A 109,650-nucleotide genomic window follows, 5' to 3' on the forward strand; every position below is an offset into this window, starting at 1 on the left:
CGGGGTGGCCAGCAGGGTGTCCGGGATCTCCTTGCCGCTGTACGGGCCGGTGTACAGCTTGCGGTAGTCCGGGCCGTACAGCCACTGCTGGATGTACTGCGGACCCTGCGTCTCGAAGTCGGCGTAGAGCCGCTCGATCGAGTACTTGATGTCCGCCGAGGTGATCGGCGTGCCGTCCTGGAACTTCACCCCGTCCTTGAGCGTGTACGTCCAGGTCTTGCCGGCGTCGGACATCTTGCCGGTGTCGGTGGCGAGGTCGCCGACCAGGATCGTCTTGCCGGTGGTCGGGTCGATCTTGTAGCCGGTCAGGGTACGGGCGTACAGCGCGGAGACCGACAGCTGGTCGCTCACGTACTGCTGAGCGGGGTCAAGGTAGTCGAAGCCGGCCTGGTCCAGGTCGTTGACCGTGCCGCCCTTCGTCGCGCCCGGAACCGCCGGGGCCGGACCCTTGGAGTCAGTCGCGGTGCCGAGACCGTAGTTCGGGACCGGCGGCGGGGTGGACGAGGCACTGGCGGAGTTGCCCCCTGTGCTGCTCGTGCCGCCGCCACCGCCACTGCTGCACGCAGCGGTCAGCGACAGCGCCCCGACGGCCATAATGGCGGCCGTTACGCGAGCCTTGCTGTATCTCATGAAATCCTGCCTGTCACTGGACTGAACTGCCACCGATGCCGGCGTCCGGATACTCCGTGGTCAGGTACCGGTACGACGACCTGGACAACTTGGAACGTGCTGGCGCGTTAGCGCAGGGTCTTGGGGTCGAGAGCGTCCCGGACCGAGTCCCCGAGCAGGTTGAAGGCGACGACGAAGAGCACCATCGCGATGCCGGGGAAGAACATGAAGGTGATGTCGCTCTGGTAGTACGTGGCGCCCGTCTGGAACATCAGGCCCCAGTCGGGGGTCGGCGGGAGCATGCCGACGCCGAGGAACGACAGACCGGCCTCCGAGGTCACGAAGACCGGAAGCATCAGGGTGGTCTGCACCAGGATGGTGCTCCACAGGTTGGGCAGCAGCTCCTTGCTGATGATCCGCCACGAGGAGGCGCCGCTGATCCGGGCGGCCTCGACGAACTCGCGTTCGCGCAGGCTGAGCACCTGGGCGCGGATCAGTCGGCCGATGCTCATCCAGCCGAGCAGGAACTGCACGCCGACCAGCACCAGCGGCCTGACCCACCAGGGTTCCTGGTCGCCCACGCTGACGAACAGCGCGATGGCGACCGGGGAGAAGGCGATGAAGAACAGCTGGCTCGGGAAGGACAGCATGAAGTCGGAGAACCGGCCCATGAAGAAGTCCGTCTTACCGCCGAGGTAGCCCTGGGTCAGCCCGAACAGGACGCCGACCAGCACCGAGAGCACGGTGACCGCGGCGGCGATCCCCAGGGAGTTGCGGATGCCGAAGAGCAGCAGGGTGAAGACGTCGCGGCCCAGGCGCGGTTCCAGGCCGAACCAGAAGTCGCCGTCGACGCCGCCGTTGGGCTTGAGCGGCAGGCCGTAGCTGTTGAGCAGGCCGTTGTCCTGGCCGTAGAGGTCGTACGGGTTCTTGCCGTAGAGCTTGGCTATCAGCGGCGCGAGCACCGCGACGACGATGAAGCAGAAAACGATGATCGCACAGGCGATGCCTGTCTTGTCCCGCTTGAAGCGGATCCAGGCGAGCTGCTGCGGGGTACGGCCGGCGAGCTCGGGGATGCCCTTACCGCCCGGGGTGCCGGACGTGCCCTCCGGTTCGAGGGTGAGGCTGTCGCCGTCCGTGGCAGCCTGGCTTGGACTCGTCATTGGTTACATCCCCCGGGACCGAGAGCGTGCGATGCGACGCGGGTTGCGCGACGCGGGTTGAGCGGACTTTCGCAATGGAATCAACGTTCAGTCAAGGGGGGGAGGTGGGAAGAAAGCCTGTTGTTTGGCATCTTGAGCGAAGATTTTGCAGATCGTCCTCCGTACGTGCTTGACAGCGCGCGAAAACATCGGGCAATTCGGATATGTCGGTACGAAGCGCGTTAACATGCAAGCAACTTAGCCGTCGCAACTCCGATATACGGACGTAGCAGTCTGAACAACGTACGGCCGTGCGGGTGCCGTAGGCCGACCGGGGCGCGCCATGCTGCCCCGGTCGGCCGTTCCATGCATGCCCCAACCATCGATACCGCCGTGCAACCACAGGTACGGGTGGGAGGCGTCGGACGTTTCACGACGCCGGGGGGAAAGCCGGCGGGCGGGCCCGCGGCGAAGCCCCGCACCGGCCCGCGGGGGGATCAGCGGAGCGGTCCGCGGGGGACGCGGGCGGTGCCGGGGGAGTCGTGCGGGGGACGCCGCCCGCCGGACGGCGATCGGCGGTCCGATCCATGTTGCCGCCCCAGCTGCCGCCGGAAACCGATGCCGGAAACCGATGCCGGAAACCGATGCCGGAAACCGATGCCGGAAACCGATGCCGGAAACCGATGCCGGAAAGCGGGGCCGGAAAGCGGGGCCGGGGCGTCCGGTCAGCGGACGGGCAGCGACCGCTTGAGGAAGTCCACCTGGAGCAGCAGCAGGTTCTCCGCCACCTGCTCCTGCGAGGCCATGTGCGTCACACCGGACAGCGGCAGCACCGTGTGCGGCCGGCCCGCGGCCAGCAGCGCGGCGGACAGCCGCAGGCTGTGTGCCACCAGGACGTTGTCGTCGGCCAGACCGTGCACCACCATCATCGGGCGGGCCGGCTCCGCGGCGTCGCGCAGACCGCCGTCCTCGGTGACCACCGAGTTGCGGGCGTAGACCTCGGGCCGCTCGTCCGGGTGGCCGAGGTAGCGCTCGGTGTAGTGGGTGTCGTACAGCCGCAGGTCGGTGACCGGCGCGCCCACCACCGCCGCGTGGAAGACGTCCGGGCGGCGCAGCACCGCCAGCGCGGCCAGGTAGCCGCCGTACGACCAGCCGCGGACGGCCACCCGGCCCAGGTCCAGCGGGTACGGGCCGGCCAGCGCGTGCAGCGCGGCGACCTGGTCGGCCACCGACACTTCGGCGAGGTCGCCGGCGACCGACTTCTCCCAGCCGGGGGAGCGGCCCGGGGTGCCGCGGCCGTCCGCCACCACCACCGCGAAGCCCTGGTCGGCGAACCACTGGGACTCCGCCAGCGCGTTGTGCGCCGCGAGGACCCGCTGGCCGTGCGGGCCGCCGTACGGGTCCATCAGCACCGGCAGCGGGCCGTCGGCCGCCGTGTAACCGGTGGGCAGCAGTACCGCGGTCGGGATCCGGCGCTCGCCCGCCAGCAGCAGCCGGGGCCGGCAGTCCAACCGCGGCGCCTCGGCGTACGAGGCGATCTCCGCGACCGGGACGCCGTCGCGCAGCACCACGGTGGTGCGGCCCGGCCGGTCCGGGGCGGCGGAGGACAGCACGGTCAGCCCCCCGGCGCGCACCGCCGTGTGAACCCCGGGCCGCTCGGTGATCCGGACCGCCCCCGAGGCGCTCACCCGGTAGACGTGCACCTCGCCGATCTCCGGGTCGGCGGCCTGCTCGCCCGCGGAGGCGGCGACCAGCACGTCCGGCCCGCCGGCCTCTTCTCTCTCTTCTCCCTCTTGTTTTCCTGCTGTCCTGCCATCCCCGCTGGCTCCGGCGGTCGCGCCCGACCCACCGGTCCCGTCGCCGGCCCCGTCACCGTCGCCGGCGGCCGGCCCGGACCGTTCCGGCGCCGCGCCGCCGACGCCCAGCAGGGCCCGCAGGTGCAGATCCCCGCCGGTCAGCGTCCTTTCGCCCACCTTGAGGACTCTTGCGCCCTCTTCGTCCGCAATTCTGACCAGCTCACCCGAGGGGCCCCAGGCCGGCGATCCAGGAAAAAGTTCCAGCCAATCTCGGTCCTCCTCCGCCAACACGGTGCCGGTCGCCCCCGTCGCCGGGTCCACGGTGAGCAGCAGCTGCTCGCGCTGGTCCCGGCGCTGCACCACCAGCAGCGGCGGGCGGCCCGCCGACCACCGCACCGACGCCAGATACGGATACCGCTCCCGGTCCCAGGCCACGTCGCGCCGCGAGCCGTCCAGTCCGAACAGGGCCAGTGAGACGTCCGCGTTGGCGGTGCCCGCCGCCGGGTACGCCACCGGGGCCGGCGCCCGGTCCGGGTACGCGGGCTCGGCGATCCACCACCGCTCCACCGGCGACTCGTCCACCCGGGCGGCCAGCAGCGCCGAGGAGTCCGGCGCCCACCAGAAGCCGCGGGTGCGCCCCATCTCCTCGGCCGCGAGGAACTCCGCCAGCCCCCACGTCACCTGTCCGCCGTCGGGCTCCACCACCACCCGGTCGCCCTTGCCGCCGGTCTCCACCACCCGCAGCGCGCCGCCCGCCGCGTACGCCACCCAGCGCCCGTCCGGGGACGGCCGGGGGTCCATCACCGGGCCCGGCACGGCCACTTCACGCGCTCCCTCGGCCCCCGGCCGCAGGCCGGCGACGAACAGCCGCCCGGACAGCGCGAAGGCGGCCGTCGCGACATCCGCGTCCACCGCGAACCCGACCACACCCGCCGAGTGCTCCCTGGCCCGCTCCCGCAGCGCCCGCTCCGCCGCCGACAGCAGCTCCGCACCGCCCCCCAGCAGCCGCGCCGGATCCCCCACCGCCCGCTCCGCCGCCGGGCCGCCCACGGGCACGTCCAGCACCCACAGTGCCTGCGTCCGGTCCGTCCCCGACCGCGTCCGCAGGAACGCCACCCGCTCCCCGTCCGGCGCGACCGCGAAGGACCGCGGCACCCCGAGGGAGAACCGCTGCGTCCTGGCGCTGTGCCGCGGGAATGAGAGGTACGTCATAGCCAGGACACTAGATGCTGCCTCCGACAACCGCCTCCGTTTTTGCACCGCGACCCGCCCCGCGCTCCTGACCAGCGCCGGAGCACACTCCCTCGGCTCCCGGCGGCGCCCCGGGGGTGGCTGGAAACCGTCATGCGCCCCCGCGTGCTTCCGTGCACCGACTTATGCGGTGGCACGGAAAGTTATGATCCGTAGCCGTGGGTGGGTAAGAAGCGAGTGGCAACTGACATGACCCTGCGTACCTGGAGGTGGCCGCTGTGGCACTTTCGATTTCGGCGGTGCTGCTGCTGCTGGTCGTCGTGATCTTGCTGATCCGCCGGTCCGGGCTCAAAGCGGGGCACGCCATCGCCTGCGTTCTTCTCGGCTTCTACCTGGCGGCGTCCTCGATCGCCCCGACGATCAGCGATTTCACCAGCAACGTGGCCAATATGATCAGCGGCATCAAGTTCTGAGGCCGCTGATCCTTCCGTCCGGCCGGGCCGGGCGGGGCGGGCCGGACGGCGGTCGTAGGCTTCGGTCATGACCGAGCTCCCCGACCGGCGGCTGCTGCTCGTCCACGCCCACCCGGACGACGAGACCATCAACAACGGCGCCACCATGGCCAAGTACGCCGCCGAGGGCGCACTGGTCACCCTCGTCACCTGCACGCTGGGCGAGGAGGGCGAGGTCATCCCGCCCGAACTGGCCCACCTGGCGGCCGACCGGGACGACACCCTCGGCGAGTACCGGATCGGCGAACTGGCCGCGGCCATGGCCGAGCTGGGCGTCGCCGACCACCGCTTCCTGGGCGGCCCCGGCCGCTACCGCGACTCCGGCATGATGGGCGTGCCGCAGAACGAGGAGCCGGGCTGCTTCTGGCAGGCCGACCTGGACGAGGCGGCCGGCCACCTCGCCGAGGTCATCCTCGAGGTCCGCCCGCAGGCCCTGGTCACGTACGACGGCAACGGCGGCTACGGCCACCCCGACCACATCCAGGCCCACCGGGTCGCCCTGCGCGGCTACGAACTCGCCGCCGGCCAGGGCCACCGCGTCGCCCGGGTCTACGAGAACTGCACCCCGCGCTCGGTGGTCGAGGCCGGCTTCCGGCGGCTCGCCGAGGCCGGCAAGCAGTTCCCCTTCGGCGGTGTCGCCACCGTCGCGGACGTGCCCGGCGTAGTGGACGACGAACTGGTGACCGTGGCGGTCGACGGTACCGCGTACGCCGACCGCAAGACCGCGGGAATGCGTGCGCACGCCAGCCAGATCGCCGTCGACGGACCCTTCTTCGCCCTGTCCAACGACCTCGGGCAGCCGTACTTCGCCACCGAGTACTACCGCCAGGTACGCGGCGACGCGCTGCCCTCCGGCCCGTCCGCGCCCCCGGGGGGCCGCTGGGCCGACGACCTCTTCGACCCGCCGGCCGGCGGAGCGGCGTGATGGCCCGGCCGGCCCGCGTCGCCTCGTACGTCCTGCTGGGGGCGCTCGGCGCGCTCGTCGCCGTCGCCGGCGCACTGCTGCAGGCCGGCTGGTTCCCCGGCGGCCTGCTGCTCGGCCTGGCCGGGTGCGCGGCGCTCTTCTACGGCGGTGTGGTCGCCACCGGCACCCGGCTCGGCGCGGTGGTGCCGGCCGCGGTGTGGGTGGTGTGCGTGATGGTGCTGAGCACCTCCCGGCCGGAGGGCGACTTCCTGTTCGCGGCCGGTGTCGGACCGTACATCTACCTGCTCGGCGGGGCGATGGTGGCGGTGATCTGCGCCACGGTGCCCCAACTGCCCCCATCGGGCCCGAATACCGCCTGACTTGGCGAGCGGGGCCCGGGTCGTGGTTGGCTGAACCCCAGCGTTCCCGTCGGACCAGGGATGCCACCGCGCGCAGGTCGGTAAGGTGGTGCGTGCCGGCGAGCCGCCCGCGGAGAGCCGTACGGGTGGCGTAGCTAACCGGGAGAGCCTGCATTGAGCCGTGACACTGACAGTTCGTCCGCCGGGTCCCAGGGCCGCGGCGGCCCCGCGTACCCGTCGGGGACACCGCCGTACGGGACACGTCCGTTCCCGTCGCTGCACCCCCAGGAGCGGGCCACCCCGGCGAGCGCCCCGGCGCCCGGAGCCGCTCCGGCGGCTGCCGAGCCGCCGGCCGAGCCCGCCGCGGACGAGCCCAGGACCGAGACGACGCTGACCACCCGGATCCGGATCAACATCCCCGGGTCGCGGCCGATCCCGCCGGTCGTGGTCCGCACCACCGTGGACGACAGCGCGGCGGCACCCGCCGGCGCGGCGGACGAACCGGCGGGCACGGCGCCCGGCGGCCCCACCGAGGCCGAGCCCGCGCCGGAGAAGGCGTCCGACTGGTTCGCCCCGCGCAAGCCGGTCGCCACGCCGCCCACCCCGCTGCCGGGCACCCCCGAGCCGACCGCGCCGATCCCCGGCCCCGGCCCCGGCCCGACGACGGGTCCCGTTCCCGGCGCCGGTCCCGTTCCCGGGCTCGTCCCGGGCTCGGGTTTCCCGGGGCAGGGCGCGCCCTACGGCTCGGGTTCCGGCGCCGACGCCTTCGCCGGGCCGCCCGCCGCCCCCTACCGGGACCGCCCGCCGGCCGGCTCCTACGCCGACGCCTACGACACCGTTTCCGGCCCCCTCCCGCCCATGGACCCGAACGCGGCCCCCGGCGGCTTCCCGCCGCCCGCCCCGACCGGCCCCCGGGGCCCGCGGGACGCCTCCGCGGCCGGCGTCGAGCAGGCGCCGCATACGGCCGGCACCGAGAACTTCCCGCCCGGGGTGCCCCGCGCCGCCGAGTCCTTCCCCGGCGGCCACTCGCCGTACGGCGCTGCGAACCCGGCCGGGCCGCCCACCGACGGCCCCTTCCCCGGCTACCAGCCGCCCGCCGGCTCCGGCGGCCCCGCGGCCTCCGGTGGCCCCGCGGCCTCCGGTGGCCCCGCCGGGCCGGCCGGGTCCGGCGGCCCCGCCGGGCCCACCACCGGTCCGGCCACCGGAACCATGCCGGTGCCGCCGGTCGGCCGGACCGGGCCGCGCCCGCCCACGCCGACCGCCGACGCCGGGCCGACGACGCCGCCTCAGGAGCGGCTCACCGACGACACCCTGGTCAGCGGCATCCCCCGGGTGCCGTCGAGCGCGTCGAGCACCCCTCGCCCGGCCTTCACCGGCCCCCGGCCGCCGGCGCCCGACCCCGCCGCCACTCCCGCCCCCGCCGCCCCCGCCGCCTCCCGGCCGAAGAAGAAGGGGCGGTCACCGCGCTCGGTGCTCGGCCTGCTCGTCGGGCTGGTAGGCGGCGTCCTCGTCGTGGCGTACGGCGCCGGCCTGCTGATGAACCACGCCGACGTGCCCAAGGGAACCACCGTGCTCGGCGTCGACATCGGCAACGAGAGCACCGACGAGGCCGGCCGCTCCCTCGACCAGGCGCTCGCCGGACGCACGACCGCGCCGCTGACCCTCACCATCGGCGGCCGCGAGCAGACCCTCAAGCCGTCCATCGCCGGCCTGTCCTTCGACTCCGACGCCACGGTCCGCGAGGTCGCGCACTCCGTCTACAACCCGGCCACCGTGATCGGCTCCCTCTTCGGCGGCACCCACCCCGCCGACCCGGTGATCCTGGTCGACGAGGACAAGCTGACGGCCGCCCTCAAGACGGTCGCCGGCCGCAACAGCACCGCCACCGACGGCATGATCCGCTTCGAGCCCAACAAGGTTGTCCCGATCCCCGGCAAGGCCGGCTCCTCCTTCGACGTGGAGTCGGCTGCCCACCAGGTCGCCGCCGCCTACCGGGTCCGCGCCCAGACCGGCGCCAACACCCCGATCGACCTGGCGGTCACCACCGTCCAGCCCAAGGTCACCCAGGCCGAACTCAACCGGGCGGTCGACGGCTTCGCCGCGCACGCGATGTCGCACATCACCACGGTCCGCGCGGACGCCCTGCACTCCATCAAGATCGGCCCGGCCGTCTCGCTGCCGAAGATCCTCACCATGCTCCCGGACGACGCGGGCCGCCTCCAGCCGCACATCGACCTGACCGCCCTGCAGAACCTGTACGGCAGCGCCTTCGACGGCGTCCTCATCAAGCGCGCCGACGGCACCAGGACCGCCGTCACCCCGCAGGACGTCGCCAACGCCCTGCTGCCGGGCCTCGACGCCGCCAAGGACACGACGGTCACTTTGGCGGGCGTGGCGGGGTAGTGGTGGCGGTGCCTGTCCGGGGCGCCGTTGGGTGGGTGCTGTCGGCGGTCAGGTGAACGTGGGGGCGGGCCGCAGGGGGTATTCGGTGCCGTGGGGTGGGTGCCCGCCCCACGGCACCCTCACGTCGCCGGGCACCCACCCCACGGCACCCCCACCCCCGACCGCACCCATGCGGCGCCCCAACGCCGCGCCTACCACCACCGGCGTACGGTCGTCCTCCTCCTCGCTCCACCGCGCGACGAACGGCACCGGGATCCGGCGGTCAGCCGGGGCACCTGTTCCACTTCCATGGCGAGTCGTATTCCGCTCCCGGGACGGGACCCGGGTGGCCGCAGTTGTGTCCATGGCATCGCTTTCTTGTGGGAGACGGTTGACGGGCTCGGGGTCCGGGCGCCGTTGGTGGCCGTGCCCGTGTCCGTGCCGTGGGTCGCTCCGGTGAAAAACCCGCCGTGCTTCGTCGACGGCTTCCGGACGGGCCACCACCTGGAGACCGAACGGCACCGCTTCCCTATGGGAGCGCGGTGACCATGCCCCCGACGAGCCCACCCAGGTGGAGCTGGCGCATCTGCTCCAGATCCCCGAGTCCGTCCGGTGCGCGGTGCCATGGCCCCGCTGGCTTCCCGCCTGGGACCCTTCGCCCCTCGGCCTGCCGTGGACCCAGGGAGCCATCCTGAAAACTCCGACCCTCGTTTCGGGGAGTGCACCGACGGATCGCAGGGGCTTCCTGGGCATCGGCGGAGTCGCGCTCGTGGGCCTGGCCGCCCAGTGGGCCGCCGCTGCCCCCGCCATCGCTGCGGCCGCGCCGGGTGACACCGTCACACCCGGCACCGTCGACCGTATGGCTGAGCGGGTGGAGTCGCTCCGCGCGATGGAGCAGGAGACCGGTGGGGTCGACTTCCTGGAGTCCGCCCGCGCCGATCTGCGGCTGATCACTCGGCTCCTCGACAGCGGCCGGTACACCGAGCGGACCGCCCAACGCCTCTACACGCTGGCTGCCGAGGTCTGCTGCCTGCTCGGTTGGATCAGCTACGACGCCAGCCCGCACACCGCCGCTCAGCAGCACTACACGGTGGCCCTCCGTGCGGCCAAGGCCGCCGGAGACGACACCCTCGGCGCGCACACTCTGTGCTTCATGGCGACCTGTACCGCCCCTAGAGGTCGGGGACGCGACTGGCGGGAGTGTCTAATCAACGGCGGATCTGCTGGTCATGGGAGAGGCGCCAGGTGAGTGTGACGATGATCGAGCACGAGTCCGTCGGGGAGTTGGTCGGTGTGGCTACGTCGGGCGAGCGGTTGATCGCGATGCTGGTCGAGCGGGCCCGGAGTGAGGGCGTGCCGCTGACCGGTGAGGGCGGGCTGTTGCAGCAGCTGGCCAAGCGGGTGCTGGAGGGTGTGCTGGAGGCTGTGCTGGAGGGTGAGATCACCGGTCACCTCGGCTACGGCAAGCATGATCCGGTGGGGAAGAACAGCGGCAGCAGCCGCAACGGCACCCGGGGGAAGACCGTGCTGACCGATGTCGGGCCGGTCGAGGTCAAGGTGCCGAGGGACGTGGAGGGCAGCTTCGAGCCGCAGACCGTCAGGAAGCGGCAGCGGCGGCTGGCGGGTGTGGATGAGATGGTGCTGTCGCTGTCCGCGAAGGGCCCCACCCGCGGGGAGATCTCCGAGCACCTGGCCGGGGTCTACGGCGCCGAGGACTCCAAACAGACCATCTCCACCATCACCGGCCAGGTGATGGACGGCACGGCCGAACGGCAGAACCGGCCGCTGGACCGCGTCTACCCGGTCCTGTCCGTGGACGCCGTCAACGTCAAGATCAGGGACGGAAAGGTCGCCAACCGGCCCGTCTACGTCGTCATGGCCGTCACCGCCGAGGGCGCCCGCGACATCCCCGGCATCCGGGCCGGCGACGGCGGCGAGGGCGCGCAGTACTGGCTGCAGGTGTTCACCGGACTGAGGAACCGCAGCCTGCACGACGTGCTGATGCTGGTCTGCGACGGACTCAAGGGCCTGCCCGACGCGGTCGGGACGGTCCGGCTCCGCACCATCGTGCAAAAGTGCATCGTCCACCTCCTGGGCAACACCTGGCGCTACGCGGCCCGCCGAAACCGGGACAAGACCGTCAAAGCACTCAAGCCCGTCCACACCGCACCGAACCAGAGCACGGCAGCCGAACGCTTCTCAGAGTTCCAGGACACCTGGGGGAAGAGGTACCCCGCGATCATCAGGCTCCGGGAGAACGCCTGGGCCGAGTCCGTGCCCTTCCTCTCCTCCGACGTCGAGATCCGCACCGTCATCTGCCCGACCAACGCCATCGAGTCCGTCAACGCGCGGATACGCGAGGCCGTCCGGGCCCGCGGGCACTTCCCCAACGAGGCCGCCGCCCTGAAATGCGTCTACATGACCCTCATGACCCTCATGACCCTCGACCCGACCGGCAAGGGCCGCAAGAAGTGGACCATGCGCTGGAAGGCACCACGCAACGCCTTCCAGACCGCTTTCGAGGGCCGGCTCACCCCGGCCAACAACTGAACCCTCAACAACCAAGATCAGCCGTTAAATTGACACACCCCGACTGGGGAGAGATGACCATCCGCGTCGTCGCCAGCCTACGCGCCCTCATCGGCTCGAATGAGAGTGATCCACGCGCCGTGGAGCTGGTGAACGAAGTCTCCACAGGAAGCGAGGCCTTCCGCCGCCTGTGGGCGCGGCACGACGTCAGCCCCCGGGGTGCCGGCACCTCACAGATCGACCACCCGCAGGTGGGCCGGCTGGAGCCGTGTTACGAACGGCTCCTGCTCGCTGGCACCGACGGCCAGCTCCCCGTCGTACACCACGCCGATCCCGACAGTCCCACCGCACAGAAACTGACCCAGCTCGCCGACACCCTCAGCACGAAGGGAGCCAACGCCGCTCCCGAGACAAGACGCCGTACTCAACCTCCGTGGACAGAACATCCAGGACGGACCGGCGAGGTACCTCCCCCGGCACCGAGCAGGCAACCAGGGGCGGAGCGCACACGTGTCGGTGTGGAAGAACCACGGTGAGAAGACGGCCTACGGAAGTCCTTGGCTCACCCTCACCCTCACCCTCACCCTCTCCCTCACCCTCGACCTCGCCGCCGGCTCCCACGTGCTCGCCGTCGGGTACGTGCCCGGGAACGGACGGGGCAGGCCGAGAACGTACCGCTTCTCCGCCCGGTCGACCCGCACGTGCCGTCGGGCACGGCGGCGGGACGTGGTTCGGGCGGGGTCAGGGACCGGTCGGTCGGCGGGGCGGCGGGGGTCCGCGGCTCGGCGGGGTGCGGCGGCGCACTCCGGGTGGCTGAGGGGTGCGGGGAGGGGCGGGGCGGGGGAGTAGGGTCCGGGGGTGGCTGAGAAATCTGGGGATGAGGGCCTGGTCCAGGGCGCCGTGCTGAAGGTCGCCGGGAAGGCCACGCTGCCGTTTCAGGCGGCCAGGGCGGACCGCAGTTTCGGGACCGCGTTCTGGTACAACGACCTGGTCGAGTCGGCGGCGGACCGCGAGGTGGTGCGGCAGTATCTGGTGACCGCCGAGCGCCGCACCCGTTACGAGATCGGGCAGTTCACCCTGCGGGAGGGGCTGGCCGAGCCGGAGCTGCCCGCGGACGAGCTGGTGCTGCCGGGCTTCGCGAAGAAGTGGCGCCCGCTGGGGAACCTCGGGGTCGCCGCGATGCCCACCACGGACCTGCACATCCACGCGGAGCGCAAGGGCTGGAGCTGGGCCACCCACGAGGTCACCGCCGGGCTCGCCGCCCGGCCCGACGACATCGCGCTGCTCGGCGACGAGCCGCTGCCGGCGTACGCGCTCGGACACGAGGTCGTCGACGCCCCGGACTCGGCGGTCCCGGACCGGCCGCAGGCCCTCGTCGCGGGCGCGGTGACCCGGCCCGACCCGGAGCTGCTCGCCCGCTGGGCCGGCCCGGTGCCCGCGGGGTTCGACGGCGCGCCCGTCTTCGCCGCGCTGCCGACGGGCGAGGAGCAGGTCAAGCTGGTCTGCCTCGGCCTGCTGCTCGCCGCCGTTGACGAGCCCTCGGCCGACGGCCCCGGCGGTCCGGAGGTCCCCGGCGCCCCCGGCAGCGGTCCCGGCGGCAGCGTCGTCACCTTCGACCTGCTCCGGCCGGGCATCCACGCCCTCACCCCGGCCCGCGGACGCCACTGGTGGCAGCGCGGCTGAGCGGAAGCGCTGGCCGCGGGCCGGGCGGCCATGGGTGGTGCGGGGTGGGCCGGGCGGTGCGGGACCAGCCACGACCAGGTGGCGCGGGGTAGCCGGGTGCGGTGAGGCGGGTCCGGCCAGGACGGGATGGCGCGGGGTGGGCCGACCCGGGCCGGGTCAGGCGTGGCGGGGTGGTCCAAGGTCGGACCGGATGCGGCGAGGCGTGACCAGCCAGGACGGGGACCCGGCGGGGTGGGTCGGATGAAGCGGGGCCGACCCGGGGCGGGCCAGGTGTGGCCGGCGCTGCGAGGTTGGGCGGTCGGGTGCGGTGGGACCGGACCGGTGGGACCGCCAGGACCGGACCGGTGGGACCGGCCGTGGCGGGGCGGCGCTAGGCAGGCGGTTCGGGGTCGGGCCGGGCGGTGCCGGCCTGGTCCGGCCAGGACCGGGCCGGGCTGGCACCGGGCGGGTAAGGGTCCGGCACCGGGCCCGGCGCCGGCCAGCGCAGCGGCTTGCGCGGTCGGTCAGCGCAGCGCCGTCGTGGGCCACAGCGGGTCGGTCGCCGCGTGTTCGGCCTCCCGTAGGACGCGCAGGACGTTGCGGCCGGTCAGTGCCTCTAGCTCGGGGGCGGACCAACCGCGGCCGGCCAGTTCGCGCAGCAGCGCCGGGTAGCCGGACACGTCGGCGAGTCCGGCCGGCTGGCGGTCGACGCCGTCGTAGTCGCCGCCGAGTCCGATGTGGTCGACGCCCGCCACCTCGCGGGCGTGCTCGACGTGGTCGGCGACGTCCGCCACAGTGGCGTCCGGGCGGGGATGGCCGGCGAGCCAGCGCCGCAGCTCCGGGTCGTCCGGGCCGGCCAGCCGCGCGGTGAGCGCGGCGGTGAACTCCGCGGCGGCCTCGGCCGCGGTCTCCTCCGGGCGTGGCGCCCGCGGCCAGCTCCACTTGGGCGCGGGCAGGTCGAGACGGGCCCGCTCGGCGGCGTAGGCGGCCTCCCACGCGGCGACCCGCGGCGCGACGAAGGACGGTACGAAGGTCAGCTGGATGACGCCGCCGTTCGCGGGCAGCAGTTCCAGCACGCCGTCGGAGACGTTCCGCGGGTGGTCGTTGACCGCCCGCGCGGAGGAGTGACTGAAGATCACCGGGGCGGTGGAGGCCGCCAGCGCGTCGCGCTGGGTGGACTCGGCGACGTGCGAGAGGTCCACCAGGACGCCCAGCCGGTTGAGTTCGGCGACGAACGCGCGGCCGGTGGCGTTGAGGCCGCCGACCGCGGGGGTGTCGGTGGCCGAGTCCGCCCACGCGGTGTTGTCGTTGTGGGTGAGGGTGACGTAGCGGACGCCGAGCCGGGCGAAGGCCCGCAGCACCCCGGTCGACCCGGCCAGGCTGTGGCCGCCCTCGACGCCCAGCAGTGAGGCGATCCGGCCGTCGGCGACCGCGCCGGCCACGTCGTCGGCGGTGTACGCGATGCGCAGTTCGTCCGGGTAGCGGGCGACGAGCCGGTAGACCGCGTCGATCTGCTCCAAGGTGGCCACCACCGCCTCCGGTTCCGGCAGGCCGGAGGAGACGTACACCGACCAGAACTGGGCGCCGACGCCGCCCGCCCGCAGCCGCGGCAGGTCGGTGTGCAGGTCGGGGCGCCCCTCGGCCAGGCCTTCGACGCTGTAGCCGGAGCGGGCACGCAGTGCGGTGGGCAGGTCGTTGTGCCCGTCGACCACCGGGCTGGACTGGAGGACGTGTGCCACCAACGCGGTGGGGTCCTCGGCACGTTCGGTCATGCTGGTGCTTCTCCGCTCTGCGGTCGGCCGGTCGGGTGGGGGAGTGGGCGGCGGCTCGGGGGACGGGGGCGACGCCGGCCCGCGCGGGCGGGGGACCGGACCTCCGAGCGGCGCTTCCCGGCCGGGACCGAGCCGCCGGCCCACCGCGGCGGGGAGCCGACCGCGGCCGACCGGGCCGGGCGGTCGGCCGCCGCCTGCCGGACGCGCCCGGCAGGCCGGGTACGGAAGGTGCGGGCGGATCACGGCGCGGCCGGTGCCGGGCGGCGGCGGGCCTGCCGTACCGGGTCGGGGACCGGCAGCGAGGCGATCAGCCGCCGGGTGTAGTCGGCCTGCGGCGCGCCCAGCACCCGGGCGGTCGGGCCGGTCTCGACCAGCCGGCCCCGGTGCAGTACGGCCACCCGGTCGGCGACCTGCTCGACGACCGCGAGGTCGTGGCTGATGAACAGGGCCGCGAAGCCCAGCGTCCGCTGGAGCTCGGTGAACAGCTCCAGCACCTTCGCCTGCACCGAGACGTCCAGCGCCGAGGTGGGCTCGTCGGCGATCAGCAGTTGCGGCCGCAGCGCCAACGCACGGGCCAGGCTGGCCCGTTGCCGCTGGCCGCCGCTCAGTTCGTGCGGGTACCGGTCGGCGTACCCGGCCGGCAGGTGGACGGAGTCCAGCAGTTCGCCGACCTGTGCCCGGATCGCCGGCCGGCCGAGTTCGCGGCGGTGCACCAGCAGCGGTTCGGCGACGCAGTCCCCGATCGTCAGCAGCGGGTTGAAGCTGGCCGCCGGGTCCTGGAAGACGAAGCCGATCCGGCCGGCCCGGCTGCTGACGGTGGTGCCGCGGGCGCGGCGCCGTACCGGCAGCGGTTCGCCGAGGACGGTCAGGGCGCCGCCGCTGATCGCGGTCAGCCCTGCCACCGCCCGGCCGATCGTGGTCTTGCCGGACCCGCTCTCGCCCACCAGGCCCAGTACCTCGCCCGCGCCGATCGTCAGGTCCACGCCGTCCACGGCCCGAAACGGCCGGGTGCCGAGCCGGCCGGGGAAGTCGACCACCAGCCGGGATGCGGTGACGACGGGTTCCGCGTCCGTCGGCGGCGCCGGCGTCCTGGCCGGTCCGGCTCCGAAGTCCGGTACGGCCGCGAGCAGTTCGCGGGTGTAGGGGTGCGCGGGCGTGGCGAACAGGGTACGTACGGGGGCCTGTTCGACGATCCGGCCGGCCCGCATCACCGCCACCCGGTCCGCGAGGTCGGCGACGACGCCCATGTTGTGGGTGATCAGCAGGATCGCGGTGCCGAAGTCGGTGCGGACGCGGTGCAGCAGGTCGAGTATCTCGGCCTGCACGGTCACGTCCAGCGCGGTCGTCGGCTCGTCGGCCACGATCAGCCGGGTGCCCAGCGCCAGCGCCATGGCGATCACCGCCCGCTGCTTCTGGCCGCCGGACAGCTGGTGCGGGTAGTGGTCCACCCGGGTGGCCGGGTCCGGGATGCCGACCTTGTCCAGCATCTCGATCGCGGTGGCCCGCCGGGACGCCCGGCTGCCGCTGCCGTGCGCGCGCAGGCCCTCCGCCAGCTGCCAGCCGATGGTGAAGACCGGGTTCAGCGCGGTGGACGGCTCCTGGAACACCATCGCGGCGTGCGAGCCGCGCAGCGCCCTGAGCCGGGCGGGCGAGGCGGTGAGCACGTCCTGCGCCGGTACGCCGTCGCCGCCGCCCAGCAGCACCCGCCCGGTCGCGGTCGCGGTGCCCGGCAGCAGCCCGAGCACGGCCCGCGCGGTCACCGTCTTACCGCTGCCGCTCTCGCCGACCAGCGCGAGCACCTCGCCCTCGGCGACGGTCAGATCGACCCCGCTGACGGCCGCCGCCCGGCCGGCGTCGGTGGCGAACGACACGTGCAGGTCCTCGATCCGCAGCAGCGGCTCGGGCACCCCGGATGACCGGGCCCCGGGTGACGCGGCCCCGGGTGCCGGACGCGCCCCGGCCACCGGGTCCGCCCCGGCCGGGGGCCGGTCGGCCGGCGCGTGCGCGGGTCCGGGTACGCGGCCGGGTGCCGGTCCGGCCGTCGCCGTGGCCGCCGGGTCGGCGGGCCTCGTCGGCTCAGTCATCGCTGGCCCCTTCCTCGGGTGCCTCGGATACCTCGGGTGCCTCGGACTCCGCGCCGCCCTCGGCGACGGGAGCGGACACGGCGGCCGTGCCGCGCCGGCGGCGCAGGCGCGGGTCGGCGAGGTCGTTGAGGCTCTCGCCGAGCAGGGTGATGCCGAGGACGGTGAGCACGATGGCGATGCCCGGCGGCAGCGCGGTCCACCAGTAGCCCGACGTGACGTCGGCCACCGAGCGGTTGAGGTCGTAGCCCCACTCGGCGGCGGAGTTCGGCTCGATGCCGAAGCCGAGGAAGCCGAGCCCGGCCAGCGTGAGGATCGCCTCGGAGGCGTTGATGGTCAGGATCAGCGGCAGCGTCCGGACCGAGTTGCGCAGTACGTGCCGGACCATGATCCGCCAGCGGCCGGTGCCGATCACCCGGGCCGCCTCGACGAAGGGCTCGGCCTTGACCCGGACCACCTCGGACCGCACCACCCGGAAGTACTGCGGGATGAACACCACAGCGACCGAGCACGCCCCCGCGCCCAGCCCGCCGACGACGCTGGACTGCCCGCCGCTGATGACGATCGACATGATGATCGCCAGCAGCAGCGTCGGGAAGGCGTACATCGCGTCGGCGAGCCCGACCAGCAGCCGGTCCAGCCAGCCGCCGAGATAGCCGGAGACCAGGCCGAGCAGCACCCCGGCGGCCACCGAGAGGACCAGCGCGGACACCACGATCCCCACCGCGGTACGGGTACCCCACAGGGTGCGTGACAGCACGTCGTACCCGGCGACGGTGGTGCCCAGCAGGTGGCCGTGGCCCGGGTGCTGCTGCGAGCCGAACAGCTTTCCGCCGGACTGGAGTTGGGCGTACCCGTAGGGGGCGAGCAGCGGTGCCAGCAACGCGGTGAGCAGGAACAGCGCGGTCAGCGCGGCCCCGGTCAGCAGCATCGCGCGCTGGAGGCCGACGCTGCCGCGCACCCGGGCCGGAACAGGCAGCCGGGCCGGCCCGGTCCGGCGCCGGACCGGGCCGGCGGGCGGGCGGCGGGTGAGCTGCCGGTGCGCCATCAGTACCTCACCCGCGGGTCGATGAGCGCCGCGACGACGTCGACGAGGAAGTTGGTGACCGCCACGACCACCGCGAACAGTGCCACGATCCCCTGCACCGCGGAGAAGTCACGTACCGTCAGATAGTGCGCCAACTCGTAGCCGAGGCCCTTCCACTCGAAGGTGGTCTCGGTCAGTACCGCGCCGCCCAGCAGGCCCGCGATCTGCAGGCCGAGCACGGTGACGATCGGGATCAGCGCGGGCCGCATCGCGTGCCGGCTCACCAGCCGCCCGGTGCGCACCCCGCGGGACCGGGCGGCCTCCACGTAGTCCGCGGACAGCGTGCCGATGAGGTTGGTCCTGACCAGCCGCAGCAGCACCCCGGCGACCAGCAGTCCGAGCGCCAGGCTGGGCAGTACCGCGTGCCGCAGCACGTCGGCGACGGCCGAGCCGTCCCCGCTGCGGAGCGCGTCGACCAGGTAGATGCCGGTGGTGCTGGTCTGGTTCTGCAACTCCAGCTGCACCCCGGTGCCGGCCCGGCCGGACACCGGCAGCCAGCCCAGCCACACCGCGAAGACCAGCTTCAGCAGCAGGCCCACGAAGAAGACCGGCATCGCGTAGCCGAGGATCGCCAGCAGCCGCAGCGTCGCGTCCGGCCCCCGGTCGCGGTACCGGGCCGCGACCATGCCCAGCGGAACGCCGACCACGATCGCCACCAGCAGCGCGTAGCCGGCCAGTTCGAGGGTCGCCGCGCCGTAGGTGCGCAGCACGTGGGAGACCGCCTCGTTGTCGGTGGCGGTCCGGCCGAAGTTCCCGGTGGCCACCGACCGCAGATAGCTCAGGTACTGGGTGAGCAGCGGTTTGTCGTAGCCGGCCTGGTGCAGCTTGGCGTGCAGCTGCTCCGGGGTCAGCCGGTCGCCGAAGGCGGTGGTGATCGGGTCACCGGTCGCCCGCATCAGGAAGAAGACCACGCTGACCAGGACGAACACGGTGGGGAAGATCAGCAGGAAGCGCGCCACCAGGTAGCGGACCAGTCCGCTGCCCAGCAGCCGCCCCGCCGGGCCGGCCGGCCCGGCCGTGTCCTGGGGGTCGATGTCGACCAGTGCTGTCACGATGCGCACCCGCTCCCGCGTATGACGCCCGGCGGGACGCACGGCACTCGGCCGTGCGTCCCGCCGGACTGCGTCCGACCGCCGGTCACTTCTTGGTCAGTTCCGCCCAGCGGAACTGGTACGAGCTGTCCAGCTTGTCCGGCACCCCGGTCACGTCCGCCCGGGTGACGATCGCGGTGGAGCCCTGGAGCAGCGGCAGCAGCGGAACCGCGGCGGCCACCTTGTCCTGCACCTGCTCGATGAGCGCGGTCCGCTTCGCCGGGTCGGTCGCGGTCTCCTCCTGGTGGATGAGCGAGGTGACCGCCGCGTCCTGGTAGCCGTTGTTCACCCAGCTGTTGGCCGAGTAGAACGACGCCAGGTAGTCGTCGGCGTCCAGGTAGTCGGCGTACCAGCCGAGCTGGTACAGCGGGTACAGGTCGGCGACCCGGTCCTTGCCGTACTGCGCCCACTCGGTGGACTGGAGGTTCACCTTGAACAGGCCGGACGCCTCCAACTGCGTTTTGACCAGCGCGTACTCGTCGGACGAGGACGAGCCGTAGTGGTCGGTGTTGTACTGGAGGTTCAGTGTCACCGGCGTCGTGACCCCGGCGGCGCTCAGCCTCTGCTTGGCCGCGGCCGGGTCGGCGCCGCCCTTCTTGTCGCCGTAGCGGGACGTGAAGGAGTCGGTGGCGCCGGTGATGCCGTCGGGCACCGAGGAGTACAGCGGCTCGAAGGTGTTCTTGTAGACCTGGTCGGCGAGTTGGGCGCGGTCAACGGTGTCGGCCACCGCCTGCCGGACCGCCAGCGCCTTCGCCGGGTCGGCCTCCTTGGTGGCCGAACCGTACGGCTGCGTCTTGAAGTTGAAGACGATGAAGCGGATGCCGTTGCCGGATCCGGTGTGGACCGTGATGCCCTTCTTGCCGGACAGGTCCTGCAGGTCGGTCACCGTCAGCGTGCGGTAGACGACGTCGACGCCGCCCTGCTGCACGTCGAGCTTGAGGTTGCTGGCGTCGGTGTAGTACTTCAGCCGCACCTGCGCGTTCTTGGGCTTGCCCAACGAGCCCCGGTAGACGCTGTTGGCGGAGAACGACACCAGCGAGTTCTTCTGGTAGCTGTCGATCGTGTACGGGCCCTCCCACGGCTTGCCCGCGATGATCGCCGAGTCGTCGAGGACCTTGTCGGCGGGGAAGACCTGCTCGTCCGCGATCAGCCCCGCCGAGGTGGACAGCACCTGCGGGAACAGCGTGTCGTTGGCGGACTTGAGGGTGAACACCACGGTCGCCGGGTCCGGCGCCGCCACGGCCGCCAGGTCGTACAGCAGCGACGACGGGCCGTTCTCGTCGGCGATCCTCAGCTGCCGGTCGAAGCTGAACTTCACGTCGGAGGAGGTCAGGTCGTGGCCGTTGGCGAACTTCAGGCCCGGCTTGAGCGTCACCGTGTACTCCTTGGGCGCGCTGAGCTTGATGCTCGCCGCGAGGTCGGGGGACACGTCCGACGAGCCGTTGGGCGCCGCCAGCAGGGTTGCGTAGACCTCGCCCTCGATGGTGCCGGAGCCGGCGTCCCAGGAACCGGCCGGGTCGAGGCTGGAGACCTGGTCGGTGGTGCCGATGGTGATCGCCTTGGCGGAACCGCCGCCGTTGTCGGCCGCGTCGGCGGTGTCGGATCTGGTGCTGGTGCACGCGGTCAGGGCCAGGAGTGCGGCCGTGCCCAGCGAGACGACGGTGATGCCGTCGCGGGCGGGCCTGCGGTTGCGGAACTGACGCACAGTCATGGGTCTCTGCCTTCGGGTCGGCGCGAGGAGTGCGGGTCGAAGCGGGCCCGCGGCACACGGCACAGCGGGCATCGCGGGGAGTCCGGTCACCGACCGGCCCATGACGGCGCCACCGGGCCGATGGGCGGACCGGGAAGCGCGGCACCGTAGCGGGAGGGGAGGTCAGCGGTGATCGGGCGGCCGTCGGGGACGGCCGGACGGGAGACTCGCCGTCAACTCCGACAGAGCGAACTGCAGACCAGCAGCAGGTCGATGTGCCGCCGGCTGAAGAACGGGACATCGAGCGGGGAGCCGGGGGAGCGGGGCGCGGCGGCGTACGGCGACCCGGTGGGTGCGGCCATGCCCGTCCTTCCCCTGATCGGACCGGCCGGCTCTCCGACTGGTGATCGCGCTTGCGGAACAGAGTCCCACCGAGCCTTCACCTGGAGCACCCCACCGCGTCGTGAGGGTTGCTGTCCGGCAAGCCAGGGCTTGGAACACCGGAACTCGTGGCGTGCCAGCAAGGTAAATCAGTGCTTCCCGGCGGGTCAAGGGATTCCGGCGGGCAACACCGCGCTCCCGTAGGGGCGTTGCCTGCGGCCCCGCGCCGCGCGGCTCCGCCGCCGTGAGCCGCTACGAAGCGTCGTCCGCGTCGTCCTCGTCGTCCTCGTCGCCCGGCCACAGCGCGTCGGCGCGCAGCGCGAGGTCCTGCAGCACGTCGGCGGAGGAGATGTCGGTACGGCCGGCGTCGTGGATGTCGGCCAGCTGGAGGAAGATCAGCGAGAAGGCGCCGGTGAGGCGTTCGATGACCGGGCTGAGCTGGAGGCTGATCGCCTCGCCCAGCTCGGCCGGGGTGGCGTCCACCGGCAGTTCGATGACCGGCATCGTCTCGTTGAGGAGGGCGCGTACGTTGTCGCCGGAGATGTCCTCGCGGTCGGGGTCCTCCTCCAGCAGGGTCTGCATCTGCTTGGCCTCGGTGAGGATGCCGATGATCCGGCGCACGAAGTCGCTGTCGTTCATGGCAGGAGCGTATGCGCCGGCGGGCGCCCGGCCCGGCCGAACCGGCGGGGCTGCCGGTTCGGGAGTGGCGGCGTTCCGGTCGGGCGCGGTTCTGCCGGGAGCCCGTGGGGGCGGTGGCCGGTGGCCGGTGGCCGGTTCGCCGGGAGCCGCGGGGGTAGCGGGGGCCGCGGGGCCGGGGTCCGGGGCCGACGGAGTCGGCGGGCCTGCGGGGCCGGGCCCGGCCGGGCCGACGGACCCACGGGGCCTGCGGGGCCGGGATCCCGCGGCCGGCATGGGGATATAGCCGGATCCGCGCCGGCCCAAGTTGCGTGCGGGGGACTTCGACGGGTATCCACAGCGGGAGACGCTGCTGGAGGTTGACGCCATGGCGCATCTGCGGAGGACCTGGAACAGGTCCGCGATGGGGCGAATGTGGAAGCAGGGCGCCGAAATCGAACTGATGCACCGTTCGATGGGCTTCGCGGCGCTCGGCTTCGTGACGCTGATGCCGCTGCTGGTGGTGGTCGCCGCCGCGACCCCGTGGCAGCACGGCGCCGGCTTCGCCCAGTGGGTGGTGGACGGCATGGGGCTCGGCCCGCAGCCGGCGGGCGCGGTCCGCAGCCTCTTCGGCGCGCCGGGCAAGGTGCTCAGTACCACCGGTGCTTGGAGCCTGGCCTCGCTGGCGTTCTTCGGACTGTCGTTCTCGGCGAGTGTGGAGACCGGCTACCGCAAGATCTGGGACCTGCCGGCCAGCCCCTGGCACAGCGAGTGGCGGCGCGCGGTGTGGCTGGCGGTGCTGACCGGCTATCTCTTCTGCGAGGCGCAGAGCGCCACCGTGATGGGCACCGGACTGCTCCGCAGCGCGGTCCGGATCACTCTCACGGTCCTCTTCGGCATCCTCTTCTTCGCCTGGGGCCAGCGCTTCCTGCTCACCGGCGGCATCGACCTGCGTACCGCGCTGCCGGGCGCGGTGTTCACCATGGCCGGACTCGGCGGCCTGCGGGTCTTCTCCTCCCGGATCTTCTCGCCGCTGATCGTCTCCAACGCGATCACCTACGGCCCGGTGGGCACCGTGCTGATGGTGGTGACCTGGCTGATCGGGGTCGGCTTCGTGGTCTTCGGCGCGGCGCTGCTCGGGCGGCACTACGGCGCGGTGCGCGGCGGCGTCGACCTGCCCGAGCCGCGGCAGGAGCCGGTCCCGGAGGGCACCGAGCCCAGCGTGCGGGGGGCCGGCTGGCGCTCGGACGGGGCGGGCGGCGGCGTCGACTGAGCCGGCGGGCGCGGCGGCCGGTCGGGCCGGACCGCCGGGCGCGCCGGACCGGCCGGGCCGGACTCGGCCGAACGGACCCGGCGCGCACGTGTCGGACCGCGGCGGCGCCCGCGCCGGGCGGTATAACGGCGACAACCGACCGACACCCGCCCTACCTCCTGGTGGCCGCACATGACCAGCCCCGTCACGCTCCCCGTCCCCGTCGCCGCGGCCCTGGAGGCCGCCGACGCCGGCAACACCGAGGACTTCGTGCACGCCTTCGCGGACGACGGCGCGGTGGACGACTGGGGCCGGGTCTTCCGCGGGCACGAGGCGATCCGCGCGTGGAGCGACGAGGAGTTCATCGGCAAGCAGGTGACGCTGCTGGTCACCGCGGTCCGCACCACGGGCCCCACCACGACGGTGAGCGCCCAGGTGGGCGGCAACGGCTTCAACGGCCCGTCCGACTTCGCCTTCACGCTGTCCGGCGACCACCTCACCCTGATGCGCATCACGGGCTGACCGGCGCGCCGCCCGGCCCCGGCCCCCGCGCCGGACCCGTGACCGCCGTCCCGGCGCGGCCGCCCGCGCCGTGGGCGTAGGTGTCCCGCCGGCCGGGGGCCGGCGGTCGGCGTCACCGTGACAAGGACGCGCCGGGCGCCCGCTCCCGCACCGGCCCGGCCCTCCCGCGTAAAACCCGGCCGCCGCCCGTCAGTTGAGCATCGCGCGGGCCCCCCGCGCCTGCCGGCGGATGATCTCCGCCGTCTCCGGGTCGAAGGAGCCGATCACCTCCGCGTACTCCTCCATCTCCGCCGCCCCGCCCAGGAAGTCGCCCATCTTCACCAGTAGTTGGGCGCGCTCCAGCCGCAGCTTCGCCGGGTGCCGGGGGAGCAGCAGCGTCAGGTCCAGGGTCCACAGCGCGACCGGGCGGCGCTCGGGGCGCGGCGCGGCCCAGGCCCGGATGTTGTTGAGGATGCGCTGCGCCACGTCCAGCGGGTCGGCCGGGGTCAGCATCGCGGCGGCGAGGGGCGCGCCGGTGGTGGTCGCCACCAGCAGCTCCGCGTCCCGCTCGGACAGCACCCGGCCGCCGTCGAACGGGTCGACCAAAACGAACGCGCCCGCCGGATCGCCCAGGCCCACCACGAAGCGGCCGGGCAGCGCGACCCCGTAGACGGGCGCGCCGGCCCGCCGGGCGACCTCGATCCACACCACCGACAGCAGGATCGGCAGCCCGCGCCGGCGCCGCAGCACCTCCTGGAGCAGGGAGGAGGAGAGCTTCTGGTAGTCGGCCGCCGAACCCCGGAAGCCGTGGCCGACGCCGAGCACCCGGTGCAGCGCGTCCGCCCACTGCCGCGGCGTGCTCAGCCCGTACGGCAGCAGCCCGGCCAGCCGGTCCAGCTCGACCTGGACCAGGTCGCAGGCCGGGCCGTCCAGCGCCGGGTCCGCCTCCGCGCCGATGAGCAGGCACAGCTCGGCCAGGTCCGGCCGCTCCTCGCGGGCCGCCGCCGCGAACCGGTCTCGTACGGAGGGGTGCGTCATGCCGCCGGCCGCCGGTAGTGGTAGCCGTGGTGGTCCAGGAAGCCGAGCCGGTCGTAGAACGCCCGCGCGACGGCGTTGTCCGCCTCGACCTGGAGGTATCCGGCGGTGGCGCCCTCGTCGTACACCTGCCGGGCCAGCGCGCCCATCACCGCGGTGGCCAGGCCGCGCCGCCGCCGCGACGGCGCCACCTCCACCGCGCCGAACAGCGCCCACGGCCCGTCCACCACGGCCCGCCCGATGCCGCCGGGCGTCGTCGCGAACCACACCGCGGGCCCGCCCGAGACCACCGCGAGCGCCGCGTCCGCCCGCTCCCCGGTGCGCCGGTACGCGGCGAGCCAGTCGGGGCCGGGGGTGCGCGACAGCGTCACCCCGGTGTCCGGCAGCGAGGTGAGGGGGGCCAGCGGCGCGGTACGCACCAGGGTGTCCCCTTCCCGTATCCAGGCCCGCCCGTCCAGCGCCGCCCCCAACGGCGAGGAGTCCGGCACCTGGAGATACGGGATCAGCCCCCGATCGCCGTACCAGCGCGCCACCTCCGCCAGCGCCCGGTCCACCGGCATGCCCGGATCCCCGCCGACCAGCACCGAGTTGGCCCGCCGGGTGAAGCCGCCGGACGCCCGCAGCGTCCAGCCGCCCAGCGCCGAGGTCTCGGCGGCCGGCCAGGCCCGGGACGCGATCCGCTCCAACTCCTCGGCGGTGACGGCCGGTACGCCCGGACCCCGGCGCACCGGGGCCGGCGGCACCACCTTGCCCGCTACCAGCACCGCCCGCGGGATGCGGACCGTTTCCCCGGTCCGGCGAGTGACACTCACCACTTCCGCATCCCACGATACGAGAACACCCACCGTGTCGGTGAACGTAGGATGCCCGTCGGTGATCTCCGTCAGCTGTCGTACCGATACCCGTTTCCCCACGTCGTCGGGGGTGATCCGGATTTCGAGCCGAGCTCCGGACGAGAAATCCCCTGGCATGCGTGCCCCTCCTGTTCGGATCGTGCCCCGGAACGGAGATACTAGGTGCGGGCATCGACGACGCCGCGCTCCCCGCGCGAGATGAGCCCTATCGAGGAGGAACGACAGCGTGACCTACGTCATCGCGCAGCCTTGTGTCGACGTCAAGGACAAGGCGTGCATCGAAGAGTGCCCGGTCGACTGCATCTATGAGGGCTCCCGGTCCTTGTACATCCACCCGGACGAATGCGTCGACTGCGGCGCGTGCGAGCCGGTCTGCCCGGTCGAGGCGATCTTCTACGAGGACGACACCCCGGAGGAGTGGAAGGACTACTACAAGTCGAATGTGGAGTTCTTCGACGAGCTCGGCTCGCCCGGCGGTGCCTCCAAGCTGGGCCTGATCGAGCGCGACCACCCCTTCATCGCCGCACTGCCCCCGCAGAACGGCTGACGCCGCCCGGGGACCACGCTGCGGGCCCCGTACGGCGACCAGCTGTACGGGGCCGTGGTGTCTCCCCTGGGCCCCGAGCCCGGCAGGGCACGAGCGAGAGTGAACACGTGAGCATCTCCGCCCGCCTCCCGGTGTTCCCCTGGGACCGCCTGGAGCCGTACAAGGCCGCCGCGGCCGCGCATCCGGACGGCGTGGTCGATTTGTCGGTAGGCACCCCGGTGGACCCGGTGCCCGACGTCATCCGGCGGGCGCTGGTTGCCGCCGCCGACAGCCCCGGCTACCCGCTGACCTACGGCACGGCCGCGCTGCGCGAGTCCGCCGCCCGCTATCTGCGGGACCGGCACGGGGTGGCCGGCGCGGACCCGGCGGCGGTCCTGCCGCTGATCGGCTCCAAGGAGCTGGTCGCGCTGCTGCCGCTGCTGCTGGACCTGCGCGAGGGCGACCAGGTCGGCTACCCGGACCTCGCGTACCCGACGTACGAGATCGGCGCGCTGATCGCCCGCGCCGAGCCGGTCCCGTACGGCGACCCGGTGGCCGAGCTCGATCCGGCGCGGGTCAGGGTGCTGTGGCTGAACAGTCCGTCCAATCCCACCGGGCGGGTGCTGGCGGTCGGCGAGCTGCGGCGGATCGTGGAGTGGGCGCGCCGGCACGGCGTCCTGGTGGTGTCCGACGAGTGCTACATCGAGCTGGGCTGGGAGGGCGCGGAGCCGGTCTCGGTGCTGCGGCCCGAGGTCTGCGGGGACAGCCACGACGGGCTGGTCGCGGTCCACTCGCTGTCCAAGCGGTCCAACTTCGCGGGCTACCGCGGCGCGTTCCTGGCCGGTGATCCGGCGGTGGTCCGCGAGCTGCTGGGGGTACGCAAGCACGCCGGCATGATCGTGCCGCAGCCGGTGCAGGCCGCGATGGCCGCCGCGCTCGACGACCGGGCGCACGCGGTGGAGCAGAAGGAGCGCTACCGCCGCCGCCGCGCCGATCTGCGGGCCGCCCTGGAGGGCGCCGGCTTCCGGATCGAGCACAGCGAGGCCAGCCTCTACCTGTGGGCCACCCGCGACGAGGGGTGCTGGGAGACGGTCGGCGACCTCGCCAAGCGGGGCATCGTCGTCGCCCCCGGCGAGTTCTACGGCCCGGCCGGCGCGCGGTTCGTCCGGGTCGCCCTGACCGCCACGGACGAGCGGGTGGCGGCGGCGGTCGACCGGCTGGCCGGCTGAGCCCCGGACCGGACGACGCGCCCGGCGGCGTAGGGAGGACGGAGGCAAAGGGGAGGGGCCCGGCGGACACCCGTGTCCGCCGGGCCCCTCCCCTTCCTGACGCGGGCCGCTCAGCCCAGCGGGAGCCCGCTCACGGGGAGACCGCCCAGCGGGAGGGCGCCGGTGCCGGGCGGCGTTGAGGCCGGCAGCAGGTCCGGCACCGCGCTGCCCGCGGACTCCGCGGTCGCGCCGACGATCCGGCCCGCCGCGTCGCCGGCGCCGCCCGTGGCCCGCCGCGCGGTGGGCAGCGCGGCCCTGGCGGTGGTGCCGACGACCCGGTCCGCGGCCGGCAGCACGGTCGTCGCCGCCTGGGTGCCGGCCTGGCCGGCCAGCAGGGACGCCTGGTGCGAGGTGCCCTGGACGGTGTTGCTCAGGCCGGTCTCCAGGTGGCTGAGGCCGCCCAGGTCCGGGTCGGGCGAGGCGGCGGCGTGGGCGGCGCCCGCCCCGATCAGAGGAGCGGCGGCGGCGCCGAGCAGCAGTGCGGCCTGGACGATCCGGCGCGGGAGGGGGAGGGACATGGTGCGTGGTGCTCCTTGTGCGGAGGGGGGAACCGTCGGGTGTCCGCCGGGCGGACACGCTGACTACCGCTCGGCGGGCCGGAAGGTTGCGGGGCACTCGGGTAAAGAACGGGCAATGCGTCACATCATAGGAATCCGGTGATCGGGCGGAGGCGCCGGCCGCCAGCGTCAGCTGCCCGGTGCTCTCGCTCAGCCGCGTCACGTCGGCCGAGCCGCTTTGGCCGTAGCCGGGCAGCAGCTCCACCGACGCCACCGGGCTGCCGGGGGCGTCGCCGCCGCCGACCTTGTACAGGCCGACCCCGCCGCCGCTGCGGTAGGCCGCGAGGTTGGCGTTCGGCAGCGTGCTCCAGGTGCCGGACTGCGGGTTGTACGCGTAGCCCCGGTCGGTCAGCGCGTCGGAGCTGACGCCGCCGGAGACCAGCAGCTGCCCGTTGGCCGCGGCATAGGCCGCGGCCCACTGGGTGGAGGGCAGGTCGGCGATCGGGGACCAGCTGTCGGCCGCCGGGTCGTAGATCTCCAGCTTCGGGTCGGGGTCGCCGGTCGGGCCCCGGCCGCCGGCGGCGTAGAACCTGCCGTCGATGAAGCCGTGGGCCGGGGACTCGCGGGTGTCGGACGCGCCCGCCGGCTTCGTCCAGCTGCCGGCGACCGGGTCCAGCGCGTACAGGTCCTTGCTGTCCACGGAGCCGTCGTAGCCGAAGGCCGAGTAGATCCTGCCGTCGTAGGCGCCGACGGCGTTGTCCATGACGCTCAGCGGGAAGTCCGGGGCGGTCTGCCAGGCGCCGTCCGACGGTCCCGCGGCCGGCCGGGCTCCCGTTCCTGCCCCGGCCACCGCCTTGGCGGCCTTGCCGGACAGCGGGGAGAAGGCCCCCCGGACCGTCTTCAGCGGGGCGCCCGCGGCCTCGACCCGGAAGCCGCCGGACTGCTCGCCCAGTTTCAGCGCGGCGGGCGCGCCGCCGGTGTTCTTCACCTTCAGGTTCTTGGCCGCCGACTTCCCCCAGCCGACCGAGGCGCTGGCCGATGCCGGGGTGACCGTCAACCGCCCGGCCTTGAGCTTGAAGTCGGCGCGCACCGCGCTGTCCGCGCCGACCTTCACCGTCTTGGACAGCGGGCTGTAGTGCGCCCTGGCCGCGCTGAACGGGTGGCTGCCGAGGACCGTGGAGAACAGCGAGTAGAAGCCGTCGCCGAGGTTCGGGTCGTCGGGGGTGGCCACCGTCGTCGCGGTCTCGGCCGGGGCCGCGGTGTCGGTGACGGTCGCGCCGCCCGCGCCCGCGCCCGCGCCGGTGTTGGCGTCGGTGACGGTGCCGACCACCAGCGCGCCCGGGTTGGGCGTCAGGGACCGGTCGCCGGCGAAGACGTCGTCGACCTGACCTGTACGCCGAGCGCGGCCGGCGCGGTGGCGCTGAAAACCGCCAGCAGGGCGGCGATCCTCCGCCGGGTAACGGGTCTGGGTATGTCGGACGTGCGCAAGTGTGACTCCATGCGTGATGGCAGGGGGCGACCCGTACGCGGTGCTCGGGCGACGGTGGGTGCGCGGGCATCCACCGGGGCTCAACGTGCGAGTCCTGCGCGGAACATGTCAATGAACGCGGAGCGTCGTGTTTCGGCACCCAGGGTGACGATCGGGATCCGGAATCGGCGGACCGGCACCGGAACTGACGGGCTTTCCGATGGTTTGTGTTGCCTGTGCGGCGGTTGTGCGCGGCGGCCGGGGCGGCCGGAGACCGCCGGAGCAGCGCGGGCGGGGTGCAGGCGTGAACACGACACGGCGGCAAGCCGCCAGGCCGGCGGACGCGGGAATCGGGGCAGGACGGGGCATGTCGCGAAGGGCGGCGGAGGCGGTCGCGGCCGGGTCAGCCCGCCACCGTGATCAGCACCAGCCCGTCCGGGCGGCCGCCCACCGGCGCACTGCTGCCGGTACGGGCGCCGCCACCGGTCCTGCTCGCCGCCGGCCGCTGCTTCTGCCAGCCCTTGGCCGACTGCGCCGCCTGCCAGTCCATGCCGCCGAAGGCCACCCGCTCGACCTTGAGGTCGTGGGCGTGCGCCACCGCCCACTGCGCCAGCTCCCAGCCGCGCCGGGTGCCGTCGCCCTCGGCGGCGCCCCCGGCCGGGGCGGACGGCACCGCGACCGTACGGGGCTGCCCGCCGTCCGCGTGCGGCGCGACCTGCGCGCCGAACTCGCGGGTCAGCAGGGCGGCCACGGCGGCCGTACTGCCGGGCCTGCCGCCCGCGCTGTACGGGGTGTCCGCGCCGGTCGTGCAGCTCAGCGCGCCCGCGTCGTGGCCGGACAGCGCGGCCGACAGCAGCGTGGCGTCGGCCTCGTGCTTGGCGTACGCCTGCGGGTAGCCGCTGCGCTGCACCCTCTGGGCGGCGACGGTCAGCGGCAGGCGGGTGTAGCCCTTGATCTTCACCAGGCTGTCGAAGAAGACGTTGGAGGCGTAGACCGGGTCCAGGATCTGCCGCTCGGTGCCCCAGCCCTGCGAGGGGCGCTGCTGGAACAGGCCCAGCGAGTCGCGGTCGCCGTGGTCCAGGTTCTCCAGCCGGGACTCCTGCAGCGAGGTGGCCAGGGCTATGGTCAGCGCGCGCTCGGGCAGCCCCCGCGCGGTCGCGACCGCGGCGACGGTGGCGGCGTTCCCCGCCTGCTTCACCGACAGCGACAGCTCGCCGCCGGCCGCCCGTACGGTGCAGCCCGCCCCCGGCGGGCCGTTCTCCTGCTCGAAGTGGTACGCCACGTAGCCCGCCGCGCCCAGCAGCACCAGCCCCAGGGCCACGATCCTCAGTCCGCGGCCGCGCGACGTCTCGCCCTTCCCGGGCCGGCTGGATGCGCTGGGCATGTGCCGACCCTACCGAAGCGGACGCGGTGCGGCCCACCACCTCACCCGGGCCGGCCGGGCGCCGTCATAGGGTCGGGCGCATGGGCAACGGACTGGACTTGGGGATGGACGCCGCGCGGCTGACCGCGCGGCTGGTCGACGTGCCGTCGGTCAGCCGGGACGAGAGGGCGCTGGCGGATCTCATCGAGGAGGCGCTGCGCGCGGTGCCGGGACTGCGGGTGGACCGGGACGGCGACGCGGTGGTGGCCCGGACCGCGCTGGGACGGGCGGAACGGGTGGTGCTGGCCGGCCACATCGACACCGTGCCGGTCGCGGACAACGTGCCGTCGCGGCTGGACGGGGCCGGGCTGCTGTGGGGCTGTGGCACCTCCGACATGAAGGCCGGGGTCGCCGTGCAGCTGCGGCTGGCCGCGACGCTGACGGCGCCGAACCGGGACCTGACCTACGTGTTCTACGACGCCGAGGAGATCGCCGCCGAGTTCAACGGCCTCAAGCGGCTGGTCGAACGGCACCCGGACTGGCTGGCCGGCGACTTCGCGGTACTGCTGGAGCCCACCGGCAACCGGGTGGACGGCGGCTGCCAGGGCACCTTGCGGGTCCAGGTGCGCACCACCGGGCGCCGCGCGCACTCCGCCCGCAGCTGGCTGGGTGACAACGCCATCCACAAGGCCGCGCCGATCCTGGCCCGGCTGGCCGCGTACGAGCCGCGGCGGGTCGAGATCGACGGCCTGGTCTACCCCGAGGGCCTGAACGCCGTGCTGATCGAGGGCGGCCACGCCGGCAACGTCATCCCCGACAGCTGCGCGGTGACCGTCAACTACCGCTTCTCACCCGACCAGAGCGAGGCCGAGGCGCTGGAGCGGGTGCGCGGGGTCTTCGACGGCTTCGAGGTCGTCCTGGCCGACAGCGCGCCCGGCGCCCTGCCGGGGCTCTCGCACCCGGCCGCCGCCGCGTTCGTCGCGGCGATCGGCACCGCACCCGCCGCCAAGGAGGCGTGGACCGACGTGGCCCGCTTCTCCGCGCTCGGCATCCCGGCGGTGAACTACGGTCCCGGCGACCCGACCCTCGCCCACACCCGGGAGGAGAACGTCGCGGTCGCGGCCGTCCTGGAGGCGGAGGAGAAACTGCGCCGCTGGCTGACGGGGTGACCGCGTACCGCCCGGCCGGCCGCGGCTGGCTGACGTGTACCGCCGTACGCCGTCCCGCGCCGCCGTGCCCGACTGCCGCGTCCCGCCGGAGGCGTCGGGGCGACGCGCGGGCGGGGGCGCCGCGCGGCACCCGACGACCCCCCGGCCGTGGCGCCCCGATATGCGTACGCTGCCGGTATGACTGAAGCATCCGAAACCGGCGACGCCGGCGAGTACCTGGACGAGGCCCAGGAAAAGGCCGCCGCGGCCAACGCGGCGGCCGAGCGCGCCACCTACGGCAACGGCTGGGCCGAACAGCGCACCGGCCCCGTGGTCCGCCGCCGCGGGCAGGTCCAGGCCGGCACCACCGACCAGCGGCTGCTGGACAGCCACGGACCGACCGACTGGGTACACGGCGACCCCTGGCGGGTCATGCGGATCCAGTCCGAGTTCGTCGAGGGCTTCGGCACCCTGGCCGAACTCGGCCCCGCCGTCAGCGTCTTCGGCTCCGCCCGTACCCCGGTCGGCTCCCGCGAGTACGAGGCCGGGGTGCGGATCGGCCGCGCGCTCGCCGAGGCGGACTTCGCGGTGATCACCGGCGGCGGCCCCGGCGCGATGGAGGCGGCCAACAAGGGCGCACTGGAGGCGGGCGGCGTCTCCGTCGGCCTCGGCATCGAGCTGCCGTTCGAGCAGGGGCTGAACCCCTACGTCGACATCGGCGTGAACTTCCGCTACTTCTTCGTCCGCAAGACGATGTTCGTGGATTGTTGGTCAACACGAGTATCGAGATACCCCTCCAGAGGACCCCCACCTGCAAGACTGGGAACCGAGGGGGGCTGACCAACGGAGGCTTGATGCAGCTCCTCGAAAAGCTTCGGAAAATCCCCGGATTCGAAGTCCTCATCGCGATCATCTACTTGCGGATCTCGACCGACCGGGAAGAGCAGTTCAGCCTCACGGAACAGCTCATGGTCACCACAGAGTTCTGCGACAAGTGGGGCATTGGCGTATACGCCGTTATCGAAGACCGGGGCGAATCCGGTGGCACCTTCGAGAAACGCAAGATGGCCACCGTCTTCAACCACGTACGGCAGGGCGACGCCAATATCGTCCTGACTGCCGACCGCAGCCGGTTTGGTCGAGGTGGGATCACCCTCAACCAGGCTTGGGAAAAGCAACTCAACGAGGTCGGCGGCTATCTCATCGCCGCGAAAAACCCTACCGACATCACCACTTCGGAGGGACGCACTCAGCGCGACACCGACGACTTCGTTGCACATATTCAGCGCAACCACATCGGCGACCACTGGATTCGGACGCACGCGCGCCGCCGCAAAGAAGGTAAGCCTCATACGGGGGCGCCTCGTATGGGCTACATGATCTGCCCAGAGTGCACCCTGACCGAAGAGACTCTCTCGAACGGGAAGATAAGGCGCCGGGTCACCAAGCAGTGCGGCGAGTGCAATGGGCTCCATCAGATCGACAAGTTCCGAGCAGATGCCCTCGCGGAATTCATGGAACGCTGGACTGACGGAAACGAGCCCGCCCGTCGTCTGGTCATCGAGATGCGGAAGCGGGGTGTCACCTCTGTTCGCAACAACCCGATGACTGAAGCCCAGTGGTTTGCCGCGCTGGATACGGGTTTCGGCGCAGGGTGGCTTCGCAGGCGAACGATCCCGGCAACAGGGCGTGGACTGACGCGCAAGTACACCAGCAATCGTCCCGACACCTACGACGTCTGGGAGCTGGGTAAGCACAAGCCCTGCATCACCAAGCCGGGACTCTGGGAACGCTATAAGGCCAAGCGGGGAACGCCGGCAGAAGAGGCGGCCTTCTCCTCTAAGGTTAAGCACCCGTTCAGCCCGTTTCTGCGCTGCGGTCGGCCGAAAGATCCCGAGCGCGTACCGGTGACAACTCCCGGAGAGCTGTGCCGGAGTCGTATGACGGCAGGCAAGTCGAGAACAGGTCCCAAGGGCGCGAAGACCTATGTCGGCACGTACGGTTGCCGGGCAGTTCGAGAGAAGCTGTGTAGCGGGATCACCATCAGTCGGCATCTGGCAGACAAGTGCGTGTTGGACTGGTTGTCAGAGCAAGCCTCGGATGAGGAAAAAGGACGCGAGGCTGTCGCGAAGGCGGCGGTGAAGAAGGCGGAAGTCGAGAAGAAGAAATCCGCACTTCAGGAGCTTGAGACGAAGATCGCGGTTCTGGAGCGCAAGCTTTCCAGGCTTACGGACTTGCAGCTTGACGAAGAGGCTGCCCTGCACCCGACGGCCTTCCGCATCAAACAGGCCGAGATCACCGCAGAACTCGATCCCCTCACCGCGATGCGGGATCAAATGAAAAAGAAGGCTTCAGCTCGGGTATCGAAGCCGCCGTCGCCCGCTGAGTTCCGCAGCCTGGCTGATACGTGGCCGCTGATGAACGACGACGAGAAGCGCATGTGCCTCGAACCGCTGGTCGACCACATGCTAGTGGTCAAGCAGCCCGGGAAGAAGAACAATCGCTTGGTGATTGTCCCGCACTGGGAAGTTCCTGCGGAAGAGGAATCTTCTCAAGACGACCATCTAGCCGCATGCGGCTGAGGATGGTCCCGTAGGCGCCCCAGAACCGATCCATGCACTGATCGCGGTGCGCGGCCTGGTCCGGGGTAAGCCCAGCGCCCGGGGAGCGGTCATTCGTCGACATGGCAATGACCTTCCCCGGGTGCTGGCGTTTTGTCAGCGGCCATTGGGGTGAATGAATTACAGTTAGAAAATACCAAGAGAGCGAGGTTCGGTGGCCAGGCATACCGTTCGGCTGCGGGGCGAGGGCCGGTTCCAGTGCACGGGCTGTCGGGCCGCTTTTGCCTCCAAGGAGCGGGCGGGGCAGGCGGAGTTCGAGTGCCCGGAGGTCCCTCTACCCCACGGATTCAGGCGGGAGCACATCGTGTATCCCACCTGGGGGCGCGACCGATCCTGCGAGGACTGGAATTGCGATGAGCCGGACCCGACACATCTGCACGGGCCCGAGCCATATTGCGATGACACGGGTTGCCCCTGTATGACGCACACCTGCGACTGCGATGTGTGCGAAGGCAGGGTTCAAGCCCCGGGACTGAACGTCCTGCGGGATAATCACGAGGGCGACGAAGCCGAGAAGCTGAGTCGTCGAGACAAGGTGGGGTGAAAGGACGACATGAGTTACGTCGTGGCGAAGTTGAAGCTGGAGGCCGGCGGAGACGACCTGGTGGTCACCGACGAGATCAAGGTGGCCACCAAGGTCGAGGACGCGGTCAACCGGATCGGTGGCTGGAACGGTGACGTCTTCGCGGTGTGGGACGTCGATGGCCGGCCGAACCCGGCCGAGGCCGAAGGCATCGCACAGAGCCAGCTCCCGGAGTCCCTGTGGGTCATCGCGGGGGAGATGCCGTTCCAGATCGAGGACCGGTACATCGAGACGGTACGGCAGGACAGCCGTGGCTGAGCCAGCCCGACAGCCGTCCGAGGCACCTGGAGAGGCCACGGCGGAGGTGAATCTCCGATGATGGGGTTCTACGTCGACAAGCGGGCGCCGGGGATCGCCGTCGTGTGGGAGGGCGGCACAGGATTCCAGCTCCGCAGGTTCCGTGCCGATCCGGACTACGGGGAGGTCACCATCCTCGGCGGGGCGGCGACGGACGAGAACTTGAACATGCGGCGCAAGGCCACGCCCGACAACGTCCAGGCGCACATCGGCGCTATCTTCGACCGGCTGGAAAAGGAAGAGATCACGCTCAAAGAACCGGCCGAATAAGCGCCATCTCATCCACGAAGCCCCTCGTCTCCTTCGGGAGCCGGGGGGCTTCTGTCATGTCCAGACACATTTCGAGGAGGAGTCGATGGATGACTCGCGGATAACGCCTTCGCTGCTCGGGTTCGTCACGTGCGTACCGAATGAGCGGATGGAGACCGACGAGTTCTGGGAGCGCGTGGGGCACGCCCTGGTTGGGCTGGTGCCGCTGCGCATCTGGGAGCTGCGGGACGCGAGCGAGCTGGAGATCGGCGTGTTGGCGAAGGAGTGCTCGGCGCTGATCGCGTCCGGGGCGGACGCCTTCATGTTCCAGAAGCAGCAGCAGAAGCCGACTGGGGTCCTGGCGGCCCTGGCGACGGCGTTCGCGGTCCTGGCACGAGTCGAGGGCGGGATCACGCACCTGGGCGTGCACGCGTGCTTGGAGCCGCATGCGGGGTGCCCGAGGGAGTAGGCCGACGCCGTAGGTCGGTCAGCCCCCGCTTCGGTCCGGAGCGGGGGCTTCGTCATGTCTGGAGGTCTCGTGTCTTTCCTCTTCTCGGTTCTGGAGTTGATCTTCTACAGCCCCTGGACGGCGGTGGCCACCTTGGGCGTCCTTGTTGTGGGGGGCTTTTCCCTTGTACTGCTGGCGGACTCTGACTGGCGGCCGAAGCTGCCGACGATGCCGAAGCCGAGGATGCCGAAGCTGAGGAGGCGGAGGAAGCCGAAGAGACGGCACCGGAAGAGGTGAAAAATCCCGTACTGGCGGTGGCGGATGGTAGACAGGCGCTGTGAAGGAGAGGCGTATGGACAACCGACTGGAGACTCGTCTGGCGGCCGTGATCGCGACGGTGTCGGCCCTGGAATCGGGTCTCAAAGACCCCGAACTCCTCAGCGTGGGTGTGGCGATCCGCAAGACGGCGGAGAAGCTGGGGGTCAACGACACTACGACGCGGGCGGACGTCTTGATGCTGCTGGCGGAGGGGCGGCTTGTGCAGGTCTCACATGTCGGCCGGCGCCTGCTCTTCCCGTGGCCGGCGCAGGATGAGGAGGCGCCGACGCCGTGGGTGAACGGCGCGGTTAAGCGTGGCTGGTACGAGATCACCGATCACCGGCAGCCCGGCCCGGCGATGGCGAAGGTCCGATTCCTCTTCACGCCGGAGCGTCTGGCAGCCGTGATGAAGCGCCTTCGCGAGGCAGACGCCTCCGAGAAGGCCGAGGTGCAGGAGCGCGAGCAACGCCGCCGTGAGGCGTACGCGGCGGAGAGTGCGGCGAGGGACGCGGAAGAGAAGGCGGCCTTCAGGGAGCATTACCCGGTCTTGGCCGACTTGCTGGAGCGGCTCCACGCACAGGTGCACGTGCCGGGGCGCTCGGCGATGGGAGTGCGGGTGGACGTGCAGGAGAACCGAAGCCTCGGTGCGTTGGGACGGGTGTCCATCGAGGTGACCGACGAGAGGTTCGGCGCCTTGGAGGCGATCTTGCGGGACGGCCTGGGTGAGCGGGGCGAGGAGCTGCCGTAGGAGCGGGTTCCGGTCGGGAAGTACGCGGAAGGGGTTACTCCCTTGGCGTGGGTTACTCGACGATCTCGGCGTCCATGATGCCCATCTGGCCGAGGGCGTCTTCGGCTGACACTGTTCCGGCGGGGGACAGCGCGGGGGGCCCGTCGCTCTTTGGCCCGAAGAGTCGGCTGATCAAGCCGACCTCCGCGTTGTCCTTGCTCTGCATCTTCATCGAGAAGGTGAATCCGGCCTCTTCGATGTCGGACTTGAGCTTGACGAATCTCGCGAGGCGATCCATCTCCTGGGAGAGATTTGGGTCGGCGTACCCGCCTTCTACCTCCTCTGACATGCGCATAGAGAAGACGCGCATGGCCTGCATGCTGATCATGCTGTCAAGGAGCGCGATGTACTGCTCCTTGGTGCGGACGCGGACGGGCAGCTCGTACGCGCAGGATTCCCCGGGCTGGTACTCGGGGCACTTTTGGGCCAGGAAGCACCCGTCACAGACGCGGACGCCGGGGTCGACGGCGTTGATGCGGTGCTCGGTGCGGGTGCGGCGTTCACCCGTGTCGGGGTCGGTGTAGCGGTGAAGGAACTCCTCGGTCTCGATGCCGGGTAGCAGTTTCCTCACTCGTTTGGCAGACGGCTCAGTTACCCCCTCGTGCCCGGCCTTCTCGGGCGTCGCCGTAACTGTGGGGGCACTGCTTTCCGCGTTGTCTGGTGTGGGGGGTAGGGGCGTTGTAGTTACTGTCTTGCCATGGCGCTGCGAGATGTGGTCGATCTGATGGCGCCACGACCACAGGGACAGCCGGAGGTTCTCGCTCGCGTCGTCGTTGTCGATGAGGTCTGCGTCGAAGCCGGCGCCGGTGATGAGGGTGCGGTGGCGCTTGCGTGCCTGCCCCTTGTATCTGGCGGGGTACCGCTTCATCTCGTTGCCGGTCCAGACGAACGTCTCGCCGTGTTGGGCGGCGCTCAGCCAGGTGGTGGAGGAGACGGAGTACCAGTCGGCGGAGAGCATGAGTGGCGGGGATGAGAACCCCATCCCGTGGAGCTTGATCTGGCGGGAGAGGCTGCGGAGTACGGGGATGATGTCCCGGTCGCCGCAGGTGCCCTGACCGACGGCGATGTAGGGGTATTGGTCGGCCATGCGCTTGAGGGCGTCGAGGCCCCATTCCTCGTGCCAGACGACGATGGACTTTTCGGGGTCGAGGTGCTGCCGGCGGGCCTCGATCCAGTCGCGGCCCATGGGCAGTGCGTCGAACTCCGTGTACGCCTGGACGCGGTCCAGGTTCTGTTCGGCGAACTCGTCGTAGTGGTCGGCTATCTCCTGGATCTCCTCGGGGGTGACCTCGACGCCGGCCCGGTTGAGCGTGTGACAGCCACTGTCCAGGAAGACGGACTGCTCGGGGGAGTAGTGCTCAGCGATCGACCAGGGCTTGGTGAACTTCACCCGGCGCCGCAACCCCATGTAGGACATGCCGACGTGGGGGACGCTTTCGGCCGCGCACAGGGTTCTGTGGGAGGGGATTTCTGTGCCGGCGAAGTAGAAGATCACGATGTCTCCGGGCGGGCTGCGTCGTAGAACTGCTGGCGGCGGAAGTGGTGGTTGTCCTCTGCGCAGATTCCGGCGACGTCCTGGGTGACTCGGTCGAGCGCATTCGCGGCCTCGGGATAGCACTCGTGTGCGTGGCGGAGGATCTCGGCCAAGGCGCGGTAGTGCTTGCGGGACATGCTCATGCGGCGCCTGCTTCGCGGGTGTCGATCAGGGTGACCACGGTGGCGCCGTTGTGGCCATGAATCTCCACGACGTCGTTGATGGAGTCGTAGACGGCGGTGGAGGCGATGTGCGTGTTCCAGCGCATGGCTACGGTGCCGTCGGGAAAGATCACGCCTCCCGCCACGGTCCCGGTGCCGGAAATTCCGGTGACGTCCTCGGCGCGGTCGAGGTGGAACCGCACGAGATCGGTGTCTCGGCGGTGGGCCGTGGTGGTGTGCTTGGCGCTCATGGCTGCTCCGTGCTGTGGGGGAAGAGGCGGAGATCGTGCTGGCGCTCGACGGCACCGGCGAGGTCGGTCCAGGGGCGGACTTCCTGGGGGCTGGGGGTGGGCTGCTGGGGCCCTTGGAAGGCGGGGGTGACGAGCGCGGTGTTCCAGCCGGCCGAGGTCTCGGCTGTGGCGCAGGCGGGGTCGGACTCGATGACGAGGGCGCCGATGCGCCAAGCGCGGACGCGCTGGAGTACTTCGAGGCGGCCGGCCGGTCCGGGCTCGGGGGCGTGGAGGTAGGACTGGTGGCCGGTCAGGTGCCGCTTGGTGAGCCACAGAGCGATGTCTTGCTCGGTCCACGTGTGGGAGAGCAGGTGCAGGCGCGAGTTCTTGACGAGGGCCTGGTACAGGCCCCATCCGGTGTCGTAGTGGCCTTCGGTGCCGGGTATGCGGAGGACGCCTTCGACGACCAGCACGGCTGTCAGCACGTTGATCAGCTCCGTATGCCTGATAAGTGCAGAAAGCGTATTAATGCTGGATTTTGGAACGGTAATGATTGGCACCCGCGACTGCGGCGTTAGGGTGCGAGCAGAAGGGGGAGAAGCCGGTGACGATTGAGGAGTTGCTTCTTGCGGAGATGCGGGCGCAGGTCTCCAGGACGCCGAAGACGGGCCGCAGGGCCGCGTGGGCTTTCGGGTCGCTCGCGGATCTTCTGCTGGAGCACGGCAGGCTCTTCACGCCGGCGTCCTTGCCGGCGTCGGTGCATCGGCTCAGCCCGAGGCAGTGCTACGCGAACGCATTCGCCCTGGCGACCGTCCGGCCCGAGTTGGTCTACGCCGAGGGGTACGCGGTGTGCGACTACGACGGAGATCTGATCCATTACCAGCACGCCTGGTGCGTTGCCGAGGACGGGACTGTCGTAGATCCGACATGGCTGACGCCGGGCGACGCCTACCTGGGTCTGCCTATCGGCCCTCGGGTCGGAGCCCCACGGTTCGGACCGGGGCTGATCCACGAAATGAGCCAGCTCGCACCGGTGTTGGAGTTCGGCTTGTCCGATGACGCCCTGGTGGCCGTCGGCCGTCCGGCAGTATCCCTGAGCGGTTGAGCAGGGTGGCCATGCTGACATCCCCCGTCGGTAACCCTCGCGGATCTACCCTGGCCCGGAATGACGCATAGCAGTGAAGGAGCACATTGTGGCTAGTCCCGAGGAAATGCAGGCCCCTGAAGAGCAACGGCAGGGGCCGGTGATCCGCCGACGCGAGCAGGTGCAGCCGGGCACCACTGATCAGCGCCTGCTGGACAGCCACGGCCCCACCGACTGGGTGCACAGCGATCCGTGGCGGGTGCTGCGTATCCAGTCGGAGTTCGTCGAGGGCTTCGGCGCGCTGGCAGAACTCGGTCCCGCTATCAGCGTCTTCGGCTCCGCCCGGACGCCGCGCGACTCCCGCGAGTACGAGGCCGGCGTGCGGATCGGCCACGCCTTGACCGAGGCGGGCTTCGCCGTCATCACCGGCGGCGGCCCCGGCGCGATGGAGGCCGCCAACAAGGGCGCCCTCGAAGCGGGCGGCGTCTCCGTCGGCCTCGGCATCGAGCTGCCCTTCGAGCAGGGCCTCAACCAGTACGTGTCCCTGGGGCTCAATTTCCGCTATTTCTTTGTAAGAAAAATGATGTTCGTTAAGTACGGCCAAGGGTTTGTTGTGCTGCCGGGGGGACTGGGAACCCTTGACGAACTCTTCGAGGCGCTGACCCTTGTTCAGACGAAGAAGGTCACGCGCTTCCCGATCGTGCTCTTCGGCACCGAGTACTGGGGTGGCCTGGTCGACTGGCTCAGGAACACGCTGGTTGCACAAGGAAAGGCGTCTGAGAAAGACCTCATGCTCTTCCACGTTACGGACGACGTGGAAGAGGCCGTTGCCCTGGTCTCGAAGGAAGTCGGCCAGCACGGCTCCATCACAGCTTGAGGCTGTCGGCGAGGGACCTGGTCTGTGCGGCCTGCTGCATCTGTGCCGTCATCGCCATGAGCTGGTGCGCGGTGATGGCGGCCTGCTTGGACGCCTCGATGTCCGAGACGACCTCGGAGCAGCCGAACTTCATCTCGATGACAGAGGTGGGGTGTTCGGCTGTGACGGACTTCGAGAGGTCGCTGATGGCCTCCCACTCTCCGTTTTCGTGCTGGACGACCATGAATGCGGTGCGGACATTGAGGCTTCCGCCGAAGTTCGAGGACTCTACTGTGTCGAGCGGCATGAGGTTGTTCTCCTAGTCGATGTCATGTGCGTAGAGGTCTTCTTTTTCCTCGCGTGCTGCCTTCCGGCGAGCGCGGTCGCGAGTACGGATGCAGGTGATGCACTCGCGTCGGCCGGAGTGCCAGCGGGTGTTTTCATCCGTGTATTCGTGACCCTTGGGACAGTGGGTCTTGCGCGCGTTCTTCGCGGAGAAGGACTCTCCCCGGGCCACGTTTTCCGTGGCCGGCACGGGCTCCAGGTGTTCAGGGTTGCAGCAGGAGCGAATGCGGCAGCGGTGGTCGACGTGCCAACCCGGGGGAACCGTCTTCTGGTTGGCCAGTTCCCAAGCGATGATGTGGGTGCCCTTGACGTGACCGGTGGGCAGCCGGAACTTGCCGTATCCGTAGTCGTCGCGGGCTCCCTGCCATATGTGGCAGTCGTCGAATTCGGTGCCAGGGTCGACCTTGTCGAAGAAGCGCCTCTCCCAGCCGCCTTTTGGGGCGAGGTGGTTGCCGGCGGTCATTCGTAGAGCCCGAGCTTTGCGCGCATCTTCTGCTCGTTGACGCTGCGGATGGGGCAGTAGTCGCAGAGATACCTCTGTCCCGCAGGGTTCGCCTTGTTCCACTTGGGCAGACCTTCGGCCCTGCGGTCGGCAGCGGTCGGCGGGATGAGGATCTTCTTGTCCGAGTGGAAATCGGAGCAGGTCTCCGGCCGGCCCCGGCCGCGCCAGCACTGCATGGCGTCCGCCTTGAGGGTGTCCACGGCCTGATAGACCCACGGTTCCAGCCCGGTGGCGCCCTCTTCCTGCCAGACGCGCTTGAGGATTTCTTCGCGAGCGGCGCTGTCGGAATGCCAACGGTCCTCGTCTACGCCTTCGATCGGGTAGAGCCGGCCGAGGTGTCGCTCACCGTTGGGATACTGGTGCTTCGCGACGGCGTATTCGAGGACCATGTCTCCGCGCGGATCACCTTCGTAGTGCGGGAGCACTTCGGTGGAGTGGCAGTCCTTGCAAAGAAGCAGGCGGATCTTCGTCATGCGTTGACGCTAATACCACCCATTTTTCTGCCAGAAATTCCAGGCTCCGCACGGAGTTCCGTAGTTGTTCTCCATGTAGGAGAGCCCCCACTTGATCTGGGTACGGGGATTGGTGCGCCAGTCGGAGCCGGCGGAGGCCATTTTTGATCCCGGGAGGGCCTGCATGAGGCCGTACGCACCCGAGCTGGGATTGGTGGCGAAGAGGTTCCAGCCGCTCTCGTGGTCGACCACGTTGTCCAGGCAGGTGTACTGCGAGGAGGACAACTGGGCGCGGGCGAAGTTCTTGGCGCCGGCCACGGTCGGGGCCTGGCCGGAGAGGGACACTCGGGCAGCCGAGCGGGACGAGCGCGAGGCGGTGCGCTGTTCGACGGCTTGGCGCTCTGCGGCGGCGTCGGCGGCGGCCTGGCGCTCCGCTGCGGCTTGTGCCCGACGCTGGGCGGCGACGCGGCGTTCTGCGGCTTCGGCTGCGGCCCGGCGCCGTGCTGCGGCTTCGGCCTGGACGCGGCGGTAGTTGGCGGCTTGCGCGGAAGCCTGCTGCTGGAGGGCGCTGACGGCCTCCAGGTGGCTGCTGGCCGGAACGAGGTCGAGGGGAATCATCGACGGCGTGAGCACGGCGGGCGGAGGCGGGCTCTGGGGTGGCTTGGCGTCGGCTGGCTGGACCAGGTAGAGGGTCGTCAGCAGGACGGCGGCTGCGGCGGAGATCAGGCGGCACGTGTGCCAGGAGATGTTCGGGAGCTTGGAGAACTTCGGGCGGGACACCGGGTGTCCTTTCTACGACGACAGGACCCCGGCCATCCCGTGGGCGTTCCGGCGTCTGTCACCGTAGGGCCTCAAAAAATGAGGCGGGTAGCCGCTAAACGGGCGGCTGACCGTACGGAGTGTTGGGAGTCACGGCGGCGGTTGCCGGCACGACGGCGTCCTTCGTGGAGTAGGACGGAGGGCGGGCCAGGCCGAGGAACCAGCCGAACTTGGGGTTCACGCGCGCTTCCAGGAGCCGGAAGAGCCCGTAGTAGACGGTGATGAATCCGGCCATCAGCGCAGTGGCGAGGGCCTGCTGATTGATGGTGATGTATACGTGCGCGAGCGCCGTTGCCGCGAACCCCACGAGGGTGGGGATGACGGTGCGCCACAGCGACACGAGCCAGTCGTACACGGTCATGTCTAGGCTGCTTTCTTTTCCAGCGCCGCGAGGCGCTTTTCGTAGTCGAGTGCCTTCTTCTCAAGAGCAGCCACCCGGGACTCGATGGTGGGCGTCGGGGTGGTGGGCGGGGTGGTCCCCGGGCTCCAATTCGAGGCGTGCTTGAGACGCTCGGCGACACGAGCGCGCATGGAGACCATCGTGAAACCCTTGGGGTCGGACTTCCAATCGCTCCATTCCAGGTGCCCGATTACCGACTTGTCGCCCCACCCGTGGGCGCGACAAATGGCTGCCGATACCCGGGTGATGGCTTCGAGTTGCGCAGCCGGCCAGGGGTCCTTTCCGTCGCCGAGATTTTCGCACTCGAAACCGTAAAAACGGGCGTTGCCGTCTACGGCGCCGGCACTGCCTTCGTGCTGGTGAGTGGCGGGGGGTGTGCTGGTGTAGCTTTCAGCGATGACGGCGTTCAGCACATTTGCATCTCCGCCGCCCGCATGGTTCGCCCGTCCGTATCCGACGAGATAGACGGTGCCGTTCTTGGCAATCATTCCGTGGCACAGCGGGCCGGGCAGCTCCGAGTCGCCGTCCTTGACGTACTGGACCGTGTTGGTTGTGCCTTGGGTGACGGTGTGGTGGATGACCACACCATGGACGGGTCCCCATGCGCCCTTGGCGTTGCGGTTGTGGGTCGCCCAGGAGCCGACTTCGACGACGGTGACTCCCTCGGCGCGCAGGGCCGAGATGAACGATGCGGAAGTGAGCGGGGTGGCCATTTACTTCACCTCCGGCCAGGCCCAGTGGCCCGGGTCGGTGCCCTGGGTGCGCGAGGTTGCCCAGTAGTGGTCGTTGCCGTCGAGCGCGACCTGGAGGTTGACCGCGTCGGAGGGCTCGAAGATTCGGACGACCTGAGCCGGACAGACCTGTCCTTCGGCGGCAGGATTGCCGTGATGGACGATGACGCCCGTGCGCTCGGCGCCGGGGTTGGCGTCCTGGGCGTCCTTGCGCCTGCGGTTGATGTCGCTGGCGTCCTGGTCGGAGAGTCGGTAGAGGACTATCCGGCCGAGAGTGGGAGTTGGCACTGTCTCGGCCTCCTTACGAAGCGGGGGTGGTGCCCGTGACGGACGGGCTGGACTTGGCGCCCTCGCCGACGCTGTTCACGGCGGCCACGGTGATCGAGTACGCAGTGGAGGGCGTGTAGCCGGTGAGGGTGGTGGAGTTGGTGCCGGCCGGGACCGTGGCCTTGAGCGTCGAGCCGTCATAGACCCGGTGAGCGGTGACGGCCGGCTGGGCACCGGTCGGCGGAGTCCAGGCAACGTCCATGCCGGTGGCGGTCACGTTGGTCACGCCGACGGACGTGGGGGCACCGGGCACGGCGTTGGTCTTGCCCGTGATCGCGGTGGACTTCACCGACTCGCCGACGGAGTTCGTGGCGGTCACGGTGATGGAGTAGCTCTGGCCGGCGGTGTAACCGGTGACGGTGCCGCTGGCGTTGGGCGCGTTGACGTCGCCCTTGTTGGTGCTGCCCTGGTAGAGCGTGTACTTGGTGACCGGCGGGTCCATCGTGATCGCGTTCCACTGGACGGGGACGCTGGTCGTGGAGGGGCTGCCGCTGAGTGCGAGGCCGGTGGGGGCAGCAGGCGCGGCGGGGGTGGGAACGGTGCCGGTCAGTGCGGTGGAGGCCGGCCCCACACCGAGGCTGTTGCCGGCGACGACGGTGAAGCTGTACGCCTGGCCGGCCTTGTAGGACAGCGTGATGTGCGGCGCGGTGCCGAGCGGGGCGTCGACCGTGGCGACCTTGCGGACGCCGTCGTAGACCGCGTAGTACGTCGGGCTGCCGTTGGTGGGTCCGATGGATGGTGCGGCGAGGGTGAGCTTGACCTGGCCGCCGACGACCGGGGACTCCGTGAGGGTCGGCGTCCCTGCCTTGCCGGGGACAGCCGTGGCCGGAGGAATCTGGCTGCGCAACACGATGGAGAACGGCCCCGTGGAGGTGCCGTTGGCATCGGTGCGGACGGCGCGGACCTTGAGGGCCAGGAGTTGGTCAGGCACGGTGAAGTTCGGAGTGGTGTACGTGACGGTCTGCGCGCTGCCACTGGGCTGGTTGATCTCGCCGAGCTTGACGTCGCCGAGTTCGAGGCCGATGCGGGCGGGGTCCATGGGGACGTCCGTCTCGCGAGAGGGGTTGGTGTAGACCTCGTACTTGGTGACGTTGAGCTGCTTCTGCCAGCGCAGGGAGATGGGGCCGCCGCCGCTGGAGGTGATGACCGGCAGAGGTCCCGCGAACTGAAGGTCGTTGACCGGTCCGGGCGGCAGGGTGTTGTGCTGCTGGTCGTAGCCGACGGCCGGCGTGGTGATGGTCAGCGGGTCGCTCGCCGCGCCGTAGACGTCGTCGTGGTTGTAGGCCGCGACGGTGACGGTGTAGGAGGTCTCCGGCTGGATACGGACCCACTGCGGGTGGACGGGGTCGGTCCGGTCCCAGTAGCCGGTGATCAGGGCGTCGGTGTCGCCTCCGGGCACTGTGACGTCGCCCTCGCCGACGATGGTGACGCGGTGGCCGGCAATGTAGATGTGGTCCAGCCCCCGGCTGCCGAGGCTGTAGCCGCCCTGATCGGGCAGCGGCGGCAGCGGCGGCATCTTGGAGTGCGCCGCGATTTCACCGATGTTCGAGTGCCAGTAGAGCTGGACTTCGTGGGGCTGGACGCGGCCGGCGCCGGTGGGCTGGCCGTCGGCGGTCTTGTACCAGGTGGGCTTCGGGGGAACGACGCTGTCGCCGTAATCGACGGGCCGTTCCGCGACACGCTCTTCGGCGGTCAGGGGCTCCTCGACGAGGCCGACCGCTGACCCCGGCTCTGCCGTCAGCGCCGTATTCGTCTCAAGGTGCCACTTCTCATTCGCCATCAGCAGGGCCTTTCTCGGCAGTTGGTTCAATCTCCGCGTCGTGGTCCGGTCGACGCGGGACCGGCGGAGGATCTTCGGGGATGTACCTGGCGATCAGCCGGAAAATGACGAGCCCGATGGCGCTGACCAGAATGGACACCATCTGAGCCGCCACGTCGCTCATGTTCATGGCCGCTCCCGCATGTGGCGCAGCCACGCCGAAAAGGCCGCGAGGGAAACACCGGCGAAAGCAGCCACATTGGCGAACTGCATCCAGAGATTGGCCGGGGAGTTGATCAGCGAAATCGACGCGAACGCGAGCAGATAAGCGCCCAGGTATCCCATGAGGCGAAGACTCGACGTCTTCAGCGAATAGACCGTCGAGACCACCCCGAGGGCGACGCCGAAGGTGGTGTACACCAGCGCGATGCAGTAAGCGACGCTGTCATTCGACGCGTCCACGACAGAGAAGGGCGTGGACCCGAGAGCCTTCTGAAGGGCGGCGGCTGCCGTGAAGACGCTCAGCCCCGCGCCGAGGATCTTCTTGGTCACCGCTGGCGGGTAGAGGTACCCGCTGCACTCTCGCTTCACGTCACATCCCGAGGTCGAGGTGGGGTGCCGGGGTCGGCACAAAGTTCGGAGTGGAGACCGGCCGGCCGTCGGGGAGGTGCTTCACCGGGGCCTCGTGGATGCCGTGCCATCGGTCGTCCAGGTCGCGGCGGACGGCGTACGTGGCCGCCTCGACGACGCCGCCACGATCGGTGACGACCTTCTTGTAGGCGCCGTCAGTGAGACCCTCTTCGAGGTCTCCGGAAAGGGAACGCGGCATCGCGTAGCTCACTTCGGACCACCCGCCTTCTTCTTCGCGATCGTCTTCATCAGGAACCGCGCCTTTTCCTTGCAGCGCAGCCAGATGCTGTAGAGGTTCGGCAGGCGCATCAGCCGTCACCGAGCTTTCGGACAGCGGGAGCCGCGCGCTTCTTGGACGATCCGGAGGCGATGCCGGCGCCCATCGGGCGGCCCACGGAAACCCCGGCAGCGAACTCGGACGTGGTCGAGGGGGCCTTTGGGGCGTAAGCGCCCTTGGTGCGCTGGTCCTGGAGATTCGACTTGCCGTGGGTTACTCCAGTGACGTTGTCGCCCCGGCCGGTCCGGCGGCGGTCAGTGGTACGGGTTGCCTTGGGCATTTCAGATCACTCCCAGAGCGGGGTACGAGGTCGCGGAATACCCGGACTGGCGCTGGCTGTAGTCGACGCGACTGCCCGGGTAGACCTCGTCCAGTCGGGCGATATCGGAAATTCCGAGAATGTGCTGCCGATACCCGAACCTCGGAGGAGTTCGACCAATGTTCGGGATGGGCGGCTTGATGCGTCGCACGGCATCCGGGGGCATGTCGGTCCACTCGCGCAGGTAGTTGGTGACCTGCTGCTCCTGGAGTGACGACCAGGGGCGGTGCGCGTACATGGAATCCTGGGAGAGCACCGCCATCACCTCCAGGCCGGCTTGAAACGCATGAGCTGCGCGCGACGCTGCTCGTTGACAGCCGTGAAAGGCGGAGTGATTTCCTGGGTGTACACCCGCTGAGCAGTGGCGAATCGAGCCTCCGTGGAGACGAGAGTCTCCGACTTGCCGTCATTTACGAGCGGCGAGCCGATGAAGCTGCCTCGCTGTGTCCACCGCTCGCCGCGCGCCTGGGCTTCGAGAGCTGCCGTCGGATTGACGTCGTCGGTCCAGTAGTAATCCACCGGGTCTACGCGCTCCCCCTTGTGCACGCCGCGCTGGTAGCTGCGCTGAGTGGCCCGGTTCCCGATGGAATTGAGAAGCCGGTCCTGGCGGCGGGTTCCGGCGCCGATCGTCCCGAGATACCCATCCGGGTATTCGGCACTGGGGACATGCCCGGTCTCCATCAGCCGGCGGGCGTCGAGAATGTCTCGGGCGCCGGTCATGAGGAATCCGCCCGAGCCTCCGGTGTACGTCACCGCGCCGCTGACCGGTGCCTGGTACGGCGGGTTGTACGAGAGGTTGGCGTTGGCGCCTGCACGCTGGGGGTAGCTCATGCCTTGTTCCACCCCCGACTGGTCTTGAAGAGGGGATTGCCGGAGCGGGCCGGGTCGGTCGCGGCACGATTCACCGAGGTGACGGCGCGAGCGCCCAGCCCGACGGCCAGGCCGCCCATACGCCCTGCTCGTCCCACCCATGCCGGCGCCTGGGGCCGTACGGGGGGTGTGCTGGCTGGCACGGGGCCCGGCTGTGCAGGGGCCGGTGCCAGGGGCGCGGGACGGCTGTACGTGGAGGACCGGTTGGGGTCGGGTGCCGGACCGAAGCGCTGGCCGGCTGCCTGGTAGGCGGAACGGTTGATCGTCACGGCGGGCCGGTCGGGAGCGGGCGCCGCAGAGGGCGCGGCGGCCGGGGCCGGCCAGTGAGTGGGAGCAGGGCCTGCGGCCGAGGGGGAAGCGGGGCCGCTCGGGGTCGGACCGAGCATGCTGATCTCCGGCTGCGTCCAGGTCGGGCTGGAGGAGGCAGCCGGTGCCGGGTCGGAGGGAGGCGGCGGGGGTGTGACGCGCTGGCTGGCCATGGACCGTGTGCTCATGCCGGGGAGGGCGTGCTGAGCGGTGTGGAACTGCTGGCCGTTGAAGTTGGCGAGTCCCATGAGGTCACCTCCCGGTTGATGCGGCGCCGTGTGCGAATTCCTGGAGCGTCGGGCCCCGTTCGAGCCCGGCGTTGAAACCGAATGAGGAGTCGGCCTGCTGGTCCATGTCGGAGCGGCTCGGGGCGACGGCCAGGGAGCCGGTGGTCGCGGAGCCGGTCAAGGGCAGGGAGGCGGTGCGAGGGCTGCTGGGGGAAGTGACGCCAGTGCTCATGAACGGGCCCACCCCATGTCGTCTGCGGGGCCGGGAGCCGAGGCCGGCCCGGAGTTTCCGCCGCCGCCCTGCATGGCGTGAGCCGCCGACGAGCCGAACTGCATGGCGGACAGCACCCGGCTGCCGCTGCCGGCCGACCTGGTCCCGGCGCTGATTGCACCCGAGCGTGCAGCGGCGGTGACGGCGGTGCCAGCCGCTTCCCGGGCCCCGACGGACAGGGCGGCGCGGCCGAGCATGCCGGCGAGGAGAGGCCACATGGGTCAGCCCGCCTTGTAGCCGGTGGACCCGCCCGCGCGGAAGTTGTCCTGCTCGCCGAACGCGCTGCGGACCTTGCGGGAGCTGGTGGTCGCGCAGCACGGGCAGCCGGGGCCGTGGTAAGAGCGGGCGACGGAGACGACACCGGCCGGGCCGTAGGTCTCGGCGGCCGACGTGGTCCGCTGGCTGCGGTGGGCGGCGTCCTTCACGGTCGGGTCCTGGTCCTTGGACAGCCCGGAGCGCGAGCGGGAGATGCCGTTGGTGGGTCGGACCCAGGTCACGCGGTGGGAATCGTCGCCCATGGTCGGGAACTCACCGGTGCTCAGGGAGTTGACGGTGCTCGTCCTGCCCTTGTTGGGCGGGGTCCAGTGCTGGCTCATGTTCTCCTCCGCGTGGCGGTCGGGGCCCTGGAGATGCTGAACACGAGTGATGTATGAGTTAGTGACGACTGGGCCTGCTGTCGGGAGTTTAGGTCTGCGCAGTTTTCGGCGAATATTTCACGAGCCCATGACCCGGATCGCGATGCCGAGGATGTCGCCTTGAGGTGACTTGCTGCGGAAGAAGGAAATCTCCTCCGTCAGGCGAGTTCCGAACGAGCTTACGAAGGACTGAGCGATGGGGATTGCCTTGACCGACTGATTGACTGCGCCTGCACCAACGGGCTTCAGTACGACGACGTGGCCGGCGTTGATGGCATGGGCAATCGCAGATCCGAGTTCGGGCGCCGGAGTCGTCGACTTGACCCGGAACTCCTTCTCGGAGACCGCGTCCGATTGAGTCTGCACGATGAATACTCCCTGCATCTTTTGCTGATGCAGGGAGCGTAGGCGTCGGCAATTAATTCTCGTTATGCCGCCTTTTTGGTGGGCGGCTTCGGGTTACGGATCGCGTCGATAACGTCCTGCTGGAACTTCAGTTCCAGCGGCTTCTCTGTCTCCAGGTCGGCCGCAATGCGTGCCAGGGAGTAGGCGTCGGCGGCGTCGTGGCTGGAGGACTCGTGCTGCCAGCGCATGTAGACGGCCAGCATCATTTTGTCCTTGTCCGCCCGGCCCGAGCCCGTGACGTACTTCTTCACCGTGGTCGGGGCCACGGCGTGGAGCAGGTGCGGAGGGAAAACCTGCACGAGGGCCAGGCGCATGACGCCGCCCAGTTCTCCCAGCTCCTCGCGGCGGAACTTGCTGCCGTAGGCGTAGCCCTCGAAGCAGACCTGGCTCACGGTGCCCTGCTGGCGCAGGTTCACGAAGAGCTGGCGCAGAGTGTGGTGGACGTAGGCCAAGCGCTGCGGACCGACGCCGGCCTTGGACGGGGAGAAGTCGTAGACGTGCTCAGTGGCGGTCTTGGTGGCCGGGGTGAAGGCCACGATCGCGCAGCCGGAGTAGGACTGGTCGATGCCGATGTAGGAGCGGGGCATCAGACCCCCCAGCGGGAGGCGCGGGACTCTGTGTCGCGGCTGTTCTGCCGGCGGCTGAGATCACGAGAGCAGAACTGGGCACGGGCCTCGGAGTTGGCGTGCACCATGTCCAGCGCCTCGCACAAGCTCAGCGCGGCGACGTGCTTCTCCTCGTCAGCCTGCACCTGGGAATCGGCAGCAGCAGCGGCCTTGCGGCCGGCCACCGTCTTCTCCATCGACGCGTTCAGGGACGCGGTGGCGATGGAGTGGTTCAGGTTCTGCTTCGCGGCCTTCTCGTTGGCGCGGGCCTCGACCAGACGCATCGCCGCGTACGCGGTCCAGGAGACGAAGGTGCCGTAGAGGACCATCAGGTCTTGGTCGGTGAGTTCGGTGATGTCGCGGGGTAGTCCTGGCAGGTAACCGTCGGGCCGTTCTTCCTTTTCGAAGCCCAGTTTTTCGAGTTCGTCCCAGAGGCGATCTGCGGCAGTGCTCACTTCTGCTCCTTGAATTCGATGCACGAGGGGCAGCCCGAACGTCCATTGATGTTGCAGCGGGGCGCGGTGTCGGATTTCACGCAGTCGACGATCGCGGCGGCGGCTTCGATGAGTGGCTCCGAGAACCCCTCGTCGTAGGTGACGGTGAAGCTCTTCGTCTCCTGCGTCGACTTGAAGTCATAGAAGAAGACCGTTCGATCCACTTCGAGATCTTCAAAGTGCACGCAGAGATACATGTAGAGCTGTGTTTGACGCACGGCCGAAGGAAGTGGCCGGCGAAAGTCCCGCCACAGGCGCGTGAGGTCGGGTAGCTTGCCGAACTCCTCCGTCTCGACCATGTAGCGCTCAAGGAACTCAGGGCGTTCGTACCGCAGAGAACCGAGGCCGAGCGTCTTGATTTCGATGAGTGCGCTGTCCTGCGGGCTGTATCCGTCCGCCTTTCCGCCTATGCGGAGCGGGTCGGCGTTGAGGGGAACTTCGGCGTACTCGACACAGCGGCGGGATGCGGAGCAGACCCGGCAGCAGGTCGGGGTCTGGTCGTCCCAGAAGATCTGGTCGCAGGCCCGGCAGTGCCAGTCGCCGGCCAGGCGGCCCATCTCGGTGAACCAGCGCTGCCATTTCGAGTGGGTCTCGTGCCCTTCCTGGAAGATGTTCTCCCGAGTGAAGGTCGTCCTCCGCTTCTCCGCAGGCTCGGCTTGACGGCGCAGTCGGTGGAACGCCGCGAGGTGGCACCAGTCGGCCTTCACCATCTCGCTGGGGTGAAGGACGTCCTGACGCCGGCCGGAAGGCCGCATCGCCTTCTCCAGCACGTGCTTCTGCACGTCGCCGTAGAGCGGTTCTGCGGACTTGGTGGCGTTCAGGTACTCGGTAAGGGCCGGACCCCCCTTTACGACGCGGCTGGCCACTGACTCTCCTCATTGGTCGGGGGTTCGGTGTTTCCAGGGGGATGCCAGATCCAGCGTTCCGGCATCCCGGGGTAGCGCATTCGCATTTCCAGCCGGTCCCGCGCGGTCATTCCGCCCCAGACGCCGAAGTTCTCCTTGTTGAACATGGCTGTTCGCAGGCATTCGGTACGGCGAGGGCAGACCCGGTCGTCATAGGTGCCGTTGCATACGTCGAGTGCGAGGGTTTCGTCCTCGAAGAAGACATCGCGGTTGCGCGTGGGAATGAAGCTGTTGTCGCGGCATTTGGCCTCGCCCCGGTGGTGGATTCCGGACCAGTCGGGTGCGTTGACGAGAGCGCGAATTCCCATCACGTGTCCTCCTCGCGTTCGATGAGGCGAAGAAATGTTTCTTTGGAGAGAACGACCCACGTCCGGCCCTGCATGTCGACGGCGAAGGCCATGTCCCGCAGGTCGAGGAGGGCGTTTCTCTCGGCGTTGATCAGGTCTTTGTGGGTGAGGGAGAACCGCGCGGCGGAGGTGGTCTTGCACTCGATAGACCACGCCTGGTTCCTCACGTCGTTCTTGACAGCCCAGCCGTTTCCGGACCCGGCCGTCGTGGTGCCGCCGATCTCTCTGGCGAGACGTTTCTCCTGGTCGCGGGAGGCTTTGATACGCCGGTCCATCAGTCCTCGCCCAAGCGGATCGCATCCAAGACGTCAGCGCTCAACTGCTCCTGAAGATCGACGTCTTCCCGCATGGCGGCGGTCATCTTCTTGTCCCCGTGCCACTGATATTCGCGGTACTTGTACCAGGAGCCGTCGAGGCTGATGAGACCGAGAAGGATGCCCTGCGTGACGAGCTGGGATGCCAGATCGTATTCGCCGGCCAGGAAACCGGCTGAACTGTTGGCGAAGTAGAAGCGCAGGGAGGCGACTTGTTGAGGAGCCGCTGACTTCGACTTGAGAGTCTTGAGCTTGATGACCTGGCCGACTCGTACGGACCCACCGGTGCGTTTCTCGTCAATCCATTCGGTTCGACTGACCTCGACCCTCGTGTAATAGGCGTAGTTCTTGGCCTTGCCACCTGGGGAGGTCTTGGGTGTGGCGCCCGCCGGTGCCCATCCGCCGATCTGGTCCCGAAATTGGTTCACGATCAGGGCGAGCAACGGGCGCTCCTGCTCGACGAGCGAGCGGCGCGTGGCCTGGCCGACCTTGCGGAAGAACTTCCCGGTGACCCGGGCCCCGCTTGCCATCGTGGCCTGGTCCATGTCCTTCTCGGACTCGTCGTCGGCTACCAGGGCCGGGTAGCTGTCGAGCACGATCGCATCCACTGCGCGGGACTCTGCCGCACGGATCATCTCCGTATAGGCGTCCTCCATGGCGTTCGTCTCGAACACGATGACGCGGTCCACGTCCACGCCGAGCTTGGCTGCCCATTCGTGGTCGTAGCCTTCGGCCGCCACCCAGAACGTCGTGAAGTCGCGGTCCTGTTGCTGATTGGCTGCGATGGTCTTGTGCACGACGGTGGTCTTGCCCGAGGATTCGGCGCCGAGGATCTCATTCCACTGATTACCGGGCCACCCTCCCCCGAGCATCACGTCGAGGGAGAGCGATCCAGAGGTGAAACGGGGGACGGCAGGCATCCGCGATGCGAGAACTACCGATCCTGCGCCGTACTTTCTGTTGATCCGCGCCATGAGGGCCCGGGTCTCATCACTGAGCGGCATTCCCAAACCGTATGGAACGAAAAAAATACCGCACAGAGCCATATGGGTGAGCTATTTTCAGTTGTTTTAGCACCAGCTCGGATCGTCGTCAGTGCCCAGGCACACGTGCGTCCAGGCCGGCTCAGCGTCATTCGGGCCGATGCTCATGGCTGGTGTCGGTCGAGGTGATCGTGCGGGTGAGGTGTCGATGTCTTGCGCCGTGAGGACGAGAAACCCTCCGGCGGAGATGAGTGCGACGGCGGTGGCGATCACGAAGGCGCGCAGCATGAGGTCTCCCTGTATGAATGGATTCCGAGTGGAAGAACGTGCCGTCAGAGGCGGCCGATGATGGTCTGCGGGTTGTAGCCGGCGCCCTTGGCCTGATGAAGCGAGACCTTCTGAGGGGCCGAGGAGTTGTTGGCGATGGCGACGCCCTGGGTGCTGTTCTGGACGGGCCAGCCGCAGTCGAAGCACTGCGCCATTGCGTTGGGGGTGGGGCGCCAGTAGTGCTCACCCGTGCACGAGGGGCAGCGCTCGGCCTGCTGAGCGGACTGGGCGCGGTCGGTCTGGTATGCCCGCTGGAGTTGCTCGGGGGACGCCTGCGGCGCGGCCGGCGGGGTCTCGGGGCGGGTGTACGTGGGGTGCGCCCACCACGGGGTCCCGGAAGCGGTGAGGCCGGCCTGCGGGCGGGGGGAGGGCTGGCCGCCTTGGGCCTCGCGGAACTTGTTCAGCCAGAAGTCGCTCATGCCTTGTCTCCGATTTCCAGGATTCCCTTTTGCAGAAGGTGCGAAATCACGGCGGTGCATGCGGTGCGGGTGACGAAATGGAACATCGTCTGGGAGCGCTCGTCGCCGTCCTCCTCGTGCTCGCCCATTCGCGTCAGTCGGTAAAGAAGGTTGGCCGCGACGTCTGCGTGCGAGAGGGCGTCGGCGGCAACGGGAATGAAGTCCGCGATCCGGGCGTGGGACTGGTAGTGCTCGATCTCGTCCACGTCGGGCCCGGCCGGGACGAGCCCGAGAAGACGGCACACCTCGGCGTAGTCACTGCATGCGACTACGTCTCGGAGCATTCCCCGGAAGATGGCAGGTGCTTCGGCTTCGATATCGGGCATGGTTCCAGCCTAGGTCGGGTGATTATTTCGCTTCAGACCAGCGGTCGCAGATTTTTACGTCTGTGGTAACCGGGACGGAAAGGAGCTGCATTTCCGCGCCGGCCATCGCCTCGTGGAGGATCGTTGCGCCTTCCTCGGCGATGTCCGCCGGGCACATGGCCGCGATCTCGTCGTGGACGGTCAAGAGGATCTGCATATCGGGCAGGAGGCTCTTGTGCAGACGGACCAGGGCGCGCTTCGTCATGTCCGCGTTCGAGCCCTGGATGTGGGAATTGACGACCTGGCGTTCGGCCTTGGCGCGGCGGCCGTGGTCGTGCGACAGCAGGTCGGGCAGGCGGCGCTTGCGGCCAAGCAGGGTACGCAGGTACGGCTCCGGCCGGCGGGACCGGACGGTGCGCAACAGCTTCGCCTTGTACCGATAGACCTCGGGGAATTGCTTTTCGTGTGTGGCGAGGATCTGCTTGGCCCGGCGCAGCGTCGTGTGCGACATGTCGGCGACTTTCTGTGCGCCGGCGCCGTAGTTGATAGCGAAGGCGATGGCCTTGGCTACTTGCCTCATTTCCTTGGTGACATCCTCGGGAGCGACACCGAAGACGGCGCTCGCGGTGGCCGTATGGGCGTCGATGCCGTCATGGAAGCCCTGCCACAGCGCGCCTTTGCCGGCGAAGTGCGCGAGGATTCTCTGCTCGATCTGCGCGTAGTCAGCGACAAGGAGTTTGAACCCCGGGATGGGGTCTACCAGGTCCCGAATTGCTTTGCCCCAAACGGTGTCTGCCCTGGGCCAGTTCTGGACGTTCGGGGTCGAGCACGAGAACCGTCCGGTGACCGTTCCATACTGTTTGAGCATTGGGTGGATGCGGCCGTTGAAGATCTGTGTCGGCTTGTCCTCGGCTGGATTTCCGAGATACCCCTCCACGTAGGTGGAAAGGATCTTGCTGACGTCCTGGTAGCCGAGGAGCGCGCTGACGAACTGGTTGCGTCCCTTGTACGGTTCCAGGGCTTCGGCGTCTGTGCTGGGGGCGCCTTTTTTCGTCAACTTCCTCGGCTTCAGGCCCTGTTCCTCGTAGAGGATCTTCTGCTTCTGCGGGACGCTGCCGATGTTGAAGACGTGGCCGGCGGCGCGGTACACCTCGGCTTCGGCGTTCTCCATCTCTCCGCGCAGCCTGGTGCGCAGTTCCCTGAGAGCGGCGATGTCGATGGGGACGCCCTTGCCCATGTGGAGGAGGCAGTGCAGGACGTCCATCTCCAGGGCCCACACGTCCTCCAGGCCCTCGGCCGTGATCTTCGGCCGCATGTCCTTCCACTGGAGCCATGTGGTGCGGCCGTCGAGCCAGGCGTAGTCCTGGACCTGGCCGAAGGCGTGCTTCTCGACGCACTTGCCGGTGTCGTCGTGGTCGTAGTCGAGGTGGTACCGCTCACGGTCGAGGGCCTTCAGGCCGATGAGACGGTTTTCGTTGAGCATCCACGCGGCGACGATGGTGTCCCCGTACGGCGGGGGTGGAAAGCCCCGGCCCGGGAAGTACTTGGCGACGCTCAGCAGGTCGAATGGCGCGTTGTGGGCGACCTTGATGCGGTCGGAGAAGAAGAGGTGCTCCAGGGCGCCGAACACCTGCGAGGGGCGGAGCTGTTTGGGTGGCTCGTCGAAGAGCGCTGGGAGGTGCTCCCATTCCCCGGTCTGCTTGTTTTTTCGGCGGGTTGCCTTGCGCACCAGGTTGTACCCGTTGGGGTGGCCGAGAGGAATCACCGAGCACGCGCCGTCGGTGGACAGAGAGAGCCAGGTGACCTCGTTGACGGCCGGCACCCCACGATGGGGGCCCGTAGTCTCGACGTCGAAAGCGAAACCGTCGCGCGCCTCGAAGTACTCGATGACGTCATGGAGTTGGTCGACTGTGGTGACGAGCTGGTGCACGGAACGTCCCTCTGGTCGAGAAACAGCCCGCCCCGGGGTGTGGGTCGGCACCCGGGGCGGGCGGTCGGCGGGGTCGGTCAGCTCTCCATCACCAGGTCGACCACTTCGGACATCGCCTCTTCGTCGAGCTTTTCCTTGACGACATCGCCCCACTGGTGGCCTTCGGCCAGGAACGCCGCCAGGGCCTCTTCAGTGAGGGGCTCGACGTCGTACTCCTCGTAGAGATCGCGCTCCTTGACGCGCTCCAGGGTGTACTCGACGCTCTTCTTCTTCGTCTCTTTCTTGATCGTGAAGTAGAGGTCCACCCTGTTCAGCGGGCCGCGCTTGGGGTCGGTGGCGATGTCCTTGAGTTGGCGGGCCACCTTGATGCCGGCCTCCCAGACCTTCAGCGCGGGCGTGTCCGGGTCTTCCAGCGAGATCACGTCGAAGCAGGCGCTGAAACGTTTCGCCTTGTCACCGATCTGGCAGAGCGGGCAGTCCGGGGTGCCCCAGCAGCGCACGCTCTTGGAGCCGTCCTCGATCTCGTCGATCCAGTGCGAGTTGTAGACGTCGAAGGGGCCGTCGCCAAGGATCTTGATGACGGTGGCCTCCTCCGTCACCTTCAGGTACATGTCGGAGCCGGACGCGGAGGCGGCCTTGTCCATGGCGTCCCAGCCGGCCATCTGGGTCGGACCTCCGGCTCCAGTGGCGACGACGCGACCCGTTACTGCCTCGCGCTTCCCGACTTCGAAGCCGGCTTGTTCGGTCTGAGACGTCGTTCCGGGCAGTTCGCGCCGGCGGCGGCCGTAGGTGCGGGTCTCGGGCATGTTCAGCTCCAGTCCTGGACGGGGTCGGGGAGGGCAGCACGTGTCGCGACAAACAGCTCGCGGCATCTTTCGGGGAATTGGGTCTGGGATATGAAGCGCTGGGTGCCCGAAAGGATGCCTTCCTCATAGGCGATGAGGACGACTCCCTCGATCTGGCGCCTGGTATAAAGGCGTCGGCGACCGTTCTTGGATTCGCTGTTGTAGATCCAAGTCGCGCCGGGAAAGAGACCGCTGGATTCCCACTTGTAGATAGTTTTCGGTGCGCGCCCGAGCGCGTTCGCGAGGTGCGAGATGGCGAAGAACTCGCGGTAGAAACCGGAGATCTTCTTGTAGACGGGGTCTTCGTCCCAGTGAGGGGAATCGGCGGCTTGGACGCTCTGTGTGGGATGGGCAAGCCCGACGGGTCGGTGAGTCCCGGGGTAGACGTCCAAGGGCCGTCGGGGTGGGCCGATGCCGGTCATGTCGTGAGCCCCCGGAAAGCCCAGGACTCCTTCTGGACCATGATCTGATCCATGTCCTCCTCGGTGAGCGCGCCTTCCTGGAGGAGGACGTACAGCTCGTCCGCGTCGAGCGTGGGTACCGGCGGGAAGGCGCGGTGGTAGACGGTTTCGCCACGTGCCTTGGTAATCCGCTCGGCCGCTTCGAGGTCGGCCACGATTGAGACGCGGCGCTCGCGCTTGATGCGGACATATTCGGTATCGCCGACTGGGATGGGGAAAGGGAGGTCGATGTACTGCGACCCCTTGTGGTCGGCGTATCCCCGAGCCTGGACGGCGGAGGCCACGGAGTCGCGGAGCTTGTTCATCCGCGTAGTGAGTTCTGTCTGCTGAGCCTTGAGGATCGCCCATTCCCGAAAGGTCGGGATGACCGGGTCGAACGGGAGAGGCCGGGTTTCTGGTGCCGTGCTGTCGAGATGCTCTTCGGGCACGTATTGCTCCCAGGGTGGTGCTTGCGGGAAGGAGCTACTCGCAATGCTCCGGTCCGAAAACCCTATGAGCCCGAAAAATCGCAGCCAATCGGCCAAACGAGTGGCTTACTGAACATTTTCGATGTGCTCGGAGAGCGACTCGACGTCCATGTCCAGGGCGCCGGTGCCAGTGCCGTCGACAACTGCTTCGGACAGGCGTCGGCGCAGAAGAAGGGTTGCCTGGACGCGTTCTTCGACGGTGTCTTCGACCACGAGGCTGGTGACGTGGACACGCTCGAATTGAGACGAGGCGCGTACATGGCGCGTGTTCCTCTGTGACAGAACACCGTTGGAGTACGGCAGATCGTAATTCACGAGATATTGGGCCTCGGGGAGATCAAGACCGTACCCGCCGGCGTTCGTGGAGATGAAGAGGCGGCATTCCGGATCGGTCTTGAACCGAGCGAGGACGCCCGCCTTCTCGTCCGAGGTAAGCCCGCCGTGGAAGAGCGCCAGGTCGCCGTACTTCTCCAGACGCTCGGACAGGTACGGCAGCATCTTGCGATAGTCCGTGAAGATCGCCGCCTTGGTGCCGGGCTCGGCAAGCATGGTGCCCACCAGCTCGTCCAAGAGGGTCAGCTTCGGCGAGCTGTACAGGTCAGGCAGGTCATACCGCCGGGCGGCGAACTCGGCAGCGTACTGGGAACCCCCGGTGCCTTCGTGGTACGCCACGGCTGAGTCCATCAGGAGCTGCGGGTGGTCGAGCAAGAGGCGTGCGGCCTGGAGGCGAGCCATGAGCTTGCCCTGGGGGCCGAACCCCGCCCCGGACTTGAGGCCGGCGTAGTAGGCCGCGATATCGAACTCTCCGCCGGCTTCGGCCAACTCATCCATGGCGGCCTGGAGGTCGGCGAGGATGGCCTTGTAGATCGACCTGGTCGTCTTGTCGAGCTGTACGTATCGGGTGGTCTCGGCGACCTCCGGCAGGTACTTGGCGACCTCGGGGTCCAGACGGGATTTCCGGATCATCGCCCGGGAGAGGTTCTTGTGGAGCAATCCGAGATTCTTGTAACTGGAGACTCCGCCGAAGAAGTTCCTGTTGATGTAGGACTTCTCAAAGAGGTCCCAGCGGCCCAAAATTTTTGCGTTGACCCACTCCATGATGCTGAATACTTCTTCTGGACGGTTTTCAACGGGCGTGCCCGTAAGGGCGATGCGAACCGGTGGCCGGAGTTTCTTGACGCGCTTCGTCGTCTGTGCCGAGAAGTTCTTGATGGCGCTCGCCTCATCGAGAACCAATGCATCGCCGGGCAGGGCGCACAACTCTTTCCAGTCGTGCAACACAGCTCCGTAGGAGACGATCACGTAATCGGCGTGCTGCGCAGTTTCCCATTGAGCGCGACGCTGCTTCGGGGTGCCGTTGACGACGGTACACACGTCCTCGGCGGGCACGACGAGATCCATTCCACGCAACGTGACGGTGCGCGTGGGTGTATCAGTGAACTGCGCGATGGCCTGGGCCCACTGCCATTTCAGGCTGGAGGGCACCATGATGACGCAGCAGCGGATCTCACCCTGGCCGAAGAGATCCTCCAGTGCTGCGAGAGTGAGAACGGTTTTTCCGGTACCCATGGAGTAGGCGACCAGGATACGCCGATCAGAAAGGATTCGGTCGACCGCTTCGTGCTGGTAGGGGAAGAGGGTGCCGGTGAACATCAACGCCTCCTACGCCATGGGTGGTGCGCGTTCCCGTACGCGGAGAGCGCGTCGGTGTCGCTCATGTCGCCCAGGTCTTTCGCCGTGGTGTGGCTGTATTCGAGGTATTTCATCGGAAGTCCGCGAGGCCGCCAGCGGTCATGGATCTTGTCCCGCGACGTGCGGCCGGCAGAGTCGTTGTCGAGGCCGAGAATCAGGTTCCGGCACCGGGACTTGAGAAGGCGCATCTGAGCCTCCGAGACATGCGCGCCGAAACTGGAGAAGGCACCAGGTATCCCCAGGGTGTACGCGCGCACGACGTCTAGAGGAGACTCCAGCAGCAGTGCGCTGTCTCCGCTCCAGGTGAGGTCGCCGAAGAGAGTGAGCGATTTGCGGATTCCTGTTGGGTAGTTGAGAAAGAACTTTCGTCCCTTCTCCTGCCAGCCCCACAGCTCTCCGGTGAGCGGGTCTCTGATCGGCAGAATCCAGTGGCGTGTCTCGGTGTTCCACAGGACACCGAAGTGCTGGCACGCCTCCGGGCTGACCCTGCGCCGTTCGCATGCCCTCTGCGGCGGCGGCGTGAAGAGCGCCAGCGACGCCTCGGTGACGCGGACAGCGTCGTCGACGGCCGGGGTCGGCCCGGTGTCCTCGACGGTGCGGTAGACCCCCAGCCGGGCGATCCATTGGAACGCCTCGATGCGGTTGAACCCGAGCCCGTCTTCGACGAGTTGGATGAACGGGCCTGCGTAGCCGCAGGAGAAGCAGTGGAACAGGCCGGTGGAGCTGTTCACGGAGAAGCTGGGTCGGCGGTCCCGCTTTCCCGTGAGGGACAGGTGGGCCGGGCACCTGGCGAGGTACTCGGTTGAGTCGGGTTTGCTCAGCTCTCGCAGTAGGTCGATACCCAGGGCTCGCATCGCGGCGGGAAGGTCGTGAGGGACGGGATTGGCGAAGGCAGCCAGGCTGTCCCAGAAGTCAGTAGGGGAGGTCGGACTCAATTTCCGCCTCCTCGAACTGCGGCGGCTCCCACGAGATGGAGATGAGATGCTCCTGGGGTGGCGCATTCCGGCTGGCGAGGACTTTCATCCGGTAGAAGAAGTCCTCGTCGGTGGCCTCCATTCCGACGACCAGGTCAGCGTCCTGCACCCAGGCACTGGTGTATCCAAGACTTGATGCTGTGAGTCCCTTCGCTCCCACTTTGTGGGCCAGGGACTGTGTGGTGACCACCACAGGAAGGTCGTTGTTCAACGCGAGCTTCTTCAGACCCCTGGAGATATTCGTAAGCGCGAGGGGAGTCTGGGACTCGCGGCTGATCTCGTCGAAGAGGAAGTACGCCCCGTCGATGAAGACGACCGAGGGGGAGAGCTGGTCGATTTTCGTTTGAATGCCGGCGATGGTCATGGCGCCGGCCCTGTCTTCGGTGACGATGTACGGCTGTTCGCCGAGGGGGCTGCTCAGCGCCGCTTCCAGGACACGCCATTCCTTGGCCGTGAGCTGCCCTGTCTGGAGCTTCTTCGGATTTACCTTGGCCAGGAAGCCGTCCAGTCTCCTGGAGATTTCCGCATACGGCATCTCGAAGCTGACGAGAAGCGGCTTGGCCCCGTAGTCGTACGCAGAGCGCGTCATGCCGAGCATGACGGTGGTCTTGCAGCTCTTGGCGAGGCCGGTGAGGACGATCATCTGCTGGGGCTGGATTCCAAGCGTGACCTGGTCGAGGAACCGGAATCCGGTGGGGATGCCCAGCAGTTCGCCCGGGTTGTCGCGCGCTTGTCGGTAGAGGTCCAGCCGCTGGGCTCCGGTGGCGGCGTAGTTGATTTCGCGCGACCCGGCCGTGGCGGTGGTTGCTTGGGCGAGCATGATGCGGAGAAGGGGGAGCGCGGCTTCGCTGCCGCCCTTGTCCAGGGCCTCGCCGACGGCGCCCATACCCAGGTCGATGATCGTGCGGCGTCGGCTCTCGTGCAGTTCGCGCAGCAGGTAGTCGATGGGGCCCGAGCTGTCCTCGGTGAAGGGAAAGGTCGGGTGGTCGCGGTGGATCACTTCGGGTGTCGGGGACTCGCCGAAGTCGGCCTTGAAGGCAAGGATGCTCTGGAAGACCTTGCGTGTGGCGGGGTCCAGGAAGTGCTCGGGGGTGACGCCGGCCTGACCGACGACCGTGTCCAGGTCGCCGGTCAGGGCGATGTACGAGATCACCTCCTCCTCGATGGTGCTCATGTCACGTCCCGGTCTGCGGGCGGCAGTTGTCGATCGGCGGCGGGCTGGCGGCACTGGTCTGGGTAGTCGCAGAGGCAGTCGCCCTCCGACCAGAGGCAGCAGGGTGTGCGTTCCTGACAGGTGTCCGGGTCGGGGCAGTAGTGCCGGTGGCTCACTCGACCTCCAGCAGCGTGAGGGGCCCCACTTCGAGTTCGAGGTCGCCCAGCGCGATTGGGCCGTGGCACCTGTCGTCCACGACCGGTTCCAGGGTCTGGATCGGCGGGGCGCCCGATTGGAGGGTGATGACCACGGCCCAGGCGACCAGGGGCATTTCCTCGTAGCCGTCCAGGCCGATCTCGGACCGGAACCGGACGAACTTGTTGGTGTCGTCCGGGATGATCTGGGTGGTGATTCGGCGGTTGTCGCAGGCGTCGGGCCGGTAGTCGATCACGGGCGGCCACCACCCTGGGTGAGGGGGCGGGCAGTCCGTGTGGGGAGCCCGTGCCGGACCGCAGGAACGTTTCTCCTGTCGGCGAGATCACGAATGATCTTCCGGATGACTTCCATGCCCTTGGGGGTGATGTAGACCGTGTACGTGGTCCGCGCACCGCCGTCGTCCTGCATGCGGCTGTAGACCCTGGTGGCGAACAGGCCGGCGTCTGCGTAGCGAGCGGCTACGTCGTAGTAGCTGTCGCCGTATGCGTTTCGATGCCGGAAAATGAAGCCCTTCTCCAGCAGCAGCGTTCGCAGCCCCTTCTCCCTGAGCCCGAGGAGCTTGGCGGCCTCGCGGACGAGGAGGTACTTCTCCGACGCGAAGTAGGCGTCTGCCGCTTCCACTTTCGGTGCGGCGGCTTCGAGCTGCTTTTTCGTCGCCTCAAGTTCTTCCCACTGCGCTGCGGCGAGCAGGAGTGCGTCGCCAAAAGTTCGCGGGGTGTCGAAGGCGGCCTTGTCGGCTCCGTAGCCGCCGGTCCGGCGAATTTCCGGCAGAACCTCTCCGGTGATCCACTTCTTGAACGCCCTGGCCTCGGCCTTCCGGCTGCGCAGGATCATCGAGTACAGGCCCGACTCATTGATGACGGACATACGCTGGTCACCGCCGGGGGTGCTCACAGTGTGAGCCCCCTTCTCGTCGTCATCGAGGCCACGCAGTGCGGCGTCGGGCCGCTCCATTTCGAGCACGCTGCACACGTCGCGGGCGACCCACCAGGGGGCGCCGTTGATCATGAGCACCCGCACGCACTTATTCGTCTCGGGAAATACCAGGGGGATGACGTCGGCCATTTACAGCACCTCTCGGATCAGCTCTGGGGACTGCGGGGGGACGAGAAAGCCCTTGGGGCCGTACAGGAAGGCGTGTGCTGGGACGCTGTGGACGATCCGGGCGACGTCGGCCAGCAGCGCGATGGTGCGGCTCATGTGCACGGGCTGGTCGACGAGGAACCGGGCGTGGGGTACGCACTCGCGCTCCAGGCGGCGAGGCAGGTGAGCGGCGACGTCCCGGGGCAGGTAGGTGACGACGGTGACGGGCCGGTCGTCCTCCCACAGGCCCCACAGCGCCTGGACGGCCTTGGGGTTGGTCTCGTACAGCCCCAAGGCGGCGGCCGGCCGGTGCCAGCGCTGCCGGCGGGCGAACCGCTGCGGTGTGTACCGACCGCCGGGGACGCCGAGCAGCTCTTCCCAGACGACGTAGACCCCGGGGGGCACCGGTGCGTCGTCGAGGTCACCGCCGATCACTGGTCGCCCCGGCGGTAGCTTTCGCCGGTGAAAATCTCGCGGCGGGTGCACTGGTCCATGAAGCTGCGTAGCGCCTTGGAATAGCGGGCGGCCCAGTCGTCGCCGGACAGGTTCGTCGTGATGAGGGTCGGCCGGCCCTCGTCGTAGCGCTGGCGCAGGAGCTTCTCCAAGGTGTCCTCGGCGAACTTGCTGTCGGTGCTGTGCTCGTGTCCGACGTCGTCGAGGAGGACCACGTCGGCCCACTGGACGCGCTCGACGGCGTACTGCCAGCGCGAGACGCGCTCGGGATCGACGGATTGATCCGCACGCAGAAGGCTTCGCTCGCGCTCGATGTGCTCGCTGTACCGGGAGGCGTAGACGCTCACGCCCCACCGGCGGCGCAGTTCGCAAAGGACGGCGGCGGCAAGGGTGGTCTTGCCGGTGCCAGGGTGGCCGGCGAAGAGCAAGCCGCGCCCGAAGGCGTTGCTGGTGGGCAGGCCCCTCCAGTTCTTGGACTGCTGGGCGCGGTAGCCCTCGACGTAGATCCGGGCCTTCTTGATCGAGCTGGTGTCGCCGCTCATCTCTTCGACGTCGTTGAGGGTCAGGCCGCGAAGGCGCAGCGGGATTCCCGTTCCGACCCAGCGCGCCTTTTCGGGGTCCATCTGGGTGGTGATCATGTGCTGGACCCCCAGGAGGCGGTGAAGTTGTCGTCAGTGGGGGCGTCGGACCTGGGAGCTTCCTGCCAGGTGCTGTACTCCTCGGCGGTGACCGTGAGTCCCGTGCTGCGCAGGTCGCGCAGCAGTTGAAAGCGGCGCCACTTGAAGTCCCACACGTAGGGCCTGGCGGGGGCCTTGCCGGCGAGACGAGTGACGTACAGGTCGACCAGGGCGCGGCAGTCGTCCGGGCTCAGGCCGGACTCGCGCCGCAGCTCCGAGAACACGGCGACCAGGGCCTGGCGGTTGCCGATCTCCAGACCGCCGGCCCAGCTCAGCGGCGGGCAGGAGTTGGTGAAGTAGTCGGCGAGGCCGGGGAGGCTGTCGGGGCCGTACGGACGCCCCTTGGAGCGCCGTTCACGGCGTTGTCCGGTCTCCGGCGGGGTCCAGCGAGGTTGGGCTGGCGCGGAGGGCTCCGGCTCCCCCTGGAGCATGTTCCGGACGATGGCCGTGGCGTCGAGTTCAGCGTCGGGGTCGTGGATGCTTTTGCGGGCCATGTACTTCTCCTGGCTGTGTGGCGGGCCAGAACTGCCCCGAACGAACGTTCGTGGGCAGCTAATAGAAACCGTAGGTTTCTATTTGCCTAGCTATTTCTTGAGCTAGGGCTTGTGCTTCAGCGCGTATGCACGCGCTCGACGTGTCAGTTGCTGCGTCACCGGAGTTACTCCGTCAGACACTGGAAGCCAGTGCCTCCAACTCCCGATTGGTGGCGACGAGTTGGGAGATGGCCTTGTCGATGAGCTGTTGCTTCGAGCTGCCGGCGAGGGCTGCCTGCACCGGGCCGAAGGGCGATGAGATGTCGACGGACGCGATCCGGACTTGCGTTTCAGTTCGGGCCCCTGGCCAAGACAAGACGCGCACTAGCCCGATGTCGCGCAGGTCCCGTACGGCGCGAGTTGCAGTGCGTAGGCACACGTACATCTCGTCGGCGAGGGCCTGTTGCGTGATGTACGCGCAGGACCAGCCGGTCTCCGCGTCGTAGCGGGAATCGGCGTTGGTTACGAGGCTTGTATAAGCGAGCCGGGCGCGCTCGGGAGCGCGGCCGAGGATGTCCTCCACCGAGACGGGAAGTTCGGGCCCATTTTCGCCGCCGTCGCAAAACGAGGGGTGCATGCTATTCTCCCTGTGAATGCAGATGTACTGGCGTGGCGGCCAAATTCGATATGGCCCCGGCGGACCCCCCTCCGCCGGGGCCATTCGCGTGCTACGCGGGAACTCGGCGCTTCTGGACGCCCTTCGGCGGCCGACCTCGGCCGGCCGGGACCCAGGCGTTCTTCTCGGGGTCGAAGATCTCCAGTCGGGTCTTCTTGGGCTCCCCGTCCTCGGCGGGAGCCTCGGGCTTCGGGGCCAGGAGGGAGCGGCCGTGGATCAGGGACTCACGCGTGTCGGCGATTCGGGCCAGGAGGCCCTCACCGATGCTGTCCAGAAGCTCTTCCGCCTGAGTGAAGGCGTCGACCACCACGGCGATCTCCTGGGCACTGAGAACGACGTCGGGCCCGTCGGGCACGATGGCGAGGGCCGTCTGTCCGTCGTTCTCGTCTTCGAGGGCTGAGGCGCCGGGGGGCTCGTGGTCGGGAAGGTGGCGCCAGGTCACCTCCAGCAGCGCGCGAGCCAAGTCGTACGCCGGCAGCCCGGCACGTAGTGCGGCTGCGGCGACCTGCGCGGTGGCCTCGTCGAAGGTCTCGTTCTCGCTGATCACGAGGAGCATGCCGTGCTCGCTCTTGACGAGCTGGTCGACGAGCGCAGCGCCCACGTCGTCCACGATGTCGATGTCCTCGGGCCGGTCGACGTGGCCCAGGACATCCACGGTGCGGTCATTGCCGGTCTCGTCCCAGAGGACCCGATACGGCAGCTCGCAGCGCACGGCCCACTCCCAGACGGAGTGGACGCCCTTGGAGGTGATCGAGCCGCCGGCCGGCAGGAGCACAGCCAGGTCGTACTCCTCGGAAGGGGCGAAGTACCCTTCGCTGTCCTCGGGGCCGAACGCGAACTGGTCGTTCAGGGAGTCGCAGACCAGTGCCGGAGACGCCTCTCCGGAACCGAAGATGCCCAGCGTCACCGGACGCTTTCCACTAGCCATATTTTCCTCACATGTGTTGATGTGCTGGACGGAAGAGATAGTGCCTTCCAGGTCCGACGGAAAATAGGGGTGTCGTGACCGATTCTGATGAATCCACTCTGTCGGCGCAAAGGAACTCGAAAGGGTGAGACACCCCGCCTGACCTCTAAGGACCCGGCATTGGCATCCCCCGTCTGGCTCTGCCTCGGACGAGAGCGGAAATGTTTTGTGTCTCACTCCAACGGCGCAGCATGGAGAGTGCGCCAGACAGGGAAACCGCAGCTACCGGTAGAAGGAAGGTTCGGTCCACCCAGTGGTCTAGCGCCAGGGCGGCGCCCAGCGCGGTCGCGGACTTGACGTAGCCAGCGAGGGCGTCTGGCAGGCGCAACAGCATGCACGCCGGTCGTACAACGGGAAGCAGGAGGCATTCCCAGGCGAAAAACGTGGCCAGTGCGAGCACGATCAGATGTGTCATGAGGGCCCCTGTGTCAGGGGGCGCTCGCGTACACGATCCGGTACGAGGCGCCCACGCCCAATTGGCGCTGAATGATCTGGTCGAGACGGTACTGATTGACTCTTTTTCCCCGGTAATAGTGCGAGCGCGAGTTCCCTGGATCGCCCTCCCACAGGTAGTCACCGCTTGGCTGGCTTCCGTCGAAGTACGGGGCCACTTTGTCGGCTTCCTCCAGAAGGAATTGATCGAGCAGGAAGGTCAACGGGCCCACATTCGGGAAAGGCCCGTGCTTCACCCGTGCCTGATAGACGGCGCCGTTGTAGGCGACCCGGTTTCCAACCTCGTACGTGGCTGTCTGGGTCCAGCCCGGGTAGCCGGCCGGGTCGACATCGAGAGGCGTCCACACGGCGCCGTTGCTGTCGGGGATGACGGCCTGATAGACCGACGCCACGTCGTCCGCCGCGTAGCCGACGCTGACCATCCCGGACCCGCCGAAGGTGGGGCTGGTCTTGAAGGTCACTGCCAGACGGAACCAGCTCTGGTTCAGCCAGGGGTCGAAGAGTGGGCTGCTGGTGCCTCGCACGAGCTGGGCGCCGTTGTTGGCCCAGATCGTGATCGGAACCGGGCACAGCGTCGGCTTCACGTACAGGCTGGCCGTGTAGACCGTTGAGGGCTTCAGGCGGCTGATGAGTGCGTTCTGCCCGGTCACCGTCGTGATGCCGGTGCGGGGTGATGTTCCGCTGATCAGGGTGGCGGTCGGCGCGGTGTCGATGTTGAACTGTGCGGCGTTGCCGACGATCCCGGCGCCGGTCGACAGCGTGAACGCCGCCGTGATGCTGGGGTCCTTCACCAGGTTCCAGCCCGAGACACCGTTCTGAAAACTCGGGTTGGTGACGTAGTTCACGCGGGTTGCTCGGAGTTTGAGGATGAGTTGCCGAGGCGGTTGCCAGGCGCGTGCAGGACTGGCGCCCGCCTTCTTCGTCGACAACGTCGAGGGAATCCAGATGCGGTGCTCGTCGGCGTAGAAAACGAAGCGGGAGGCACCACCCGAGGTGATGCGTGGGACGACGGCCGCCCAGGCTGCGTTGTCCTCCATCAGGAGTTGGGACGTGGCCTGTTGCCACTTGAAGCCGCCTGCCGTGGTCACGCCGGCTCCTGACGCCTGGGTCCCGATCAGGTTGAAGGAGGCGTCGTAGCGGAGGATGGCGCACTGGAAAACCTGGCCGGCGACCTCGGTCGCGGCCGAGATCTGTGCTTGGTAGACGACGCCGGGCTCTACCCGTACGAGGGCGGCCTGGAGGGGCCGCAGAGTCAGGGTGGCCGGGGCGGGGACGGGGGTGCCCCCCACATCCGTGCTCGGAGTAGTACCGGGCAAGGCGTCGTCAGTGCTGAAGGCTCGGTACTTCACATCGGCGTAGGTCTGCCGCCGGTTGCTGAGGTTGGGATAGGTGCCGAAGTTCGCGACCGCCGTGTACGAGTTGGCCGGCGGGGGAGACTGATAGACGAATTTCCCGGCGTAAGTGCCACAGGATGCCCGTTCGGTACTGCGGCTGTATGACATGTAGTCGGTTTCGCCGGTTGCTGCCACCGGCTCGTAGAGCATCCGGCCCTCGTAGCTCGCCTGCTCCAAGCTGAACAGGTTGGAACCGAACTGATTGCTGTCCGCGTCCAGGCCGGGCGGCGTCTTCTCGAACTGCACATAGGCCAGTTGCTGAGTTTCGTTCAAGGCCATGTTGGTGGACGTGATGCCAAGCCTTGCCAACTCGAAGACACCATAGATACGCCCCAGAGGCCCCGGTACGTATTCACTATTGGGCACAGTGATCGAGAGCGAGAGCCGCTTCCACTGACCCACCGTGTCTCCTGTACCCCCGGGGCGGTAAACACCGGAGGTCACGTGGGTGAAGGCCGGGTCCGCGTAGACGACAGGGCCATAGGGGACGAGGGCGAAGTCGGCGAATGCGCCAGGTACGCTGGACTGGCTCACCGTGCAGGCGCCGTTCCCTGCACTTGCACCGGCGAGCGATATTTGTGTGATGAGGCGCAGAGCGGGATCGAAAGCGCCCCTGCTGGTGCTCGTCCCGGAGAAGGTGACGGGAATGGGCATGGTCATGAGCGCAGCCTTTCCAGCAAACCCCATCCAAGGGCGGAATTGTTCCGGGTATCGCTGACAGTGGCGAGAGTGCGCCAACTTTGTCCCGGGATACGGGACTCCACCAGGATGTCCGCTGCGCGATTCCTGACCCTGAATCGCTCGCCTGACTGGACCGGAGTCCACGTCGCAACCTCAGTGACCGTAACTCCGGTGACGGCCCCGGAAGTGAAGGTCAGTTGGGTGTAGGTGAGCCGATCCCGAGAGGCAAGCCAATAGTTGGTGGCGTTGTAGCGGAAGACAACACCGTGCTCCATCAGGCCGGCGCTGTTGTCAGGTGCGGACATGAACGTGACGTAAAGCTGTTCGCCTTGATGGCCGGACGGCGGGTCGTACACCCAGTTGCGGTAGAACCAGAGAATCCGCCCGGCCTTCTTTTCGTTGTCTGACGTCGAGTTCCAGGCCGTGGGACGCACAACGCCGCGCCCGTTGCTCCACGTTCCGTAAGAGACGTTCCATGGAATAGGAACGCCCTGCTGGCCCGCGGCTGGCTTGACGTAGCCCGCGGGGGCATTTCCCGTGGACTGCGGGTACGCGAAGTTGTGCAACTCAAATCGGTCGTAGAGGAGTTGGGCATCGGAGCCAAGAAAACCGGTTCCACCGAAGACGCCGTAGGAGTTGTAGAAATTGATGAATATGCGTACGTCCTCGCCCGAAGCAGTCGCGGTGCGGTTGTGGTAGAGACTGACCGTGTATCGCTGGGAGTTGAGGCCGCACCAGCGCCACCACTGATTATCAGTGTTGTACCCAGTGGGGAATATGCCGAGAGAGGGCAGGGCGGCTTCGTATAGGTGTCCGCGCCAGGCAATACGGTCACCCTGCCTATACGATCGCGTGGCCGACCAGGAGATCACCTTCGGCGTGTAGATGGAATCCGTGATGATGCGGCTGATCTCGGGCGACGTGTTGGCGCTGTACGGAGTGAAAGCCCACTTGTCGGGATTGAGATCCGGCTGGCGACCGACAGATTGCGCCTTGGCCATATAGACCGGCGGCTTGCTCCAGCCCAGCGGATTCCAAACCACGGCCTGGCCCGCGAAGTACGTGTTTGTGGGGTCCCAGGCGGGAGCCTTGACCGGGCCGGACAGGAAGACTTCACGGGTGCCGGCAGCGGTCTTGGCCGTGTAGTTGAGCGCGTTGCCCGTGCCCGGACTGCTGGTGCCAGAACGTGCGCCTTGCGGCGAGATCCACCAGTCGGGGCTCAGACCCGAAGACACGTCGGGGTTGGTGGCCCCGCCGGAGATCGAGAGGTTCCAGCTCCCGTAGCCCCCGGTGAGAGGGTTCTGCTCGGTGAGAGTGTCCTGGAGCGAGTTCGGCGTCAGAGCCTGCCAGTAGGTGGCTGACAAGGGGTCGCCGGTCGGGGGGACGTTCAGGTTGATCCCGCCGCCCTGGATCATCCAGTAAGACGCTGTGATCCCGTATCCGGTCGAGAGGGCGTTCTTTCCGGTCACGGTGAGTTTCAAGGTGTTGCCCGTTGGCGTCAGGCTGTAATTCCCGATCAAGCTGATCGGGATGAGCTGGCGCGAGGGGCTGTAGAGGTCGAGGGGCGGCATGGTGACGGCGGCACCGTTCACCGTGGCGGTCACGATGCCTCCGGCGGGGTCGCCCACGGCGACCAGGAGGACGTTGTAGGAGCCGGCGCCGCCGCTCGCGGCATTGAACGTGAAGGTCATTGTGTCCCCGGGAGCCGCGCCGTCCAGGTGGACGTAGCCGGGGTACGGATCGGCGACTTGGTCGGGGTCGCGCACGATGGTGCCCGCCCCGGTCCTGACGGGATTCGACCCGGTGTAGGACAGGTACGCCGACTCCCGCCTGGGGGTGCCGATGGCCGCGTACAGCTCGCCGCCGTACTGGACGATGTCGCTGTAGAGCTGGCTGCCGGCAGTCGTCGAGTACACCGTGTCGCGCGCCCAGGCTGGGAACTGGGGGCTGGCGAAACTGGCCTCGTCGAGGTCGTGCAATTCGTTGTAGCCAATGGACACGTCGGCATCCCAGCCGGTAATGGCTCTGACAAGCGCTGCGGTTGAAGCGGTGCTGCCCCGGTCGCGCTGAATGAGCGCGGCGTCACGCACGTAAGTCCTGCGCAGCTCGGGCAGCGTCGGGAGCCTGTCGGCGATTCCCATCTGCTGTGCGAGCAGGGTGACTTGCCGGTCCGTGCACTGCAACACGTCGTTGAGGCGCAGTAGCTGGTCGTGCTCACACTTCATTACGTCGAAGAAATAGCCGAACAGCGAGCAGAAGCGGGCGAGTTGCTCATTCACGGGAATGCTCGACGCGGTTGATTCGACGGTCTCGACCTTGTACGGACGCGGAATGTTGTCATACAGAAGCAGGCTGTTCCCAAATTCCGCGACTGCCAGGCCGACTCCACCACCGCAGCGCACCCACTGCTCACTGATTCCCGAAAGAGTCCAGTAGGTCGGATTCAGGTCGGGAGGAGCGCCGGGGCCGGCCTTTATGCTGATGTAGACACCAGAGTTGTAGGTGACCAAGTCTCCGGGGTAGTAGGTGATGGTGTAGTCCCACGTGTCCGGTGCCGTCGATACAAATACGCCGTAGTAGTACACCCGCCCGGGGACCACGGTGTCGTCGAGGAATGTTCCGGTGTCCGTTCCGGCCGAGGTCTCCAGAACCACCCAACCGTCGTCTTCTGTATCCGGGACGCCGTAGGAGTTCCGAATGAGTCGCAGCTTCGTCCACGCCTTGACCCCGGCCAGGATCTGAGAGGCAGCGGCCTGCACCGGGGCGCCCCATGTGACCTCCAACGCACCGAAGCCTCGTTGCTCGACGAACACGGTGGAGTCGAAAGCCACGAAGGCAGGTGCGCCGTAGAGGGTTTTCGAGTAGATATCGAGTTCGTAGACGCCCACAGTTAGCTCACCTCACGTCAGGTCGCGCACGAAGGAGAAGCTGACGGTGGCGTTCGCACTCACGGAGGCGGAGACGAGGCCGTGCTGGGAGATCTGCACCTGCATGGTCGTGCCGGCGTTCCACCGCCCCTGCCAGGCCATGTTGATTCGATGCCTGATCCAAGTGCGCGTTTCAACGATCGAGTCCTGACCGGCGACTTCCTCAGATCCGCGCATGAGTCGCACATGCACGAAATGGAAGTCGTTCGCGTGTTGCGTCGTGGAGTCGGCCCAGACGTTTACCGTCACTTCCCAGAAGCCCGATACGGGGCAGGCGATGGTGGAACCGCCGTGGTACATCTTGTTCGGGTCGTAGTCGGCCGCGCCCCATTTGAAGGGTGTCCAGGACTCTTCCCCGGTGGGTACGTGCATTCCCGGGGCACGGATTACTGCGGCGGCGGGCTTGCTGGGCTTTGTGCCGGACTGACCAACAAGGAGTTGGGTCATCAGAGTCAGCCAGGTCGTCTGCTGCTGGATCGTCTTGATCCTGTCTGAGACGTCGGTGAAGGTCTTGGCAGCTCCGAAATTCGCCACGGGAGCCGGTGTTTTGAGTGTCATGGACCCGGGAGGCGGCGGCCAGATTCTCGGCTGAATGGTGCTCGGAGACCAGCCGACCCAGGTATGCGGGTTCGCGCCGACGGTGCGCTCGACGGCCGCCAACTCGTTCTGCAAGTCGTTGACGTGAGCGGCCCAGATCGTGTCGACCTGGTCGACCTTCGGGGTCCAGGACTTCACCGACATCGGGTAGACAGCAGGCATAGCGTCGCTCCTATACTCCGCCGCTGGCGGTGACGCTGATACTTCCGACGATGGGAATTTCGCTTTCGCGGCAGATGACGTCGGCTGTACCGCTCTGCGGTAGATCGGAGCGAGCCATGAGCTGAATGACGACCCAGTCCACGCCGGGGACTTCCTGTACCGCGTGGTAGAGGTGGGAGATCGAGATCCGCGAGGCGAATGTGGTTTCCGGAGGTGTGAAGACCTCCTGGATCGCCTGCTGAACCGCGAGTTTCACTGTGTCGCGTCGATAGCGGGGCAGGACCGACAGCAGCACTGGGAGGGAACCGGAGCCGATATTGACGGGGATCAGACTGCCGTTGACGACGTTGACCACGACGCCGGACAGGGCCCGCTCCTGTACGTACTGCGCGACGGAGTCCCGCTGCCCCTCGCTGCTGGGAATGTTGTTCGGGCCGATGACGTAGATGGTCACCGCGCCGGCTGAGCGGACCACGGCGCGGGCGTCGGCGACACCGGCGACTGCCAGGGCGAGATCGGCGTAGTCCTGGGCGGAGACCGCGCGGCCCTGTGTGCGGAAGAGCCTGGGGGCGTTCTCGCGGATCTGGTCGGTCGGCTCTTCGTCGGCGCCGCCGGCCATCGGGGCGGAGCCGACCACGACGACGCCGGGCAGGGCGTCGGCGAGGTCCACGATTGAGCCCTGGGGGACGTTGCCGTACGCGCCGCCGCCGGTGCGGTAGGCCGCAGCGAGCTTGATGCCGGTGGCCGGCAGGGCACCGGTGGTGCCGTCGCCGAATGCGACGTGGGTGATGCCCTGGTCGTCGGTCTCGGCGGTGAAGACGAGGTCACTGTCTCGGACGAGGAGAAAGTCCCTCACGCGGGTCCACTCGGTGCCCCCCACTCCGTCGTCGAGGAAGATCCGCACGGTGTCCAGGAGGACGGGCGACTGCGCCAGCGTGAAGGTCTGGGACTTCGTGCCGTCGCTGGTCCCGATGTCTTCGACCCGGACCGTGGTTCCGGGGTCGCCGGACGTCGAGGGATAGAGCACGAGGTTCCGGTCGCCTTGCGTGCTGCCTTCGACGACAAGACCCACGACCTGCGGCACGGGAGTCGTGTAGGCCGGCACGATGACGGGAGACGCCAGCTCGTAGGTGATGGGTCGGTCCAGGCTCGGGATGTACTCCGTGATGACCTGCGTGCCGGTGTCCAGGATCAGGGGCGAGACCAAGCCGGGTGCCGGTGAGAAAGCCACCTGTCCGGCGGCCGGGATTGCGGGCTGCGGTTGGTAGCCGAGCTGCTGTGCGATCGCGACGACAGAAGATCGCTGAGTGGCGGTCGCGAGAAATGATTCGTTGGCGATACGATCTTGGTAGAACGAGATGATGTCGCCTACGTACGCGAAAAGCTCGATCATTACCACGCCAAAATCGGCGGGGGACCGAGAGGTCCATTCCGGTAGTGCCTGCGTCGCGTACTGGAGCAGCGAATCCCGGTATCCGGTGAAATCACGCGAGGTGTAGTCGATCTGCGCGACGGCTCCGCTGTCGACAGCCACGGGACACACTTCCCTTCCGGTACCTCCAGCGGAACCGAATGAGAAACGAGTGCTGGCCTGATAGTGGGATTCTACGGATGAGAGGGACTGCCCCGTTAATTACTGCGGGGTGGAAACCACCGTGCCGCCGACCAGCACGCCTACAGTGCGGGTATTGTCGCGCTCAGCTCCGGGGACGTCAGCGCGGCCTACCTGGACGTTGATGTTGACGGCACCGAGGGCTTCGTTTACATCGGCCACGATGGCGGACACAACGGCGGACGGCTCGAACTCGGCGACGGCGTCAAGGACGGCGCGCTGAAGCTGGTCGTTGGCGACATCGGCGTTGACTGCGAAGAGCGCCGTCGAGGTGGGGACGCCGTAGGTCGCGCGCATCACGCGTTCGCCGGGCAGTGTGCCGACCAAGGCGTGGACGCGGTCAAGGAGCTGCTCCCGCGCGTCGGTGGTTGCTGCGACCCCACCGGAGTGGTCGATGGCGAAGGGGACGCGCATGGCGGTGCTGACGGCCTGGTCGACGGGCGTGTAGGGCTGGACTGCGACCGAAGCGACGTCGTCGGTGATCGAGTCGACCGGCATCAGCGCACAGGCTCTGCGGACGGCATCCCCGAAGGCGAAGAAGGCCGGCTGTCGGTTGTCGGGCTGGCTGACGGCGCTAGACGAGAGGTCGCCGCCCGCGTAGAAGGATTTGCGCAGGCTCAGCGAGAGGTCGAGCTGAACGCCCGCCCTTGCCTTGTTGCGGTTGCAGATGTTCTGCACGTCGTCGCCGGCGAAGCTGATCGGAGCCCGGTCGGTCTGGAAGCCGGCGGCCTCCAGCTCCTGAACGATCAAGGAGATCAGGACCGAGTCGAGACCACTGATGTAGGCGACTTGCTCCGATTCGCGCTGGTCGTCCACACCGTGCCAGACCACGGTGCGGCTGGAGTTTCCGGTGTTCACGACGCAGAACGGCTCGTCGAACCCGGTGGAAGGCAGCGCGAGGGAAGGGGCTGTGAGGTCGCTACGTGCTTCGAAGGAGTACCACGCTCCCTCGTCGCCGGCGGCGTATGCGGCGAGCTGAGAAGTGGGGGCCTCGATCCCGCCCCCGTGGATGGCCGCGTGCAGGAGATAGACACGTGTGCCATAGCGGTTCTTGATGTCGTAGTCGATGCCGAGCGTGTTGGCGGCAGCTAGGGCACGGAAATTGGGGTAGGCCACTGTCTTCTCCTCACAGGATGCGGGCGCGAATTCCAGTCAGTGACATGTCGTATGCGGGGGCTGCGCCGCCGGGAAAAAGTGCTTGGAGATCACCGTTGGTTTCCATGGTGATGCGGGCTGCCGGAGTGTCGTGAGGGCCGACCGGTATGACGACGATCCACTTATTGTCGAAAGCGGCCGAGGAGCTTGCGCCTTCGGTGCGGTAGAGGGCGGTCACGGTGTACGTCGTCCCTGGCGTCATTCCCGTGATCTGCCTGGAGTTCGAGGCGGAGACGTTATCGGGGCCCTGGCTTTCCGCTGAGCGGTTGTCGTCTCCGTCGGCGAGGATGGTCGCCCCTTGGAGGACACGAACACCCATCAGACAGCGGCCGGCGTCGGTCGTGTTCTGCATGAAGGCGCCGAACACCACGACGGCTTGGCCCGAGGCCGGGGCGATGAAGCTGACGCTCGGACCGTTGGCGTCGGTCACGTAGGTGGCGCTTGTGGTTGTCGTCGTAGTCCGGTACTCGCCGTAGGTGGTCTTGGAGTTGTAGGCCGTCCTGTACGTCGTGGCGGTGGTGGCTCGGTGGCGCTCGACGGGCCGGGCGGTCGCCGGAAGGCTTGCGAATTTCACAACCACACCGAGTCCGATGGCTGTAGAGGTCTCCACCGAGCCGGACAGCTCAACCATGCCGTCCTGCGTGGTCCGGTAGACCGGTGAGCCGGCGGAAGAGGCAACCCACCCGGGTTCCAGAGCAAGCGGTGTCCAGACCCCGGGAGCTGCCGAACGCATACGCGGCCAGTAGAGGGGGTGGCTTCGGTCTCCGCCGTCGAAGGTGACGAAAACCTGGTCACCCGGGAGGGCCGAGCCGATGCTGGCCGGCTCAGCCCAGCCGCTTACGGCCGTGCCCATGATCTGGGGGATCTGGAGCCGCACCCGCCCCCGGTTCTGGGGGTCCTGGGCGGAGACCACGATGGCGCTGTAGGTGCCGTACAGGGGATTCACGACAGACCTCCCGAATACGCGGCACGCCAGCGTCCGTTGACGAGCACGGTGGGTGCGGCCTTCACCGGTGGCTGCTGCACCTTGAGGTCGAGTCTTCGGGAGTCATTGCGGCCGAGCACGAGAGTGCTGGTGTACGTGGTCTTCTGCGGGTAGAGCAGGTTGACGCTGATCTTGTGGACGGCGGATCGGACCATCCACAGGCCCAGATTGCTCTCCCCGATCGCGTCGCCCTGGAGGTCGACGGTGGAGCCCGGCCGCAGGCGTGGGTCGCCGTCGGTGACGGCTCGGGCCTCTACCCACAGCCAGTCCGATTCCGCCGCAAGCAGGCGGCCTGCCTGGTTGTAGGACGCGGCCGGCCGGTCCCCGTACTGCCGGTCCAGGACGGCAGCCACCTGCTGGCCGTGCAGAGTCGTCCGGCTCTGGGAGTACGACGCCGGTGTCAAGACGCTGCTGGTCCGGTTGTAGGCCACTGTCTGATACCGGGCCCGGACGCCTCCAGCGGGGTCGGTGTCCCCTAGGACGGCGGAGAACTCGCGCAGACTGTCGATGGCTCCAGGTGTCTTGGTCGACCGGAAGGAAGGCACGCTCCCGTCGGATGCCGGCATGACCGTCTCGCGGTCGACGAACCAGAGCACCGTGCCGTCCACGTAGACCCGGTAGCCGATCTGGTCCGAGACGTCGCACAGGAACTGCCAGTCCGACATCGACTGCATCTGCTGGGTGAGGACGGCGCTGGAGCCGTCGACTCGCGGCTGGAGGTTGTATTCAGCGGACACGGTCCGGGCGATGGCGGACGCAGAGGTGTCACGCCAGGTTCGATTGCGGCGGGTCTGCATCAGCATGCTGGTGCCGGTGAGGGTGTAGACCACGGGAATCTGCACCGCGTGCCCGTATCGGGGATCGGTTTCTGACGCGAGCACCCTGGACGACGCGACGTAGCCGTACCAGTCAGCGGAGTCATCGGCCCACCAGCCGAATTGCAGACGCACGGGTGTGTTCTCCGCCCACACGGACCCTGCGGGCGTACGCCACTGCTGAGACGGCAGGGTCGGGTTGTACGTGTGCATCACCGTCAGTTCGGCAACTTGGTGAGCCTGCTCGGCCTGGTACAAGTCGATGCTGCTGATCCACGCCCCCTGCTCCAGAACAGGTTGGGTGGCCGTGAGGTGCGGGCGGTAGAGATTACGCCAGGCCACGGGGCACCATGATCTGGAGGCCGGCCACCGGCTGTGTCCAGTCCAGTACGCGAGGGTTCGCCTCCGCGAACATCCACCACGATGACTCGCTGCTGTAGTACTGGGCCGCTACTGAGTCGACGCGCTCATTCGCACGCCACCGGTAATCAGAGACACGCAGTGACTGGTCAGCGGGCGGGCGAGGCATAATCGCAAGCTGGAGCTGGCCGTTGCGATCCGGGACCAGCGCAGTCTCGTGCCGCTGGTAGCGCGAGGTCCGCGAGATGGCCATGGTTCCTCCTCACACCCACCCGTACGACGACATGAGCGTCATGCTGATATCGACAGCACACCGCACCGGAGTCATACGCTGAGAGAAATGCGTGTAGGTAATTCCGATGTTGTTGACGTAGCCGAAGTACTCCATGCGTGAGAGACTCGGAAGCTTGTCCTTGAAGGAATGGCGGGCCTGACCGAAGCGGCACCAGACGGGGCTCATCTGCATGATTCCGAGAACGTTTCCCGAGGTTGCCTTGTCCGAGCTGTCCGTGGACTGCGCTTGCTGCGGCGTGTTGATCCCGACCAGGTTGTACAGAACGTGAATGTCGGCCATCACGCCATACGTGCCCTCGATCGTGTTGAACTTCGTTGTGTCGGACATTTCATAGGTGCGGTCGAAGAGCAGCGCGAAAGAAAGCGTTCCGCCGGCTGCGACCAGAGGGACGCCAGTGTCCAGATCAGACCGCGTGTAAGCCGGCATGACCTGGTTCGCCGCGTCGGTGCTGTGGCTCACGCTGACTTCGGATGGGTTGTATAGGAAGTTCAGCATGTAGAACCGGTTCGTCTTGGCTGTGCTGCTCTTCGGGAAGGCGGACACCATGTAGCCCCGCATGAGCCCGAAGCTCGACCCCTTTTCCCCGGGGAGATAGGAAGGAATGCTCTGAATCCTGGGGTCGAATTCGTTCTCCCAGATACCGCTCGCCGGCAGATTGACCGGGCCGTCGGACTTTCCTGTCATCACCAACCCCCCATCAGTGACTTGATCCGGTCGTCGGCGGCCACGTAGCTGACGAAGGAAGTCGCGGCGGACTTCGCGCCTTCCGCCGTGGCGGACGGCATCTGCACCACGACTGAGCCCGCGCCGAATGAGAGGGTCACTGCTCCGCCGCCGGCTGAGGTTCCTTGGTTCGAGCTAGGGTTGAGGCCCTGATTGAGGAGGGCCTGGCGCACCGTGTGGGCGGCATTCGCTTCGAGGACCATCTCGCCGCCGTGCAGCCGGGCATCGACTCCCTCGCCCCGCTGGCCGGGCACCTCCCAGGCACCGTCCTTGTACCAGTGCGGATTGTGCGAATTCCAGAACGACAGCGCCTTCGACGGGCTTCCGTAGCGGCCCTTGATGTATTTCAGACCCCACGCGATCTGTAGAGAGGCCGAGTTGCGCCACGCGGAAGTCGCCGTCTCCTTGTGGATATTGGACATGGCCTGCGGAATTCCGTAGGCGTCCGAACTAGGGTTGTCCGCGTGGGTGTTCCAACCGGACTCGCCCATCCACAGCTTGTACAGATCGTCAAATTCGCCTGCGGTCCAGCCGTATTTGGCGGCCATGGTTCGGCCGAGCTTCACGTTCGCGCGGGTGTCGCTGACCGTGTCCTTGCCGCCCGAGCCGGTGGAGGCTTCCTCGTTCTGCGAAGCACTCGGAGTACGGCTGACGCTTTGAAGGCTTCCTCCGCCACCTCCGCCACCTCCGCCGCTCCCGGCCAGGGCAGCCGCCAGGGCGTCGACTTCTTCGACAGATCCGTAGGCTCCCGCGTACGAGGGGCCGCTGCCGCCGCTCTGGCTGGCCGTGGGGTCGTCCTGGGCACCGGACAGACTTGGAGTGGCTTCCATCCCTCCGGACAGCACGCGCCGTGCCCGCTTGAACTTCGAGTACATCGGGCCCTCAACGACGCCCCGGCCGGGGTTGGCGGCCTCGATGACTCGGCCGTTACCGGCGTACATGCCGACATGGGAGAGGTCTTTGTAAAAGACGAGGTCGCCCGGCTTGACGTCGTCGATCGGGACTTCGACGCCCTTTTTGATCTGGTCATAGGTGACGCGCGGCAGACTCACGCCGACCGACCGGTACGCGGCTTGCATCAAGCTTGAGCAGTCCCAGGCGTTCGGCCCGGTGGCGCCCATGACGTACTTGTCACCGACCTGGGCTCGGGCGAAGCTGATGGCGGCAGCGACGCCGCCCCCGGTGACGCCGGCACCGTCGGACTTCTTGGCGCCCGCGCCCCCCTGCTTGGACTCCGGTGTGCCGGAGTCGCCGCCGAAGAGGCCGCCGACCCAGTTCCACGCGTCCTTGGCGTAGGAGGACTGGTCGGTGCCTGCCCCCGAGTCGCCGAAGATGACGTTGGGGCCCATATTCCAGCCCTTGATGAACCCGCTCGTGGCGCCTTTCCCGGAGTCCTTCAGCCGGGACACGGTGCCGCCCACCGGGCCGCCGGCCTTGTACGCGCCGGTCAGCCCGCCGAGCCAGTTCGCGAAGGGCCCCATGGCTTTCTGGAGCAGGGTCTTGATGTCCGCGAGGGTGTCGGCGCTCGCGCGGGCTGCGTCGAGGAAGGATGCGCTGGCAGGCAGGTGCCCTTCCCGGCTCAGGCCCTGGAGGTAGCGCTGCGAGTCCTGGTAGCTACCGCCGATGCTGGGGGCGTAATCCTTGATCGTGTCGCGGGCTTTGTCGCCTGCGCCGGTGCGCTTGCCGGCGTCGTCGATGAGCTGGAGGGCTTTGTCGGAGGAGAGCCCCTTGAGGCCCTGCTTCTCCGGGTTCATCAAGTCGCGTAGCAACTCTGTCTGGTTGCGCATCGCCTCAAGGGATTGGCCCGAAAGCCCGGCGGCTTGGCTCCAGTTCGCCATCGACATCGAAAGCGACCCGCCCTGCATAAGCTGGTCGTGCAGTTGTTTCGATGACAGGGAGCCAAAGCCGCCTGAGTTCACCCGCTGGGCCAGGCTGAGGGCCATGGATGCGGGGGAGTTCTGCACGCCGCCCGCGAAGCGAGTCGGGGCCAGACCGAACATCTGGCTGGCGTAGAACGCCTGGCCGGTGCCGAGTTCCTGCTGCATCTGGGCGGCGCCCTGCATACCGAGACCAGGGGTGATGTAGGCGGCGGAGGAAGCGCGGCTGAGCTGGTTCTGTACCTGGGACGAGGCGCTTTGCAGCGTGATGTCGGTCGAGCCCCCGTAGAGATCCTCATTGGAGGAGGCCCACATGATGGCGCCGCTGGACTTCAGGTTGCGGCCCATGGACTGCGCCCGCCTGCCAGCGGTTCCACTCCAGTTCGGTGCGGCCAGGTCCATGCGGCGCTCGAATTGGCCGAGTTGTTCTTCGAAACCCCCGCTGTAGTACGACCTCGCAGCCCCGACCACGGCGCCGGTGACCTGGCCGGCGAAGGCGACGCGGTTCATCGTCGTCTGCTGTGCTGACTGTCGGCGCAGCCGCTGCATGTCGGCGGTCATCTGTGCCTGGGAGGCGGTGAACTGGGAGTCCCGCAGGTTCCAGTTGTCGCGGGTCTGGCGTTGGGAGCTGACGAAAGAGTCGGCATTGATGTCGAGCTGCATCTGGGATTCGTCGCGGAACCACTGCGGCCTGCGCATGTCGTTGACCTGGCGCGTGCCCACGGCGCGTTGGCGGTCCCAGACGAGCTGCTGCCGGTCCAGGTCGTCTTGCATCCGCTGGCGCGCGACCTGGTGCGCGCTTTGCCCCTGGACGTACTGCTGCTGGAGGCGGCCGAGTTGGTTGTCCTGCCGCGTCTGGCCGCCCATGGGTCCGTAGGCGGTCATGCCGAGGGTGCCGAGGCCGGCCTGGCTGGCGAAGCGGTTCGTGAACGTGGTGAAGGCCCGTGTCAGCGCGTCGAGCTGCTGGCCAAGGTTGTTGGTGCCGAGGAGCCGGCCGGTGCCGGGATTGGGGGGCGGGGTTCCCGGTGGTGTCGGAGTGGCCACTTACGCCCTCCTTTCTACGTCCCAGGCGGCTCGGCGAATCCAGTGGCGCCGCTCACGAATGGATAGCTTCTTCAGTTCCGACAAGGGCCAGTACGGATGGATCTGGGAGAGGATCTCGATCTCGTGGAATGCGCGGGCGTAGTCACATTCCGCGAAATAGGACGGCCAGTGAGATTGGCAGAGGGACCTCCGTTCCGCACGTGTCGTGCACGAAGGAGAAATCTCCGTATCGGGGGCCAGGCTGAGTTTTGGCCAGGAACTTCAAGATGGTCTGCCGGTCGTCCATGAAGAGACTGGTTGCCGGGGGGCGTCGAGTCGACGAACCGTCGGCGTGCTGGATACGCAGCACGCAGCGGCCGAGGATCTCACTGTCCTGCTTGGCTTCGTTACCGTCCTTTACTGCGAACACGGCGGCCTGGTCGTCGCCGTTGGGAAGCCGCACAACAGCCGTGGCCCCTCGGCGCAGGGGTACCTCGAACTCGGTCCGTTCCGGATCGGCGAGGTGGGTGAAGGGGATCGCGTTCAGGGGCACCGTGAGGTCGATGAGTTCCTTGCAGTAGGGACAGGGGAGTTCTTCGAATACGAGGTCGTTTCCGAAGGTGGCTCGCCGGACCGCCATCACGAGGAACTCCCTGTCCCCGATGAGGAGTTCAGCGGCCAGCTTGCGGCTCATGGATTCATCGCCGACGGTTCGTACGCCGCGCAGCAGCAGCGTCTCGAAGACCTTGTAAGAGCTGCTGCCGGCAGCGGCGATGGCTTCCTCGTCGGCCCCAGTGAGTTCCTTGACCTCGGCTTCGCGGTACCAGGAGCCTTCTCGGCAGATTCCGCGCTCCAGGGTGACGCGGTTGTTTCCGGGATCGTCGATGACGGGTTCTCCGGAGTTGCGGTCGTCCCGAAGGACTGCCTGAGTGGCGGCTGTAGCTTCCTCTGGCGTCTCCAGGCCCTTGAGGGTCTCGTCGCCGAAAGAGTCGAAGTCGGGGAGCACAATGGGTTCGGGCATGATCGTGTCTTCCTTTGATTCGTCCCGGATTAAGGCAGGGAAATTCCGCTGCCAGGTCCGTACTTGTTTGCGATCTTGAAGTCCCAGCCTTCGTGGGCAAGGGTGATTTGCTGCAATTCCACACCATTTGCCCCGCTGTCCAGATCGCCGAATGCGATGCTGGTCGGCCAGCAGTTGTAGACGCGCCAGCCAGCCTTGTACGTGACGTTCTGAGTCGTCACCGGATGGTCGAGCAGGAAAATGTCCATGGTCGCGCGGAAGTTGTACGACCCGTCGTTTCCTCCGGTGCCCTGCATGACGCGGAAAAGCTTGGTCAGCCATGCGTAGATGTCGCTGTCGCCGCAGATCAGTCCTCGGGAAAGCGTGATGGGTGCGAAGTCGGACTGACCCGGCATCTTCTGGGTCGTCGTGTTCATCCCGCCCTGCCGATAAACCACTACGTCAGTGGTGATCGACAGGCCGGAGACGCTCATGAACCCGAGCTGGTTGGTACGCTTCGAAGAGTCCAGCGTGGAACCCGCGAGGTGAATCATCACCTGGAACTTGAAATTCCTGAGCGGGTCCGTCTGGAGCTGCGCGAGCGACGGCTTCTGGGTGGTGGTTGTGGCTCCCACGAGTCACCTCTCATTCCCGGTCTGATAGCCGCCGAGATGAATGGGAACGAGAGGCGGTAGGGCTGACATGGCCTCGATCAGGCCGTGCCCTCCACGGACGTGGTCGTGGTCGAGATGCCGCCCTGGTACTGCGAGATCTCGATGACGATGAACTCAGCAGGCGACGCGAGAGCGACACCGACCTGGATGTGGATTTCACCATTCGATACGGTCTGTGGAGTGTTATTGGTCTCGTCGCACACCACGAAGAAAGCCTGATCTGGGACGCTTGACTGAAGCTGATCCGCTTGCGTGAGCGTCATGAGCTGCTGCGTGACGAGAGCATTGAGGGTCTGCCACAGTTCTGGCCCGTTCGGTTCGAAAACCGCGAAACGTGTGACTTCCTCCAGCAGGTTTTCCAGGTACGTGAGCATCCGGCGAACGGAGATGTACCTGTCGGGCATTCCCTGCTTGAGTGTGCGGGCGCCCATAATGCAGTAACCGGCTTGTGGCACTGGGCGGATGACGTTGCACCCGATCTGATTGAGCGCGTCGAGCTGATCGAGAGTGAATGTGTTCTCCACGCCGACCGTGCCTACCAGACCGTAGGCGACGCCTGCCGGGCTGCGATTCGGCCCGACCGCTGCGTCTGCCTGCGCGAACTGCCCCATCACCGCTCCCGCAGGCGGCAACATCCGCGTGGAGGAGACCGAGGCGCCGGCAGGGTCCGCCACCTGAATCCACGGGCCGTAGAAGGCGGCGTACGAGGACTGAGGCGAATACCCGCCGATCGTCGAGGAGTACTTGTTGGCGGCCACGTCGGGTGCGGTGGGCGCCGGCTGGCGGGGCGCGTCGAGGATGAGGAATGCTCCTCGGCGCTGTTCGACCCAGGACAGGACGCTGTTGATCTGCGTCTGCGGGGGGATGTGGTCGGTCAGCGATGTGTTCCCGCACAGGTTGAGCAGCAGCACGTCGGAGATGCTCCCGAACTGTGCCGCTAGCTGTTCGGCAAGGTTGACCGCCAGGACGCCGTCGGCTCCGTTCTCCAGGGGAGCGTCAGAGACGTAGTCCGGCTGCCAGCTCGCATCCGGAACCGGGCTCGTTCCCGGCGTTGTGGACGTCGGGGGGAGCATGTTCTCCACGCTGATGTACGTCGATCCGCCGAAGGCGGAGTTGACCAGGCCGACGATGTAGCGCGGGTCGCCCGGGTTGAGTGAGACGTCCTGCCAAGTCTCGACAAGGGAGGACTGAGCGGTGGAGCCGTACTTGACGAAGAGGTGGAACCGGCCAGTGGTCCAGGAGGACACGGTGCTGATGAAGACCTGGTTGCCGTAGGCACCCCGCCCTCGCGCAGTGATCTGGAGTGCGTCCACGGCGGTGTAGCCGGCCGCCGTGTCGAAAGTCGCGGCCGTCGTCATCGGGTCGCCGGCGGTAGCCCCCTTGTACGGGGTGATCTGCACCGAGTACGTGGTGTCCGGGGCCAGTTCGGTGAACGCGGCGGTGGGCTTGCCGCCGCTCGGCTGCGCCACCCATACCGTCTGGGAAAAGCCCCCGTCGTCCGGTCGCGTGACGACGACCTGGTAGGCGTCCACCGAGGCCGCCGGCGTGATGGCGTCCCACTCGATCTGGAAGGCGGTCTGCTCGGGGTTGGCGGTGACTGCTCCCGAAGGCGCCGAGAGGGTCACGTTCGTCACCTTCGACGACGGCTTGGTGCCGGAGCCGCTGGGCGCGGTTCCGTCGGGCGTCGCGACGATGGTCTCCGGAGGGGGCAGAGGCTGGTTCTTGATCACCAGACGCGCGGAGACGGAGTCCGTCGGAGTGGCACGGAGAATCCATGCCTGCTGACCGCCGTTGGCGAAGTACTCGAATACCTGGAAGGGCAGGTAGTTCAGCCCGTTGCCGAATCCTCCGTACAGGCTCCGGAACTGCTCCCACGAGGTGACCTTCACCGGGTTGGACGGGCCCGCGTCGTGAGTGCCCACGAACGTGGCCACGGCGAGCCCCGGGGGCGTGATCGGCTGCGGCAGGGGGTTGAGCGACTCGGAGATGTACACACCCGGGCGCTTGTAGGGGAAGGTCGTGGGGGTGGTCATCAGCAGCTCCCAGGAGGTGCGGGCGAGACAGTGAGCGTCAGAGCGGCCGTGGTGACCTGCGGGGAGTCGTCGGAATCGCTTGCGGCGACGAGGAACTCCCCCGGTTCTCCGGCAGTGGGTGTGTGCGGGGTGCCGAACAGGGCGCCGCTGTGGGAGAGCGCGAGGCCGGCGGGGAGGCGAGAGCCCTCGGGGAGGGACCAGCGCGTCTCGCCGTAGCCACCAGCGGCGACCAGCTCCTGGCGGTAGGGCCGGCCGGCAGTCGCATTCGGCAGCGCCGTGGTGGTGATGGACAGCGCGGTCTTCGTGACGGCGTAGGTAGGGTCGAGGGGGTGGTCGGTGCCCGCGTCCCACGCCTGCTTGTCGAGGAAGTCGATGAGTACGCGCTGAGCCGGTGTCAGTTCGCGGATCTCGCTGAGGAAGATCTCGCTGGAGACGCGCAGTGCCCAGCTCGCGCAGAAGAGGCGTTTTCCTTGCTCGTCCTTGGACTCGCTGTAATCCGGGCCGCCCAGCAGGTCGAGCCGCCGCACAGTGCCGTCTTCTCCGACGGGTAGATATCCGAATCGGGCCGGTAGGAAATCGAACTGCATGAGGCTGCCGGTCAGCTCGATGATGTGTAGCTCTTTGCGCGCGTACACGTCGAGCTGGTAGTCGATGTTCAGCGGGACAGGCATCTGCGCGATGTACGGCGACTGCGTCGGGTCCGACATGTCAGCCCACGGGGCGTAGCCCTCGGGGGCGTAGTGCAGGTTGACCGTGCCCCGGCTCTCGCGCTCCTCGTCCCGTGAAATGCGGGTATGGGAGATCAACGCCAATGGGTAGGTGGCGTCGGCGAGTTCGTACTCAGGATTGCGGTATCGGACGGTTATACGGCGCCCCGGACCGGAGGTGGAGTCATGCACCATCAGGCCCTGGAACTTCAGCTTCAGGGCCTTGTCTTCGTTCAGAAGAAAGGGCACGGATCACTCCGGTATGGGCGTTTGTGGATCGCCCCACCAGAATGCTTGCGGCTATTTGGGAGCCGTTAATTCAGAACTGTGCCCCAGGTCAGAAGATGCCGGTGATCTTCAGGACGATGATGATGAGGAGCACGACCAGTACGAGGCCGAAGATCTGCGCGACAGTCATGGCGCTTTCCCTTCCTGACGGATGGGCCTGCCGGCGATGGAGCGACAGGCCCATGCGGTGTTACTGCTCGGCCGGGCCGTCCTGGTGGTCATCTCCGCGCGACTCCTGGCCCATCTCCGGGGCGAATGCGCCGTCGGCGGCGTAGTAGTAGCCAGCGGCTCGCGCGTCCGCCTCCAGCATGAGGTGGGTGCCTTCCTGGACTGTCTGCTGCGACGGGTCGTCCAGTTCGAAAGGGCCGGCCTTGATTGCCTTGTCGTACGACTCGTCGGAGACGGTGACGTAGGTAGCCATGGGGATTTTCCTCCTGGGGGCAGGGGTGCGTGCGGTGAATCTGGGCCTGAGCGTGGCACGCGTTTTTTGTCCCGGGTTAATCGCTAGAACACCCCGGTCCAGACATTGTTGGCGTCGGGTGTGTATCCCGAGAGCGTGATGCTGGTCGGAAGAGAGGTGTTACCGGCGGCGGCGCTTCGGCAGAACCTGTAGTTGCTTGCAGTCAGGTTGGCGTTTCCGGGAGTGAAGTTCGCGCCGTACGTGGACCCGCATGCGAAGGTGGGCGGGGTCGTTCCGTTCACGACCAGGGCGACGAAGTATTTGCCGGCGGCAGCCGAAAATGCAGAGGAGAGGGACATGGCCTTCTGGCCGGCACTTGCCCAGGCGGTCGATTGGTCCGCTGTGAGTGCGAGGCGGGTACCTGTCGAGCTGTACAGACCAGCCAGGCACTGGTTTGCCGTGAGTGTGGCGCCGGCAGTTCCGAGCACGACGGAAATCTTGCTGATGGTCGCCGGGTTGCGGAGGAGGATCTGCACCAGGTAGATGTAGCCGGCTGTCAAAGAAGTGCCAGCACTACTACAGCAGGCCGGGTCGAAAGCCCATGATATGAGGCCGTGGTCGACGGCCGTCCACGCGTTTCCAAATGCGGTGACGGTGGTGTACGAGGAACTGAGGTCCGGAATCTGGCTGGCGGGTACCTTTCCGCCGGAGTCCAGGCCAGCCACTCCGTTCGCAGCTCCGACGGCGGACGTGGTGACGACATTCCCGCCGCTCGTGGGCACTGTCTGCTGGGCAAGCTGCCGGCCGGCCATCAGACGGCTTCTTCAGGGGTGAGGAGCATTTCCGGGCCTTTCTTGCCGTGAGCACGCCGGCGGTTCGTGGTTCAGAACCAGGCAGTCTCGGACCACGCCTTGACGGTTTTTGCAGTCCAGGTGGTTCCGTTCCAGACCTTCAAGGTCTTCGGCGCCCACGCCGTTCCGTTCCACACCCTGACCACGGTGGTCGGAATCGTGTTGACGTTGTCCACCTCCGCAGGAGTGGTGTTACTGCCGGTGTCGGCGTACCCCTCGAAATTCGTGCGTAGATTTCCGAATTTCAGCCACTGCGGGGTAGCTGCACTACGCCGGGTGGTCCAGGACTTGGCGTCTGGGCTGGTCTCCCAAAAGAAGGTGCCGCTTGCCTCGCGGAAACGTACCCACCGGTGAGCCGTGGAGTCATAGGTGAGAATGGTGGGCGTTGAAACGTCAGCGGCACCGACGCAGTTCTCGAAAATGAGGCTCGCCGTGTCGAGGCTGTAGCGAATACGGACAAAGGTGCCGTTGTCCGTCGGTCCGAGAACAAGTGCCGAGAAACCCGTGTTAGTGCCGCCCGTCGGCATCACGACCAGCTCAGCAAAATGTGCTGAACCGGTGATCTCGTAGCCGGTGTCCGCTGTCGCCATCAGCCCCGGGTACTGGTCGTTCGCGGGGATGGTGGCGCGGTTGGCTGCCTGATCCCAGGAGGTCCCGCCCCAGTAGACGAATCGGGACCCGATGCCGCTGGTGAACTTGTCGACGATGTCGGCAGTGGGCGCGCTGAACAGGGCGTCGGCACCGGAGAACTCGACCCATCCTGGATTCGACGCCACTGCCGTATTTCCGGTGACCAGGTCGGTGACGCCAGCGCCGCCGTAATAGAGGATGCCGGTCTCCGACGTCGCGGAGGTGTTCTGTGCCTGGTAGCCGAACTCGACCACGATCCGATCTCCGGCCTGGACGTTGACGCTGGTGATCGCCGTCCCTGCGGTCCCGCCGCCGGCGGCCGTCGTGGGGAATGGGGTCGAGCCGGTGTAGTTGCTCAGGAGCGTGCCGCGCACGGTGTCGGTGTCTCCGGCCGTCACGAACATGTGAGCGCGAACGACCATGGCCGCGTTGGAGTCCGACTGCGAGCGGCCGGTGATCCAGGCGACGGTGCCGGAGAGCGTTCCGGCTTTCCGGGCCGCCGGGCTGATCCACCGGCCGAGCAGGACGTTGGTCGTCGTCGCCGAGGTCTCCGCCATGCCGACGCTGGTGGAGGCGCCTGCGGGCTGGCGCGCGAGGAGGCCGGCGGTGGTCGAGGAGCTGTCGGTCCAGGTGCCCCGTCGGGTGGCCGGCGTGTACGGGGCGGTGGAGGGCGTCAGCCAGAAGCGCGTCGCCATGGCGTCAGTTCGTGTCGATCCACACGTCACCCAGAGAGGGCGATGTGGGAGCGGTCGTGCCGACGGTGATCTTCGGGGTGGGGATCTGCGCCTGGGGGACTCTCCCGCCAGCGTCCAGGCCGGCCACGCCGTTTGCTGTACCGATCGCGCTGGTGGTCACCAGGTTGCTGTTCGTGCTCACGGGTACTGTCTGCGGCGCGAGCTGCCGGCCGGCCATCAGCCCACCACCGTGATGCGGAAGGTGTCAGCCGCGTAGCTGGCCGCTGTCGTCACGCTGACGGTGTTGGCGTCGACCACGACGAACCGTGCCGCGACCAGCTCGCCGCTGCTGATCTCGCGCAGGGACGGTTCGAGGATGTCCAGAGTGTTGAGGTTGTGGGCGATGTTCAGCGAGGTACCGCCCGTGAGGGCACCGACGTTCGCCGTGTACTTCCCGACCGTGCCGAGCGCGGATCGGGCGCCGGCCGCCGTGGTTGCGCCGGTGCCGCCCTTCGCGACCGAGACGAGACCGACGGTCAGGCCGGTCGCGCTCTTCGAGAGCGTGGCGTCGGCCAGCTCCAAGGAGAACACCGTGCCGGACAGCTCGATGCCGTTGCCGTCGGCGGTGTACGTCTGACCGCCGGTGGAGAACTTGACCCAGGTCTGTGTCCAGGCGCCGGGAGCACCGGAGGGGGTGGCGGTCTGGATGTACTGGCTGCCGGCGTCCGTGCCTTCGGCCACTGCCACCATCGTGCCGTCGAGGATTTCTCCCGTGGCGTCGGCGTCCACCCGGCGAGTGGCGGCCCCACCGGTGGCGCTGTAGGTGTAGATGCCGTTCTGGGTGCCGGTGGTCTGTGAAGCGGCCAGGAAGGAGTCGCCGTTGGCCAGGGTGATGCCGCTCATGGCAGCCGGCAGCGACGAGAGGTTCACGTTCGCGGTCGACACCACGCGGACGGGGTCCTTCACACCGGCGATTCCGGCCCTGGCGTTGTCGACGTACTGCTTGGTGGCCAGGTCCGAGGCCGCTGTCGGGTCGGCGCCATTCGTGGCGCGCTGCCCGTTAAGAGAGATCGCAGCATTCGGTGCGGCAAACTCGTCGAGCCGGTATCCCTTCACCGTGGGCGCAAGGTCCGAGATGGTGCTGGCCGGCTGCGTGCCGGTGTGGTCCGCCCGGTCAAGTGCGTTCTTCCAGGCCGTCACATTCCAGAACCGCACGACGTGGTTGACGGAGTCCGTCCAAAGCTGCCCTTCGACCGGCGCAGCGGGTGGCGACGAGGAAGTCTCCGGGACGAGTCCGCGAACGGGCAATTTGTTCAGCTTCAGGGAATCGCGGAAATCAGTAACTGCCATCGGGTACTCCTAGCTCAGAATCGCCGATCCGGTCTCCGCGAAGGCGAATTGGACGGTCACGGTGGTGGGAGAGGGGGTGTCGACGAGACCGCCGATTTCCCGGCCGCTGGTGTCGTAGGTCCGCACGGCCGGTGGATAGGGAAAGGTGTGCGGGATCGTCCACAGGGCGCTGGCGGCGCTCTGCGTCCAAGCGATCGGCCGGGGCGCCACCCGCTCCTCCAGGGCCTCCAGTTCGGCTCGGGAGACCTCGCCCGGCAGGCCGGGGGGCCCCTGTGCGCCCGTTGGGCCGACGACGGGCAGATAGCGGCCGGTGTAGGGCGAGACAGGCGCGAGGTCTGCCAGGTCGACAGGACCGCCGCCGGGGCGCTCGGGCAGCATGATGTGGTACTGCCTGATCTGCGCGCCCTTGAGCTTCTCAGTCACCAGGTAGGTCCAGCCCCGGGGCGATATGCCGGGGGCGTCCGTCGCGATCAGGTTCACCTCGAAGCAGCCCTGGTCGGACTTCGCGATCTCCACCGAGGCCACTGTGTTCGCGATCGTGTCGGCGTCCGGCATCGTCAGGACCGAGGGAGGGGCGAAGGTGAGGGTGCCGGTGAGGGGGGTTCCGTCGGGGGCGATGAAGCGTCCGGTGAGATGCACGGACGGGACTCCGGCCGGCAGATCGTAGACGAGTGATTCAGGCGTAAGGGTCATCGGAGCCGCCCTCCTCTGGCATTTGCGGTTCCGGGTTGCGGCTGAAGTCCCGCAGATACGGGGAGAATTGCGGGTCATTGACCAGTTCGTCGTCGCGGATCTGCTCGGCGTCGATGCTGACGATGATGTCCCGCCGACGGATCTGACCTCGGATATCGACGTGCTTTACCGAGAACAGGATGTTGTCGTAGGCGATCCGGTCGCGCTGGTACGCCCCGTGCCGAATATTGATGTCGGTCAGGCCGGTCTTGGCGAGCTGGTCGAACTCGGCAGTCACATGCAGCGAATCGACGATGTAGAGGCCACTGTCGCGAGGCTCGGTATTCCCGGTCTCCGAGTGGTCAACGTGAAGGGCCGGAAGCTGCCACAGCCCGTAGAACCGCTTGCCGCTGCCGGTCGCCTCGTCGTAAACCGGGTGTATCTCCGAGTCGCCGTACTGCCACCGGAAATAGGTGATCGAATCACCTGTGGTCCGCTGCCACCCTCGGAGTCCTCGGTGAATCAGGGACGTCTCGGTGTTGACATTCCACCGGCCCTTTTTCCAGTCCAGTCGTCCGCGCATTCCAGTCACCCCCACAGCCCGGGGTAGGTGGGGGACGGCACGCCCGACTCGTCCTCGTACTCCTCGCCGTCGATGGGCGGAAGCAGCCGCTGAGGCATGGAGTTGTCGTCGTACTCACGCTCGACGAAAATCGGTACCAGGCGGTTCGTGGTCCGGGAGACCCGGCGTGCGGTGAACATCTCGATCCGGCCCAGGCCGACGTTGAGCTGCTGGGCGAGCTGGTTGTACCGGCCCTGGAGCCCGGAGCTGGCGTCACCGATGTGCTGCATGAGCTGCCGGTAGCGCTGGGTGCGCGGGACGAAGGTTCCCTCGGCCGTCGAGATGTCGATGTCCGTGGCGGCGTCGGTGGCTAGGGTCCACAAGCATTGGATTGCCGCCAGGTAGGCGACCAGCGGCTCCTCGACGGCCGGCAGATTATCCAGCGTGACCGGCTCGTGGTCGTAGCGGATGAAGCCGTGCGCATCCCGGTATCGGGTCGTCAGGCTGCGGCCGTAGGCGTGCTGTTGCATCGCGTCGCTGACGTACGTCTCCAGGTCCGCGTCGCTGAAGAGTCCACCGGCCGTGCCCCGGACGATCAGCGTCTGGCCGTGGTGGAGAGGGGAGTAGACCGGGTTGATCAGGATGATGCGGCCCTCGTTGGGATCGAGGACGTAGTCGCTGTCCGCGATCAAGTCGACCGTGGCCGGCGGGGAGACAGTGCTGATCTTCGCCGTGACCTCGTTGAGCCCGGTCTCGGAAAGGTCGTAGGACGCCAGCTCTTCGGCGCCCAGGAACGTGTCGAGAAAGGGGCTCTCGAAGTCGCCGATCTCGTTCCGGATGCGCCGGATGATCCCCGCCGTGTCGGCCATGGTCAGCTCACCGCCAGCGTCATCGACAGAGATCCGGCCGCGAGCTGGAGGGCTTGGTTCTGGGAGGTGGTGATGGGTGTGGCGAGGTTCCAGGCCATCAGGCACAGCCCGCTGGGCTGGCCGGCCGAGCTGGTCATTCGGGTCACCAGCGCCGCGCCGGTCACCGGGGCCGCGAGCCCGGTGGGGTCGGAGAAAGGACCGAACTGCACCAGGTCCGACGTCGTCGCCGTCCGGTTGCCGGTCGCCGCAGCCGACCACGGAATGGGCTGCCGGGCATACCCGGTGCCGGCCGCTTCGATGCCGAGCAGGGTGGCCATGTCCGTCTGGGTGTCGGTGACGGCCTGCGTCAGGAGCATCAGGTAGGTGGCCTTCGGCAGAGGATCTCCGGCCTGCGTCTTGGCCAGCCACTCCGCTTCCAGCGCCGTCGACCGGCCGGCGAGATGGTCCAGGGCGGAGATAGCCCCTTGCGCAGCGATAAATCCCGAGGCGGCCATCAGCCCGCCCCGCCCGCCTGCTGAGCCAGAAGGTCCGCGTACTCGGGCGGCTCCTCGCCCTCGGCGACCAACTCGACGAACTGGCTCATGGGGAAGGAGATGTGGTGGACCGCGAGCCGCCCCGGCAGAGCGCTGTCCAGCCACATGCACAGCACCGATTCCTCGGAGCTGTAGCCGACGCCGTAGGTCGCTGGCTCGACGACCTCCAGGACGTAGAGCTGCCGAGGATTGTCGCGATGCTCGGCGCCGGACGGACTGACGTAGTGGAAACTCTTCGTCAGCATTCCGACTCCGTCGCCGTGGTCGGAAAGCAGGCAGTACCACGCTCCTTTCTCAGGGGAGGTACCGGTTTCCTTGAGACTGCTGGGCGCCGCCATCAGGAGCACTCCTCTTCCGTCAGAGCCACTGCCACACGTAGCCGAGCCGGTCCAGGTGCTGCGCCACGTGCAGTGGCACTGTGTACACCTGGCCCTCCTTGAAATCGAAGTCCGTTCCCTGTCCGATCGTGACCTTTTCGAGGTCGCAGGCAATTCGGATATTCACGGTCGTTGGAGGAATATCTACAGGGCCCTCCTCCGCGGCCTCCTCAGAGACGGTCTGGATTGTGCGGCCCTTCTCGTCGAGGGCAATCGGCTCGTCGAGGCCAGCCTTCTGCTGCGCCTGGAACATGGCGATCTCGTCCTTGCGCTTCGCCAGCTCCTCAGCGTGCAGTTCGGCCAGAATTGTCTTCTGGTTCCCGGTGTGGTCACGGGGGTTTCGCTTCGTGCGCGGATTTGTGGGCACGATCATTCTCCTAGCGAATCGAGTACTGAGTTCGGGACGGCGACGGACGTGATGCCACCGCCCCCTTACGCGAGTGGATCAGTTCGTGGCGCACTGGACGACGGCGTAGTCCGTGATGAGTCCGAGTCCCCAAATCGAGTACCAGGCCAGTGCGTGCTCACGGCCGAAGTCCAGAACACCGCCGTCGCGCAGCTCCACCGGCAGAGAGATTGCGTGGCCAGCCGCGTTGTCCCCGATGACCAGGGCACGGTAGATGGGATTCGACGGGGCGTTCGGATTCGACGGCTGGGCATTCACGGCCGGAATGGCGGGCGTTGATCCGGATGCGCTCCGGGCGGGCTGACCGCCCCAGCTCTGGGCGGTTCCCTGCGGGATGTTCGTCCCGAGCTGCGGAGTCGCGGGCGGCGTGGTGTTGCCCTGGAATACCTGTGTGGTCTCCACGAAGACCACGTCATTGAGGCGCCCGATTTCCCCCAGCATGAAATTTCCGGGCGCCGCGTACTGGGTGACGTGGATGAATTCGGGGTCGTCACGCAGTCGCCGGGACTGATGAGGATGGATGAATGCCACGTACGTTTCGCCGAGACGTGGGACATTGCGGCTGCTGAGCGTCTCGACTGCGTCTTTCACGAGCGCAGCCGTGAAGTAGAAACCCCCGTTGGTGGTCAGGGTTGCTTCGGAATCCGCGAACATCCCCCGGTCGTAGGGAGAAAGCGGAGTGCGCGGTGCGCCGGCCGACCAGGTGGCCATCTTGTCGTATCCGTAGAGGACCGACGGGGCGCCGAGAAGGGTATCGCGGCACATGGAGTCGAGGTATGTCGCCATGTTGCGTCCGAGAAGACGGGCGCCGCTCGCCATGACGTCATCGAAAGACGCGTTGAGCAAAAGCTCCGTGACCGCGATGGCGAATCCGTGTTCCGCGACGGTGATGGTGATCTGCTCAGCGGAAAGCGCGTGCGTCTCCATGCGGACGCCTTCTACGAGCTGCTGGGCGCCGTCGAGGCTGCGGTATCGCATGAACGATACGGAAAGGCCCGGAGCGGTCCCAAGCTCTGTTTTCTTCACAAAAAACTGTTCGAAGCGAAGCACCGGCATCGCCTGAAACAGAATTTCCTTCGACCAGACATGCTGAATTGCTGGTGTGAGCATGCTGGAGTTCGCCGCCTGATAGGCGGTCGGGGTGGGGGAGAGAACCGGAGTTCCCGTGATTCCGCTTGCCACGATGTACCTCTCATCCCGTCAGGGCCCCGCCGAGATGAGTGGGAATGAGAGGCGGTCTGTCTGGTTTTCTTGGTGGTCGCGGTCAGTCGAACATGCCGCGATTGTTGCTCTGGTTGGCCGCTGCTCCGAGAAGCTGCGACCGGTACTTCGCGAATTCGCTCATCGGCATGTTCTTGATGTCCTCGGCCGAAAGAGTCCGCGTGCCGGCCTCACCATCGGTGGGACCGTTGCCGGTGTAGCCAGTGGCGGCCACGCCCCGCATCTGCGACCGGGCGGCCTCCTGTGCCGACTGGACCGACTGGAAGATCTGGGAGGTCTTGTTCTTGAGCAGCTCGATCGACGCGTCCACCTCCTCCTGCGAGTTGCCGGCGATGAGGTCGACGAGTTCGGGAGCGATGTGGTCGCGTTCGGCGCCCGCCCGCTCCTGAATGTAGGCACGGAGAGCGTTGTACTCCGACTCCTTCGCGAGGGCCGCCCGCTCCTGCTCGCGCTCCTTCTGGAGTTCCGCGAACTTGCGCTCCCACTCTGAAGACCGCTCCTCCAGAAGGCGCTTCGCACTCATCTCGGATTCGGCCTTGGTCTTGGCCGCGTCCTGTTCGGCCTGCTGGCGCTGGGCCTCTTCGGCTTCCCGGGCCTGGCGGTCCTCGCGGAGCCGCTTCAGCTCCGCCTCCAGGGCCTCGCTGCGCTCGTCGACCTTGGTCAGGCGCGAGTACAGCTTGTCCTTCTCCTCCTGGCGGACGCGCTCCAGGTCGGCTGCTGTGAAGCGGGTTTCCTGCCCGGCGGACTGCGGCTTGGCCGGCTCCTGGACGGTAACCGTCCCCTCGGGGGTGACGGCGGTACCTGTCGCGGGGCCGCCCGGCGTGCCGGGGGTCGTCTCCTGCGGACCGTTGGGTGCGGGGTTTGGTGCCACGGTGGTTCACTCCAGGCTGGTGAAGCCGCCTGAACGAGTAGGAATGATTGGCGGGCAGTTCAGTCGTTTTCCGGGTTCCGTCGCTGGGCCAATTTGGTGCCCTTCGACAGCGTCACGAGTTCACTCAAAACCGATTCGGTGTCCTTGCCTTGACCCACTCCCGGTACTCCGGGAAGCGGGCCAGCGCTTGTCGCTCCTGCGTTTCCGGACCCCGAGGAGCCAGAAGCGGCAGGTGCAGGAGGCGGGCTTTCCACACCTTCCGGCGGCAATCCCGTCTTGCGCAAGATAGCTGAGGCGATTTGCGCCTTGATATATTCGAGCGCGCCGTCTTCCTTAGCCTCGGTCAGCCGCTCGTCGAAGATCTCCTGCATCTTTTCGCCGGGGAAGGTCTCCCCGAGGTCTCGTAGTGCACCGCGCTTCGATTCCAGACCCAATGCGAGCTTGGCTTGGACCTCATTGAGCTTGACCAGAACATCGACTGGGAGCGGAGGCGGCCAGTCGACTGTGGTGTTGTAGACCCCGAGGTCGCGGGGGTCGATCACGAGCGGCTGGTCGTCGGACACGCGGATGCCCTGGGTGTTCGGGTCGTAGACACGGCACTCGGGCTCGTACAGGAAGAGAGTGCGCAGGACGAGTTCGTTAATACGGCGCAGCCCGTGGGTGTAATTCGTCTGCTTGAGGCTGTAGCGCTGCATAAGCGGGAAGAACTGAATACTCAGGGCCACCCCGCTCGTGTTCGAGATCGCCTGGGCCTGGCCGAGTGCGGTCTCGGGAACACCAGTCAACTCGTGCATGGCCCGCTTGATCAGCTCCAGGTAAGCGAGAGGGCCGTTCAGGTCGACCCCGTTTTCCAGGTTGAAAACGTTCGCGTCCTTGGGCAACCCACCCCAAATTTTGCGGGCACCCTTTTCCAGATGGCTTGCCTTCGCACCGGTGATGATGGTGACGGGAGCCGCGTGGTAGTTGACGATGTCGCTGATCTCCGTGCACTTCTCGTTGTACTCACGATTCAGCGGGATCAGGTCAACGATGTCTGAGAGGCCCCACGGCGAACCGGATATCTCGATGTTCCTGATATGCACGATGGGGATGGTGCCGAGCGGATTCTCCCTGGCGTCGAGAAGCTCGTCGTTTACGTACTCCTCGATGTATTCATCCGTGATGATCTCGGTGTACGTGTAGACGGCGCGCGTGCCCTCCAGGGAAGTACCCCAAAACTTGTATTTGATCTTAAACCGGAGGAGTCGATAATCGGTCCCGGTCATGTGGGTGATATTCCGGAAAACACTGTGCAGCGTTTAGCGGAAGAATCCTCACGCGACCGGGATGCTCGTTTCCTGCCGAGTCGTACCAAGCGGGTTCGTATGCGACTTTGACGAAGCAGTCTCCTGCGACGGAGCCGTTCTCCCCCATCTGCCAGAGCGTGGACTTCTTGTCGTTGTCCACGGTCCATACCCGGTCCAGCAGGGCCGGGACGATGTGCTCGTAACGCTTCTCCGACTGGAAGTGGACGCCCCTGCCGAAGGTGAAGTTCGTGATGTACCGGCTCAACGCGCCCGTGTAGTTGATAGTGATGTTGGGCTCGCCGGCTTCGCGCTTGTACGCCCAGTGGTAGCCGAGGTACCAAGCCCAGTGATTCGAGTACCGCGTCAAGCGGGGGCCGTGGACGTCATAATTCGAACTCCTCGTCCGCCAACTCGACGAGGCCGAGCGGAGAGACACTGATGGAGAGGTCGCTGGCTGCGGCTCGCATGCTGGGGGATGCAAAGGCGATCGACATGGGCATCACCTCCTTTCCGAATGTGCGATGGACGCTCTGCGTTGTCCGGGATCAGATAAGTGCCAGTTGAGGCACCGTGGGCCCGGTCCAGGGCAGAGCCATCAGGTACATGCGCGGACTGAGTTCCTGTGTCTGGATCGCCTTCGAGGACGCGGCGGCGCCGTAGATATCGAGGGAGATTCCGACCCGCACGCTCTTGCCAGCCTCGACGGTCTCGATGAAATGGAGGTGCATGGTCTGGTCGGTTCCGTTGGCGATGAACTGATTGCGGTCCACGTAGGTGGTGGCGCCGTCGGCACGGAGCTGAATACGGGCGCGCACTGCGGCGGCGGTGGTGTCCGTCCAGCCGACCGAGATGGTGGAGTGCGCGATCAGAAGCCTTCGCTCCGTGAAGGTGGGCACCTGGTACGAGTGGACGAGCGTCGGCGTCTTGACGTTGCCGGCCAGGGAGAAGAGGGCCGTCCGCGACGTCGCCACAGCCCACGGGGCGGCGCTGAGAGCCGTGATCTGCCCCTGCATCGTGGTGATCGCGGACTGCTGTGAGGACTGGGTGCTGTTCAGCGATCCAATGGAAGCCGACGCCTCGATCAGGGAGGGGCTGAGCGGCCCCGTGGGCGCCGTAGCCCCACCGATCACGTTCTTGAGAAGCGTGTCGATGGGGTCGGCGACAGCCGCCAGGTCCACCGGGATATCCGGCGTCTTGCCCTCGGTGGGAATGGGGATCTTCCCCCATGGCGTGCTCTGGCCGGGATTTGTCATCAGTCGACCCGAGCGTAATTCCGACGCTGGCTGTGGCCTTCGCCACGGTTCACCTGCGAGTAGGACTGGGCGGGCTCGGAAGCGCCCTGCGCCATTTCCTGGATGAAGGTCGGGGCCTCCGGCCAGCTCGCGGACCCGACGTGCGCACGCTCGCGCATCGTCTCCTCCGGCGACTTCTCGAAAACGTTCATGTTGTGATTCATTCGGCCGGCGGGGGTCTGGTACCCCTGCATGACTCCCTTGCCGAACTCGTTCGGGATATCCGTGTCGGTCGAAACCCCTTCCTGGAAACGGAGGGGGCCGCGCCGCGCGGTGTTCTCTGCGTGCTTCGTCTCGTAGAAGCGGTCTGCGGACTCCTGGAATGCGGGGTCCGGGGCAAGCGGGCTGTTCGCCATGGTGTGCCTCCCGGCGATGAGACGTCTCACCAGGACGCTACGGGCGTGTTTTTGTGACCCGATAATTGCTACCAGGGGGCGTTGTGCATTTCGACCTCGGGCATGGTGAGGTCCGCCGTCAAGTACAGGGCGTTGGAGAGTGAGTCAACGTAGTCGTCGTGGGCTGCATCCACTTCGGGGGCGGCGACGATGATGTGGGGCCCCTGATAGTTCAACTCGGCGTCTTCCATCTGCTGCCTGAAATTGCGCCAGTTCTTGGTGGCCCGTGTCTTGGCGTGTGCCGGCCACACGACCAAGCCCTTGGACATGAGGTCCATCATGTGAGCCCAGCGCCTGGTCTGACTGGTTCTGTCGCTCTTGAGGTCCAGGATCTGGGCGTATGGCATCAGGACGCGCAGCCGGCTCGCAACGACGTCACCGAGACCGCCGGAGTCGATCCCGATAGCGAATACGCTGTAGTGATTCAGGAACTCCACGATCCTGTAGTACTGGGTCTCCCAGTCCATGCCCTGAAGGTCCAGCCAGTTCAGCACGCGGTGCTCGAAGTTCCCGTACTCGTCCGGGTAATCCCAGTTGACCCAGCAGACCGTGACAATGGTGGAGTCCGTTTTCCGGGCAGGGTCGATGCCGACAACGACAGGGGAGCGATGCCATTCCTGGACCGCACGCATGGACGTGTCACCGAGGGCGTCGAAACGGTCGCTCGTGACGAGCATGCCCTTGTCAAGGAGCCAGACCAGCCGGTAAGAAAGTTTGAATTCGTCGGACTCTTCGCCGAGCCGGTCCATCTCGCTCTGCACGAACTTCTTGTAACGCGGGACATGCTTCGCAACCGTCTTCCAGTCGACCTGGAAGTGATCCTGTCTGCGGCCCTTCCTGGTGGCATTCCGGCGGTTCTTCTGGATCTGCTCGTAGAACCCCGACTTCGTGTAGGTGGGGGTCCCCGTCATCACCATCAGGCCGGCGGTGCTGGCAAGCATCGGTCCGATGCTTTTGTTGAGCACCTTTTCGTCGGCGGCCTGGGCTTCATCAATGACGACGAGGTGGTATGTCTGGCCCTCGATCATGGCCTTCGGGTGTGCCGTTTGTTTCCGGATCAGGCTGCCGCAGCGCTTGAGGTGCAGAACCTTTCCGCGCGCCACCAGCTTCTCGTCGATCTCTGGATCGGCGAGTATGTCTGCCGCTCTTTCGGAGGTCAGCCGGCCGACGATACGAGAGAAGAGCGTCTCGCTCATTTCGTCGGTGGGAGCAAAGACGCCGACCCACAGTCCCTCGCGGAATTTTCCCAACAGGTCGGGAAAGACCTGCGCAAGCCTCGGCAGCATGATGGCCGCACCGGAAATGACGTCCGCGACGGTTTCCGACTTCCCGCTCTGGCGTGACCACAGCGCGGTCAGCTTCGCGGAGTCCTCAAGGATCAAGGACTCCAAGATGCGTCGGGCGAAAGGGAGTTGGTACGGCCGCAGGGGGTGCCCGCTCAGCTCGTCGATGACGATGATGATCTTGTCGATGATGTCCGAGACGAGCGCCGCGTCGGTGGTGGCGCTATCCGGCACGGCCTCTGGCTCCTCGGGCAGGCCAAGGGTCAGCTCGTGCTCGGTAGCGTCCAGCGGCGTCCCCATCCGCTGAAACTAAAGTCGGACAATATGGGACGAATAATCCTGATCACGCAACAATGCAAGGTAGCTCACTGCTACCTGTGCGTTGTCACGCTAGGGTGCCCTCATGTCTACGATGCCGACCTGGGCCGACCGCGCCCGCCGCGCCAGCACGACTGAGATCGACCTCGCGACCTTCGACGAGCGCTGGGCGAAGACTCACAGCAGCGGCGAGACCTTCCGGAAGTACCGGGGCTACGCCGACCTCTTCATGGAGTGGGCCACCCGCTACACCGACTACTCCGGCATCGACATCCTCAAGGAGGCCGGCCTGCCCGAGCTGGAGGACTACTTCGACTACCTCACCTCGGAGCACTGGGACGGCCACCCCGGGCCATGCGTCAGTGAATGTGGCTCCCTGCCGTACGAAGTGCCGAGCCTCAAGGCGAAGTACGACGCGCTCAGCAGCTATTTCGGGTACGCCATCACCCACCAGCTCCGGGGCACCAACCCCGTCAAGGGCATCAAGCTCGACCCCCGTGCCCGCAAGAAGAGGATGATCCTGCTGCCGTGGGAGATCCACGACATCGTCGCGGCGGCCCGTGAGGAGTCCATCCGGGCGGCGGTCACGACCGGGTTCTTCTTCGGTCCTGGCGTGCGCTGCGAAGAAGTCGAGCGGATCGACGTCGAGAACTTCTACCAGGTCCCCCGGGGGCGCATGCTGCGGTTCCGCCGCAAGGGCAAGAACCGCTGGCAGGACATCGACGTCCCCCGCCCACTGAACCCGCTGATCGACGAACTCCTCGGCGGACGCACCAGCGGCCCCCTCATCATGTCCACGGGTCGGCGCACGCGGAACAAGGACACTGGCGCGCTGGAGCACACCCGCCTGGATTCCTCCGGTCTGTGGCGGATGGTCAAAAAGGCCGGCGAGCGCTGCGGCCTGAATGTCTCGCCCCACGACGGCCGCGCCACGTCTATCACCCTGTCCCTGGTGGACCCTGCGCAGCCGTCCGTCGACCGCGTCATGACCTTCTACGACCACCACGACCTGGCCGTGACCCTCGGCTACCGAAATGCCGCTCGGCTGCCGTCCGGCTTCCACCGGAATCCGTACGGCATCGACTGGAGGACACAGGCGCCGTAACTGAATATCACCGAGAAACCCTCCCTGCATACGGTCTTCGTACCGAGCAGAGGAGGGTTTGCCATGCCGCCCAGGAGAAGGCGAATCGGGCCCCGGAACCCCCGAGCCGCGCGGAACCGTCCCACGAATTCAGGTGCCACCCCGTACGGAACAATCCGCGAGCAGGAGTTCTACGGAGCCGGCCAGCAGCCGCGCACTCCGGATGTAGATTCGCGTCCTGGGTATTCACGCGCGCAGATCAACCAGGCGATCGACGACGCATCCCGGAATCTCAGCCCCGAGAAGCGCGAGGCGCTGCGGAGGGCGCAGTGGCTGTGGGACGACGAGCAGCTTCTGACGACCCGGCCGACCAACACGAGCCATCCTCCGCGACCTCGAACCCTGGCGGCCGGCTACGACGACGAGAGCCAGACGCTCTTCGTACGTTTCCGAGGCCGCAGGACCGGTCCGGAGGAGTACGCGGACGGCGTCGGCTACGAGTACTACAACGTCAGCCCGCAGGAGTGGGCGACGTTCCGGGACAACTGGTCGCCGGGCCGCTACATCAACTCAAGCCTGAACGGAAAGCCGTACACCCCTGCGAGTTGGTAAATGCTGATCACCCTCACCCACTGCCGGCGCGAGTGGCCCCGCCGCTACCGCGCGTACTACCAGGAGACCATCCCGCCTTACCGGCGTGCCGAGCCAGTCACCGTCTACCGGCTCGGCACACGCGGCTTCGTCGTCGGCCGCTGGACCTCGCGCGCCGACGACGAGCACCAGGCCCTCACGGACGCTCTGGGCGCCCGTCCTACTGCTGTTCTCAGTTCCGAGGGCCGTCTTCTGTCCAACTACTTTGACTCGTCGGAGAGTTGATGTGTTCAAGACCCGCCGAGAGCCCGAGAACCCCTACCTGGACGAAGCCCGCCGACGGATCGGCAAGATGACCCTCGACGCGGCCCGCGAGTACAGCATCAGCATCTGGGCCTACGGCATGCGGGTGGCCGAGAACCCGACCGAGTACCTCGACGACGACCTGGGGGAGTGGGATATGGCTCTCGCCACTCTCCAGGCCATCAGGGAGAGGATGGCCGGCGCCTAGTAGCCCAGCACGAGAACGCTGGTGTTCTTCTCGATGACATGCCCCTCGGCGAGGCTGTCCAGCGCAGTGTCGCCAGGGTAGATCGTCATGGTCGGCACGGCTTCGCGTTCGGCGCCCCAGGCGTCGATGTGGGCCACCAACTTGCGCGCCAGGCTGGCCGCGTCCGGCCCGTAGCCGGCGGCACCGAGACGCCAGGGCCTGTCCGGATGCGCGTCCTCCCTGTGAAGGATCATGTAGGCGAGGGAGTCGCCCACCACGAGGGCGGGACTCAGTGATGGGATCGCCGGCCGGCGCACTCCTGCGCTGAGGGCCTCCTTGGTGACCTCCAGGCGGCACACGGTGTTGTCCGAGACGGTGGCGCGCAGCCAGATCCCGTCGAACGGCTCCTCGCGGCCGACGCGGGCATCCGCCCACATTTCCGTGAGACGCCCGGAGAACGCGTCGGCGAGGAGGGCCCGGTCGACCGCCTGGTCCTGGTCGTGGTGGAGGCGGATTGTCCCGTCGGCGAGTTCGGCGACGCGCTCGCCGTCCTGGCCGATGATGGGTACGAAGCCGCACAGTTCCATGCCGTCGGAGATGAGGGTGTCGCCGTGGCGGGTGAGGGCGACGGATCGGGTCTGGCCGCGCCAGCGGAACGGCACCACGAGGTGGCCGCCGTCGGCGAGCTGCTCCCGCCAGGCGTCGGGGATGTCCCAGAGGCCGACGGTGGCAATCATCCGGTCGTACGGCGCGTTCTCGGAGGCTCCCTTGAGACCGTCGCGCTCGATCACCGTGACGCGCTCGTATCCGGTCGCGTTGAGCGCGTTCCGGGCGTGCACGGCAACGTCCGGCTCGATGTCCACGGTGGTGACTTCACCGTGTGCGCCGACGATCTCGGCCAGGAGCGCGGCGTTGTAGCCGGTCCCCGCGCCGATCTCCAGAACGTGGTCGCCGGGCTGCGCGTCGAGCTGCTTGAGCATCATCGCGACGATGGACGGTACCGAGGCCAGCGACAGCGGCAGCGGACCGCCGGGGTTGTCCTTGATACTCACGGCCTCGTCGGTGTACGCGTTTTCGGGGTCGAGGCCCGGGAGGTGCTTGTCACGCGCGACGGTGCGCATGGCCAATTCGACGGCGGCCGGCAGGGGACGGGCGGCCACGATTTCGTCAACGAGTTGATTGCGGGCATCGTTGATTGCGGACGTGCTGTTCACAGGTTCCCTTTCAATTGAGGAGAAGGCAGGTCTCCCACCCTGATGCAACGGGGCGGGGAGGTGTGAGGGTGTGGATCGTGAGCCGTACGCCGTCAGAGCCGGTGAGCAGCCCCGTGCCCTCGGGCATCGGAACCTGCTCCAGGCGGGCGGCGAGGCTGGGCAGCGTACGGCGGAGCGGGCTGTCGGCATCTGCGTCAGCGGCAGCCAGGTCGGCTGCGAGGCTGAGCCCGGCCCAGCCATGGCAGACAGAGGAGTCGGTAACGCGTGCGAGCTGGTCGGAATCACGCAGGCACGCGTCCAGCAGGGCCTCGGCCCGGCGCCGCGTGCCGTCCAGGCCGCAGGCGAGCGCGGCCAGTTGGAGCGCTCGGGCGATGCCCGGCGTGCCGTAGCACCATGAGGGCCGGCCCGCGCGGAACCGGGGCTCCGGTCCGGTCAACCACGTTTCGCGGTCGACGACTTCGGGCCAGGCCGCGCCGCCGCCCGGCACGGGCTGCGCCCACTTCTCCAAGAGCCGGCACGATGCCGCCAGAGCTTCGAACTGTCCGCGTACGGTGTGCCCGGCTCGGCCGGCCAGGGCCAGAAGCGCAATAGGACCGGCGATGCCATGAGCCATACCGAAGTTCCCATGTCCGGCCGGCACGGCGTCTTCGGGCCGGGTGGTGGGGCTGTCCGAGGTCCACCAGCCCGGTAGCAAGTGACCGTCGACATTGAGCGGGTGCTGGAGAAGCCGTACGAGGTAGCGCAGCACGCCGTGAAGCGACTCGGGGCTCGACCCCCGGTGCAGAAAATACGCCCCCAACCCGGTCAGGCCGCTGATCAAGTCGTATTCCCGCATGCGGGCCGGCCGGCCGGTCTCCATCCGCTGATCGGCGGCCGACAGCCGTGCGGCCACCAAATCGGTCAGCGCCTCGTCGAGATGACCGAGCGCGGACTGGTACGCCGGATGCCCGGCGGTATGCAGAGCGAACGCAACCGCCGGGGCTCCGTAGAACAGCCCAGCGCTCTCGTGACGGCCAGCGGCCGGCTGGGAAGCCACCGTGCGTGCCGCGCGGTGCGCGGCGTCCCACCGACCGCTGACCCGGGCGAGCGCAGCTTCATACACGACGGACCCGGGCAAGCCCCGCCCTAAGTCGTGCGTGACGTCACTCATCGGCAGCCCCCCGCGCGACGACAGACCGGCACGCCTGCCGGGCCGCGTGCCGGCAAGCCGCCTCCGCCTCCCGATCTGGACCCATAAGCCGGTTGTGGTGCATGTGCAGAAGGGACTCCAGCACCGGACCGACGGGCCGGCCGTCGAGCTGCGCGCGGTACGCGGCAAGGGCGGCGCGACGTCGCTGCAACGCGGCGTTGATCCGGTCCGGCCACCCAGAGCGTGGACCGAGGCCATGGACGCGGACCTCGTCCAGTACCGTCCGCGTGACTTCCTGCCGGCCGGCCGCGTCGGCGGCACTGGTGGCCAGCCAGCGGGCACCTTCCATGTCCCCCAACAGCCCTCTCGCCACGTCGATCATGCCGAGGGCCACCAGGACCCGGCGGTCGACCTTGGGCAGATCGGCGAGCAGGTACCGGGTGACCTCGCTGTCCGCGACGAACACTTCCTCGGCAGTTCCGAGCGCGTCCCCGGTGCCGTAGCGGCCGAACTCGGGGCGGTAGCCGTCGAGAACGAGCCGGGAGGCGAGCGCGCTGCGCTGGAGCCCCCCGGCCCAGTCCGCCAGGGCCTCGACGATCGCGGCGTGGGCGTCAGGTTCAGGCAGAGCAATCCGCAGCCGCAGATGGTCGTCCTCTTGCGATGTGCGGTAGCGGATGAACCAGGACGCCGGCCCGCCCAACGAGTCGAGCAGTTCCGGGAGCCGACGGGTGAGGATCTGATCCATCACGCTCGGGTGCGTGAAGATCTTGGCCTGCGCCCACCGCTGCTCGGCAGCCGCCGGCGGCGCCAGCATCTGGTTGCGGACCACCGGGGCGGCCTCGACGTCGGGGTGCGGTAACGGCGAGCGCGTAGACGTCATGGGCAGTGTGAGTTCGTGTGCATGCCCGATCCAACCTAGTTCCTGATCAGGTGGAGTCTCCACCAGCTCGGCGCTCCCCTGGCGCCGGAGGTGGGCGTGCAGCAGATGCGCGTGTACCGGTTCGGTCAGATCAAGCCGCAGGTAGCGGTCGTCGGAATACAACTCCACGCGGGAGGGGCACTTCCACGTCCGGGCCCATTCGGACAGGGTCTCGTGCCAGGCAGGCCCGAATCCAGCGGAGGGCAGGTCGTTTACCCCCAGGTGCCACCGGGCGGGCGACAGGATGGACCGGCCGTAGCGGACCCGGGGGAGATACGGCATACCGACGGTCAGCGGTCCCCAGTCGAAGCGTGTCCAGGCGCCGGCGAAGCTGCGCGCGACCAGGGCGAGGAACCGGGCGACGGGCGGGGCCTGCTTCTCCAGGGCCAGCGGGTGCAGCACGACGGGCTCAACCACACGGCGGCGCGACATGCTCACCAGCAGCATCCGCGTGCCGGTGGACATCACAGCGAGATCGTCGAGCGGGATCACGTTGTCGGCCGGCTCCCGGTGCTCGCCGACGGGGATCACGTAGGGGAGGAACGCGGGAATGCGCCCGATGTTCTCGGCGTGCGGGTGCGGCGGGGTGAAGGAGAGCTGGGCGGCGAGCGCGCCGTCGACCAGCGTCGGCAGCTTCCCGTAGGCAGCCCCGATGCTGTCGCCGTCCAGCGTGACGGCGAAACGGCCTGAGAGAGTCCCGGTGCTCCACGCAGGGCGAACGGCGAGGGTGAAGTCTCCCTGGTCGACTGCGGCCGGCGATTCCGCGAGTACGCGCATCCCCATTTCCATGTGCGGCACGATCGGCAGCTCGTCGAGGTCTGCGGTGCACAGTTCGTCGATATCGGCGTCTGTGAGCAGGACTTCCTCGGCCCCGTGCATGACGGCCTGCCACGCTCTGCGCAGGAGCTGTTCATCGCGCGGCAGCGCTCGTACAGGGGGCTCAGCCAGCGGCGACATGGGAAAGTCCGCCGGCAGACCTGCTCCGGCGGCCAGGTCGACAGCATCGCGGACCGGCACGAGACTGCCGGCGCCGTACCGCTCCCAGAAGACCTCGTGGTAGCTGGACCACATCGGCTGCTCCCGCAGATTCCTGGTCAGGCGGAGAAGTGCCTCCCCGGCGCGCTCAGCCTCCTCCAGGACGACCTGGGGAACGCGGACGGTGGCGTTCAGCCGTAGGTCGAGACTGAGCCGCGTACGGCCCTCGTCGCAGATACCGGTCATCTTGGCGGCTGCCATCTCCCGCAGCTTCCTCGCCGCCACAGGGGACTGGGCGGAGTTGTGGAGTACGAACAAGCGCTGCACGAGGCTCAGTTCGTCGAGCAGGGCCACCGTGTCCGGTTTCAGGTCCGCCGACGCCGGCGTGAGCACATGAAGCATGTGCCCGAGAGGATCGGTGTCGGTCATGGGCGCAGACAGGTCGCTCGTCAGCGCGCCTACTTCCAGCGCATCGGTGAGGAGCTTCGCCGCTTGAGCGGGGGTGCCCCCTAACGCCGACAGTCGGTCGAGGATTTCGCTCCCGATCACCGGGCTTGTGGCGAGGTCCAAGAGCGCGGCCATGGGTCGGAGAACTCGCGTGCTTGCAAGCCGGCCGCCGGACAGCGGCATGTCGAGGACATCGCCGCGCCGCACGGCCAAGTCGCTCACGCAGAAGCGCAGATGAGGCACCACGTCTGGCCGAGACACAAGCCCACGGCGAACGTGGTCCAGCCACAGAGTGTCTGGCCGGGCGAGGGGCTTGTGCACCGCGCCGATTATGCCCTCGCACGGTCCGCAGACTGCCGTGGCCACACCGGCGAACAACCCGAACGGAGTGGGCCGGCCGGCTGCCCGCAGGAAGTACCTGGCGGTGGCGTGCACCATCTTGCGGAGCTGCTTGGCCGAGACTTCCTCGCCCCGCAGCACGCCGTCCACGGCTTGGGCGAGCCGAGGGGTGGCGGATCGAACGGCCTCCGAGAAGGGCGGAACGGCCCAGACCTCCTCCAGCCAACGCCGGCAGTCCGCCTGGTCGTTCTCGGCCGGCCAGCGGATGCTCTGGGCGTCCAGCGGCAGCACGGCGGCCCGAACGAGGAGCACGTCGCCCCTTCGGATGAATCTGGCCCGAGACATCGAGGTTCCCTTCTGCCCTGCCCGTGCGGGGCGGTTCCCCGCCCCGCACGGACTTCAGCCTTCGCTCGGCTCAGGTGTCAGCTCGCGCACGCCGAGGCGCACGTGCTGCCGCACCCGTCACCGGTGCCGCAGTCGGTGGGAACGACGGTGGGCGAGTCCGTGATGGCGATGTCGAGCTGCCACTCGTCCGGGGGGGTAGTCGTGCTGTTGATCGTGGTGCTGACCGGCTTGGTCTCGGTCGCAGTGGACAAGGCGATACCTCCGATGTAGCGACTGATCGTTTAGCGAGGGGAAATGTATTCCTGCTCGCCTGGGAAAAAACTAGTACCCCGACTCGGCCATGGGAAGAGGGAATTGAGCCTGCATCAAAATTGGCATATGTACATGCTGTTGAAATGCTTTAGGCATGCCAATAGCTGGACTGACCTGCGACGTGAAGAGTCGCGCGAATGAGGTCAGTCCAGACAACATAGCTGCAATATCGCTACTTCCCGCTCTCGGGGGCATCCTCTCTTAGAATCGACATCGCTGAGCGTCTGAAATATTTCGCGGGAGACGTCGAGAGGCTCAGGAGAAGGGCCCGGTCGGCACGGCGCAAAACACCGACCGGGCCCATCGCGGCAGAAGGGGACTTTCCTACGCGCACTTCCTGGAAAGTCAAAGTGAAACGCTCCTGTCGCGTCCCACCCCTTCCGCCGCAGTCTTCGGTCACCCCCGCCGAGCCGGTTGCACGGCGAGGGTGATGTGCACGGCCCGGCCCGGGGGCGTTTGGACTAGCCGGGCCATGCACGCTGCGAACGCCACCCCCCACGGGCCACGCGTTCGCAGCAACCTCGACGGATCAGGGCCCACCTGATGCCGTCGAGGAGTCTCTTGTCGGCCTTGCGGCGGGTGCCCACGTACGCAGTCCGCCCACGACACGTTCCAGCAGGGCCTCGGTAGGGGGCGCCGCGTCTGGAGAGGCCATCTCCTGCAAGGCGGCCGTCCCCTCGGCTACGAGCGAGGAGTCCTCTTCGGCCCGACGACGGGCCTTTTGGATGAGCGAGTACTGGAGTGCACGAACCTGCTGTGTCAGGTCGGTGAACGACGCGGTGTCCAGGTAGACCTTGAAGTCGGCTATCTCGACACCGTCGACCGGTTCGAGCAGCCGGCCTCGCACATCGAGGCGAACGGACAGCCCGGCAAGTTCACTTCCAGCCACGTCGGAGTCATCGAGTACGGAGAGGCGCAGACCGGACTCTGCGAGGAGGGCCATCGGTTCACCACCCCTTCGGCTCGAAGCAGACGGACTTTCCGCCCAGCTCTTCGTCGGCGCACACCGTGTAGCCCGGCGCCCATGCGGCAAGCATTTCCAGTCCCCTGCCACCGATTGAGGTCTCGGTGGAGTGCCGCCTGCGGGGCTTCGC

At 67.7% G+C, this 109,650-nt stretch carries 125 protein-coding genes, 2 pseudogenes and 1 riboswitch (2 of these 128 cut by a window edge); of the genes and pseudogenes, 28 read left to right on the top strand and 99 right to left on the bottom strand.

Going from position 1 to position 109,650, the window contains the following annotated elements; genetic code table 11:
- The 3 genes from RLT57_RS19750 to RLT57_RS19760 all read right to left on the bottom strand — a co-directional run.
- Positions 1-630 carry the start of an ABC transporter substrate-binding protein gene (locus RLT57_RS19750; protein ID WP_311298721.1) on the bottom strand. The gene continues 1,164 nt to the left of window position 1, outside the view, so only the first 630 of its 1,794 coding nucleotides appear in the window; its start codon is at positions 628-630; its stop codon lies beyond the left edge, outside the window.
- Positions 631-737: 107 nt separating this feature from the next.
- Positions 738-1,769, bottom strand: coding sequence for an ABC transporter permease (locus RLT57_RS19755; protein ID WP_311298722.1), 1,032 nt, complete (start codon positions 1,767-1,769; stop codon positions 738-740).
- Between the two features lie 704 nt (positions 1,770-2,473).
- Positions 2,474-4,756, bottom strand: a complete 2,283-nt coding sequence (locus RLT57_RS19760; protein WP_311298723.1) for a prolyl oligopeptidase family serine peptidase — start codon at positions 4,754-4,756, stop codon at positions 2,474-2,476.
- A gap of 257 nt (positions 4,757-5,013) precedes the next feature.
- Between RLT57_RS19760 and RLT57_RS19765 the strand changes: the two genes are divergently transcribed.
- From RLT57_RS19765 to RLT57_RS19795, 8 genes are all read left to right on the top strand, one after another.
- Positions 5,014-5,208: a DUF2304 family protein gene (locus RLT57_RS19765; protein WP_311298724.1), complete on the top strand. Its 195-nt coding sequence runs from the start codon at positions 5,014-5,016 to the stop codon at positions 5,206-5,208.
- A gap of 67 nt (positions 5,209-5,275) precedes the next feature.
- The gene (gene mshB / locus RLT57_RS19770; RefSeq protein WP_311298725.1) at positions 5,276-6,172 is read left to right on the top strand and encodes an N-acetyl-1-D-myo-inositol-2-amino-2-deoxy-alpha-D-glucopyranoside deacetylase; all 897 of its coding nucleotides are present in this window, start codon (positions 5,276-5,278) and stop codon (positions 6,170-6,172) included.
- Entirely contained in the window at positions 6,172-6,531 is a 360-nt protein-coding gene (locus tag RLT57_RS19775; protein WP_311298726.1) for a DUF6113 family protein, read from the top strand. The genes mshB and RLT57_RS19775 overlap by 1 nt, the downstream gene beginning before the upstream one ends.
- 153 nt (positions 6,532-6,684) lie before the next feature.
- Complete coding sequence (locus tag RLT57_RS19780) at positions 6,685-8,913, top strand: hypothetical protein (protein ID WP_311298727.1); 2,229 nt, start codon at positions 6,685-6,687, stop codon at positions 8,911-8,913.
- Positions 8,914-9,751: 838 nt separating this feature from the next.
- Positions 9,752-10,141 carry a hypothetical protein gene (locus RLT57_RS19785; RefSeq protein ID WP_311298728.1) on the top strand — a complete coding sequence of 130 codons (390 nt, stop codon included), beginning with the start codon at positions 9,752-9,754 and terminating at the stop codon, positions 10,139-10,141.
- 8 nt (positions 10,142-10,149) lie between these two features.
- The gene (locus RLT57_RS19790) at positions 10,150-11,442 is read left to right on the top strand and encodes an IS256 family transposase (RefSeq protein WP_311300786.1); all 1,293 of its coding nucleotides are present in this window, start codon (positions 10,150-10,152) and stop codon (positions 11,440-11,442) included.
- A gap of 53 nt (positions 11,443-11,495) precedes the next feature.
- Positions 11,496-11,957: a hypothetical protein gene (locus RLT57_RS33415; RefSeq protein ID WP_399129033.1), complete on the top strand. Its 462-nt coding sequence runs from the start codon at positions 11,496-11,498 to the stop codon at positions 11,955-11,957.
- Positions 11,958-12,279: 322 nt separating this feature from the next.
- Entirely contained in the window at positions 12,280-13,104 is an 825-nt protein-coding gene (locus RLT57_RS19795; RefSeq protein WP_311298729.1) for a hypothetical protein, read from the top strand.
- Positions 13,105-13,607: 503 nt separating this feature from the next.
- Here the strand turns inward: RLT57_RS19795 and RLT57_RS19800 are convergent.
- From RLT57_RS19800 to RLT57_RS19830, 7 genes are all read right to left on the bottom strand, one after another.
- Complete coding sequence (locus RLT57_RS19800; protein ID WP_311298730.1) at positions 13,608-14,855, bottom strand: dipeptidase; 1,248 nt, start codon at positions 14,853-14,855, stop codon at positions 13,608-13,610.
- 239 nt (positions 14,856-15,094) lie between these two features.
- Positions 15,095-16,762 carry an ABC transporter ATP-binding protein gene (locus tag RLT57_RS19805; protein WP_311298731.1) on the bottom strand — a complete coding sequence of 556 codons (1,668 nt, stop codon included), beginning with the start codon at positions 16,760-16,762 and terminating at the stop codon, positions 15,095-15,097.
- Positions 16,763-16,931: 169 nt separating this feature from the next.
- Positions 16,932-17,984 (bottom strand): ABC transporter permease, encoded by a 1,053-nt coding sequence (locus RLT57_RS19810; RefSeq protein ID WP_311298732.1) that lies wholly within the window; start codon positions 17,982-17,984, stop codon positions 16,932-16,934.
- Complete coding sequence (locus tag RLT57_RS19815; protein WP_311298733.1) at positions 17,984-19,084, bottom strand: ABC transporter permease; 1,101 nt, start codon at positions 19,082-19,084, stop codon at positions 17,984-17,986. Before RLT57_RS19815 ends, RLT57_RS19810 begins: the two co-directional genes overlap by 1 nt.
- Before the next feature lie 76 nt (positions 19,085-19,160).
- Complete coding sequence (locus RLT57_RS19820) at positions 19,161-20,825, bottom strand: ABC transporter substrate-binding protein (RefSeq protein WP_311298734.1); 1,665 nt, start codon at positions 20,823-20,825, stop codon at positions 19,161-19,163.
- Positions 20,826-21,037: 212 nt separating this feature from the next.
- Positions 21,038-21,166, bottom strand: a complete 129-nt coding sequence (locus RLT57_RS19825) for a hypothetical protein (RefSeq protein ID WP_311298735.1) — start codon at positions 21,164-21,166, stop codon at positions 21,038-21,040.
- A 42-nt stretch (positions 21,167-21,208) separates the two neighbouring features.
- Positions 21,209-21,319: riboswitch (SAM riboswitch) on the bottom strand.
- Positions 21,320-21,437: 118 nt separating this feature from the next.
- The gene (locus RLT57_RS19830) at positions 21,438-21,824 is read right to left on the bottom strand and encodes a hypothetical protein (RefSeq protein ID WP_311298736.1); all 387 of its coding nucleotides are present in this window, start codon (positions 21,822-21,824) and stop codon (positions 21,438-21,440) included.
- A 364-nt stretch (positions 21,825-22,188) separates the two neighbouring features.
- Between RLT57_RS19830 and RLT57_RS19835 the strand changes: the two genes are divergently transcribed.
- Together RLT57_RS19835 and RLT57_RS19840 are read left to right on the top strand one after the other, a co-directional pair.
- A complete protein-coding gene (locus tag RLT57_RS19835; protein ID WP_311298737.1) occupies positions 22,189-23,073 on the top strand; it encodes a ribonuclease BN in 885 nt (294 codons plus the stop codon).
- A gap of 171 nt (positions 23,074-23,244) precedes the next feature.
- A complete protein-coding gene (locus RLT57_RS19840; RefSeq protein WP_311298738.1) occupies positions 23,245-23,574 on the top strand; it encodes a nuclear transport factor 2 family protein in 330 nt (109 codons plus the stop codon).
- A gap of 189 nt (positions 23,575-23,763) precedes the next feature.
- On the opposite strand, the gene RLT57_RS19845 is transcribed toward RLT57_RS19840, so the two are convergent.
- Both RLT57_RS19845 and RLT57_RS19850 read right to left on the bottom strand, forming a co-directional pair.
- Entirely contained in the window at positions 23,764-24,591 is an 828-nt protein-coding gene (locus RLT57_RS19845) for a transglutaminase-like domain-containing protein (protein WP_311298739.1), read from the bottom strand.
- Entirely contained in the window at positions 24,588-25,559 is a 972-nt protein-coding gene (locus tag RLT57_RS19850; protein ID WP_311298740.1) for a GNAT family N-acetyltransferase, read from the bottom strand. The genes RLT57_RS19845 and RLT57_RS19850 overlap by 4 nt, the downstream gene beginning before the upstream one ends.
- Positions 25,560-25,668: 109 nt before the next feature.
- On the opposite strand from RLT57_RS19850, the gene fdxA reads away from it, so the two are divergent.
- Together fdxA and dapC are read left to right on the top strand one after the other, a co-directional pair.
- Positions 25,669-25,989, top strand: a complete 321-nt coding sequence (gene fdxA, locus RLT57_RS19855; RefSeq protein WP_311298741.1) for a ferredoxin — start codon at positions 25,669-25,671, stop codon at positions 25,987-25,989.
- A 107-nt stretch (positions 25,990-26,096) separates the two neighbouring features.
- Positions 26,097-27,197, top strand: a complete 1,101-nt coding sequence (gene dapC / locus RLT57_RS19860; protein WP_311298742.1) for a succinyldiaminopimelate transaminase — start codon at positions 26,097-26,099, stop codon at positions 27,195-27,197.
- Positions 27,198-27,307: 110 nt separating this feature from the next.
- On the opposite strand, the gene RLT57_RS19865 is transcribed toward dapC, so the two are convergent.
- Complete coding sequence (locus RLT57_RS19865; RefSeq protein ID WP_311298743.1) at positions 27,308-27,754, bottom strand: ATP-binding protein; 447 nt, start codon at positions 27,752-27,754, stop codon at positions 27,308-27,310.
- A gap of 343 nt (positions 27,755-28,097) precedes the next feature.
- Positions 28,098-28,496, bottom strand: a pseudogene (locus tag RLT57_RS19870) (Kelch repeat-containing protein); the annotation flags it as partial.
- On the opposite strand from RLT57_RS19870, the gene RLT57_RS19875 reads away from it, so the two are divergent.
- Both RLT57_RS19875 and RLT57_RS19880 read left to right on the top strand, forming a co-directional pair.
- A complete protein-coding gene (locus RLT57_RS19875) occupies positions 28,495-28,869 on the top strand; it encodes a hypothetical protein (protein ID WP_311298744.1) in 375 nt (124 codons plus the stop codon). The pseudogene RLT57_RS19870 and the gene RLT57_RS19875 overlap by 2 nt on opposite strands.
- Positions 28,870-28,956: 87 nt before the next feature.
- A complete protein-coding gene (locus RLT57_RS19880) occupies positions 28,957-29,121 on the top strand; it encodes a hypothetical protein (protein WP_311298745.1) in 165 nt (54 codons plus the stop codon).
- A 483-nt stretch (positions 29,122-29,604) separates the two neighbouring features.
- Here the strand turns inward: RLT57_RS19880 and RLT57_RS19885 are convergent, their stop codons facing one another.
- Complete coding sequence (locus RLT57_RS19885) at positions 29,605-30,585, bottom strand: heavy metal transporter (protein WP_311298746.1); 981 nt, start codon at positions 30,583-30,585, stop codon at positions 29,605-29,607.
- An 80-nt stretch (positions 30,586-30,665) separates the two neighbouring features.
- Here RLT57_RS19885 and dapE point away from each other — a divergent pair, with 80 nt between their 5' ends.
- The 8 genes and pseudogenes from dapE to RLT57_RS19925 all read left to right on the top strand — a co-directional run bounded on the left by dapE (position 30,666) and on the right by RLT57_RS19925 (position 36,976).
- Positions 30,666-31,733: a succinyl-diaminopimelate desuccinylase gene (gene dapE, locus RLT57_RS19890; protein ID WP_311298747.1), complete on the top strand. Its 1,068-nt coding sequence runs from the start codon at positions 30,666-30,668 to the stop codon at positions 31,731-31,733.
- A 177-nt stretch (positions 31,734-31,910) separates the two neighbouring features.
- Positions 31,911-32,474, top strand: a pseudogene (locus RLT57_RS19895) (LOG family protein); the annotation flags it as partial.
- Between the two features lie 92 nt (positions 32,475-32,566).
- Entirely contained in the window at positions 32,567-34,294 is a 1,728-nt protein-coding gene (locus RLT57_RS19900; RefSeq protein ID WP_311298748.1) for a recombinase family protein, read from the top strand.
- Positions 34,295-34,886: 592 nt separating this feature from the next.
- Entirely contained in the window at positions 34,887-35,174 is a 288-nt protein-coding gene (locus RLT57_RS19905) for a hypothetical protein (RefSeq protein WP_311298749.1), read from the top strand.
- A 57-nt stretch (positions 35,175-35,231) separates the two neighbouring features.
- Positions 35,232-35,483, top strand: coding sequence for a hypothetical protein (locus RLT57_RS19910; protein ID WP_311298750.1), 252 nt, complete (start codon positions 35,232-35,234; stop codon positions 35,481-35,483).
- A gap of 85 nt (positions 35,484-35,568) precedes the next feature.
- Positions 35,569-35,931 (top strand): hypothetical protein, encoded by a 363-nt coding sequence (locus RLT57_RS19915; protein ID WP_311298751.1) that lies wholly within the window; start codon positions 35,569-35,571, stop codon positions 35,929-35,931.
- A 69-nt stretch (positions 35,932-36,000) separates the two neighbouring features.
- Positions 36,001-36,207, top strand: a complete 207-nt coding sequence (locus RLT57_RS19920; RefSeq protein ID WP_311298752.1) for a hypothetical protein — start codon at positions 36,001-36,003, stop codon at positions 36,205-36,207.
- A gap of 55 nt (positions 36,208-36,262) precedes the next feature.
- Positions 36,263-36,976 carry a hypothetical protein gene (locus RLT57_RS19925; protein WP_311298753.1) on the top strand — a complete coding sequence of 238 codons (714 nt, stop codon included), beginning with the start codon at positions 36,263-36,265 and terminating at the stop codon, positions 36,974-36,976.
- A gap of 52 nt (positions 36,977-37,028) precedes the next feature.
- Here the strand turns inward: RLT57_RS19925 and RLT57_RS19930 are convergent, their stop codons facing one another.
- The 4 genes from RLT57_RS19930 to RLT57_RS19945 are packed head-to-tail and all read right to left on the bottom strand — an operon-like array spanning position 37,029 to position 39,425.
- Entirely contained in the window at positions 37,029-38,510 is a 1,482-nt protein-coding gene (locus tag RLT57_RS19930; RefSeq protein ID WP_311298754.1) for a hypothetical protein, read from the bottom strand.
- Positions 38,507-38,692 carry a hypothetical protein gene (locus tag RLT57_RS19935; RefSeq protein WP_311298755.1) on the bottom strand — a complete coding sequence of 62 codons (186 nt, stop codon included), beginning with the start codon at positions 38,690-38,692 and terminating at the stop codon, positions 38,507-38,509. Before RLT57_RS19935 ends, RLT57_RS19930 begins: the two co-directional genes overlap by 4 nt.
- Entirely contained in the window at positions 38,689-38,961 is a 273-nt protein-coding gene (locus RLT57_RS19940; RefSeq protein WP_311298756.1) for a hypothetical protein, read from the bottom strand. The genes RLT57_RS19935 and RLT57_RS19940 overlap by 4 nt, the downstream gene beginning before the upstream one ends.
- Entirely contained in the window at positions 38,958-39,425 is a 468-nt protein-coding gene (locus RLT57_RS19945) for a hypothetical protein (RefSeq protein WP_311298757.1), read from the bottom strand. The genes RLT57_RS19940 and RLT57_RS19945 overlap by 4 nt, the downstream gene beginning before the upstream one ends.
- Before the next feature lie 119 nt (positions 39,426-39,544).
- On the opposite strand from RLT57_RS19945, the gene RLT57_RS19950 reads away from it, so the two are divergent.
- Positions 39,545-40,045 (top strand): hypothetical protein, encoded by a 501-nt coding sequence (locus tag RLT57_RS19950; RefSeq protein WP_311298758.1) that lies wholly within the window; start codon positions 39,545-39,547, stop codon positions 40,043-40,045.
- A 106-nt stretch (positions 40,046-40,151) separates the two neighbouring features.
- On the top strand, positions 40,152-40,901 hold the full coding sequence (locus RLT57_RS19955; RefSeq protein ID WP_311300787.1) for a TIGR00730 family Rossman fold protein: 750 nt from the start codon (positions 40,152-40,154) through the stop codon (positions 40,899-40,901).
- On the opposite strand, the gene RLT57_RS19960 is transcribed toward RLT57_RS19955, so the two are convergent.
- The 74 genes from RLT57_RS19960 to RLT57_RS20325 all read right to left on the bottom strand — a co-directional run bounded on the left by RLT57_RS19960 (position 40,891) and on the right by RLT57_RS20325 (position 100,693).
- Positions 40,891-41,187, bottom strand: a complete 297-nt coding sequence (locus RLT57_RS19960) for a hypothetical protein (RefSeq protein WP_311298759.1) — start codon at positions 41,185-41,187, stop codon at positions 40,891-40,893. The genes RLT57_RS19955 and RLT57_RS19960 overlap by 11 nt on opposite strands.
- A gap of 12 nt (positions 41,188-41,199) precedes the next feature.
- A complete protein-coding gene (locus tag RLT57_RS19965) occupies positions 41,200-41,688 on the bottom strand; it encodes an HNH endonuclease signature motif containing protein (protein WP_311298760.1) in 489 nt (162 codons plus the stop codon).
- Entirely contained in the window at positions 41,685-42,200 is a 516-nt protein-coding gene (locus tag RLT57_RS19970; protein WP_311298761.1) for a hypothetical protein, read from the bottom strand. Before RLT57_RS19970 ends, RLT57_RS19965 begins: the two co-directional genes overlap by 4 nt.
- Positions 42,201-42,209: 9 nt before the next feature.
- Positions 42,210-42,959: a transglycosylase SLT domain-containing protein gene (locus RLT57_RS19975; RefSeq protein ID WP_311298762.1), complete on the bottom strand. Its 750-nt coding sequence runs from the start codon at positions 42,957-42,959 to the stop codon at positions 42,210-42,212.
- Between the two features lie 94 nt (positions 42,960-43,053).
- On the bottom strand, positions 43,054-43,359 hold the full coding sequence (locus tag RLT57_RS19980; protein ID WP_311298763.1) for a hypothetical protein: 306 nt from the start codon (positions 43,357-43,359) through the stop codon (positions 43,054-43,056).
- Between the two features lie 2 nt (positions 43,360-43,361).
- On the bottom strand, positions 43,362-44,111 hold the full coding sequence (locus RLT57_RS19985) for a peptidoglycan recognition protein family protein (RefSeq protein ID WP_399129045.1): 750 nt from the start codon (positions 44,109-44,111) through the stop codon (positions 43,362-43,364).
- Positions 44,112-44,417, bottom strand: coding sequence for a hypothetical protein (locus RLT57_RS19990; protein ID WP_311298764.1), 306 nt, complete (start codon positions 44,415-44,417; stop codon positions 44,112-44,114).
- A gap of 13 nt (positions 44,418-44,430) precedes the next feature.
- Positions 44,431-46,236 (bottom strand): fibronectin type III domain-containing protein, encoded by a 1,806-nt coding sequence (locus tag RLT57_RS19995; protein ID WP_311298765.1) that lies wholly within the window; start codon positions 46,234-46,236, stop codon positions 44,431-44,433.
- Positions 46,226-46,405, bottom strand: a complete 180-nt coding sequence (locus RLT57_RS20000; protein ID WP_311298766.1) for a hypothetical protein — start codon at positions 46,403-46,405, stop codon at positions 46,226-46,228. Before RLT57_RS20000 ends, RLT57_RS19995 begins: the two co-directional genes overlap by 11 nt.
- Positions 46,402-46,767: a hypothetical protein gene (locus tag RLT57_RS20005; protein ID WP_311298767.1), complete on the bottom strand. Its 366-nt coding sequence runs from the start codon at positions 46,765-46,767 to the stop codon at positions 46,402-46,404. The genes RLT57_RS20000 and RLT57_RS20005 overlap by 4 nt, the downstream gene beginning before the upstream one ends.
- A 40-nt stretch (positions 46,768-46,807) precedes the next feature.
- Positions 46,808-47,044: a hypothetical protein gene (locus RLT57_RS20010; protein ID WP_311298768.1), complete on the bottom strand. Its 237-nt coding sequence runs from the start codon at positions 47,042-47,044 to the stop codon at positions 46,808-46,810.
- A gap of 109 nt (positions 47,045-47,153) precedes the next feature.
- Complete coding sequence (locus RLT57_RS20015; protein WP_311298769.1) at positions 47,154-47,402, bottom strand: hypothetical protein; 249 nt, start codon at positions 47,400-47,402, stop codon at positions 47,154-47,156.
- 1 nt (position 47,403) lies between these two features.
- Positions 47,404-47,697 (bottom strand): hypothetical protein, encoded by a 294-nt coding sequence (locus RLT57_RS20020; RefSeq protein ID WP_311298770.1) that lies wholly within the window; start codon positions 47,695-47,697, stop codon positions 47,404-47,406.
- Positions 47,698-47,702: 5 nt separating this feature from the next.
- The gene (locus RLT57_RS20025) at positions 47,703-48,272 is read right to left on the bottom strand and encodes a hypothetical protein (protein WP_311298771.1); all 570 of its coding nucleotides are present in this window, start codon (positions 48,270-48,272) and stop codon (positions 47,703-47,705) included.
- Positions 48,269-48,865 carry a hypothetical protein gene (locus tag RLT57_RS20030; RefSeq protein ID WP_311298772.1) on the bottom strand — a complete coding sequence of 199 codons (597 nt, stop codon included), beginning with the start codon at positions 48,863-48,865 and terminating at the stop codon, positions 48,269-48,271. The genes RLT57_RS20025 and RLT57_RS20030 overlap by 4 nt, the downstream gene beginning before the upstream one ends.
- 4 nt (positions 48,866-48,869) lie before the next feature.
- Entirely contained in the window at positions 48,870-49,076 is a 207-nt protein-coding gene (locus RLT57_RS20035; RefSeq protein ID WP_311298773.1) for a hypothetical protein, read from the bottom strand.
- Positions 49,073-49,333, bottom strand: a complete 261-nt coding sequence (locus RLT57_RS20040; RefSeq protein WP_311298774.1) for a hypothetical protein — start codon at positions 49,331-49,333, stop codon at positions 49,073-49,075. The genes RLT57_RS20035 and RLT57_RS20040 overlap by 4 nt, the downstream gene beginning before the upstream one ends.
- 3 nt (positions 49,334-49,336) lie before the next feature.
- Positions 49,337-49,711 (bottom strand): hypothetical protein, encoded by a 375-nt coding sequence (locus RLT57_RS20045; RefSeq protein ID WP_311298775.1) that lies wholly within the window; start codon positions 49,709-49,711, stop codon positions 49,337-49,339.
- Between the two features lie 117 nt (positions 49,712-49,828).
- Positions 49,829-50,116, bottom strand: a complete 288-nt coding sequence (locus tag RLT57_RS20050) for a stage V sporulation protein S (RefSeq protein WP_311298776.1) — start codon at positions 50,114-50,116, stop codon at positions 49,829-49,831.
- A 62-nt stretch (positions 50,117-50,178) separates the two neighbouring features.
- Entirely contained in the window at positions 50,179-50,742 is a 564-nt protein-coding gene (locus RLT57_RS20055; RefSeq protein ID WP_311298777.1) for a crossover junction endodeoxyribonuclease RuvC, read from the bottom strand.
- Positions 50,742-51,215, bottom strand: a complete 474-nt coding sequence (locus tag RLT57_RS20060; protein WP_311298778.1) for a hypothetical protein — start codon at positions 51,213-51,215, stop codon at positions 50,742-50,744. Before RLT57_RS20060 ends, RLT57_RS20055 begins: the two co-directional genes overlap by 1 nt.
- Entirely contained in the window at positions 51,212-52,120 is a 909-nt protein-coding gene (locus tag RLT57_RS20065; RefSeq protein WP_311298779.1) for a hypothetical protein, read from the bottom strand. Before RLT57_RS20065 ends, RLT57_RS20060 begins: the two co-directional genes overlap by 4 nt.
- Positions 52,102-52,467, bottom strand: coding sequence for a WhiB family transcriptional regulator (locus tag RLT57_RS20070; RefSeq protein ID WP_311300788.1), 366 nt, complete (start codon positions 52,465-52,467; stop codon positions 52,102-52,104). Before RLT57_RS20070 ends, RLT57_RS20065 begins: the two co-directional genes overlap by 19 nt.
- On the bottom strand, positions 52,467-52,781 hold the full coding sequence (locus RLT57_RS20075) for a hypothetical protein (RefSeq protein ID WP_311298780.1): 315 nt from the start codon (positions 52,779-52,781) through the stop codon (positions 52,467-52,469). Before RLT57_RS20075 ends, RLT57_RS20070 begins: the two co-directional genes overlap by 1 nt.
- A complete protein-coding gene (locus RLT57_RS20080; RefSeq protein ID WP_311298781.1) occupies positions 52,781-53,824 on the bottom strand; it encodes a hypothetical protein in 1,044 nt (347 codons plus the stop codon). Before RLT57_RS20080 ends, RLT57_RS20075 begins: the two co-directional genes overlap by 1 nt.
- Before the next feature lie 66 nt (positions 53,825-53,890).
- Entirely contained in the window at positions 53,891-54,091 is a 201-nt protein-coding gene (locus RLT57_RS20085; protein ID WP_311298782.1) for a hypothetical protein, read from the bottom strand.
- A gap of 44 nt (positions 54,092-54,135) precedes the next feature.
- The gene (locus RLT57_RS20090; protein WP_311298783.1) at positions 54,136-54,549 is read right to left on the bottom strand and encodes a hypothetical protein; all 414 of its coding nucleotides are present in this window, start codon (positions 54,547-54,549) and stop codon (positions 54,136-54,138) included.
- Positions 54,546-54,914, bottom strand: a complete 369-nt coding sequence (locus tag RLT57_RS20095; protein WP_311298784.1) for a hypothetical protein — start codon at positions 54,912-54,914, stop codon at positions 54,546-54,548. Before RLT57_RS20095 ends, RLT57_RS20090 begins: the two co-directional genes overlap by 4 nt.
- A gap of 22 nt (positions 54,915-54,936) precedes the next feature.
- The gene (locus RLT57_RS20100; RefSeq protein ID WP_311298785.1) at positions 54,937-56,658 is read right to left on the bottom strand and encodes a DNA polymerase; all 1,722 of its coding nucleotides are present in this window, start codon (positions 56,656-56,658) and stop codon (positions 54,937-54,939) included.
- Between the two features lie 242 nt (positions 56,659-56,900).
- Entirely contained in the window at positions 56,901-57,629 is a 729-nt protein-coding gene (locus RLT57_RS20105; protein ID WP_311298786.1) for a hypothetical protein, read from the bottom strand.
- A gap of 2 nt (positions 57,630-57,631) precedes the next feature.
- Positions 57,632-58,090, bottom strand: coding sequence for a hypothetical protein (locus RLT57_RS20110; RefSeq protein ID WP_311298787.1), 459 nt, complete (start codon positions 58,088-58,090; stop codon positions 57,632-57,634).
- The gene (locus RLT57_RS20115; protein WP_311298788.1) at positions 58,087-58,557 is read right to left on the bottom strand and encodes a hypothetical protein; all 471 of its coding nucleotides are present in this window, start codon (positions 58,555-58,557) and stop codon (positions 58,087-58,089) included. The genes RLT57_RS20110 and RLT57_RS20115 overlap by 4 nt, the downstream gene beginning before the upstream one ends.
- 105 nt (positions 58,558-58,662) lie before the next feature.
- Entirely contained in the window at positions 58,663-60,249 is a 1,587-nt protein-coding gene (locus tag RLT57_RS20120) for a DEAD/DEAH box helicase (RefSeq protein ID WP_311298789.1), read from the bottom strand.
- Positions 60,249-61,289 (bottom strand): toprim domain-containing protein, encoded by a 1,041-nt coding sequence (locus RLT57_RS20125; protein ID WP_311298790.1) that lies wholly within the window; start codon positions 61,287-61,289, stop codon positions 60,249-60,251. Before RLT57_RS20125 ends, RLT57_RS20120 begins: the two co-directional genes overlap by 1 nt.
- A complete protein-coding gene (locus RLT57_RS20130) occupies positions 61,201-62,436 on the bottom strand; it encodes a DnaB-like helicase C-terminal domain-containing protein (protein ID WP_311298791.1) in 1,236 nt (411 codons plus the stop codon). The genes RLT57_RS20125 and RLT57_RS20130 overlap by 89 nt, the downstream gene beginning before the upstream one ends.
- A gap of 151 nt (positions 62,437-62,587) precedes the next feature.
- Positions 62,588-62,866 (bottom strand): hypothetical protein, encoded by a 279-nt coding sequence (locus tag RLT57_RS20135; RefSeq protein ID WP_311298792.1) that lies wholly within the window; start codon positions 62,864-62,866, stop codon positions 62,588-62,590.
- A complete protein-coding gene (locus tag RLT57_RS20140; protein WP_311298793.1) occupies positions 62,863-63,696 on the bottom strand; it encodes a phage antirepressor in 834 nt (277 codons plus the stop codon). Before RLT57_RS20140 ends, RLT57_RS20135 begins: the two co-directional genes overlap by 4 nt.
- Positions 63,697-64,149 carry a hypothetical protein gene (locus RLT57_RS20145; protein ID WP_311298794.1) on the bottom strand — a complete coding sequence of 151 codons (453 nt, stop codon included), beginning with the start codon at positions 64,147-64,149 and terminating at the stop codon, positions 63,697-63,699.
- Complete coding sequence (locus RLT57_RS20150; protein ID WP_311298795.1) at positions 64,146-64,805, bottom strand: ATP-binding protein; 660 nt, start codon at positions 64,803-64,805, stop codon at positions 64,146-64,148. Before RLT57_RS20150 ends, RLT57_RS20145 begins: the two co-directional genes overlap by 4 nt.
- Positions 64,802-65,338 carry a hypothetical protein gene (locus tag RLT57_RS20155; RefSeq protein ID WP_311298796.1) on the bottom strand — a complete coding sequence of 179 codons (537 nt, stop codon included), beginning with the start codon at positions 65,336-65,338 and terminating at the stop codon, positions 64,802-64,804. Before RLT57_RS20155 ends, RLT57_RS20150 begins: the two co-directional genes overlap by 4 nt.
- Before the next feature lie 172 nt (positions 65,339-65,510).
- Positions 65,511-65,954, bottom strand: coding sequence for a hypothetical protein (locus tag RLT57_RS20160; protein WP_311298797.1), 444 nt, complete (start codon positions 65,952-65,954; stop codon positions 65,511-65,513).
- A gap of 91 nt (positions 65,955-66,045) precedes the next feature.
- Complete coding sequence (locus RLT57_RS20165; protein WP_311298798.1) at positions 66,046-66,921, bottom strand: hypothetical protein; 876 nt, start codon at positions 66,919-66,921, stop codon at positions 66,046-66,048.
- Positions 66,922-67,388: 467 nt separating this feature from the next.
- Positions 67,389-69,467 carry a hypothetical protein gene (locus RLT57_RS20170; RefSeq protein WP_311298799.1) on the bottom strand — a complete coding sequence of 693 codons (2,079 nt, stop codon included), beginning with the start codon at positions 69,465-69,467 and terminating at the stop codon, positions 67,389-67,391.
- On the bottom strand, positions 69,464-72,376 hold the full coding sequence (locus tag RLT57_RS20175) for a hypothetical protein (protein WP_311298800.1): 2,913 nt from the start codon (positions 72,374-72,376) through the stop codon (positions 69,464-69,466). Before RLT57_RS20175 ends, RLT57_RS20170 begins: the two co-directional genes overlap by 4 nt.
- 12 nt (positions 72,377-72,388) lie before the next feature.
- Positions 72,389-73,174 (bottom strand): hypothetical protein, encoded by a 786-nt coding sequence (locus RLT57_RS20180; RefSeq protein ID WP_311298801.1) that lies wholly within the window; start codon positions 73,172-73,174, stop codon positions 72,389-72,391.
- Between the two features lie 10 nt (positions 73,175-73,184).
- The gene (locus RLT57_RS20185) at positions 73,185-74,708 is read right to left on the bottom strand and encodes a baseplate J/gp47 family protein (RefSeq protein WP_311298802.1); all 1,524 of its coding nucleotides are present in this window, start codon (positions 74,706-74,708) and stop codon (positions 73,185-73,187) included.
- Between the two features lie 99 nt (positions 74,709-74,807).
- The gene (locus RLT57_RS20190) at positions 74,808-75,902 is read right to left on the bottom strand and encodes a poly-gamma-glutamate hydrolase family protein (RefSeq protein ID WP_311298803.1); all 1,095 of its coding nucleotides are present in this window, start codon (positions 75,900-75,902) and stop codon (positions 74,808-74,810) included.
- A gap of 10 nt (positions 75,903-75,912) precedes the next feature.
- Positions 75,913-76,887, bottom strand: a complete 975-nt coding sequence (locus tag RLT57_RS20195) for a phage baseplate assembly protein V (RefSeq protein WP_311298804.1) — start codon at positions 76,885-76,887, stop codon at positions 75,913-75,915.
- On the bottom strand, positions 76,884-78,083 hold the full coding sequence (locus RLT57_RS20200) for a contractile injection system protein, VgrG/Pvc8 family (protein WP_311298805.1): 1,200 nt from the start codon (positions 78,081-78,083) through the stop codon (positions 76,884-76,886). Before RLT57_RS20200 ends, RLT57_RS20195 begins: the two co-directional genes overlap by 4 nt.
- Positions 78,084-78,363: 280 nt before the next feature.
- On the bottom strand, positions 78,364-79,080 hold the full coding sequence (locus tag RLT57_RS20205; protein ID WP_311298806.1) for a hypothetical protein: 717 nt from the start codon (positions 79,078-79,080) through the stop codon (positions 78,364-78,366).
- Positions 79,080-82,040: a C40 family peptidase gene (locus tag RLT57_RS20210; protein WP_311298807.1), complete on the bottom strand. Its 2,961-nt coding sequence runs from the start codon at positions 82,038-82,040 to the stop codon at positions 79,080-79,082. Before RLT57_RS20210 ends, RLT57_RS20205 begins: the two co-directional genes overlap by 1 nt.
- Before the next feature lie 142 nt (positions 82,041-82,182).
- Complete coding sequence (locus tag RLT57_RS20215; protein WP_311298808.1) at positions 82,183-83,040, bottom strand: hypothetical protein; 858 nt, start codon at positions 83,038-83,040, stop codon at positions 82,183-82,185.
- Positions 83,041-83,069: 29 nt separating this feature from the next.
- Positions 83,070-83,654, bottom strand: coding sequence for a phage tail protein (locus RLT57_RS20220; RefSeq protein ID WP_311298809.1), 585 nt, complete (start codon positions 83,652-83,654; stop codon positions 83,070-83,072).
- A 77-nt stretch (positions 83,655-83,731) separates the two neighbouring features.
- Complete coding sequence (locus RLT57_RS20225; RefSeq protein ID WP_311298810.1) at positions 83,732-85,726, bottom strand: fibronectin type III domain-containing protein; 1,995 nt, start codon at positions 85,724-85,726, stop codon at positions 83,732-83,734.
- Positions 85,726-86,682: an Ig domain-containing protein gene (locus RLT57_RS20230; RefSeq protein ID WP_311298811.1), complete on the bottom strand. Its 957-nt coding sequence runs from the start codon at positions 86,680-86,682 to the stop codon at positions 85,726-85,728. Before RLT57_RS20230 ends, RLT57_RS20225 begins: the two co-directional genes overlap by 1 nt.
- Positions 86,683-86,770: 88 nt before the next feature.
- The gene (locus tag RLT57_RS20235; RefSeq protein ID WP_311298812.1) at positions 86,771-86,905 is read right to left on the bottom strand and encodes a hypothetical protein; all 135 of its coding nucleotides are present in this window, start codon (positions 86,903-86,905) and stop codon (positions 86,771-86,773) included.
- A gap of 6 nt (positions 86,906-86,911) precedes the next feature.
- Complete coding sequence (locus RLT57_RS20240) at positions 86,912-87,142, bottom strand: hypothetical protein (protein ID WP_311298813.1); 231 nt, start codon at positions 87,140-87,142, stop codon at positions 86,912-86,914.
- A gap of 83 nt (positions 87,143-87,225) precedes the next feature.
- Positions 87,226-87,933, bottom strand: coding sequence for a hypothetical protein (locus RLT57_RS20245; protein ID WP_311298814.1), 708 nt, complete (start codon positions 87,931-87,933; stop codon positions 87,226-87,228).
- A gap of 71 nt (positions 87,934-88,004) precedes the next feature.
- Positions 88,005-89,297, bottom strand: a complete 1,293-nt coding sequence (locus RLT57_RS20250) for a hypothetical protein (RefSeq protein WP_311298815.1) — start codon at positions 89,295-89,297, stop codon at positions 88,005-88,007.
- Between the two features lie 4 nt (positions 89,298-89,301).
- The gene (locus RLT57_RS20255) at positions 89,302-89,478 is read right to left on the bottom strand and encodes a hypothetical protein (RefSeq protein ID WP_311298816.1); all 177 of its coding nucleotides are present in this window, start codon (positions 89,476-89,478) and stop codon (positions 89,302-89,304) included.
- A 35-nt stretch (positions 89,479-89,513) separates the two neighbouring features.
- A complete protein-coding gene (locus tag RLT57_RS20260) occupies positions 89,514-90,626 on the bottom strand; it encodes a hypothetical protein (RefSeq protein ID WP_311298817.1) in 1,113 nt (370 codons plus the stop codon).
- A gap of 9 nt (positions 90,627-90,635) precedes the next feature.
- Positions 90,636-91,319 (bottom strand): hypothetical protein, encoded by a 684-nt coding sequence (locus RLT57_RS20265; RefSeq protein WP_311298818.1) that lies wholly within the window; start codon positions 91,317-91,319, stop codon positions 90,636-90,638.
- Positions 91,303-91,881 (bottom strand): hypothetical protein, encoded by a 579-nt coding sequence (locus RLT57_RS20270; protein WP_311298819.1) that lies wholly within the window; start codon positions 91,879-91,881, stop codon positions 91,303-91,305. Before RLT57_RS20270 ends, RLT57_RS20265 begins: the two co-directional genes overlap by 17 nt.
- Positions 91,882-91,886: 5 nt before the next feature.
- A complete protein-coding gene (locus tag RLT57_RS20275) occupies positions 91,887-92,729 on the bottom strand; it encodes a hypothetical protein (protein ID WP_311298820.1) in 843 nt (280 codons plus the stop codon).
- 2 nt (positions 92,730-92,731) lie between these two features.
- Positions 92,732-93,223 carry a phage tail fiber protein gene (locus RLT57_RS20280; protein ID WP_311298821.1) on the bottom strand — a complete coding sequence of 164 codons (492 nt, stop codon included), beginning with the start codon at positions 93,221-93,223 and terminating at the stop codon, positions 92,732-92,734.
- Positions 93,223-93,507: a hypothetical protein gene (locus RLT57_RS20285; protein WP_311298822.1), complete on the bottom strand. Its 285-nt coding sequence runs from the start codon at positions 93,505-93,507 to the stop codon at positions 93,223-93,225. Before RLT57_RS20285 ends, RLT57_RS20280 begins: the two co-directional genes overlap by 1 nt.
- A gap of 112 nt (positions 93,508-93,619) precedes the next feature.
- Complete coding sequence (locus RLT57_RS20290) at positions 93,620-94,012, bottom strand: hypothetical protein (protein WP_311298823.1); 393 nt, start codon at positions 94,010-94,012, stop codon at positions 93,620-93,622.
- Positions 94,013-94,084: 72 nt separating this feature from the next.
- Positions 94,085-95,227, bottom strand: coding sequence for a N4-gp56 family major capsid protein (locus RLT57_RS20295; RefSeq protein ID WP_311298824.1), 1,143 nt, complete (start codon positions 95,225-95,227; stop codon positions 94,085-94,087).
- Between the two features lie 82 nt (positions 95,228-95,309).
- The gene (locus RLT57_RS20300; protein ID WP_311298825.1) at positions 95,310-96,137 is read right to left on the bottom strand and encodes a hypothetical protein; all 828 of its coding nucleotides are present in this window, start codon (positions 96,135-96,137) and stop codon (positions 95,310-95,312) included.
- Between the two features lie 59 nt (positions 96,138-96,196).
- A complete protein-coding gene (locus tag RLT57_RS20305; protein WP_311298826.1) occupies positions 96,197-97,402 on the bottom strand; it encodes a phage portal protein in 1,206 nt (401 codons plus the stop codon).
- Complete coding sequence (locus RLT57_RS20310) at positions 97,368-97,790, bottom strand: hypothetical protein (RefSeq protein ID WP_311298827.1); 423 nt, start codon at positions 97,788-97,790, stop codon at positions 97,368-97,370. The genes RLT57_RS20305 and RLT57_RS20310 overlap by 35 nt, the downstream gene beginning before the upstream one ends.
- A 178-nt stretch (positions 97,791-97,968) precedes the next feature.
- The gene (locus tag RLT57_RS20315; protein WP_311298828.1) at positions 97,969-98,676 is read right to left on the bottom strand and encodes a hypothetical protein; all 708 of its coding nucleotides are present in this window, start codon (positions 98,674-98,676) and stop codon (positions 97,969-97,971) included.
- A complete protein-coding gene (locus RLT57_RS20320) occupies positions 98,676-99,071 on the bottom strand; it encodes a hypothetical protein (protein ID WP_311298829.1) in 396 nt (131 codons plus the stop codon). The genes RLT57_RS20315 and RLT57_RS20320 overlap by 1 nt, the downstream gene beginning before the upstream one ends.
- Before the next feature lie 68 nt (positions 99,072-99,139).
- Positions 99,140-100,693 (bottom strand): terminase large subunit domain-containing protein, encoded by a 1,554-nt coding sequence (locus RLT57_RS20325; RefSeq protein ID WP_311298830.1) that lies wholly within the window; start codon positions 100,691-100,693, stop codon positions 99,140-99,142.
- Between the two features lie 103 nt (positions 100,694-100,796).
- Here RLT57_RS20325 and RLT57_RS20330 point away from each other — a divergent pair, with 103 nt between their 5' ends.
- From RLT57_RS20330 to RLT57_RS20345, 4 genes are all read left to right on the top strand, one after another.
- Positions 100,797-101,816: a tyrosine-type recombinase/integrase gene (locus tag RLT57_RS20330; protein WP_311298831.1), complete on the top strand. Its 1,020-nt coding sequence runs from the start codon at positions 100,797-100,799 to the stop codon at positions 101,814-101,816.
- 63 nt (positions 101,817-101,879) lie between these two features.
- Positions 101,880-102,407 (top strand): KTSC domain-containing protein, encoded by a 528-nt coding sequence (locus RLT57_RS20335; RefSeq protein WP_311298832.1) that lies wholly within the window; start codon positions 101,880-101,882, stop codon positions 102,405-102,407.
- A complete protein-coding gene (locus RLT57_RS20340; RefSeq protein WP_311298833.1) occupies positions 102,408-102,671 on the top strand; it encodes a hypothetical protein in 264 nt (87 codons plus the stop codon).
- A 1-nt stretch (position 102,672) separates the two neighbouring features.
- Positions 102,673-102,897, top strand: a complete 225-nt coding sequence (locus RLT57_RS20345) for a hypothetical protein (protein ID WP_311298834.1) — start codon at positions 102,673-102,675, stop codon at positions 102,895-102,897.
- Here RLT57_RS20345 and fxlM read toward each other — a convergent pair.
- The 6 genes from fxlM to RLT57_RS20375 form a co-directional block, all read right to left on the bottom strand.
- Positions 102,894-104,090, bottom strand: coding sequence for a methyltransferase, FxLD system (gene fxlM, locus RLT57_RS20350; RefSeq protein WP_311298835.1), 1,197 nt, complete (start codon positions 104,088-104,090; stop codon positions 102,894-102,896). The two genes, RLT57_RS20345 and fxlM, sit on opposite strands and share 4 nt — an antisense overlap.
- 10 nt (positions 104,091-104,100) lie before the next feature.
- Positions 104,101-105,240, bottom strand: a complete 1,140-nt coding sequence (locus RLT57_RS20355; protein ID WP_311298836.1) for a lanthionine synthetase C family protein — start codon at positions 105,238-105,240, stop codon at positions 104,101-104,103.
- Entirely contained in the window at positions 105,233-108,211 is a 2,979-nt protein-coding gene (locus RLT57_RS20360; protein ID WP_311298837.1) for a lantibiotic dehydratase, read from the bottom strand. Before RLT57_RS20360 ends, RLT57_RS20355 begins: the two co-directional genes overlap by 8 nt.
- Before the next feature lie 110 nt (positions 108,212-108,321).
- Positions 108,322-108,495 carry an FxLD family lanthipeptide gene (locus tag RLT57_RS20365; RefSeq protein WP_311298838.1) on the bottom strand — a complete coding sequence of 58 codons (174 nt, stop codon included), beginning with the start codon at positions 108,493-108,495 and terminating at the stop codon, positions 108,322-108,324.
- Positions 108,496-109,085: 590 nt separating this feature from the next.
- Entirely contained in the window at positions 109,086-109,445 is a 360-nt protein-coding gene (locus RLT57_RS20370; RefSeq protein ID WP_311298839.1) for a hypothetical protein, read from the bottom strand.
- Positions 109,446-109,503: 58 nt separating this feature from the next.
- Positions 109,504-109,650: the 3' end of an ATP-binding protein gene (locus RLT57_RS20375; RefSeq protein WP_311298840.1), read on the bottom strand. Its footprint extends 252 nt past the window's final position; the window shows 147 of its 399 coding nt (coding positions 253-399); its start codon lies off the right edge, out of view; it ends in the stop codon at positions 109,504-109,506.

The sequence above is a fragment of the Streptomyces sp. ITFR-21 genome, assembly GCF_031844685.1.
In the GTDB taxonomy this organism is placed as follows: Bacteria; Actinomycetota; Actinomycetes; order Streptomycetales; family Streptomycetaceae; genus Actinacidiphila.

Coding starts and splice junctions, on each gene's coding strand:
- RLT57_RS19755 (WP_311298722.1), bottom strand. CDS start 1,769: ATGACGAGTCCAAGCCAGGCTGCCACGGACGGCGACAGCCTCACCCTC.
- RLT57_RS19760 (WP_311298723.1), bottom strand. CDS start 4,756: ATGACGTACCTCTCATTCCCGCGGCACAGCGCCAGGACGCAGCGGTTC.
- mshB (WP_311298725.1), top strand. CDS start 5,276: ATGACCGAGCTCCCCGACCGGCGGCTGCTGCTCGTCCACGCCCACCCG.
- RLT57_RS19775 (WP_311298726.1), top strand. CDS start 6,172: ATGGCCCGGCCGGCCCGCGTCGCCTCGTACGTCCTGCTGGGGGCGCTC.
- RLT57_RS19785 (WP_311298728.1), top strand. CDS start 9,752: ATGGCTGAGCGGGTGGAGTCGCTCCGCGCGATGGAGCAGGAGACCGGT.
- RLT57_RS19790 (WP_311300786.1), top strand. CDS start 10,150: ATGATCGAGCACGAGTCCGTCGGGGAGTTGGTCGGTGTGGCTACGTCG.
- RLT57_RS33415 (WP_399129033.1), top strand. CDS start 11,496: ATGACCATCCGCGTCGTCGCCAGCCTACGCGCCCTCATCGGCTCGAAT.
- RLT57_RS19800 (WP_311298730.1), bottom strand. CDS start 14,855: ATGACCGAACGTGCCGAGGACCCCACCGCGTTGGTGGCACACGTCCTC.
- RLT57_RS19810 (WP_311298732.1), bottom strand. CDS start 17,984: ATGGCGCACCGGCAGCTCACCCGCCGCCCGCCCGCCGGCCCGGTCCGG.
- RLT57_RS19820 (WP_311298734.1), bottom strand. CDS start 20,825: ATGACTGTGCGTCAGTTCCGCAACCGCAGGCCCGCCCGCGACGGCATC.
- RLT57_RS19825 (WP_311298735.1), bottom strand. CDS start 21,166: ATGGCCGCACCCACCGGGTCGCCGTACGCCGCCGCGCCCCGCTCCCCC.
- RLT57_RS19830 (WP_311298736.1), bottom strand. CDS start 21,824: ATGAACGACAGCGACTTCGTGCGCCGGATCATCGGCATCCTCACCGAG.
- RLT57_RS19835 (WP_311298737.1), top strand. CDS start 22,189: ATGGCGCATCTGCGGAGGACCTGGAACAGGTCCGCGATGGGGCGAATG.
- RLT57_RS19840 (WP_311298738.1), top strand. CDS start 23,245: ATGACCAGCCCCGTCACGCTCCCCGTCCCCGTCGCCGCGGCCCTGGAG.
- RLT57_RS19845 (WP_311298739.1), bottom strand. CDS start 24,591: ATGACGCACCCCTCCGTACGAGACCGGTTCGCGGCGGCGGCCCGCGAG.
- RLT57_RS19850 (WP_311298740.1), bottom strand. CDS start 25,559: ATGCCAGGGGATTTCTCGTCCGGAGCTCGGCTCGAAATCCGGATCACC.
- RLT57_RS19865 (WP_311298743.1), bottom strand. CDS start 27,754: ATGTCCCTCCCCCTCCCGCGCCGGATCGTCCAGGCCGCACTGCTGCTC.
- RLT57_RS19875 (WP_311298744.1), top strand. CDS start 28,495: ATGACGCTCAGCGGGAAGTCCGGGGCGGTCTGCCAGGCGCCGTCCGAC.
- RLT57_RS19885 (WP_311298746.1), bottom strand. CDS start 30,585: ATGCCCAGCGCATCCAGCCGGCCCGGGAAGGGCGAGACGTCGCGCGGC.
- dapE (WP_311298747.1), top strand. CDS start 30,666: ATGGGCAACGGACTGGACTTGGGGATGGACGCCGCGCGGCTGACCGCG.
- RLT57_RS19900 (WP_311298748.1), top strand. CDS start 32,567: ATGCAGCTCCTCGAAAAGCTTCGGAAAATCCCCGGATTCGAAGTCCTC.
- RLT57_RS19905 (WP_311298749.1), top strand. CDS start 34,887: ATGAGTTACGTCGTGGCGAAGTTGAAGCTGGAGGCCGGCGGAGACGAC.
- RLT57_RS19910 (WP_311298750.1), top strand. CDS start 35,232: ATGATGGGGTTCTACGTCGACAAGCGGGCGCCGGGGATCGCCGTCGTG.
- RLT57_RS19915 (WP_311298751.1), top strand. CDS start 35,569: ATGGATGACTCGCGGATAACGCCTTCGCTGCTCGGGTTCGTCACGTGC.
- RLT57_RS19925 (WP_311298753.1), top strand. CDS start 36,263: ATGGACAACCGACTGGAGACTCGTCTGGCGGCCGTGATCGCGACGGTG.
- RLT57_RS19935 (WP_311298755.1), bottom strand. CDS start 38,692: ATGAGCATGTCCCGCAAGCACTACCGCGCCTTGGCCGAGATCCTCCGC.
- RLT57_RS19940 (WP_311298756.1), bottom strand. CDS start 38,961: ATGAGCGCCAAGCACACCACCACGGCCCACCGCCGAGACACCGATCTC.
- RLT57_RS19955 (WP_311300787.1), top strand. CDS start 40,152: ATGCAGGCCCCTGAAGAGCAACGGCAGGGGCCGGTGATCCGCCGACGC.
- RLT57_RS19960 (WP_311298759.1), bottom strand. CDS start 41,187: ATGCCGCTCGACACAGTAGAGTCCTCGAACTTCGGCGGAAGCCTCAAT.
- RLT57_RS19965 (WP_311298760.1), bottom strand. CDS start 41,688: ATGACCGCCGGCAACCACCTCGCCCCAAAAGGCGGCTGGGAGAGGCGC.
- RLT57_RS19970 (WP_311298761.1), bottom strand. CDS start 42,200: ATGACGAAGATCCGCCTGCTTCTTTGCAAGGACTGCCACTCCACCGAA.
- RLT57_RS19980 (WP_311298763.1), bottom strand. CDS start 43,359: ATGACCGTGTACGACTGGCTCGTGTCGCTGTGGCGCACCGTCATCCCC.
- RLT57_RS19985 (WP_399129045.1), bottom strand. CDS start 44,111: ATGGCCACCCCGCTCACTTCCGCATCGTTCATCTCGGCCCTGCGCGCC.
- RLT57_RS19995 (WP_311298765.1), bottom strand. CDS start 46,236: ATGGCGAATGAGAAGTGGCACCTTGAGACGAATACGGCGCTGACGGCA.
- RLT57_RS20000 (WP_311298766.1), bottom strand. CDS start 46,405: ATGAACATGAGCGACGTGGCGGCTCAGATGGTGTCCATTCTGGTCAGC.
- RLT57_RS20010 (WP_311298768.1), bottom strand. CDS start 47,044: ATGCCGCGTTCCCTTTCCGGAGACCTCGAAGAGGGTCTCACTGACGGC.
- RLT57_RS20015 (WP_311298769.1), bottom strand. CDS start 47,402: ATGCCCAAGGCAACCCGTACCACTGACCGCCGCCGGACCGGCCGGGGC.
- RLT57_RS20025 (WP_311298771.1), bottom strand. CDS start 48,272: ATGAGCTACCCCCAGCGTGCAGGCGCCAACGCCAACCTCTCGTACAAC.
- RLT57_RS20030 (WP_311298772.1), bottom strand. CDS start 48,865: ATGGGACTCGCCAACTTCAACGGCCAGCAGTTCCACACCGCTCAGCAC.
- RLT57_RS20035 (WP_311298773.1), bottom strand. CDS start 49,076: ATGAGCACTGGCGTCACTTCCCCCAGCAGCCCTCGCACCGCCTCCCTG.
- RLT57_RS20040 (WP_311298774.1), bottom strand. CDS start 49,333: ATGTGGCCTCTCCTCGCCGGCATGCTCGGCCGCGCCGCCCTGTCCGTC.
- RLT57_RS20045 (WP_311298775.1), bottom strand. CDS start 49,711: ATGAGCCAGCACTGGACCCCGCCCAACAAGGGCAGGACGAGCACCGTC.
- RLT57_RS20055 (WP_311298777.1), bottom strand. CDS start 50,742: ATGCCCCGCTCCTACATCGGCATCGACCAGTCCTACTCCGGCTGCGCG.
- RLT57_RS20070 (WP_311300788.1), bottom strand. CDS start 52,467: ATGGGAATTCGCGCTCTCGTCAACGCACCCGACTGGTCCGGAATCCAC.
- RLT57_RS20075 (WP_311298780.1), bottom strand. CDS start 52,781: ATGGACCGGCGTATCAAAGCCTCCCGCGACCAGGAGAAACGTCTCGCC.
- RLT57_RS20080 (WP_311298781.1), bottom strand. CDS start 53,824: ATGCCGCTCAGTGATGAGACCCGGGCCCTCATGGCGCGGATCAACAGA.
- RLT57_RS20085 (WP_311298782.1), bottom strand. CDS start 54,091: ATGCTGCGCGCCTTCGTGATCGCCACCGCCGTCGCACTCATCTCCGCC.
- RLT57_RS20090 (WP_311298783.1), bottom strand. CDS start 54,549: ATGAGCGACTTCTGGCTGAACAAGTTCCGCGAGGCCCAAGGCGGCCAG.
- RLT57_RS20095 (WP_311298784.1), bottom strand. CDS start 54,914: ATGCCCGATATCGAAGCCGAAGCACCTGCCATCTTCCGGGGAATGCTC.
- RLT57_RS20105 (WP_311298786.1), bottom strand. CDS start 57,629: ATGCCCGAGACCCGCACCTACGGCCGCCGCCGGCGCGAACTGCCCGGA.
- RLT57_RS20110 (WP_311298787.1), bottom strand. CDS start 58,090: ATGACCGGCATCGGCCCACCCCGACGGCCCTTGGACGTCTACCCCGGG.
- RLT57_RS20120 (WP_311298789.1), bottom strand. CDS start 60,249: ATGTTCACCGGCACCCTCTTCCCCTACCAGCACGAAGCGGTCGACCGA.
- RLT57_RS20125 (WP_311298790.1), bottom strand. CDS start 61,289: ATGCGCCACCCCAGGAGCATCTCATCTCCATCTCGTGGGAGCCGCCGC.
- RLT57_RS20130 (WP_311298791.1), bottom strand. CDS start 62,436: ATGAGCACCATCGAGGAGGAGGTGATCTCGTACATCGCCCTGACCGGC.
- RLT57_RS20140 (WP_311298793.1), bottom strand. CDS start 63,696: ATGGCCGACGTCATCCCCCTGGTATTTCCCGAGACGAATAAGTGCGTG.
- RLT57_RS20150 (WP_311298795.1), bottom strand. CDS start 64,805: ATGATCACCACCCAGATGGACCCCGAAAAGGCGCGCTGGGTCGGAACG.
- RLT57_RS20155 (WP_311298796.1), bottom strand. CDS start 65,338: ATGGCCCGCAAAAGCATCCACGACCCCGACGCTGAACTCGACGCCACG.
- RLT57_RS20160 (WP_311298797.1), bottom strand. CDS start 65,954: ATGCACCCCTCGTTTTGCGACGGCGGCGAAAATGGGCCCGAACTTCCC.
- RLT57_RS20165 (WP_311298798.1), bottom strand. CDS start 66,921: ATGGCTAGTGGAAAGCGTCCGGTGACGCTGGGCATCTTCGGTTCCGGA.
- RLT57_RS20170 (WP_311298799.1), bottom strand. CDS start 69,467: ATGACCATGCCCATTCCCGTCACCTTCTCCGGGACGAGCACCAGCAGG.
- RLT57_RS20180 (WP_311298801.1), bottom strand. CDS start 73,174: ATGCCTGCTGTCTACCCGATGTCGGTGAAGTCCTGGACCCCGAAGGTC.
- RLT57_RS20205 (WP_311298806.1), bottom strand. CDS start 79,080: ATGACAGGAAAGTCCGACGGCCCGGTCAATCTGCCGGCGAGCGGTATC.
- RLT57_RS20215 (WP_311298808.1), bottom strand. CDS start 83,040: ATGCCCGAACCCATTGTGCTCCCCGACTTCGACTCTTTCGGCGACGAG.
- RLT57_RS20225 (WP_311298810.1), bottom strand. CDS start 85,726: ATGACCACCCCCACGACCTTCCCCTACAAGCGCCCGGGTGTGTACATC.
- RLT57_RS20235 (WP_311298812.1), bottom strand. CDS start 86,905: ATGGGCCTGTCGCTCCATCGCCGGCAGGCCCATCCGTCAGGAAGGGAA.
- RLT57_RS20240 (WP_311298813.1), bottom strand. CDS start 87,142: ATGGCTACCTACGTCACCGTCTCCGACGAGTCGTACGACAAGGCAATC.
- RLT57_RS20245 (WP_311298814.1), bottom strand. CDS start 87,933: ATGGCCGGCCGGCAGCTTGCCCAGCAGACAGTGCCCACGAGCGGCGGG.
- RLT57_RS20250 (WP_311298815.1), bottom strand. CDS start 89,297: ATGGCGACGCGCTTCTGGCTGACGCCCTCCACCGCCCCGTACACGCCG.
- RLT57_RS20260 (WP_311298817.1), bottom strand. CDS start 90,626: ATGGCAGTTACTGATTTCCGCGATTCCCTGAAGCTGAACAAATTGCCC.
- RLT57_RS20265 (WP_311298818.1), bottom strand. CDS start 91,319: ATGACCCTTACGCCTGAATCACTCGTCTACGATCTGCCGGCCGGAGTC.
- RLT57_RS20270 (WP_311298819.1), bottom strand. CDS start 91,881: ATGCGCGGACGACTGGACTGGAAAAAGGGCCGGTGGAATGTCAACACC.
- RLT57_RS20275 (WP_311298820.1), bottom strand. CDS start 92,729: ATGGCCGACACGGCGGGGATCATCCGGCGCATCCGGAACGAGATCGGC.
- RLT57_RS20280 (WP_311298821.1), bottom strand. CDS start 93,223: ATGGCCGCCTCGGGATTTATCGCTGCGCAAGGGGCTATCTCCGCCCTG.
- RLT57_RS20285 (WP_311298822.1), bottom strand. CDS start 93,507: ATGCTGACGAAGAGTTTCCACTACGTCAGTCCGTCCGGCGCCGAGCAT.
- RLT57_RS20290 (WP_311298823.1), bottom strand. CDS start 94,012: ATGATCGTGCCCACAAATCCGCGCACGAAGCGAAACCCCCGTGACCAC.
- RLT57_RS20305 (WP_311298826.1), bottom strand. CDS start 97,402: ATGACCGGGACCGATTATCGACTCCTCCGGTTTAAGATCAAATACAAG.
- RLT57_RS20315 (WP_311298828.1), bottom strand. CDS start 98,676: ATGACAAATCCCGGCCAGAGCACGCCATGGGGGAAGATCCCCATTCCC.
- RLT57_RS20320 (WP_311298829.1), bottom strand. CDS start 99,071: ATGGCGAACAGCCCGCTTGCCCCGGACCCCGCATTCCAGGAGTCCGCA.
- RLT57_RS20325 (WP_311298830.1), bottom strand. CDS start 100,693: ATGGGGACGCCGCTGGACGCTACCGAGCACGAGCTGACCCTTGGCCTG.
- RLT57_RS20330 (WP_311298831.1), top strand. CDS start 100,797: ATGTCTACGATGCCGACCTGGGCCGACCGCGCCCGCCGCGCCAGCACG.
- RLT57_RS20335 (WP_311298832.1), top strand. CDS start 101,880: ATGCCGCCCAGGAGAAGGCGAATCGGGCCCCGGAACCCCCGAGCCGCG.
- RLT57_RS20340 (WP_311298833.1), top strand. CDS start 102,408: ATGCTGATCACCCTCACCCACTGCCGGCGCGAGTGGCCCCGCCGCTAC.
- RLT57_RS20355 (WP_311298836.1), bottom strand. CDS start 105,240: ATGAGTGACGTCACGCACGACTTAGGGCGGGGCTTGCCCGGGTCCGTC.